Raw genomic sequence first — 111,744 nt, forward strand, 5'->3', positions numbered from 1 at the left:
GCTGGTTGGCCCTATTGCTGGCGCGGCAGCTTCGTAGCGAGGGAATCGAGCGGGTAAAGGCAATAGTGCTGATCGCACCCGCTGTCGACATGACCGAAGCGCTGATGCTTGCGGCGCTTAATGAAGAGCAACGTCGAAAACTTGACCGGGACGGGTATGTCGATCGTTTGAGCACTTACTCAAGCGAGCCGGACCGCCTGACGAAAACGCTCATTGAGGACGGGCGCAACCATTTAATGTTCGGTGCGGTGATCGAGACCGGTTGTCCGGTAACGATCCTGCAGGGCGGGATGGATCCAGACGTGCCGCAGGCGCATGCCCACAAGCTTGCCGAGCATATACTTCACGATCCGGTAACCCTGACGCTCATTCCCGATGGCGACCATCGCCTCAGCCGCGAACAAGATCTCGCCTGCCTTCGCGCAGCCGTGAGGCGAGCCGCGCGGCTCTGAACTAGACTGGCGCTGGCGCCGCGTTGCGCATCCGGATCATCGAAAAGGACAAAGTGGAGGACGCCGCAGCGTCGTGGAGCTGCCAAAGGTTTGGCAGGATGCGCAGCGATGCTCCAGCCTTTTCCAGTGCCCGTTCGAGATCATCGACCCTCTCGACGCCCTCTGGCGCGACGTTTTCATCGCAAGTCCAGTAACCCGCACAGGCATCCCTGAGCGAAAATTTCGATAAAGGCATTTGATAAAGGTAAAGCGTGGGCAGTCCCGCGGCAGAAGATAGTTCGCCAGATGAGTCTGAGCTATCGCCCAGACGACTGGTTGATTGCATTGCGGCGACGGTCTTGGCGAAATTCATCAATGTCCGGACGATCGCTGACATGGACGAGCATCACCGTACGGTGAGCCGATCGCGCTGTTGACCCTCAGCATCAAAATTGGCTGGATCCAGCCAACGCTCGAATGCCGCACGAATGGTTGGCCATTCGCCATCCAGCATCGAGAACCATGCGGTATCGCGGTTTTCGCCCTTCTGGATCATGTGCTGACGGAATATGCCTTCGAACGTGAAGCCGAAGCGCTCGGCAGCGCGTCGACTCGGTGCATTGAGAGCATTGCACTTCCATTCGAAGCGCCGATAGCCGAGATCATCGAACACATAGCGAGCGAACAGATACAGCGCCTCGGTTGCAACGCGCGTTCCAGCGATCGGCGGCGCCCAGTGCACACCGCCCATTTCGATCACCCCGTCCTTTGGCTCGATCCGCATCAGCGACTGGTGGCCCCCTGCCCGACCGGATTCCAGATCGACCACCGCGAAATAGAGCGGATCTTCGGTCGCGGCCGCGGTGTCGATCCATGCCGCCATGTCCTCGCGGCTGGCGGGCGGATAGCTGAAGAGGTAGCGAAACCGCTCACGCACCGCGTCGCCGCTGAAGACGGCATAGAGATCGTTAACATGTTGCGGGCCGATAGGCTCAAGCCGGGTGTAGCGCCCGTTGAGAATGACCTTTTCGGGCGGCCCCTTGGCCGGATGTGGGTTCATTGTAGGGTCTCTTCGCGTCGGATGGCCTCGAGCCCCTCGCGGTAAGTTGGAAACAACAGCTCGATGCCAAGGGCCGATTTGATGGCAGCGTTCGAGACACGCTTGTTATCGGCATAGAAGGACCGCGCCATCGGGCTCATATCCGCCTCTTCAAAGGCGACTTCCGGGGGTGGCGCGATATCGAGCAGCTGCGCCGCATGCGTAACGACATCCTGTGGCGGCGCGGGCTCGTCGTCGGCAAGATTTAACGTACCTGCGAGACGCCGTTCTGCGGCGAGCGCCGTCACCCGGGCGATATCCGCGACATGAATGCGATTGAAGACCTGTGCCGGCTTGATGATCCGCTTGGCAGTGCCGCGCCGAAGCTTGTCGAAACTCGATCGCTGGGGCCCGTAAATGCCCGCAAGGCGCAGCACCAGCAGCGGCACCCGGCGCTCGTCAGCCAGCGCGCGCCACTTGTCCTCTGCCTCGATCCGCCATTGCGATCGCTCGTTCACCGGATCGGGTACAACGCCTTCATCGACCCAGTCGCCACCGGCATCCCCATAGACGCCTACCGTTGAATAATAGCACATCCACTCGAGCTCTTCCGCCATCGCGAAATCGCCGCGATGACGCGTCAGCACCGGATCGCCGGAGGCCGTCGGCGCGATAGAACTAATGATCTGCCGCGACCGAGAAAGCGCGCCTGGCAGGCTTGGCCCTGGGGTCTGGCCATCGAACCAATGAGGCTCTATCTCCGCCTGCTCGAGGCGCCGAACGGCCTCCTCGCTCCGGGCGGTTGCAGCAAAATCAAGTTGCCCATCCGCCTGCCGGAGTTCCGTGTGGGTGGCCCAGGCGGAATAGCCCATACCGAGGAACAATACGCTCATGCCGGCTCCAGCGCCCATTCGCTTCTGACTTCAATGTCGGTCTCATCGCGCAGCATCCCCTCACGCAACCAAAGAGCCCGGTCGTGATCGAGCTGGCCCAGCGCCCAAACTGCGGCACCGCGTACCACCGCGTCCTCGTGCCCGAGCAAGGCCTCAGCCGAGGGTATCAGCGCCGCATCACCGCTATTGCCGATGGCGATCAGGACATTGCGCAAGAATCTCGCGTGTCCGATGCGTTTGATCGGCGATCCGGCAAAGTGCGCGCGGAAGGCGGCATCATCAAGCGCCGCGAGATCGCAGAGGCGCGGCGCTTCAAGATCGGCACGCGCCTGCAGCTTCGCCTCGCGGCTCTGGCTGGCGAACTTGTTCCACGGGCAAACCGCCAGGCAATCATCACAACCGTATATGCGGTTGCCCATCGGCTTGCGGAACTGGGGCGGGATCGCGCCTTTGTGCTCGATATTGAGATAGGACAGGCACTTGCGCGCATCGAGGCGAAACGGTGCCGGAAACGCGTCCGTCGGGCAGATATCAAGGCAGCGCCGGCAACTGCCACAGCTTTCCGCGTGCGGGTCGTCTGCCGGCAATTGCGCCGTGGTGACGATGGCGCCGAGAAACAGCCAGGATCCGAATGTGCGGCTGACGACGACGGAATGCTTGCCCTGCCAGCCGATGCCGGCGGCTTCCGCCAGCGGCTTTTCCATCAGGGGGGCGGTATCGACAAATACCTTGACGTCCGCGCCGCTGCCGCGCGCGAGCAGGCCCGCCAGTTCCTTGAGCCTGCCCTTGATGATGTCGTGATAGTCCCGGTTTCGGGCATAGACCGAAATAGTGCCGCAGGATGCCGCCTCGAGCGTCGCCATCGGATCGGTATCAGGGCCATAGTTCATGCCGAGCACGATGATCGAGCGGGCGTCAGGCCAGAGTGCTTGCGGATGACGGCGCCGGTCTGCGGTCGCCTCCATCCAGTCCATTTCCCCCATCCAGCCTTCTGCGATCGCGGCATCGAGTTTTTGCGGTAGATCCGGGCGCGCCGCAGCATCCGTTACACCGAACGCGTCAAAGCCCAGAGCTTTGGCTCGCGTACGCAGTTCGCCCATTAGGCGCGGTATGTTCGCAATGCCGGTCGTGATCAAAAATCGAGGTCCGCATAGCCCTTTTGCGGCGGCAGCGCGATGACCCGGTCATTGAGGAGCGTACGGAATGCCGGCCGCGACTTTATGCGCGAATACCAGTCACGCATGTCGGCGGCGGTGCCCCAATCAATATCGCCAAGATAATCGAGGGTCGAGATGTGCGCCGCAAGGGCAAAGTCGGCGAGTGACATGGTATCGCCACCGAGCCAACGGCGGGTTGCCGCCAGCCAGTTGAAGTAAAGGATATGCTCGTGAAGGTTCGCCTTGGCAGCCCGCAGCACACCTGTGTCCGGGGTCGACCCGCGCTGGTCGCGCTTGGCGATCTTTTCCTCGATGAAGTAGCGCGTCACCTCATCGTTGAACTTGACGGCAACCCACTCGAACAGTCGCCACATTTCTGCGCGCTCGGCTGCATCGGTGGGGAACAGGCCCGCAACCGCCTCAGGACTATAGGAATCCTCGATAGCGTGGATGCTCGCCAGAGGACCGATGGCGACGATGACATCACCTTCGATCAAGACCGGCACGGTCGCGGCAGGATTGACCTCGAGAAATTCCGCCTCGCGCAGCCAGGGCTTGATCTCCTCAAGGTCCACCGGCACGCCGTACTCGGCCAGCATCAGGCGGGCAATGCGAGATGCAGGATCAAGCGGATGGTGCAATAGGCTCGGCATTTGGATGACTGCCCCCGTTGGCGCAAGCGGCCCATATCTGGCATTCGCATCGGCCGGCCTGCAGCTGTGATGTCTGCATTGGCCCGGTGTGCAAATCAAGCTATGAGCGACGCTCAGCGCAGATGCGCCTGTTGACTTAGGGGATCGAATGAACGCCGATCAAGGTCTTTTTGTGCCGCTGATCCTCGGGATCATCGAGGGGCTCACGGAATTCCTGCCGGTGAGTTCCACCGGTCACCTGCTTCTCGCGGGGCATTTCTTCGGTCTGACCGAGCCGGCCACCTTCGTCGTCTTGATTCAGCTGGGCGCGATCCTCGCAGTGATCACGGTGTACTTCACGCGGCTCGGGCAACTGATCCGGGATGCTCTCAAAGGCCAGCGCTACGCCTGGCATTTCGCGGGCGCTGTGATCATTGCCTGCATTCCCGCGGTTCTGGCGGGCGTGCTGTTGCGCGATTTCATCCAGCAGGTGCTTTACGAAACCCCTGTCGTCATCTGCACCACGCTGCTTGTCGGCGGGATCGCATTGCTGATTGTCGACAGGTTGCCGCTCAAGCCGCGCTACACGGACATCTACACCTACCCCTGGCATCTGGCGCTGATCGTCGGGTTGTTTCAGATGCTGGCGCTGATCCCCGGCGTGTCGCGGTCCGGAGCGACTGTTGTCGGCGCGATGCTGTTCGGTACCGACAAGCGCTCGGCCGCCGAGTTCACCTTCTTCGTCGCACTACCGATCATGACCGGTGCCTTTGGCTATGACCTCTACAAGAGCCGAGACATGATCGATATGAGCCTGGGGCTCGACATAGCGATAGGGTTTGCTGCCTCTTTCGTGGTCGGCGCGCTCGTGGTTCGCTACCTGCTGAATTTCGTCAGCCGGCACGGCTTTACCCCGTTCGCCATATGGCGCATCGCCGTTGGCGGAGGGGGGCTGATCGCTTTGTGGCTGATGCGTTGAGGGTCTTGCCCCAACTCAGGCGTTCGTACCGCTCGATACATGCCGATCGAACTGGCCGTGCTTGCGGAACCGCCACATATAGGTCGGCAGGATGGCCTCCATCGCCGTGGGCGTAATGCCGAAAGCCTCGAACGTGCGACCCTCACGCATCGCTTCTTCGGAAACGATGTTGTCCGTGCCCAACAGTTCAACCTGATCGCTCGTCAGCAGCGGCGGGAACGGCAGGATAGAGAACGGCGCGGCCATCAACTTCGCCATGCCGTCAGACAGCGGGATCAACGGACGATTTCGGCCGGTCTGCGAAAGGATGAGCTTGAGCAGTTCGCGATGCGTCAGCACCTCCGGACCACCGAGCTCGTAGATCTTGCCGCCTTCGACCTTGCCTTCGGCTGCCAGCACGAAGGCTTCGGCGACATCGCCGACATATACCGGCTGAAAGCGGGTCTTGCCGCCGATCAGCGGCATCGCCGGAAAGAGCCGTGCGAGCGAGCCCATGAGATTGAAGAAGCCATCGCCATAGCCGAAGATCAGCGAAGGGCGCAGGACGATAACATTGGGAAACGCATCGAATATGGCCGTTTCCCCGCCCAGGCGAGATTCCGCCGTGGCGCTGGTCTTGGCGGTCCCCGCTCCAAGGATCGACATGTGGACGAGTTGCTGGACCCCGGCAGCACTGGCCGCCTCGGCAATATTCTTGGCGCCATCGACGTGGACGGCCCGGAAGGTCTGCTTGGCGCTCTCAAAGCCAATACCGACCAGGTTGATGACGATATCCGCACCTGCCACAGCATGTTCGACCGACTCGCGGTTGCGAATGTTTGCCTGCACCGGCATTACCTGGCCGACATTGCCGAGGGGGCGGACATGCCCGGCAAGATCCGGACGGCGCACGGCAACGCGAATGCGATGACCGCGACGGGCCAGTTCCTGAACGATCTGGGTGCCGACAAAGCCCGATCCGCCGAAAATAGTGACGAGTTTCTGGTCTAGGCGATCCATCGCATTGGCTCCGGCAAGTCTTGGCCCACAACTGGGCAGAATGGTCTTCTTCGCCTTCTAAACAAGCCTGCTGGGCCTGTCGAGTATCCGCGACGTCGAGCGCGACATGCGCTTGGGTGCGTTCATCGCGCGTTTGCTACAGCAGGGCCCGAGCAGCAAATCGCTGGCACGCTTTGCGAATGCGATTGACATCGGCCGCGGCGCACCCTAGTAACGCCTCCGCTCAGCCCAGGTGGCGGAATTGGTAGACGCGCACGGTTCAGGTCCGTGTACCGCAAGGTGTGGAAGTTCGAGTCTTCTCCTGGGCACCAAGGCCTCTTGCAGGAACAGGTCAAGCTGTCCCTGCAAGAGGCCTTTTTTGTTCTTCACCGAAGACTTGCGATGGAGCAGGCAACGGGTCTAGGCTCGCATCATTGTGAACGAGCATTTCCCTTTCGGCCATTTCCATGACATCGCGTGCAAAACGCTTTATCGAGCAACAGCTCGCTCTCGCCGGTATTACGATCGGCGGCCCGCACCCCCATGATCCACAGGTTCACGACGAACGGCTCTATAAGCGCGTGCTCGTACAAGGCACGTTAGGGCTCGGCGAGGCCTATATGGATGGCTGGTGGGATGTGGAGGCACTTGACGCGTTCTTTTACAAGCTCAGCACTTCCCGTATACAGGACCATTTTCCTAAGGATGTCGGGCTACTCTTGAGCGTTGCGCGGGGCAAGCTGCTGAACATGCAGCGTCTGCGTGCCAGGGAGGTGGGCGAGCGCCACTACGACATCGGCAACGACCTTTACGAGGCCATGCTCGATCCGCGCATGATCTATTCGTGCGGATACTGGCGTCGCGCCAATACGCTGGCCGAGGCGCAGGAGGCCAAACTTGACTTGATCTGTCGCAAGATTGGTCTCGAAAAGGGTATGCGCGTACTTGATATCGGGTCGGGCTGGGGCGGCTTCCTCAAGTTCGCGGCAGAGCACTACGGCATATCGGGACTTGGTGTCACGGTGTCGAAAGAACAGATGGAGTTGGCCAACAGGCGTAACACAGGGCTGCCGGTCAAGACCAAATTGCTGGACTACCAGGAACTCGATGGACAGTTCGACCGCATCGTTTCGATCGGGATGTTCGAGCATGTGGGGTACAAGAACTATCGCGCCTATTTCGACAAGGCACGCTCTCTGTTGGTGGAGGATGGGCTGATGCTGCTGCACACAATCGGCGGAAACCACACTGCCATCCACGGCGACCCGTGGAGCGAAAAATACATTTTCCCGAACGGCATGCTGCCATCTATCACGCAGATCGGCGGCGCGCTTGAAGGCCGTTTCGTGATGGAGGACTGGCACAATTTCGGCGCCGATTACGACCTGACGTTGATGGCATGGTGGCGCAATTTCGAGACCGTATGGCCAGCACTCGCCCCTAGATACGGTGACCGCTTCTATCGCATGTGGCGATATTATCTGCAGATTTTCGCTGCGCTGTTTCGGGCACGCAATGTGAGCCTGTGGCAACTTGTGCTGTCACCGAACGGCGTACCGGGCGGGTATCGCTCTATCCGCTAGGACGCGCGAACCGCGAGGCCGGGTACGCGTTTCGTGATGCTTGCGGCGGTTGCAGGACGGGGCCAGACGCGATTACGGCCATCGCGCTTGGCCGCATAGAGTGCCGCATCAGCCATGGCGATGAGGTCTGCCGGATCGCTGCGCTCGTTGAAAACAGTCGCGGCAACACCGAAGCTTGCCGTCACCACGCCATTGCCAAGAATTGCGGGATGAGGAATCGCTGCCGTTTCAATGGCGGCGCGCATGCGCTCTGCGATACGGAGCGCCTGGCGTCTTTCCGTATCGGCGAGCACAACCAAGAACTCTTCGCCGCCGAAGCGATAGGCCGTATCGCTGCCGCCGCGCAACTCCGAGGCGATGACGCCAGCAACACGTTTCAGACAGACATCGCCAGCCTGATGACCGAGAGTGTCGTTATAAGCCTTGAAGTGATCAATATCGACAATCAGCAGCGCCAACTGTTGCGCATCACCCCATTTGCACGAGGCGGCCTGCTCGGCGAACCGATCATCGAGCGCACGGCGATTGCCGAGGCCGGTCAGCGGATCCTGGCGGCTGATATGTTCGAGCTCCGAACTGCGCAAAGTCTCACGCAGGCGCATGAGATAGGTAAGGCGTGCCTCATGCTCGAGATTATAGGCGGCGACCACCGCGAACGTCGCAACCCCCGCGAATACCATCAGATACGAGATCTGTGCCCTGAACACGCCATCAGCGCCCGCCAAGGTGACCAGGTAGATCAGCTGCATGATCAGCACGCCGGCGAGCGCGTACCAGAAGCGAACCCGCTGGATCATCGTGATGTAGATGACAAAAAGTACCTGTCCATGGTGCGCGACGGCCGACAGTGGATCCGTGCTGCTCGCCGCAATCACCGGCAGTGCGGCAGCGGCAAGGGCGCTAAGCAGCACCTGCGAGCCTTCACGCACGAACGGCGGCGGCTTGCGGGCAATTATGACCAGAAAGGCCAACGCGACTGGGCCGACCAGGCCGAGCCGCATCAGCAATGCGATTGCGAAGGCATCCGGCATCAGGAGCAGGTCTGAAAGCAAGAAGCCGCTATAGATCACCATGCCGGCAATCATCCAAACAAGCAGGCTGCGGGAGCGTGCGGGGCCGGTATCGCGCTCGAACCGGGCTTCCAGTTCTGCCGGGAACCGCAACAGACGAAAGCCGGAGCGCAGCGTCGCCTCCACCAAACCCGCAAGACTGTCTGTCACGTGAACGGTGTTCAACACAGTTTTCCCAAAGCCCTCGAGGGGGATGAGCATGCTGCGGGAATGTTAATTTTCGGTTCGGAAAAGGCGGTAGACTTCCGGCTTTGCAATATTGGCGGCTTCGCGCTAATATTATGCGATGAAACAACTTTATACGACGCTTGGCCCCTACACCGCCGATCAGCTCGGCATGATCCTCCCCCATGAGCATGTGTTCGTTGACCTGCGGACGCCCGACCAGCCGGGCTATGGACAGGCCGAAGAGGCGGATGTGGTGGCGCTGATGGCGCCGGAAATCGAAACGATCAAGTCGCTCGGGGTGACGGCATTGGTCGAATGCTCCACGGGAGGCGTCGGGCGCCGTGCGGATTTTGATCTGGCGGTCAGCAAGGCGACAAAATTTCCCATCGTCGTGCCGACCGGAAATTACCGCGAACCGTGGATACCCGACTGGGTACGCAATGCCAGTGTGGACACGTTATCGGCCTGGATGCTGGGCGAATTGAACCAGCAGATCGAGGATACCGGCTTTCAGGCCGGCTGGATAAAGCTGAGCGCTGGCGACGATGGCATTACGCCACTCGAGGCCCGCATACTCGAGGCCGCAGTTATCGCCTCCAAGCAGACCGGCGCCATCATCGGCAGCCACACGATCAAGGGCCGGGTGGTGATGGACCAACTCGACATCATCGAAAAGTTTGGGGGAGAGGCCAACCGCTTCATTTCCATTCATACTCAGGCCGAACCCGATTTCGAGATGCACAAGGCCGTAGCAGCCCGCGGTGCCTGGATCGAATACGACAATATCGGCGCCGTGCCTGAAGACGAAACGGTGTCGCTGATCCTCAGGGCGCTCGGGGAAGGGCTCGAAAAGCAGCTTCTGCTGAGCCACGATCGTGGATGGTACGATCCGGCGCAGGCAGGGGGCGGCGAGCCCAAACCCTATACGGTTCTGTCTAAGCAGATCCTGCCAAAATTGCGCGAGAATGGGGTGAGTGAAGAGACAATCATCCAGTTGACCCATCGCAACCCGTTCGAGGCTTATGCGCGCTAAATAGGCGCGTAGCCTCGACCGTCACTCTTCATGACGGTGCCCTGATCGAGCCCCAGACCAGGCTGGTACGGATGCGATAAACGAGACGACCATTGATCGCATGCGGCATCAATAGCTCAGCAAGTTCCGCATCGAAATCAGCACGTCGCGGGCCCAGTCTCGCTGCCGTGAACGTGTCGCGTGAATGCTGGCACCGGATGAAATCCGCAACACTCTGCTCGAAGGGCTGGGAGGTGAACTGCTCCTCGCCCTTGATCTCGAGCCAGGGGCGGTAGCTCTGCCAGTAGGCAGACTTGACGGCAGGATCAAACCGCTCCCCGGTCACCTCGAACACCCACTTCGTCAGGAAACTCAGCCATTGCTGCTGCCATGGCGGCTCATGCGCATCGTCGCCGCCGATGACCGCTACAACATGCTGCCGAGACGCATGGCTTGCGAGATGGGGAAACAGAACCTCGTGCTGCATCCAGTGGATACTTGCAGCGGCAACAATCAGGCCGAACCTGCGCTGACCGAGTTGCGCGTGTTCCGCTGCATCCTCGATCCACTCGATATTGTCGGCACCGCCACCGGGCAGGGTCCGGGCTAAGGCCAGCATATCGTGGGATGGATCGACCGCCGTGACCCGACCGAAATGAGCTGCCATGGGCCGAGCAATTTTCCCCGGCCCGCAGCCGATATCAAGAAGACCCGCGTGAGCGGGTGCTATCTCAACGAGCCGTGTGAAAAGCGCATCAGGATAGGGCGGACGATAAACATAGTTCGCCACGACATCCGCATCTTCGAACGAAGCGCCCGAGCGTTTCGCCGTCATGCGGCGATAGCAGTGCAAACCTGCCGCCTGCTGTGCCGCGAAAATGGCTCACCGGAAAAGCCGCCGAAACGGTTTGCAAGCTCGAGACCGCCAAGACGCAGCAAGAGTGGCAGTTCCTGCGGGTAAATCTGGCGCAGTGTCAGCGGCGTATGCCGGAACACGCCATTTGCCGGCGTCGACCAGTACCAATCGATAGCGCTGATCTGCGTAGTCGGGTCATAGTCGATTGTCTCTTCGACCGTGACGGCGCCAAGCCTTGGATGCTCGAAACACGCCAGCCTATGGCGATCGCCGGGCGCGCGGCTCAGCATTGTTGCGCATGGCACAAAGACGTCGAAGGCGAATACGCCGCCGGGGGCGAGGTGCCGCCGAATGGCGGAAAAGGCATCGGCAAACTCCTCGTGCGTATGCAGGTGCAGGAGCGAGTTGGCCGCGAGCACGATCACGTCGAACTTCTCGTCAAGCTGAAAGCTGCGCATATCGAGCGTGACGAGCTTTGCTGACACGCCGCGTGTTGCCAGAAGATCACGAGCCCGCGCCAACATCGTTTCGGACAGATCCACCCCGGTAACCGAGGCACCGCTCGTTGCGAGCGGTACGGTGATGCGCCCGGATCCGCAAGCCAGTTCGAGCACGCGACGGGACGGCCCCCCGGCAGCATTCACATAAAACGCCTCCATGTCAGCATCGGGTGGTGCCACGAGATCATAGAGTTCGGCGTCGTCATAAAGTCCTGCGCTCATCAGCCCATCGCCATGTTCAACCGATAGCTCAGCGCTTCGGCAATATGCGGACGCAGTACACGCTCCGAATCGGCGAGATCTGCGAGGGTGCGCGCAACCTTGAGCACGCGGTGATAGGCGCGGGCCGACAGGTTGAAGCGCTCGGCTGCCTGCAACAGCAGGGTCTGGCTCTCGGCATCGGGTGAGACCACTTGTTCGATCAGCGACGCGCTGGCGGCGGCGTTGGTCGCGGTGCCGGGATACCCCACAGCCTCGAAGCGTTGGCGCTGACGCCTGCGAGCGCTGGCGACGCGCTCGGCAATGCTTGCCGAAGCTTCGCCTGTTGCCGGCGCGATCATGTCCGCAGCGCCGACGGCGGGCACATCGATCCGGATGTCGACGCGATCGAGGAACGGGCCCGAGACGCGCGCCTGGTAGTCGTCAGCGCATGCAGCACCACGCTTGCAGATGTGGCCGGGCGTGCCCGCCATGCCGCATTTGCACGGATTCATCGCGGCAATCAGCTGCACGCGGGAGGGGTAGCTGACGCGGGCATTGGCCCGGGCGATGACGGTTTGCCCTGACTCAAGCGGCTGACGCAGACTGTCGAGCACCTGGGGGCTGAACTCCGGCAATTCATCGAGGAAAAGCACGCCGTTATGGGCAAGCGAGACCTCGCCAGGCCGCACCTTGATGCCGCCACCCACCAGAGCTGCCATTGAGGCGGAGTGGTGTGGGGCTCGGAACGGGCGGCGTTCGGAGAGAGCGCCGCCAGAGAGCTCGCCGGCGATCGACTGGATGATCGAGACATCGAGGAGTTCGCGCGGGTCGAGCGGCGGCAGAATCGAAGGCAGGCGCGCCGCGAGCATCGATTTTCCAGCTCCCGGGGGGCCGACCATGAGCATGTTGTGTCCACCGGCCGCCGCGACCTCAAGCGCGCGCCGCGCCACCTGCTGACCGCGCACATCGGCCATGTCGGGCAGGGCGGTCGTCTCGGGACCCAGCCGGCGGGGCTGCGGGCGTGGCGCTATCTGGTGACCGGCGAGGTGATTTACCAGCGCCAGAAGGCTCTCGACGGCAACGATATCGAGATCGCCACCGGCCCACGCCGCCTCAGCACCTGATGCCGCCGGACAGATCAGCCCCTTGTCGCAACCATTGGCGGCGATCGCTGCCGGCAGTATGCCATTGACGGCTGCCAGATGTCCGTCGAGCCCGAGTTCGCCAAGAGCAATGAAATCGTCGAGCGCATCGCGCGGGATGGCCCCCATCGCTGCCATCAGGCCCAGAGCAATTGGCAGATCATAATGGCTGCCCTCCTTGGGGAGATCGGCGGGCGCCAGGTTGATGGTAATCCGCTTGGGTGGAAGGCCCAGGCCCGAGGCCGTCAACGCTGCGCGAACACGTTCGCCGGATTCCTTGACCGCCTTGTCCGGCAGGCCGACGAGGAAGAACTTCGGGGCCCCGGGCGCAATCTGCACCTGCACATCCACCGGCACGGCCTCGATGCCTTGAAAGGCAACCGTGTGCACGCGTGTGATCATGACGATGCCCCAAAAAATCCCCCAGTAGCAAATCGTTAACAGCCGCTTCGGACGCTGACAAGAACGTTTATAGAACAGCCGCCCGTGCACCGAGCGCAGGCTTTTGGCCGGTTGCACTAGCGCCTCGGTTCGCACGCCACTAGAAGAGACACAGAACGGCCGGCACCGGCCACCATCAACACGCGGGAGCGAGACAAGTGATTATCGAACCCAAAATCCGCGGTTTCATCTGCACCACAGCACATCCGGTTGGCTGCGCCACAAATGTTCAGCGCCAGATCGATCATGTGCAGGTCAAGGGTCCGCTCGACTCTTCGCGCAAGCGCGTGCTGGTCATCGGATGCTCCACCGGCTACGGGCTGGCGTCGCGCATCGTGACAACGTTCGGCGCCGGAGCGGACAGTGTTGGCGTGTCGTTCGAAAAAGAGCCTACCGAGAGCAAGACGGCCTCCCCGGGGTGGTACAACAACCGGGCGTTCGAAAAACGCGCCAAGGCCGCGGGCAGGACCGCGGTAACAGTTGAAGGCGATGCCTTCTCCGATACCATCAAGGCCGATACCATCGCCCAGATCCGCGAGCATCTGGGGCAGGTAGATCTCGTGGTCTACAGCCTCGCCTCGCCGGTCCGTACGGATCCGGAAACCGGCACCGTTTATCGTTCTGCAATCAAGCCGATGCACTCCGTGGTGCATTCGAAGACGCTGAACACCTCGACCGGAGAAGTCAGCGAGGTGGAAGTGCAACCCGCGACCGACGAAGAAGCAGAAGCAACGGTCAAGGTAATGGGCGGCGAGGACTGGGAGCGCTGGATCGCAGCGCTATCGAAAGCCGGAGTCCTGGCGGATGATTTCACAACGCTGAACTACACCTATCTCGGGAGCGAGCTGACCTGGCCGATCTATCACAAGGGAACGCTCGGGCATGCGAAGGCGGATCTTGACCGCGCAGCTGCCGCTATCCGCGAGGCTCACGGGCCGGAGAGCGCCTTCGTTGTCGCCCTCAAGGCGGTGGTGACGCAGGCGAGCTCGGCCATTCCGGTTGTACCGCTCTATGGCACCCTATTGCTCCGAGTGATGGACGAGATGGGTCTTGAGGAAGGGTGCATCGAGCATATCGACAGGCTATTCCGGGTGAAGCTGCAAAAACCGGTGGCGCTTGACGACGATCACCGCGTGCGGGTCGACGATTGGGAGCTCTCGGATACAGTCCAAAAGGAAATGACCACGCGCTGGGACAAGCTGTCGACCGATACCCTGCCAAATCTCGGTGACCTCGAGAGGCACCGCGAAGAGTTTCTCAAGCTATTCGGTTTCGGCATTGGCGGCGTCGACTATTCGGCGGACGTCGATCCACGCACAATCGGCTAACCCGCGGGATAGGGCCGATGCTTGGTCTGGCGCATGGGGAAAATCTCATTGTGGATTACGACTCCTCGTGGCCAGCCGAGTTCGACGCGGAGCGAGCTCGACTCCACAAGGCTCTCGGTGAGCTCGCCCGTGGAATTGAGCATTACGGCTCAACCTCCGTACCTGACATGCCCGCGAAGCCTATTATCGACATTCTCATCGGCGTCGAACCGTTAGGCGCATGGCAGGTTTGCCGTCGTCCGCTCGAAACGCTTGGCTATGACTATGCCGAGACCGCCGGGGTGCCAGGCCATTTCATCTTCGGCAGGGGACACGACAAGACCCAGCGCACGCATTTGGTTCATATCGTCGCGTATCTCGGGGACTCCTGGGTCAGCAATCTGGCATTTCGAGACGCATTGCGACGTGATGCAGACCTAAGGACGCGCTATCTTTCCGCAAAGCGGACGGCGGCCCGTTCAGCTCCGCACGGGCGGGCCGAATACAACGCGCTCAAAAACCGGTTCATCGCCGATATCAAGGCATCGCTCGCCGGGCAGCAAGGTGCACGTCAGTAGCGCTACACCTTTGCTTAACCATCGCGATGAAGAGGGGCGGCACCCAACTCCTCAACCAAAGCTTTCCTTAACCGCGACATGTTGAATCGAACTGACCAGTATCATGCGTAATATTCGAGTCAGTTCATGTCCTTCGGCTTCACTTCGCCCGGCCTCAAACGACTGTTGCAGGGGCTCTGGCTCCTGCTGATGACCGCGTGGCTGGCCGCTTGTGCCACGAGTGGCGGGCTTTACAGCCCGATTGCGGGCGACACGCGCCCGCATTCCGGGGTTGACCGTGCCCGTACCATGCCGATCCAGGGGATCGATGTGGCGCGCTATCAGGGAAATATTGACTTCAATCGAGTCCGGGCCAGCGGCAAGCACTTCGTTTTCATGAAGGCTACCGAAGGCAAAGATTATATCGACCCGGCGTTCTACACCAACTGGCAAAAGGCACGCGCAGCCGGGATCGCGCGCGGTGCCTATCACTTCATGACCTGGTGCTCGCTCGCCTCGGAGCAGGCGGCTTGGTTCACGCGGATGGTGCCGGCCGATCGCGATACCTTGCCGCCGGTGCTGGACCTCGAGTGGAACAACCACTCAAGCTGCGTCAACAAGCACGACAAAGCGGACGTGATCGAAAAGATCCAGGTGATGCTGGCGGCGATGGAAGCCCATACCGGCAAGATGCCGATCATCTATACCGACATGAATTTCTATAACGACATTCTGGCAGATCAGCGGTTTCCGCACGCCCTTTGGTTGCGCTCGACCGCAGCCGAGCCGCATGAACGCTATCACGGCGGCCATGACTGGACCTTCTGGCAGTTCACGCAGACGGGCGTCGTCGACGGTATCCGTGGTGAGGTCGACCGCAACGTTTTCTATGGCGATCAGAACGCCTGGGTGAACTTCCTGCTGACCGGGTGTGACCCGCGCATGGTCCATGTTCTCGGCCCGACCGGACGCTGCCGGATCGAAAAGTAGGGCAGGGCTGTTCCGCGCTATTCTGCGGCCATTACGGCGTGTGGCATGAACTCGGAGTGGGCGACGCTGTTCGGTGCAGAGATGGCCATAAGGGCAAAGATCAGCAGGACGATGGCTGTTGCTATACGCATTTCACGAACTCCCACTTAGTGGATGGGTGCGGTTCTAGCGCATCGCCGCGCTGCCGCAACGACATCGTAAAGAAATGCTTAACCCTCGGATTTAATTAAACTTATCTAGCCGAGAAGGCCACTTGCCTTGACGCCGTCGAAGACGAACTGCACGGCAAGTGCCGAGAGCAGAATGCCGACCACGCGCGACACCACCGACAACCCGGTAAGGCCCAGCATTCGCTGAATCGGGATTGCCAGCAGCAAGGCGATCCAGCTCAGCGTGAGGACAGAAACGATCGCCGCAATGACCGCCCAGAATGCGAGGTCGTTATCGGCTCCGGTGGTCAGCAGTATGACGGCGCTGATGGCGCCGGGGCCCGCCAGCAACGGCATTGCCAGCGGGAAGACAGAGATATCATCGCGCTGACGCGATTCGATCTCTTCCTCGCTGGTCGTGCCGGTGCCGCCGGAATGCCTGGCAAAGACCATATCGATGGCGATTAGCAGCAGCAGCACGCCACCGGCCGTGCGCAGAGCCGGTATTGTGATGCCGAACACCTCGAGAATGGCATTCCCGAGAAACGCGAAGAACAGCAGGATGATGGCAGCGATGATGACGCCGCGCGTCGCGAAGACCCGGCGCTCGCCCGGTGTATTGTTGCGGGTCAAAGCCGCAAAGATAAAGGCGATATCCGCGACGCCGATTGTTGCAAAGAACGTCGCGAAGGCCACGAGATAGGTTTCGGTCGGCATCGGCATCGCTTCCGTTCAGTTGGGCGGCGCCGTCAATTGATAGACTGCGCCTTGAATGACTTAGCGGCGTCGCTTTTCGATCGCATCCCAGATGGCCACGGCGATATCGGGACCACCAAAGCGCTTGATCTCGCGAATCCCCGTCGGTGAGGTGACGTTGATCTCGGTGAGGTAGTCGCCGATGACGTCGATGCCGACAAAGATCAGATCCCGCTGCTTGAGAGCCGGGCCGATTATCCGGCAGATCTCGCGCTCGCGCTCGGTCAGCTCGCTCAGTTCAGGGCGCCCCCCGACATGCATGTTGGAGCGCGCCTCGCCCTCGGCAGGAATACGATTGAGCGCGGCCACGGGCTCGCCATCGACGAGGATGATGCGCTTGTCGCCCTTTCTCACGTCCGGCAGATATTTCTGCACCATGAACGGCTCGCGAAAGCTCAGCTCGAACAACTCGATCAGCGAGGCGAGGTTGTGATCGCCCTCCTGCAGGAAAAAGACGCCCGCGCCGCCATTGCCGTAAAGCGGCTTGACGATGATGTTGCCGTGCTCCTTGCGGAAGGCGCGGATAGCCTCTCGGTCGCGCGTCACGAGCGTCGGGGGCATCAGCTCGGGATAATCGGTGACGAGGATCTTCTCGGGCGAATTGCGCACCGCACCCGGCGCATTGACGACGAGCGTCTTCGGATGCAGCCGCTCGAGGATATGGGTCAGTGTGATGTAGTTCATGTCGAAGGGCGGGTCCTGGCGCATCAGCACCACGTCCTGCTGCGACAGATCAGACCGCTCGAAGCTGCCCAGTTTGAAGTGACTGCCCTTGGGCTCGTCGAACACCTCCACCGGCGCGATATTGGCGGTGACGGTGTCGCCACGAAGCGCGAGCGAGCCAGGAACGTAATAGGTCAGCTGATGGCCACGCGCCTGCGCTTCGAGCATCATCGCGAAGGTGGAATCCCCTTTCGGCTCGATCGCTTCGATAGGGTCCATCTGTACGGCGACTTTGAGGCTCATCATCACTCCTCTGTTTCAGGTCAGTCGGCATCGAATGCGTTGACGACATGGCGCGGGATAGCGAATGGCGCAACAAAAATCACGTCGAACCTTTGATCGCCGGCGTAGAGCGTTGGGTGGCGCGCAAGATAATGCTGCGCAGCGGCGCAGATCCGGCGGGTGTTGACCGCGTCCCACGCCTCGGCAAGGCTCTGTGAACGAGCCCTTGTCTTTACTTCGACGAACACGGTCACCCCGAAGCGACGCGCGACAATATCGATTTCGCCGACCGGTGTTTTTACCCGTCGAGCGAGAACCCGGTAAAGCTTTAGCTGCAGAAACAGCGCGGCCCAGAATTCGCCGCGATGACCGGCCCGAAAGGCCCGCCGCCGCTTGGCGAGTTCGGCGTCAGGCTTTTTGTTTGAGAAGGAGGGCCGCATTGTAGACCTCCTTGCGCTTGAGCCCGTAGCGTGCCGTAATTTCATCGACCGCTGAGCGCAGTGGCTGGTCCGCGAGCGCGTCTTCAAGATCGGCCTGCCAATCCGCTTCATCCGGAAGGGCAGGGGCGTCGGCGCCCGCAACGAGAATCACCGCTTCGCCCTTTACCGGCCCCTCCGCGAACTTTTCCACCAGATCGACAAGCGTTCCCCGCGCGACCCGCTCAAAGCGCTTGGTCAGTTCGAGCGCCACCGCTGCCTGCCGGGTCTCGCCGAACGTTTCGGCCATTGTTGCGAGCGTGGCCGGCAGCCGACGGGGGCTTTCGTAAAATACAAGAGTTTCACGTGAATCTCTGAATGCGGCAAGGGCATTGGCGCGCGCGCCTGCCTTCGATGGTGGAAAGCCGTGAAAGCTGAAACTGTCCGTCGGCAGCCCGGCAACCGCAAGGGCGGACAGCAGCGCTGACGGCCCGGGGATTGCTAAGACCGGTAGCTCGGCTTCCGCCAGCGCCCGCACCAGAGGAAAGCCCGGATCGGAGAGCAAAGGCGTGCCGGCATCGGAAATCAGGGCGATGGCCGCCCCGTCGGCAATTCGCCGCACGATTTCTTCGGAGCGCTGGCGCTCATTATGCTCGTGCAGGGCCTGGCGCGGTCCCTTGATACCGAAATGATCGAAGAGCTTTGCGGAGGTGCGCGTATCCTCGCACAAGATCAGATCGGCGGCCGCCAGCGTTTCCAGCGCCCTGATGGTGATGTCCCTGAGATTGCCGATGGGCGTTGCCACGACATAAAGCCCAGGCGCCAGAGGCGGTGCCTCAAAGCCGGTGCCCGAAATAAAGTATCGCAGATCGCTTGCCGAGGTCTGTTGTGTCACGCTGTCCTATCGGGGGTAATTTTGGTCACCAGCCCGAGACGAGCTTAACCGATCTCGAACACGTTGCCATGCCATCTACCGAAAAAGGAAGAACGGCAACTAAGCCGCCAGGTCTGCGACCACCGCGTCGAGCACCGGCCAGCCCTTTTCAGTCACCCGGATATTGCCGTTGCCCAGGGTTTCGACGAAGCCGTAACCTTTGAGGGCCTCGATCTGTCTCTGTTCGATCCGCCGGCCAGCGATCGAGGCGAAGCGGGCAGGGGAAATGCCTTCCTTGAGCCTCAGGCCCATGACCAGAAACTCGTCACCCTGCTCTTCCCACGTCAGGACATCATCGGTTACCAGGCCGTGGCCAGCGGCGTTCACCCTGGTTTGCCAATCGAACGGCATGCGCTCGGCCGCCGTGGCGTGGCGCTGGTTGTTGATCACCAGGCGGCCATGGGCGCCGGGACCAATGCCCGCATATTCGCCGTAGCGCCAATACAGCATGTTGTGCCGGCTTTCCTGGCCGGGACGCGCGTGGTTGGAAATCTCGTACGCGGGCAATCCTGCCTCCGCGGTGAGGTCCTGGGTCAGTTCATAAAAGTCGGCGCCGAGATCCTCGTCGGGCATCTTCAGCTTGCCGGCGTGGAAAAGGTCGTAATAGCGCGTACCGGCCTCAATGGTGAGCTGGTAGAGCGAGATGTGCCCCTCGGCCATCCACAGCCCCTCCTTGAGCTCGTCCTCCCAGTCTTCGAGCGTCTGGTGCGGGCGCGCGTAGATGAGATCGAAGCTCGAGCGGGAAAAGATCGATTGCGCAATGCGCACCGCGGTCACGGCTTCCTCAACGGTGTGGCGTCGGCCAAGGGCGGCAAGCGGTTCAGGACGTAGAGATTGAACGCCCAGCGAGACGCGGTTGATACCAGCGCTGCGATAGCCCTTGAAGCGGTTGGTCTCGACACTGGTCGGGTTGGCTTCGAGGGTAATCTCGGCCGAATCAGCGATGGTCCAGTGCTCGGCGATACAATCGATAATCGCTGCCACTGAGCGCGGATCCATCAGCGAGGGCGTGCCGCCGCCAAAAAAGATCGACTGCACGATCCGACCCGGGACACGCGCCGCCGTCGCCGCGATCTCACGCCTGTAGCTTTCGACGAAACCAGCTTCATCGAACGCGCCGCGATGGACGTGCGAATTGAAGTCGCAATACGGGCATTTGGCCGCACAGAACGGCCAATGGACGTAGACGCCGAAGAGCGCGTTGTCGCTCAAGCCCGCCCCCCGAATACGGTGGTGACAAAATTGGAGAAGGCACGGGCACGGTGGCTGAGGCCGGTCTCGCCGGGCCGCCATGAATGCTTCATCTCGGACGGCATCTGACCAAACGTGATGTCGTAGCCATCGGGCATGAACACGGGGTCGAAGCCGAAGCCGACATCGCCGCGTGGCGGCCAGACGAGGAATCCATCGACGCGACCCTCGAATAGCCAATCGCGGCCATCCGGATGCGCAAGGCACAGGGTTGCCACAAAATAGCCGCGCCGCTGAGACGGGGAGGTGGCGTCTGCAGCTTGCAAAGCATCCTCGACACGGCGCATTGCCATGGTGAAGTCGCGCGCTGGCCCGGCCCAGTTTGCAGTGTAAACGCCAGGCTTGCCGCCGAGCGCTTCCACGCACAGCCCCGAATCATCGCTTAGCGCCAGCATGCCACTTTCACTGGCCGCGGCATGCGCCTTGATCCGCGCATTCTCGACGAAGGTGGTGCCGGTTTCCTCCGGCTCTTCGAGCTCCAGTTCACCGGCCGAAACCAGCTCGAGCCCGAATGGGTAGAAGAGCTCGGCGAACTCGGCGAGCTTGCCCTTGTTGTGCGACGCCAGCACAAGCCGGTCGCCTTCACCCAGCCTTGGCGGGGGGCCAGAGCCTGTCACTTGCTCGCTCACGACGACACCACGGCTTTCTGCTTTTCGGTCAGTTCGGCGATGCCCTTTTCTGCGAGCTGCATGAGGGTCTCGAGTTCCTTGCGGCTGAACGGGTTCTGTTCGGCGGTGCCCTGAATCTCAACGAACCTTCCATCGCCGGTCATGACGAAATTGGCGTCGGTGTGGGCCTCGACGTCTTCGAGATAGTCGAGATCGAGCACTGGCGTGCCGCGATAAATGCCGCACGAAACAGCGGCGACGGAATCGCGCAGCACCTGGCCCTTGGTCAGCTTGCGCTCGTTCATCCACGCCACCGCATCGGCGAGTGCCACATACGCACCGGTGATCGAGGCGGTACGGGTGCCGCCATCTGCCTCGAGCACGTCGCAATCGACAGTGATCTGGTTTTCCCCAAGTGCGCCCATGTCGACGACCGCGCGCAGCGAACGTCCGATAAGGCGCTGTATTTCCTGTGTGCGCCCAGACTGCTTGCCGGACGTTGCTTCGCGTCTGGTCCTTGTGCCGGTGGCGCGCGGCAGCATGCCGTATTCCGCCGTCACCCAACCGAGCCCCTGGCCGCGGCGCCAGGGCGGCAGGCTGGTTTCGACACTGGCCGTCACAAGAACGCGCGTGTTACCGAACGAGACCATGCACGAGCCTTCGGCCTTCATAGAAACATTGCGTTCGATTGTGACGCTGCGCATTTCGTCTGGCTGGCGACCGGAAGGGCGCATGAATACCTCTTGAAACTGAAGTCGGGCGGCCGAATCCAAATTCGGCTATCACGTTTACCGGGTCTTAACCCTGACTGGCCCGGCTCACAAGCACCGGTGACTTGGCGCGCCCCCGGTTTGCCCCTAAATGAGACAAGAGGGTTAAAGTCGACATTTTTATTGATTCACGCGATTAGCTGATGGAACGCATGCACGAGGACTTCCTGTCGATCCTCAACAGCCGCAGCCAGGACATCTTCAAGAAGATCGTCGAGCGCTATCTCGATACCGGTATGCCGGTGGGATCGCGCGATGTCTCGAAGATGCTGGAAATGGGGCTTTCACCCGCATCCGTGCGCAACGTGATGTCGGATCTCGAAGATCTCGGCCTGATCGCTGCCCCCCACACTTCGGCCGGGCGGGCGCCGACTCAACAGGGCCTGCGGTTCTTTGTCGATGCAATGCTCGAGCTCGGGCCGGTCGACGAGCGCGAGCAAAGCCAGATCTCGCGCCATATCAACGAACACGCGACGAACGGGCAGGTCGAAGGGGTGCTGGCGGAGGCGAGCCAGTTGCTCAGTGGCCTCAGCCAGGGCGCGGGCGTCGTTATCGCCGCCAAGGCCGACATGGTGTTGCGCCATCTCGAGTTTGTGCGCCTCGACAACACGCAGGCTATGGCCATTCTCGTCGGCCAGGACGGGCAGGTCGAAAACCGGCTGCTCAACCTGCCGCCAGGCCTCACGGCCAGCGCATTGCAGCAGGCCAGCAATTATCTAAGCCATTACGTCGTCGGCCGTACGCTTGCGGAAGCGCGCAGGGCTCTGGCAGACCGCCGCGCCGAGCAGCGCGCCGAACTCGATGAGCTGGCGCAGAAGCTGGTAGATGCCGGAATTGCCACTCTGTCCGAGCCCTCCGCCAGCGGCGCGCCGACGGTCATCGTACGGGGCCGCGCGAACCTGCTGAACGAGGCAATGGCGTCGGACGATCTCACGCGCGTCCGCCAGTTGTTCGATGAGCTCGAGAGCAAGGATGGGCTGCTGGATCTGCTGGGCGACGCTGATGCCGCACAGGGCGTGCGCATTTTCATCGGCTCGGAGAACAAGCTGTTCTCGCTGTCGGGGTCCTCGGTGATCCTGTCGCCCTATAAAGATTCCAACGAGAAGGTGGTTGGGGTGCTCGGCGTTATCGGCCCGACGCGCATTAACTATGCCCGGATCGTGCCTGTTGTCGACTACACTGCGCACGTGATCTCGGCGATGATGGCGCGCAAGGCTTGAATTGTCCGCAGGGTTGGACGATATGCGGGGCCAATCAAGACATCCTTCGGACGAGAGCATGAGCGACGAAAAACCGACGCCCGAACAAGAGCCCGAAATCAACGAGACCGTGGAGACGGGAGCCGAGACCGGCCCGAGCGACGCCGAGATCATCGAGCAGCTTCAGGCAGAAAATGCCGAACTGCGTGATCGTGCGTTGCGTATCGCGGCTGAAATGGAAAATCTGCGCAAGCGCACGGAACGCGAAATTGCGGACACCCGCAGCTATGCGATCTCCGGATTTGCCCGCGACATGCTGAGCGCGACCGATTCGCTCAATCGTGCGCTGATGGTGGTTTCCGCCGAGGCGCGCGAGACTGCGGATGGCAATACCCGGTCGCTGATCGACGGCATCGAGATGACCGAGCGCGAAATGCAGCGCCTGCTTGCAAAGCACGGGATTACTGCGATCGAGGCCGAGGGCCAGAAGTTCGACCCGCACAAGCATCAGGCTATGTTTGAAGTGCCAGGCAGCGGCAAGCCGGACGGCACGGTCGTGCAGGTGATGCAGACGGGCTACGTCATCGGTGACCGGGTCCTTCGACCAGCCATGGTGGGCGTCGCCAAGGGCGGCGGCGAAGCCGGCTCCCCTGATGCAAGTGCGCCCGAAGGCGGCATCGACAAGGAAGCCTGATGACAAAAAGCCCGGCCAAAGCCGGGCTTTTCTTTAGCCGAGGATCTGGCTTGAACCGATCCGCGTTACGCCGGCCGCATCCATGTCGGCGATTGCCTGGGCCAGCGATCCGTTGGTGTTGATGCCGCGACTGGCATCCTCGATATGAATGGTATTGAACCCTTCGGCACGAGCATCGCGGGCGGTCCAGCCGACGCAGAAATCCGTGGCCAAGCCGACGACATAGACACTTTCGAGGCCGCGCTCGCGCAGATATCCGGCAAGACCGGTGCGGGTCCGGCGGTCTGCTTCCTGAAACCCTGAATAGCTGTCGACGCGCCGATTATAGCCTTTTCGGACGATGGTCTGCGCGTGCGGGATATCGAGGTCCTGGCAAAGTTCGGCACCTCTAGTGCCCCATACGCAGTGATCGGGCCACAGCACCTGCGTGCCATACTCCAGGTCGATGGTGTCGAAGGCTGCCTTGCCGGAATGTTGACTCGCGAACGAGACATGGTCTGCCGGGTGCCAGTCCTGGGTCAGGACGACATTGGAGAACTGCGCGGCGAGGCGGTTGATCAGAGGGACGATTTCGTCGCCGCCGTCTACGCCAAGGGCGCCACCGGGTAAGAAATCATACTGCATGTCGACAACGACGAGTACGTCGCTCGCAGATAGGGCAATGGTCATTGCGGCCTCATGGTGATGGCTGGTTTGACGGCGGGTCAACGCGGCGCAGGGTCAGGTTGATGCGTCCGCCCTCGGGAAACAATTCGGGGTGGCGCTCGACAAGAAGGCGCGACGAGCCTGCAAGAACACGGTCGATGCCGTGATAGGCGAGGCGCTGATCACCCGCCAGCATCATCACGTCGCCAGAGCGTAGGGGAAAGCTCGTCGTACGATCCTTGCGGCTTTGCCCGCCGATACGAAAACGTGCCGTATCGCCCAGCGAGACCGACAGTACCGGCGCGCTGAAATCCGCTTCGTCCTTGTCCTGGTGCAGGCCCATCTTTGTGCCTTCGGAATAGTAGTTGATAAGGCAGGCCTGCGGTGGCTCCGGATAGCCACTCAATTCCACCCAGAGGTCGTGCAGTATTTTCGGCATTGGTGGCCAGGGTTCACCAGTTTCCGGGTGCGTCGGCTGGTAGCGATAGCCGCCTTGCTGGTCCGATACCCAGCCAAGAGGCCCACAATTGCTCATGCGCACCGAGAACGGCTTGCCGGTACGCGGCATGCGCGGCAGATAAAGCGGTGCTACGACGAGATTCTCGGCAATCGCATCCAACAGCTCATATTGTTGCTGTTCATCGAGATTGCACCGAAACGGGCTCTCAGGCAGGTCCGGGCTATCCGGCATCAGGCATCCTTTCAGCCAAGTCTGTCTCTCGCCGGCCAGTATGCGCATGCCGCCCAAGAGGTCGAGGGCTGTTCACAAATGAACAGGCATCATAAGCCCGAAGCCGCCGGAATCTCTGGCCCCATGGCGGGAAATCGCCCTGTGTCGAGCGGTTTCGGCTGCATTTTGTGCGTCACACGCGCTTGCAGGGGTCCGGACCCCCTCCTATATAGCCGGCAAGGCCCTGACGGGCCAGATTCAAATCCCCCGGGAGCCCGGCCGTAGGGCCAGGAAATCGCCTGCTTGCAGGGGTTCCACAGAGGGCTTGCTGAAACAAGAGGTAGATGAATGGCTAAAGTAATCGGTATCGATCTTGGCACCACCAATAGCTGTATTTCGGTGATGGACGGGCAGACCGCCCGGGTCATCGAAAACGCCGAGGGTGCGCGCACCACCCCGTCCATGGTGGCTTTCTCGCAGGACGGCGAGCGCCTCGTCGGCCAGCCGGCGAAGCGCCAGGCAGTGACCAATCCGGAAGGCACGCTGTTTGCGGTCAAGCGCCTTATCGGTCGCCGCTACTCCGACCCGACAGTCGAGAAGGACAAGGGCCTCGTACCCTTCAAGATCGTCGCCGGCGATAATGGCGATGCATGGGTCGAGGCCGATGGCGAGAAGTATTCGCCCAGCCAGATCTCTGCGATGGTCCTTCAGAAGATGAAGGAAACCGCCGAGAGCTATCTTGGCGAAAAGGTCGAGCAGGCGGTCATCACCGTTCCGGCTTACTTCAACGACTCCCAGCGTCAGGCCACCAAGGATGCCGGCAAGATTGCCGGACTTGAAGTGCTGCGCATCATCAACGAGCCGACTGCTGCCGCGCTCGCCTATGGCCTCGACAAGAAGGAAGGCGGCACGATCGCCGTTTACGACTTGGGCGGTGGTACCTTCGACGTCTCTATCCTCGAGATCGGCGATGGCGTGTTCGAGGTGAAGTCGACCAATGGCGACACCTTCCTTGGCGGTGAAGACTTCGACATGCGTCTCGTCGATTATCTCGCCGACGAGTTCAAGAAGGAGCAGGGCATCGACCTGCGCAAGGACAAGCTGGCCCTGCAGCGCCTCAAGGAAGCTGCGGAAAAGGCGAAGATCGAGCTGAGCTCGGCAACCCAGACGGAAGTCAACCTGCCGTTCATCACCGCAGACTCTTCGGGTCCGAAGCACCTTGCATTGAAGCTCAGCCGTTCGAAGCTTGAAAGCCTCGTCGAAGACCTGATCCAGCGCACCATCGAGCCTTGCAAGAAGGCGATGAAGGATGCCGGTATTGCCGCGAGCCAGATTGACGAAGTCGTGCTGGTCGGCGGTATGACCCGCATGCCGAAGGTCCAGGAAGCGGTGAAGAACCTGTTCGGCAAGGAGCCGCACAAGGGCGTGAACCCGGATGAGGTCGTGGCCATGGGTGCTGCGATTCAGGGTGGGGTGCTGCAGGGCGACGTCAAGGACGTGCTGCTGCTCGATGTGACCCCGCTCTCGCTCGGCATCGAAACCCTAGGTGGCGTGTTCACCCGCCTGATCGACCGCAACACCACGATCCCGACGAAGAAGGGTCAGACGTTCTCCACGGCTGAGGATAATCAGTCTGCGGTGACCATACGGGTCTTCCAGGGTGAGCGCGAAATGGCAGCGGACAATAAGCTGCTCGGCAATTTCGACCTTGCAGGCATTCCGCCCGCACCGCGCGGCGTGCCGCAGATCGAAGTGACGTTCGACATCGACGCCAACGGCATCGTGAACGTTTCGGCCAAGGACAAGGGCACCGGCAAGGAGCAGCAGATCCGCATCCAGGCCTCGGGTGGTCTGTCTGACGACGATATCGAGCGCATGGTCAAGGAAGCCGAGTCGAACGCCGAGGTTGACAAGAAGCGTCGCGAGACTGTCGAAGCCCGCAATCAGGCGGAAAGCCTGCTGCACTCGACCGAAAAGAGCATGTCCGAGCACGGTGACAAGCTTGCGGCTGAGGACAAGGCGACGATCGAGGGCGCCATTGCCGAACTCAAGACCGCTCTTGAAGGCGACGATGGCGAAGTCATCAAGGAAAAGACCAACGCGCTTGCAGAAGCCTCAATGAAGCTTGGTGAGGCCATGTACAAGGCCAGCCAGGAAGAAGCCGAGGCCAAGGCCGAAGGATCCGACAGCGACGGTGACGACGATGTGGTCGATGCCGAGTTCGAGGAAGTCAAGGACGACGAGCGTAAGTCCGGTTAATTCCGGCCACGGTTTCACGTGAATCCGCCCGGGGCTTCGGCCCCGGGCTTTTTTGTGCGCACCGCCCGATCGGCGAGCAGCAATAACCCGAATTGGGCCGCATTCTCGTCCACGTTCGACCGTGTTGCTTGGTCAGGTTGCCGGCTTGGCAATTGTTCAAGAGAGCCTTGTTATGAATCACCATGTCCCGTTGCTTCCAGCAGCCTCCCGGCTGGCGGCGCCAGCGCCTGCGCTCGACAGCCCGATGGCGAAGCTCGATGCGGACATGCGATTCGTCCTTGAAACACATGCGCGGATGCGTTCCGTCCCCTTGGAACTGACGTCGCCCCGGCTGGCACGACGGCAGCCCGATCTTGAAGCGGCGATGGGGCGGATACTGGAGCGCAGCACTGCGCGCCCCTCGCGCGATACCGTCAGCTGTGAGCGGATCAGCGTTCCAGGCGCGGGCGGCGACCTGCGGGCGTTGTTCGTCCGGCCGAACAACACGGCTTCCGGTCCATTGCCGATCATTGTCTGGCTTCATGACGGGCTGTTCGTTTCGAGCGATGCGACGCCCTCCGAGACAGTGCCACGCATGCTCGCCCAGCGCTGCGGAGCAATCGTTGTCGCCCCTGGCTATCGCCAGGCGCCGGAGCATCCATTTCCGGCAGCGCACGAAGATGCGCTGGCCGTCTGGAAATGGCTGATGCATGCGGCAGCGCCGCTTGGTGGCGATAAGCATCTTGTTGCCCTCGCCGGGGAAGGAAGCGGCGCGAACCTCGCCCTCAACGTTGCGCTCGATGGTGCCAAAGCGACCGGTGTGTCGCCGAAGCACTTGATGATGGTGTCGCCTGTTGCACAGGCCGTGCACGAGCCGGATGCGCCAACAGGATCCTGGCGCGAAGCCCGCCCGCTCGGTACCGCCACGGTGCGCTGGGCCCTACGGCAGCTTCTGCAGGACGTCAAAGATAGCGAAGATCCGCGGATAAACCTTGTCGGGCGCAAGGATTACAAGACTCTGCCCGAGACGACACTGCTCCTCGCCGAGATTGATCCGCTTCTCGGGGAAGGCAAGGCGCTGGCTGCCGCCATTGCGCGCTCCGGTGCCTCGATCGAGACGAGCATCTATGACGGCGTCTCGCATGGATTCTTCGCACTTGCGGCTGTCGTCAACAAGGCAATGTTCGCACAGGCTCAGGCGACAAGTCGCCTAAACCGGTCGTTCCGCGAGAGGCGTCAGAGCCTGCCCCTCAAGGCCTGAAGCCTGCCTCTCCCTTGAAACGCCGGTGAGCGGTTGCTAAGAGCAGCGCACCGACGGGTGCCGCTCTGCGCACCCACCCCTTGCAGTCTCAGGTGGTCGTTGCCATCTAGGCGACAGACACAGGCGCGCCAGACGGCGCGCTTCGACTTTTGCATGGTGGGTCGGGCCGCCCCGGTTGTATCACAAGGAGAACGACTTCTTGGCGAAACGAGATTATTACGAGGTACTCGGCTGCGAGAAGGGTACGGATGCTGCCGCCCTCAAGAGCGCCTATCGTAAACTCGCAATGAAATACCACCCGGATCGCAACCCCGGGGATTCCGAGGCGGAAACACGGTTCAAGGAAGTCAGCGAAGCTTACGATACGCTCAAGGACCCGCAAAAGCGCGCGGCCTATGACCGGTTCGGGCACGCAGCCTTTGAAAATGGCGGCGGTGGTGGCCGCGCCGGTCCAGGCGGGTTCGGGCCGGAATTCTCGTCGTCGATGTCAGATATCTTCGAGGACATTTTCGGCGACTTCATGGGTGGCGGCGGACGTGGACGCCAGTCGAGCTCGCGCTTGCGTGGATCGGACCTGCGCTACAATCTCGAGATTACGCTCGAAGAGAGCTTTTCCGGCCAGACCGTCGAGATCGATGTCCCGACGCTTGTCGGCTGCGACACATGCGATGGCACCGGCGCGAAACCCGGTACCGGCACGCATACCTGCCGCCAGTGTAATGGCCACGGCAAGGTGCGGGCGGCCCAGGGGTTCTTCACCATCGAACGGACATGTCCGGTCTGTCAGGGCCGCGGCGAGATGATGGACGAGCCCTGTACCGATTGTGGCGGTCAGGGACGGCGCCAACAGAGCCGCAAGCTTTCTGTCGACATTCCGAAGGGGATCGAAGACGGCACCCGCATCCGTCTTGCCAATGAAGGCGAGGCCGGTGTTCGCGGCGGACCGCCCGGTGATCTTTACATCTTCATCTCGATCAAGCCGCACGATCTGTTCCAGCGAGACGGCGCCGATCTTTACGCCAGAGTGCCAATCGCGATGACCACGGCAGCGCTCGGCGGCGAATTCGAGGTGCCGACGCTTGAGGGATCTCGAGCCAAGGTGAAGGTCGCGGCCGGCACCCAGCCGGGTCAACGCGTGCGGCTCAAGGGCAAGGGCATGCCGGTGCTTCGGTCGCGTGATATGGGCGATCTTTACGTGCAGCTCGATATCGAGACACCGCAGAACCTCAACAAGCGCCAGCGTGAACTGCTCGAGGAATTTGAGCGTAGCACGACCGAGGACACCAATCCGCATTCGGACGGTTTCTTCGACAAGCTCAAGCGCATGTTCGACGCCTGACTGCGCTTGATTTCCCGAACGGGCGCCGCGACCGGCGTCCGTTCCCGCAGCAGAAAAAGGCACGCCCTTGACCAAAAAGACCGCCCTGACCCTGTCCGGCTCGCTTCGGAAAGGCTCCTATAACTGCATCCTTCAGGACCATGTCGGCGCGCAGCTTGAACAGGCGGGCGTTGCGGTCAACGCCATCAGCCTCGCCGACTATGACCTGCCGCTGTTTCATCCCGACGATGAGGCCGAAAGCACACCGCGCAACGCCGGTGCCCTTGCCGAGCAACTGCGAAGCCATGACATCGTCTTCATCACAACACCGGAATATAACGGCAGCATGTCGCCGGTGCTGGTCAACACGATCACCTGGCTGAGCCGGCAAAAGCCAAGTCCTTTTCGGCATGCGGTTTTCGGAATAGGCGGGGTCAGCACTGGCAAGTATGGCGCCATAATGGCCTTGGGTCACCTGAGGGATTCGCTTACGAAGCTGGGAACTCTTGTTGTGCCCACCCTGTTGGGTGTGGGACCCGCGAGTGCTGCATTTGATGTAAGCGGCGTGCCTAGCGAACCTGCGATACAGCGCAAGATCGAGCAGATCGTGGTGGAAATGACTCAATTCAGTCGAGGATAGGTGTTGATGACAGGCCGCGCGATCTATCTCACGCATCCAGAGGTGGTGATCGATCCGGACATGCCGGTGACGCTGTGGCCTTTGTCGGAAACAGGACGCCAGCGCGCTGCCCATCTCGCCGCGCGGCTGATCGACGTCCCCAACCCGGTTATATTTTCCAGCAGTGAGCGCAAGGCGCTCGATCTCGCAGAGATCGTCTCGGAGGCCCTGGGCGCGCCAATTATCGCCGACCATGCCTTCGGCGAAAACGACCGCACCAGCACCGGGTTTTTGCCGCCCGTCTTGTTCGAGGCGACGGCCGATCGCTTCTTTGCCAATCCCACAGAGAGCGTTGAAGGCTGGGAGCGAGCGGTTGATGCTCAGGCCCGTATCGTTGCTGTCGTCCGGGCGGCTGTCGCCGATCTTTTGGAAAACCAGACCGCAATATTCTGCGGGCATGGCGGCGTCGGCACGCTCCTCAAGTGCCATGTGGCGCGGCGCGTTCTATCGCGCCAGGAGGACCAGGCGGTTCTCGGGCATCCGCGCGGCGGAAACGCCTTCGCGTTCGATCATGCGCTCGACACTCTTCTCAGCGATTGGCAGAGTTTCGAGTCGTTCGCGGCTGGTCGATCACTGAACGAACCCACGGCCTCGCTTGAGCCTGCACGATAGGTCAGCGGCCATCCCCAGGTTTCGGGACCCACGCCGCCAGCCCGAACACATCAAGGGCATCGCCTAGTGCGGCGTTGAGACCTTCGAGCCGAGCAGCCGGCAACTGCGCTTCGCGCAAGCGCGCCGGGCCGGCCAGTGGCGCCTTGTCCAGCAACTCCCTGCCAGCATCCGTCATCGACACAACCCTTGCCCGCCGATCCTGCGGATCGGTGCGCACGATGCAGAGCTTTTTGCGGCGCAGATCATCAACGGCCTGGCCGAGCGTTGCCGGGTGCATCACCAGCGCCTTGCGCAATGCCGCCAATGGCAGCGAGGGGCGCTCGGTGAGTATTGCGAGAATTGCGATCTGTAGCGGGGAGACGTTGTGGTCACGGCGCAGAACGCGGGCATATTCAGCATGGGCGCGTTCCAATCGAAGCCATGCAACGGTGACGGAGAGTGCCTGAGCTTGCATGGGTATTATGGCGTCATATCGAGAATCATCGCGTCTCAGTAGTGCTGTTCGCCGCTGTTGTCGACGCCCCTTGCTTGCGCCGCCCGACAGCGTGTGAGACATCACGCGCAATGACTGCTGCAAGGAGACGCAACAATGGCCGGAACCCTGATTGTCGGGCTTGATCTCGACACGCGTCGAGAGGCGGAAGCGATTGTGGAGCGTCTTGGAGAGGGGGTCGATCACTATAAGATCGGCTACCAGCTCTTTTATGGTGGTGACGGGCTGGCTCTCGGCAAAGCCTTGATCGCTGCGGGCAAGAAGGTCTTTTTCGATCTCAAGCTGCTCGACATCGACAATACCGTTGAAAAGGGTGTCGCCGCCATCGCCGAGACCGGCGCCGCGATGCTGACCGTGCATGCCTACCCGAAGACCATGGCCGCGGCGCGGCGCGGGGCTGCAGGCTCAGCGCTCTCTGTCCTCGGTGTGACAGTCCTCACCTCGACGGATGACGGTGATCTTGCCGATGCCGGCTATGCGCGGGACGCCGCTGGTCTCGTGGCGCAGCGTGCCGGCCAGGCACGCGATGCCGGGATCGGCGGCATCGTTGCTTCAGCTCGGGAAGCCGAGATGGTGCGCGAGATTGTTGGTCAGGAGATGTTCGTCGTCACCCCTGGTATCCGGCCGGCCGGATCGGATGCGGGGGATCAAAAGCGGGTCGTCACGCCAAGCGCAGCGGTCAGCGCCGGCGCCAGTCATCTTGTCGTAGCGCGTCCCATCATCAAGGCGGAAGACCCGCATGCTGCTGCACGCTCGATCCTCGCGGACATGGCTGGCGGCGTTCGCCTGGCGTGAGATCAGTAAGTGTTGCGCAGCGTTTGCGAAAAGACCAGCTGGTTCCCGTCCGGATCACGATAGATCGCTGTCTTGGCGAAATCGCCACTGCGCTTGGCCACCGGCTTGATGTCCTTGCCGGCGAGATCATCAACAAGCTCGTTGATGTCCGAGACGATCAGGGTCACCAGCGATGAGCCGGCACGGTCTGCGTCCGTAAACACCTGTACCCAGCCGCCGGTCGAAAACTTCCACTCGGCCACCTCCGACATCGGACGGGCATCGGGCTGACGTCCGAACAAGCGCTCGTAGAATGCCATGGCGACCGTAATGTTCTCCACGGCCAGTCCGGCGAGCGCATTGGTGATGGTCATGATGGTCCTTTCGGTTGTCGAGCGAAGTCTGGCTCAATGTGGCCAATGTGGTGCGGTTCCAGTATTCGTGATCGATCCCAACAGAATGTCGATCTTTGGGCGATAAGATCAAGACCGCGCCGCGCCGTGTTGGCGGCTGCTTTTTGCGCTGCTATGACCACGGGCAACAGGAGAGACCGATGAGCCAGTTGAAAGTGGTCGTGGCGGGTGCAGCCGGACGCATGGGTGCAGCGAATATTCGAGCGATCACGGAGCATCCCGATACGGTTCTGCATGCCGCGCTCGATCGGGATGGCTCCGAAGCAATCGGTCAAGATGCCGGAACCCTCGCCGGGCTGCCAGCCTGCGGCATCAGCATCACCAGCGACGCCGAAAAAGCATTGGCCGAAGCTGATGCGGTCATAGACTTCACGACTCCCGGCGCAAGCGTCATGCTTTCCAAGCTTACGTCAGGCAGGAAACTGGTGCACGTCATCGGCACCACCGGCTGCTCCATCGACGATGATGCGGAAATCGCCGCAGCGGCGGAAGCAGGTGCGCGCATTGTCAAATCAGGGAATTTCTCGCTGGGCGTCAATATGCTTGCCGCTCTCGTCAGGCAGGCTGCGGCTGCTCTCGAAGACTATGATATCGAGGTGCTCGAGATGCACCATTCGCGCAAGGTCGACGCGCCGTCGGGCACAGCGCTCTTGCTCGGGAAAGCTGCCGCCGCGGGACGCGACGTCGACCTCGAAGAACGTTCGGTGCGTGTGCGCGATGGACATGTCGGCCCGCGCGAGGCAGGAAGCATCGGCTTTGCGACGTTGCGCGGCGGCACTGTGGTCGGCGAGCACAGCGTCATTCTCGCCGGGCCGCACGAGCGGATCGAACTCACGCATCGAGCAGAAGACCGCGGCATCTTCGCCAACGGGGCCGTCAAGGCCGCGTTATGGGCTGCCGGCAAGGACAATGGCCTCTATTCCATGGCGGATGTGCTGGGGCTTTGAGCATCGAACGATTTCTTCGCCCCATCGGGCGGCAAGACATGGAGAACGAAATGAGCGGTACCCTGATCCTGGTGCGTCACGGCCAGAGCGAATGGAACCTCAAGAACCTGTTTACCGGCTGGCGTAATCCGGATCTGACGGATCTTGGCAAGGACGAGGCCCGTAAGGCCGGCCAGCTTCTCAAGGGCCGCAATATTGTGCCCGACGCTTACTTCACCTCGGCCCTGAAGCGCGCCCAGCACACGCTGGATCTGATGCTCGAGGAGATGGGCATCGATAATCTCACCATCGTTCGAAATACCGCCCTCAATGAGCGGGACTATGGCGATCTGGCTGGTCTCAACAAGGATGACGCCCGCGAGCGCTGGGGCGACGAACAGGTGCATATCTGGCGCCGCTCGTACGACGTACCACCGCCGGGCGGCGAAAGCCTCAAGGATACGGGCGCGCGCACGCTGCCCTATTACGAGGCCGAGATCCTGCCGTTGGTGAAAGCCGGCAAGACTGTTCTTGTTGCCGCGCACGGCAATTCGCTACGGGCGATGGTGAAAGAGATCGAAGGCTTGTCAGACGATGCGATCGTCAAGCGTGAGATCGCGACAGGCGAGCCGATCATCTACACAATCGGTTTGGATGGCAGCACGGAAGAACGCATCGCGTCCTGATCTGCGGTGATTCACGTGGAACATTGCGAATCAGTGCTTGACAGGCACCATCAGCGTTTCACGTGAATCCTTAGCCCGGGTGGGCGGCTGAGATAATGCCGGCTTCCCATCCCAGTATGGCGCGCTTGCGCGGCACACCCCAATGGTATCCGGTCAGCGCGCCGCTGCCGCCAACCACGCGGTGGCATGGCACGACGAATGAGATGGGGTTGCGCCCGACGGCTGCCCCGACCGCCCTCGAGGCGCTTGGCTTGCCGATCTGCTTCGCCACATCGCCATACGTCGTGGCCTTGCCCAGTGGAATCTTCAGCAGCGTCTCCCAGACCTTCACCTCGAAATCCGTACCGATCAGCACCACGCGCACCGGGCGGTCCGCCGCCCAGCGCTCGGGCTCGAAAATCTGTGACACGTGCAGGGCGATTTGCTCGTCGTTGCGGGTGAAGCGTGCATTCGGCCAACGCTGCGCCAGATCGGAAAACGCCTGGTCGATAGTCGTATCGCCGTCGGCGAAGCCGAGGCCGGAAATGCCATAGCTGGTGGCGGTGACCACCGCTGTGCCGAACGGGCAGGGCGCCGTACCCCAGATCATTTCGAGACCAGCCCCACGATTGCGGAATGCACCCGGGGGCATCGCCTCATAGGTCACGAACAGATCATGCAAACGCGACGGTGACGACAACCCCACCTCGTATGTCGTGTCGAGAACGCTCTGGCGGTCGGCCAAGAGGGACTTGGCATGGTCAAGCGCCACGGCTTGAGCGAAGGATTTCGGCGACAGGCCACACCAGCGTCGAAACAGATCGGTCATGGCGCGCGGCGACATGCCAAGCGCTCGCGAGAAGCCATCGAGATCGAGCTCGTCAGGTCCGGTCTCGCTCAGGTAGCGGATGGCCTGACGAACGACTTCGTAATCATCGGTGCGGGTCGGCGTATCAAGCATAAGCAACTCGGAACGGATGGCCGCGCAAACGGGCTTTTTATCTCGTCCGACGCTACTGCAGCAGCCGATCTGCTGCGACCCGAAATTGACGTCGTCTTTTCGCCTCAGGCACGAGCCTTGCGCAGCGCTGACCCGAAAGCCTTGGAGAAGCTTGTCTTATCTTCCTGGCTGAGGAAAGCGCCGATTTCCGCCTCCCGATCAGGGGCGCGCAAGCGCAGCGCGGTTGTCTTTTCGTTGATATCGCGATCGAGAACCAGCTTGACCGTCAGGGGGTCGAACTGCTGGCGGCTTTCGCGGCCCTTGGCGTCAAACGAGACGATTTCGAGTTGTTCCGACCACAGGGTCACGCGCTCCTTGCGCTTGCCGCGATCAAAAGAAAACCAGAGCGCAACAGCCATCGCGACAATATCGAGCCCCATGAAGCCGACAATGGGCCAGGCGCCGAGAGAGAAGAAGACAAGCCCCGGCAGCGCCGAGAGCAAAGCGAACAAGACGACGACAATCCGCAGCCCGCGCGCGTTCATCGAGCGGTGCGGTGTCAGTTCGGCGGCGAATAGCGGTGCTGTGGTGACTTGCATTGGCCAACGACTCTCTGGATCACTATAGGCCAATTTCTGAAGGCGAGAGAATGGCCACATCCAAAAAAACCCGCCAGCTTACCAAAGCCGAGATAGAATCGATTTTCGCGCGGTTCTCCGAAATCGATCCCGAGCCCAAAGGCGAACTCGAATACCTCAACGCCTTCACGCTTCTCGTGGCCGTTGTCTTGTCAGCTCAGGCGACGGATGCCGGGGTCAACAAGGCAACTGCCAAATTGTTCCGAGTTGCCCCAAACCCCGAAGCCATGGTGGCCCTTGGGCAAGACGGTATAGAGGAGCATATCAAGACGATCGGTCTCTACCGCAACAAGGCCAAGAACGTTTTCGCGCTCAGCCAGAAGCTGATTGCCGAGCATGGTGGAGAGGTGCCCGAGGGCAGGGCCGATCTCGAGGCGCTGCCGGGCGTCGGGCGGAAAACCGCCAATGTCGTGCTCAACACCTGGTTTCGCCAACCGACAATCGCGGTCGACACACATCTGTTCAGAGTCGGGAACCGCACGGGACTCGCTCCGGGCGAAACGCCGCTCGCAGTGGAGCAGGCGCTGATCAAGCGCGTGCCGAAGTCTTACCTGCTGAATGCCCATCACTGGTTGATCCTGCATGGGCGCTATGTCTGCAAGGCGCGCAAGCCCGAGTGCTGGCGTTGCGTGATCGCCGAATGGTGCCGGTTCGAGCCGAAGACACCTGCGCCGAAAGCCTAGTTCATGCGTTCACTGCTGCTCGTGTGACGTTCCAGGCAATTCGGGTAGCCACGGAAGCTTGGAACGCGCCCAGTATTGCCGTTTTGGCGGCAACTCGGCGCGCTGACGCAACGCGCCGACTCTCAATCCAAAGGTACGATTTTGCCCCTCGGGCGTCGTGGTATAAAGTGGGGCGCCGCAATCGCGGCAGAACACCTGCGCTCGCTTGGTGCCGCTTTGGGACGTCTTGATGTAGATTTTCGGACTGCCGCTGAGAAGGCGAAAGTCAGCCTCGGGGACCGGCGCGGTCATACGAAAAGCCGTTCCTGACAACGACTGACAGTCGGTGCAGTGGCAGATGCGCACGCGATCCGGATCGATCTCGGCCTCGAATTTGATCGAGCCGCAGTGGCAGGCGCCATCGACTTTCATTTTTCACCCTCTCAAAGTCGGCCTTTTACAGCTACATCCCCACGCCGCGCGCCATCGCCGCTGCGGCCAGCGGGATAAGGAACAGCACGAACAGTTCAATATGGAGGAAGCGCCGCGCCTTTTTGATGTCGGCGTCCGGTACGAGATAGTTCGCATCGGATCCCGATGCTCGGCGCCAGCGGATGATCGACAGGGTCGGCTGGATCGACAACAGTCCGAGAATGACGATCAGGAGCATCTTCGTCCAGAACACGTGGTTCGAGAGGTAGTAGGCGGAGCCGGTGCTTCCGAGAAAGACGCGGGCAATCCCTGCAAGAATAACCAAGATCGCCGAAATCCCGTACGCCGCGTCGAGCCTCGCCAGCCGCGTCAGCTGTTGCCCGTTCAGTCCCGGGCGTATGAGAACAAACTCAGCGAACAGCAAGCCGACAATGGCGAACACCGCGAGATGATGAAGATATGCCAACCCGATATCGAGCATGTTCGGTCGCTCCGAAACGGCGCTGGACTGTGCGCCCGCGCCAATGTTAACACTGCTCGCATATCAGCACTGGAAAGTAATCGGTGTCAACATACGGGCAAAAGCAGGGTGGAGCGTATCATCATGGCGACCTTCGGCGCGCCCTTGTCGAAGCGTCCCTTGCCAGCTTGCGCGATAACGGCCCCGAACTGAGTCTGCGTCGGGTTGCTCGGCTTGCCGGTGTTTCTGCTGCCGCCCCTTATCGGCATTTTCGAACCATCGATGATCTTTACGGGGCCGTGGCTGCAGAGGGCTTTCTGATGCTGGCCACACGGCTGACAGCAGAGGGTGATGATCTTGCAGCTCTCGGGCGCGCCTATGTTCGGTTCGCCCTGCGCAATGCGGCGCTGTTTCGGGTGATGTTCGGCACGCGCACGGCGCGCTCCTGTGATCCTGCGCTGCGAAAGGCCGCAGGCTCGGCCTATGATCGGCTTGCCGAGGCCGCTCGACGCACCTGCGGCGCGGGGGCTATCGACGCGGATGCTCCCCTGAGCGCCTGGGCGCAGGTGCATGGTTTGGCCATGCTGCTGCTTGATGGGCAGTTGGATACCTCGGAAGACGATATCGACGCGCTGGTGCGCCGTATCACAGAGCGGTTTGTCGCAGGCCTTCGCGCCACCGCCTGATTGCCGGATTCGCTCCACGGCGTTGCGTGCGCCGCTTGCTTGCGCTAAGGCCGCGTGGTTGCGCTGAAATCAAAGGAAATCGTTCATGGCTGGAACCCGCTTCGATGTGCTGACCATCGGCAACGCGATTGTCGATGTGATCGCCCCTGCGGATGAAGGGTTCCTGCAACGTGAAGGCATGTCCGAAGGCATCATGCACCTCGTCGATGTCGAGCGCTCGGCCGAACTCTATGAGCGTCTGCCTGAAACCAAGCAACGCATTTCCGGTGGAAGCGCGGCAAATACAGCCGCTGGCGTAGCGGCCCTTGGGGGCCGTGCTGCATTTGTCGGCAAGGTGGCAGAGGACGAACTCGGCGATGTCTTTGCGCAAGATCTCGATCGCACCGGCGTTCACTACAACACCAGCCGGCTGATCCATGGCGCTGCCACCGCACGCTCGCTGATCCTGCTGAGCCCTGATGGCGAGCGCACCATGAACACCTATCTCGGTGCCTGCCACCAGCTGACCGAAGCCGATATCAAGGAAGAGGATATCGCGGCCTCAACCATCACCTACATGGAAGGCTTTCTTTGGGATCCGGTCGAAGCAAAAAAGGCGTTCGTTCTTGCGGCACACTACGCGCACAAGCATGAGAAGGCCGCAGCGTTCACCCTGTCCGACCCGTTCTGCGTCGATCGCTTCCGCAACGAGTTCCTCGACCTGATCAAGTCGAAAACCATCGACTATGTCTTTGCCAATCTCAGTGAAATCAAGTCGCTGTATCAGACCGAGGAGCTCGGCGAGGCGGTACGTGCCATCGCACAGGACGTCGAGCTCGCCGCCATCACAATGGGCTCGGAAGGGGCGATGGCGGTACACAATGGTGAAGTCACCTCAGTACCGGCCTTCCCCGTCGAAAAGGTGGTCGATTCAACCGGCGCCGGGGATCTGTTCGCATCTGGTTTCCTGCTCGGGGTCGCGCGCGGCCAGACGCTCGAGGAAGCGCTCAAGACCGGTTGCCTCGCGGCTTCCGAGATCATCAGCCATGTCGGGGCGCGCCCGCAGCTCGATCTGGTGGAACTGACCCGCCAGCATGGCCTGGCCGGCTGATCTTCAGACTCGCCTGAGTTCTACCTGCTCGATCAGATGGTCGGGGCCCTTCTTGAGGATCAGATCGGCCCGGCCACGGGTGGGCAACACGTTGTCGCGCAGGTTCTTGAGGTTGATTGTCCGCCATACCGTATGACCGAGATTGCCCGCCTCTTCCTCGCTCATTTTCGAGAAGCGATGGAAGAACGAGCTTGGATCCTTAAAGGCGGTTTCACGCAGGCGGAAGAACCTCTCCATGAACCAGGCTTCGAGATCCGATTCCTCGGCATCGATATAAATCGAGAAATCGATGAAGTCTGATGCGAACAGCAGCGGGCGGCCGGTTCTCGGCAGCTCCCCTGGTTGGAGGATATTCAGCCCCTCGACGATCAGGATATCCGGCCTGTCGACCACCATGGTCTCATCGGGCAACACATCATAGATCAGGTGCGAATAGACCGGCAGCGAGACGGCCGGTTTTCCCGATTTGATATCTGCGAGAAAGCCGATGAACCGCGAGCGGTCATAGCTCTCGGGAAAACCCTTGCGCTCCATCAGCCCGCGCTGTTCCAGCACTGCGTTGGGGAACAGGAACCCGTCGGTGGTAACGAGATCAACCTTCGGAGAGTTCGGCCAGCGCTGGAGCAGCGCCTGCAGAATGCGCGCGGTAGTTGACTTGCCGACGGCGACCGAACCGGCAACGCCGATGACGAACGGCACCTTTTCAGCCGAACGATCGAGAAACCGCGTCGAGACGGAATGCAGGGTCTGGATCGCCTCGACATAGTAGGACAGCAAGCGGGTGAGCGGCAGGTAGACCTTTTCCGCTTCTTCCAGCGAAATCGGATCGCTCAGCGTCCGCAGCCGCACAATATCATCGCGCGTCAGCGTCATCGGCTCGTCGGCGCGCAATTCCGACCATTCGGCCTTGGTGAAGAGGTGGTAGGGCTTCAGCCCGCGCTTGCGCCGGTCAGTCTCTATGCTCACTGGGCGGTCCTCGAGGCCTTCTCGGCCAGTCCCGATTGCGCGGTGCGCGCTTCAAGCTCAGCCATCACTGCCTCGAGCGGCACATCGGCGGCACGGAGCAGGACCAGCAGGTGGTAGAGAACGTCGGATGCTTCCTTCGTCAGCTCGGCCTTGTTGCCGGTAACCGCGGCAATCACCGATTCCGTCGCCTCCTCCCCGAGCTTTTGCGCGCATTTCTCGATCCCGCGTTCGAGGAGCTTTGCCGTATAGCTGACATCGGCCGAGGCAGAGGCGCGCTCGGCAATGCGGGCGTCGAGATCTTCGAGGGTGAACGGCATGCCGGTCTCCTTTGCTGTGCCGATCAGGCAGCGTTTTCGTCCAGCCGCACAGGAATGCCGCGTTCGGCCATGTACGCCTTGGCCTCAGGGATGGTGAAGGTCCCGAAGTGAAAGATCGAGGCCGCGAGGACGGCACTGGCGTGTCCATCTCTTATGCCTTCCACCAGGTGTTCGAGCGTTCCGACACCGCCTGAGGCGATCACCGGCACATTGACGCTGTCGGCAATGGCACGGGTCAATTCGAGATCGAACCCTGACTTGGTGCCGTCACGATCCATCGAGGTCACGAGAAGCTCGCCGGCGCCACGCTCGACCATCTTGACGGCAAATTCCAGCGCGTCGATCCCGGTCTCCTTGCGGCCGCCATGGGTGAAGATTTCCCAGGCCGAACGGTTGTCACCGCCGACAACTTGTGTTGCGCGGCGGCGCGCGTCGACAGAAACGACGATACATTGATCGCCAAACTTGTCGGCAGCCCTCGAGATGAAATCCGGGTCACGCACGGCGGCAGAGTTGATCGAGACCTTATCGGCCCCTGCAAGCAGCAGCTTGCGCACGTCCTCGATCGTGCGGATGCCGCCGCCGACCGTGACAGGCATGAAGCAATGCTCTGCAGTGCGCGCAACAACTTCGATGATCGTGTCGCGCTCTTCGTGGCTTGCGGTGATATCGAGGAAGGTCAGCTCGTCTGCGCCGGCGGCGTTATAGGCCATCGCCGCTTCCACCGGGTCGCCGGCATCGACGAGATCGATGAAGTTGACGCCCTTGACGACGCGGCCGTCCTTGACGTCGAGACAGGGGATGATGCGGCTTTTGAGAGTCATTTGCGTGATCCGGAATACAGCTCGAGCGGCGCCGATGCGCCAGAAATCAGTGGTCGTGCTTCTTGTTATGCCAGCTGTGTCGGTGGACAAACATGATCACGATCCAGGCGACAAGTGCCACGGCACCCAGCGGCAGCGTCACCAGCGCGAGCCAGCCCATGGCGAACAAGGCGCCAAGAAGTCCGCCCACATTGATGCCGAAATACTCGCACGGGTAAATGCCCGCTTCGTCCAGACGACAGTCGTGTCCAGCCGCGCCAGCCAGCCACTCGGCCACGAACACCCCGATGAGCGGCAGCGTCGCGAAGATAATGATCAGCACGAGAACCAGCGCATGGATGGCCCAGGGAAACCGGCGCCGTACCATTTCGAAGGTCATGCTGCCGCCTTCAGGCGAGCCAATGCTTCACGTGAATCAATGCGTCCGTCGTAAAGCGCCCGACCAGAGATCGCGCCTTCGAGTACCTGGGTTTCGGGGGCACACATGCGCTCGATGTCCTCCATCGAAGCGAGGCCGCCCGAGGCGATAACGGGGATCGAAACCGCCCGTGCTAGATCAAGCGTTGCGTCCCAGTTGATGCCTGCAAGAATGCCGTCGCGGTCAATATCGGTGTGGATGATCGCGGCTACACCGGCGCCTTCGAAGCGTTGCGCAAGATCCGTGGCAGAAAGCGTCGAGGTCTCCGCCCATCCCTCGACAGCGACCATACCGTTACGCGCATCGATACCGACAGCGATCTGCCCGGGCCAGCGGCGCGCCGCCTCGGTGACGAGATCGGGGTCGCGCACGGCGATCGTGCCGAGGATCACACGAGCCAAGCCTTTCTCAAGCCATGCCTCGATCTGCGCCAGGGTCCGTATGCCGCCACCGAGCTGCACCGGGAAGTTCACAGTCTTAAGTATGGCTTCGACCGCTTCGCCGTTGCGGCTCTCGCCGGCGAACGCGCCGTTGAGGTCGACCACGTGCAAGTACTCGAAGCCCTGGTCCTCAAAGGTTTTGGCCTGGGCGGCAGGGTCGAGGTTGAACACCGTCGCCTGCTCCATATCGCCGAGCTTCAGGCGTACGCACTGGCCATCCTTGAGGTCGATCGCGGGAAACAGAATCATGGCGACCACTTCATAAAGTTTTCGATCAGCTTGAGCCCGAGCGTCTGGCTCTTTTCAGGATGGAACTGGGTCCCGAACATGTTGTCGCGACCAACGCATGCGGTCACTGGACCGCCATAGTCGGCGGTTGCAATGCGCGTATCCGTGCTGTCGGTGCGCAAGTGGTAGGAGTGCACGAAATAGGCATGCAGTCCGTTCTCTCCGCCCGTGATGCCTTCAAGCACTTTATGCTCATGGTGAATGGTCAGCGTGTTCCATCCCATATGAGGGATCTTGAGCGCCGCATCGTTCGGCTGCAGTTTTTCCACCGCGCCTGAAATCCAGGCGAGCCCCGGCGTGATCGCCTTTTCACGGCCCTCGGTCGCCATCAGCTGCATACCTACGCAGACGCCAAGGAAGGGCTTGGCATGTGCAAGGACGTGCTCTCCAAGCGCCTCGCGCATGCCGGGCAGGGCATCGAGGCCCGCCTTGCAGTCCGCGAACGCGCCAACGCCGGGCAATACGATGCGATCGGCCGTGCGCACCAGGTCCGGATCGGACGTAATGTGTATCTGGGGCGGATCATCGAACCCCGCAGCCACGCGCTCAAACGCCTTGGCGGCCGAGTGCAGGTTGCCCGCGCCATAATCGATAATCGCGACTATGCTCATGCATCACGTCCGAGCTTGAGCCATACGAGCTGGGCGGTGTCCGGCGCTGAGGCCGTCAGTTCAGCCTTGTACCGCCAGCCTGCCCGTCGCAGGCCCGCTCTTCTGATGGATGGCGCGGCAAAGCCCAACCACAACACACCCAGCCAATACAACCAGAACGTGGCATCGGCGCCGATATATTCGCCGGCTGTCCGCAAGGCGATGAAGGCTACGACGAACCCGACAAGTTCGAGCCACAATCCGTTGCGCACGAAGAACGCTGGCGGCAACAGGAAAGCCAGCCAGTCAAATTGCTCGGCCACGGCCAAGGGCGCAGAATCGCGCTTGCCGAACTCGGGCTCGAACACTGCATAGAGCGTCACGGATCAACTCCCGATCAGTCGTCGAAGGACCGCTGCATGGCAGTCGGCCAGGTTCTGCTGACTTAGTGTAAAACTCGGCGCTGTGAAACCCTGGAGGCGTCGCCTAAAGCGTTCCCTTTGTAGATGGGATGCGGTCAGCGGAACGCGGATCGATCTCGATCGCATCGCGCAGCGCACGTGCCAGCGCCTTGAAGCAGCTCTCGGCAATGTGGTGATTGTTGTCGCCATAAACCGTTTCGAGGTGCAGCGTGAGGCCGGCATTCATCGCGAAGGCCTGAAAGAACTCGTTGAACAGTTCGGTATCGATCTCGCCGATCTTCGGCGCGCTGTAGCTCACCCGGTGCACGAGGAAGGCGCGGCCTGAAACGTCGAGCGCACAGCGCGTCAACGTGCCATCCATCGGCAGGTCGCAACTGGCATAACGGCAAATGCCGCGCTTGTCGCCCAGCGCCTCGCGGATCGCCTGACCAAGCGCGATACCGACATCCTCGACAGTGTGATGGCTGTCGATATGCAGGTCTCCGGTGCAGCGCACATCCATATCGATCAGGCTGTGGCGCGAGAGCTGGTCGAGCATGTGGTCGAAGAAGCCGACCCCGGTCTTGATGTCGTGCGCGCCGGTGCCGTCGAGATTGATCGAGACTTTGATCTCGGTCTCGTTGGTCTTGCGGTCGATCTGGGCCTTGCGCATGGGGGTCGCTCTCCGTTTGGGCGCTCCCTAGCATCTCGCCAGCAAGCAATAAAGATCGCGTGAAGGCCACGGCTCGCGCCAGTGCCTACCCTCTACATTGCAATCAGCGCCTGCCGGCCTAAATAGGATTGCGACAGTTCAGGAGTTTTCTATGTCGCAAGACAACGCATTTCCCGGATGGCACGGCACGACCATCGTTTCCGTTCGCAAGGGAAACAAGGTGGTGGTCGCCGGCGATGGCCAGGTCTCGATGGGTCAGACAGTGATGAAGCACGGCGCCCGCAAGGTGCGCAGGCTTGCTGGAGGCAAGGTCATCGGCGGTTTTGCCGGAGCCACCGCTGACGCCTTTACCCTGTTCGAGCGGCTCGAGGCCAAGCTCGAACAATATCCCGAACAGCTGATGCGCGCGGCGGTCGAACTCGCCAAGGATTGGCGGACCGATCGGTATTTGAGGCGACTTGAGGCCATGATGATTGTCGCCGACAAGAACGAGACTTTGGTGCTAACGGGCACCGGGGACGTTTTGACGCCGGACCATGACGTCACGGCAATCGGTTCGGGTGGCAATTACGCACTCAGCGCTGCGCTCGCGCTGTCGCTCAATACCGAGCTCGATGCCGAGCACATTGCGCGCGAAGCGATGAAGATCGCCGAGCAGGTGTGTGTCTATACCAACGGCAATGTCACCCTTGAAGCGATCGAGCTGAACGAGTGACCTATTCCATACGGCGTCTGACGTCGGCCGATTTCGATGCCTACAAGGCAATCCGGCTTGAAGCACTCGAAAATCACCCGGAGGCCTTCGTGACCTCGGCGGAGGATTTTCTGGCTAACGGCGACATGGCCGTGGTCTCGGCGTTAAAGCAGCTGGTGATCTTCGGCGCTGTCCTCGATGACGGAAGTCTGGCCGGGATCATGGCTTTTGCCGGCAATTCCGGCAGCAAGGATCGGCACAAGGGCTATCTGGTCCAGGTCTATGTAAGACCGCCGATGCGAGGCACGGGATGCGCGCGGCAGCTTCTCGATCACGTCCTCGACTACGCTGCCGGGCGGGTTCAGCAGCTTCACCTCGGCGTCTGGACGGAGAATGCGCCGGCGCTGACCCTCTACAAGCGGGCGGGCTTTGAGATCTACGGCACCGAGCCCCGCTATCTTTTCGTGAACGGTCGCTATGTCGACGAACACCTGATGGTGCGCTTCCTGGACCGGGACGGGTCCGACAGCAAGGCACCGGAGAAAGAAGATATACAATGAGCGAAACCAATTTTTCCCCGCGCGAGATCGTCTCCGAACTCGACCGCAATATTGTCGGGCAGGGCGATGCCAAGCGCGCCGTTGCGGTAGCGTTGCGCAATCGCTGGCGCCGTCAGCAGCTTCCCGATGACCTGCGGCGCGAAATCACGCCCAAGAATATCCTGATGATCGGACCGACCGGCGTCGGTAAGACTGAAATCTCGCGGCGGCTGGCACGGCTGGCGCAGGCACCGTTCGTCAAGGTGGAGGCGACGAAGTTCACCGAGGTCGGCTATGTCGGGCGTGACGTCGAGCAGATCATTCGCGATCTGGTGGAAGCCGGCATCTCGGTGCTGCGCGAGCGGCGCCGCAAGGAGGTCGAGGCACAAGCGCACCACAACGCCGAAGAGCGCGTCATTGATGCGCTTGTCGGCAGTTCGGCCACGCCCTCGACCCGCGACAGCTTCCGCCGGAAGCTGCGCAGTGGCGAGCTGGACGACAAGGAAGTCGAGATCGAGGTCTCGCCGCAATCGAGCGGCATGCCGATGTTCGATATGCCCGGAATGCAAGGCGGCAATGTTGGCATGATCAACTTGTCCGACATGTTCCAGAAGGCCATGGGCGGACGCGGCGTAAAGCGCAAGATGAAGGTCAAGGACACGCACGACCTGTTGGTCGCAGAAGAGGCCGACAAGCTTCTCGACCAGGAGCAGTTGAAAACCGAAGCCGTCGACCTCGTTGAAAATCACGGCATCGTCTTCATCGATGAGATCGACAAGGTTGCGGCCCGTGAAGGCGGCGGCGGAGCGGTCGGCGGTCCCTCACGCGAAGGCGTGCAGCGCGATCTGCTGCCGCTGATCGAGGGGACGACGGTTTCCACGAAGTACGGCCCGGTGAAAACCGACCATATCCTGTTCATCGCCTCCGGCGCGTTTCATGTCTCAAAGCCTTCGGACCTGTTGCCGGAACTGCAGGGCCGGTTGCCGATCCGCGTTGAACTCAAGGCGCTGACCCGCGAGGACTTCATCCGCATCCTCAACGACACCGATGCGAGCCTCATCAAGCAATATGTCGCACTGATGCAGACCGAAGGCGTCACACTCGACTTTACCGATGATGCCATCGAGGCGATTGCCGACGCCGCTGTGCGTGTGAACTCGAGCGTCGAGAATATCGGGGCGCGCCGGCTGCAGACCGTGATGGAGCGGCTCGTCGAGGATATTTCCTACGACGCCCCGGACAAATCGGGCCAGACCATCACCATCGACAAGGGCTTCGTCGATTCAACCGTCGGCACGCTCGCCGGCGATGCCGATCTGTCGAAGTTCGTGCTCTAGGCACATGCTCTCAGTGCTCCCGCGCCGCCTTGCGATTATGGGCGGCGCGGCGAATCGCGTCTTCGCGCAGTGCTTTGAGGTCCTCCGCGGAAAGATCCGCGATATTGTGCGCCAGCCAGTTGGTCAGCGCGGTCGCCTCGAGCGGCATGCCGGCGGTATTGATCGTGGCCTTGGGATCGGAGTTCTCGGCCAGCCGCTGCAGCTCCTCGGCCTCATCCCAGATGACATTGAAGTAAGCGATGATGCGATGCAGCATGAAGCCGGTGGGCTTGCCCCGCCGTCCATGTTCTAGAGCGGACAGATAAGCGCTCGATACATTCAGCGCCGCCGCCATTTCCTTGAGAGAAACACCGCGCTCGCGCCTTAGAGCCCGCATGCGCGCCCCGAGTGGTGTCATCAGCGCAACCTCAGCCGTACATAAAACGCGCCATCGCCGCCATGACTGCGCGCCGCCTGGCTGTAGCCTGAAACCAGCGGCGCCAGCGCCGGTTCCGCAAGCCAGATCGGCAGCATGGCGCGCAGCACGCCGCGCTCGGTCATAGCGGTACCGTCATCGCGCTCGACGCCCTTGCCGGTAATAACCAGAACCGTCCGGTCACCGCGCGCCGCACGGGCTGGCAAAAAGCGATGCAAGGCCGCCCGCGCTTCGTCCTGGCGCATGCCGTGAAGATCGATGCGAGCACCGATTTCCATCCGCCCGCGCGCCAGCTTTCGCCGAAGTTTCGGATCGATGCCGGGTTCGGCGCGGCGGCGCTGCTGCGGCGGCGCCTGATAGGGCGCAAGAAAGGGTTGGGTATTGCGGCCAGACTTTGAAGAGTTGTCGGCAAACCTGGCGTGCGCCGATTGGTTGGCGCTGCGGTCGGGCAGGGGAAGCGGTGCCTCGGGCGCCTGCTTGCGCCGCTTTGGCTTCAGCGGATCGACCGTCTCGGTGACGGACTGCCAGAGGTGGTAGTCCGGCACCAGTGATTTGACGTCCCGCTTCGCCATGCCGCGTAGTCCTTGCGGCCGCTAGTCGACCTGGCTGGTGCCGATGACCTTCCAGTTCGGGTCACGCGATTTCGGATTGCGCGCAAAGGTCCACTCATCGGCGATCGCCTGGACATGTTCTGCGTGACCCTCGATCAGGTTATTGTCCTTGTCGTAGGTGGCCGAAACCACCTCGGCATTGAACAGCACCGTAACCGCCACCTGCCGCCGATCGGCTTCGGCATCGACAATCGCGATCTTCGGCAGCCCGACAAAGGTGAAGTCAACACGCTGCCCAGCAGCTTCACGCTCGGCCATCGCGCGCTGGAAATCCTCAAAGACGTCTTTCTCGAGCAGGGATTTCAGCGTTGCCTTGTCGCCCTCGGCAAAAGCGGTGACGATCATCTCGTAAGCGCCCTTCGCGCCTTCAAGGAACGAGCGCGGCATAAAGCTTGGGTCCGTCTCCGCCACGGCGCGCAGATCGGCGGCAAGCTTTTCGTTGTCCTTGGCCTGCTGCTCGATCTCGGCTTCGAGCTTGCGCTGGCGGCGTTCATCGTCGAGATCGGGTGCACCGGTTCCCGCGCGACGCAGCGGCACCACGGTGTCATCGGCTGTCGCCTTGTCGTTTGCTGCGTCACGCTGACGATGCCGCTCGGCCGGTGGCCGCTCATTGCCTGTGCGGGTTCCGAGAACCGAGCGCAGCCGGAACAGGATTACTACCGCCACACCGATAACGATTAGGGTAGGCAGGTCGAGAAATTCATCCATCAGGAACCAACTAACAGTTTGCGTTTCGCCCAGCGCTCGTCATGCGCTTTTTCGCACCTATATATAGGAATGCCTCACCTTGAAACCAGTTCACGATCGGGCGAAGACGCTCAATGGTGAACATTTAAGGTGCACGCGAACAAGAGGATGTTGCCTGTGGCACGTTTATTTATTGCCGCCCTCCTGTTGATGCCGCTGATCGAGATCGCGGTAATGATCAAGGTCGGCCAGATTATAGGACTGTTGCCAACGCTGGCGCTGCTGGTTGGCGCCGGACTTCTCGGTATGGTCCTGATCCGCCAGCAAGGGTTGTCGATGGTCATGCAGATGCGCCGCAATGTCGCGGCCGGTGAACTGCCGGCGCGTGCCGTTGCCGACGCGATGATGATTGGCTTCGCCGCCGTGCTCTTGCTGCTTCCGGGTTTCCTTACCGATATCGGCGCGCTGCTGCTGTTGTTGCCGCCGGTGCGTGATTTCATCTACCGCAGCCTCGCACGCAACATGGTTGTCGTCACCACCACCGGTCCGCGCGGCGGCCCCTATGGCCGCGGGGGCGATGGTCGACGCGTGCCCGGGCCAGACACGATCGAACTCGATGAGGACGATTACCGGCGAGAATAGGCGGCAAACTTGTGAGCCACACCGTAACATGCTAGCCACAGCGCCACTTTCAACGCCCTATGAGGACCAGACATTCCATGGCTGACGAGAACCAGGCCGCAAACGCGGCGGGCGGCGGCGCCGGTACTGCCGGTAACACCCCAGCGCTGAACCTGATCGGTCAGTATATTCGCGATTTGTCCTTCGAGAACCCGGGCGCGCCGGGCTCGATCATGCTTGGTGGCGCCAACCCGGCCTTCAACGTGTCGATTTCAGTCGGCGTCAAGAAGCAGTCAGATGACACCTACGCCGTTGAGCTGAACCTCAACGCCAAGGCGCACCGCGAAGAAACGCTGCTGTTCAATATCGAACTGGTCTATGGCGGTGTCTTCCGGATCAAGAACGTGCCGGAAAACCAGCTCAGCCCGCTGCTGATGGTCGAATGCCCACGCCTGATCTTCCCGTTCGCGCGCCAGGTCCTCGCCAATGTTACGCAGAATGGCGGTTTCCCGCCGCTGATGATGGAGCCGGTGGATTTCTTTGCGATCTATCGCCAGAACCTTGCCAAGCTCGCCGAGCAGAGAAAGGGCGAGGCTTCGACTGACGCCGCCAACGCGACCCCCGGCGACGCAAAGCCGAACTGATAACTTGAAAATTGCGAGCCGATGATCAGCGCGCCAGCGCCATCGGCTCGTCTTCAACGGCGATATAGGTTCGCCACACAGCGTCTTCGCCCATATCGGCCAGCATCGCTTCGTGAGCGCGCAACTCCGCATCACTGAGACGCGGCGGCAGCGGAACCGGCCTTTGTCGCGCAGCTACGCGATGAGCCACCGCACCTTCGCCGCTCGTGCGGGTTTCCGCCACCAGCGCCAGTCCAACCTGACGGCCGCCAATCAACTCAAGATAGACATCGGCGAGGATCTCGCTGTCGAGCAGGGCGCCGTGAAGCGTGCGCCGGCTGTTGTCGATGCCAAAATAGCGGCATAGCGCATCAAGGCTGGCGCGAGCGCCGGGATTGACCTGACGGGCCAGAGCCACGGTGTCGATGACTTCATTGCCAAGCTTTCGAAACCCGGCGGTCTCGAGTTCGGCATTGAGAAAACCAAGGTCGAACTCGGCATTGTGGATGATCAGCGTGCCGTCATCGACAAAATCGAGAAACTCCTGCGCAACTGCCGAAAACAGCGGTTTATCTGCAAGAAATTCCTCCGACAGCCCATGGACCCGAAACGCTTCCTCGGGCATGTCGCGCTGTGGATTGATGTAGACGTGAAAGGTGCGGCCGGACGGGATATGATTGATCAACTCGACGCAGCCGATCTCCACCAGCCGGTCTCCGCCAGCCGGCGACAGGCCGGTGGTTTCGGTGTCGAGTACGATCTCACGCTTCATTGCTGGGCCCCGCGTGCCTGGATTCCGGCGACAAGCGCGCGGACCCTGGCTTTGGTCTCTTCGATGGTGTCCGACGTGTCGAACACATAGGTGGCACGCTTTCTCTTTTCCTCCTGTGGAAGCTGACGGGCAAGGATGCTCTCAAGCTTTTCCACGCTCATTCCCGGCCGTGCCAGCGCCCGCTGGCGCTGCACGTCTTCCGGGCAAATAGTCACGCCTACCGCGTCGAATCCATAATCATGCCCGGTCTCGAACAGCAGCGGCACCTCGACCACCGCGACCAGCGCTCCATCGGCTTCCGCCTCATCCATGAACGCGGCGATGCGATGCCGCACCATCGGGTGAACACGCGACTCAAGCGCCATCAGCTTTTCCGGTTCGCGGGCGATCGCCGCGCTCAGCAGGGAGCGATCGACACGGCCATCTGGTGCTACACCCGGAAACAGCGCGGTAACCTCAGGGACGGCCGGCCCCTCGTAAAGCTCATGCACCGCCTCGTCCGCAGAAAAAATCTTCGCCCCGTACTCTGTAAAGGCTCTCAGCACGGTGGATTTTCCGGTCGCGATCGAACCTGTCAGACCGATCCGCCACATCGTCAGTGCTCCAGCGTCTGTTCGACGCGGCGACGCAGAGTATCGCTGACCTCAGGTTCGACACCGAACCAGGCCGTAAAGCCAGGCACCGCCTGATGCAGCAGCATGCCGAGGCCATCAACCGTGCGGAGGCCTTGCTGCTCCGCCTCAATCAGCAATGGCGTGCGGCGCGGCACATAAACGAGATCTGTCACCGTTGCGGTTTTCGGCAGCACCGACAGATCGAGAGTGTCGAATGCCGTGCCATGCATGCCGACCGAAGTTGTGTTGACCACAAGCCCGGCAGCACCGGCAATTTCGGTGAAATATTCGAGGCCGCCGGGGTGGAAGGGGCCGTCGATCGCCTCTGCCAGACGGCGTGCGGTTGCCTTGGTTCGGTTTAGGACGTGAACGCGCGAAATGCCGCGCGCCTTGAGGGCCACCAGAATGGCGCGCGCAGCGCCGCCTGCACCAAGCACTATCGCTGTGTCGAGACCCTCGGACCAGCCTTGCGCGTTGGCATCGAGATTACCGAGAAACCCGAGATAATCCGTGTTCGTGCCGTGGACGCGCCCATCAGGCTGGCGCACCAGCGTATTGGCGGCGCCGATCGTTTCGGCCAGCGGGTCAAGCGTGTCGCATAGCGCAAAGACCGCTTCCTTATGGGGAATGGTGACGTTGCCGCCGGCGAACTCGCCGGTCTTCAGCCGCTCGAAAAATAGCGGCAGATCGTCCGGCGAAACGTCGAACGGCTCGTAGCTGCCATCAATGCCATATTGTGTGATCCATGTTCCGTGGATCAACGGCGAGCGCGAATGCGCGATCGGATGGCCTATGACGAAGGCTTTACGGGTCATGCAGCGAGCCTTAGCTAGTGTGCCGCAGGTCTAGCACTTCTGGCGCGAATTCGCGAAGTGCTTCCAGTAACGCCAGAAGCGGTAGGCCGAGGATGGTGAAATAGTCGCCGCTGACGCGTTCGAACAGGCGAATTGACGGACCCTCCAGCCGATAGCTGCCGACCGACCCCAGCACACGCTCGCCTTCGAGTTCGAGAACGAGATCACGTTCCGAATCCGAAAACTTGCGCATTGTCAGTTCCGCAGTCTCGATCGATGACCAGACGATGTTGTCGCCCCGCGCGAGCACCACAGCGGCATGAAGGCGATGTGTCTTGCCCCGCAACCGGTCGAGTTGGCCGCGTGCGGCATCGAGGGAATCCGGTTTGTTCATCCGGTCCGGCCCGAGCGACAACGTTTGGTCTGCTCCGATAACCCAAGCCGAAGGATTTTCAGCAGCAACGGCACGCGCCTTGGCACCGGCCAGCAGCGTTGCAACGTCTCGCGCATCAGCGCCGTTCTGTTCCACCTGCGCTTCCAGATCGCGCTCGTTGATGCTCGAAGCGTGCGTTTCGAACACCAGTCCGGCGCTCTCAAGCAGGTGGCGTCGCGTTTCAGATTTTGAAGCGAGGATCAGCATTTGGTCAGGTTTTCCACACAGTCATTCTAGGCTCAAGGCCATCTCTGTGAGAATGACTCATGACTTTGGGCCGGGCGAGGATTCATCCCCGGTCGCTAAGAATCCATTAACACTCTGGCTTCGGCACCGGTGGCGAAATCGCTTGCGGTAATTGCGTGGAAAACCATCTGGCAACCGACAATCACGTTCGGTGCCTTTCCCACAGGGTTGTGCTGCTATCAAAAATCAGGCTTGACCGCGTTAACCTTGCGTTAACCTTTGGTCGCCCCGCTGATATGGCTGCTTCCCACAGCAGGTGTTAAGGAGCAATTAACGCGCTCGCTGCGCGCATTCGCCACTGAGACCCATGATTGTGGGCAGTCCTGAATTGCTGCAAAACACCGCCATGATGATAATGAATAAGAAAAGAAAGACTCTTCTTTCGATTGGAAGGGGGGCATGAGCGAGGCCACATTGCGAAAGCCATTGCTCGAGACGGTCAGGGGCAAGCGCCAGGAGCGTCCACCGATCTGGATCATGCGACAGGCGGGGCGCTATCTGCCGGAATATCGCGCAACGAGAGCGAAAACCTCCGGCTTTCTCGATCTCTGCTACACGCCCGAACTGGCCGCGGAAGTGACGCTGCAGCCTCTGCGCCGGTTCGATCTCGATGCGGCGATCCTGTTTTCGGATATTCTGGTCATCCCCGACGCTCTGGGGCAAACGGTACGGTTTGTCGCTGGCGAAGGGCCACAGCTTGACCCGATAGATCCTGATAGCGTCGACCGCCTGCAGCCGGAAGGTGCGCTCGATCACCTGGCGCCTGTGCTGGAGACGCTGAAGCGGGTGAAGCTGGCTCTGGACCCTGAAAAGACCCTTATCGGCTTCTGTGGCGCTCCCTGGACAGTAGCGACCTACATGATCGGCGGGAAAGGGTCGACCGATCAGGCAGCGGCGCGGCTGTTTGCCTACCGCCATCCCGAAGCCTTCGCGCGGCTGATGGATGTGCTCGTCGAGACCAGCATCCGCTACTTGTCGGCGCAGATCGAGGCCGGCGCCGATGTCGTTCAGCTCTTTGAGAGCTGGGCCTTGAACCTCGATGAGGTGGCGTTTGAGCGCCAGGTGCTCGAACCCAATCGCCGTATCGTCCAAGGTGTGCGCCAGCGCCATCCGGACGCGGCTATCATCGGGTTTCCAAGAGGCGCGGCCGGGCTCGTTGGACGATATGCCCGCGAGGTCGGCGTGAATGCAGTGGGCCTTGATTACGCAATGCCCGTTGATTTTGCCGATCGCGAACTGCCGCCAACCTTGACTGTTCAGGGGAATCTCGATCCCTTGCGCGTCGTTGTCGGTGGCGAGCAGATGCTGACCCGCGCGCGGACCATCATCGAAGCGTTTTCTGAACGCCCGCATGTCTTCAATCTCGGCCACGGGATCGTGCCGGAAACCCCGATCGAGCACGTCGAGCAGCTCGTGAACCTCGTAAAGAACGGCTAGGAATTCGCTATGGCCTGGGTGAAGGCATTTCACGTCATCTCGATCATCGCCTGGATGGCTGCAATGCTCTACCTGCCTCGGCTATTCGTCTATCACGTCGACGCAGAACCCGGCTCGAAGCAGTCCGAGACCTTCAAGGTGATGGAACGTCGGCTTTATCGGGCGATCATGACGCCGGCAATGATTGCCAGCTGGCTGTTCGGGCTGTGGCTGATCATTGGCTATCAGGTTATCGACTGGTCGCAGGGCTGGGTGTGGCTGAAGGCTGCCTTGGTCATCGCATTGAGCGGCTATCACGGTCTGATGGCACGGCACGTCAAGGATTTCGCTGCTGACCGCAACACACGGCCGGGGCGCTATTTCCGGTTCATGAACGAGGTTCCGACCTTGATGATGATCGGCATCGTCATCGCCGTCATTGTCCGCCCGTTCTGAGTGTCCGCTAACGACGCATTGCACGATGTGCCTTGAAACGCAGGCAGTATCACGCTATGTGATGACGAAGCACCCTTAAAAGAGCTCGATCGAACGTAGCCGATCGCCACGCGGTGCACCCTCCAAGACCTTTCCCCCTTCTTCTGATTTCCCTAAAGGGTCATCCTCCACATGCAGAATCTGAAGCTCAGCGAGCTCAAGGCCAAGGCTCCGGCGGACCTGTTGTCCTTCGCCGAGGAGCATGAGGTCGAAAATGCCTCAACCATGCGCAAACAGGAATTGATGTTTGCGATCCTGAAGGAGCTCGCGGCAAAGGATGTGGACATCACCGGCGAAGGGGTGGTGGAAGTTCTGCCTGACGGCTTCGGTTTTTTGCGGTCACCGGACGCAAACTACCTGCCGGGCCCTGACGACATCTATGTCAGCCCGAGCCAGATCCGCCGATTCGGGCTTCGCACTGGCGATACCGTTGAGGGGCAAATTCGGTCCCCGAAGGATGGTGAGCGGTATTTCGCGCTTCTCAAGGTCAACACGATCAATTTTGAAGACCCCGACAGCGTCCGGCATAAAATCAACTTCGACAATCTGACGCCGCTCTATCCCGAGGAGCGGCTGCGGATGGAAATCCCCGATCCGACGATCAAAGATCGGTCTGCGCGTATCCTCGATCTGGTCGCCCCGCTCGGCAAGGGGCAGCGCGCGCTGATTGTTGCGCCACCGCGTACCGGTAAAACAGTATTGTTGCAGAATATCGCACAATCGATCGCAAACAATCATCCTGAGTGCTACCTCATCGTGTTGCTGATCGATGAGCGCCCGGAAGAAGTCACCGACATGCAGCGTTCCGTGAAAGGCGAAGTGATTTCTTCGACCTTTGACGAACCCGCCAGCCGCCACGTCCAGGTCACGGAAATGGTGATCGAGAAGGCGAAGCGTCTTGTCGAGCATAAGCGTGACGTGGTGATTCTGCTTGATTCGATCACAAGGCTTGGTCGTGCCTACAATACCGTCGTTCCGAGCTCCGGTAAGGTGCTCACCGGCGGTGTCGATGCGAACGCCTTGCAGCGTCCGAAGCGTTTCTTCGGTGCGGCTCGTAACATCGAGGATGGCGGCTCCCTGACCATCATCTCGACGGCCTTGATCGATACCGGCAGCCGCATGGACGAAGTGATCTTCGAAGAATTCAAAGGCACCGGTAACTCTGAAATCGTGCTGGACCGCAAGGTTGCGGACAAGCGCGTATTTCCGGCGCTCGATGTCACGAAATCCGGCACCCGCAAGGAAGAGCTCCTCGTCGAGCCCGATATTCTCAAGAAGATGTACGTCCTGCGCCGCATTCTCAGCCCGATGGGGACCATCGATGCGATGGAATTCCTGATGGACAAGGTCCGCCAGACCAAGACGAATTCCGACTTTTTCGATTCAATGAATACCTAGGACCTTTGCATGCGCGGGGGCGACACCATTGTCGCACTGTCTTCCGGCGGCCTTCCCTCGGGGGTCGCAGTTATCCGGATATCAGGGCCTGCCGTCAGACAAATCCTTGGAGACTTCGCAGGCGGGGTTCCAGCGCCACGTGCACTGTCCCTCGCCGCGATAGGCGCTGATACAATCCTCGATCGTGGTCTCGTTGCTTATTTTCCGGGACCCAACAGCTTTACCGGCGAAGACGTCGCCGAGTTGCAGGTGCATGGGTCGCCAGCTGGCGTTAAGGCGATCATACGGCATTTGGCAGGCTTGCCGGGTATCCGTCTGGCGGAACCGGGGGAATTCACTCGGCGCGCGTTTGAAAACGGCAAGCTTGATCTCACGGAAGCCGAGGGCCTTGGAGACCTGCTTGCCTCGGAGACCGAGAGCCAACGGCGTCAGGCGCTGGCGCGCCTCGAAGGTGGTCCACGCTCACGTGTGGCGTCGTGGCGAAGGTCTCTTCTGTGGCTCCGCGCAGAGCTGGAAGCCCAGCTCGATTTCTCGGATGAGGGCGATGTTGCCGAGGATCTCCCAGCCACCTTCATCGACACACTAAACGCATTGCGCCAGGATTTGACGTCTGCGCTCGCGCAGATCGAGGGCGGTCGCATTGTGCGTGAGGGGTTTCGCATCGCGCTTGCGGGGGCACCGAACGTGGGCAAGTCGAGCCTCCTGAATGCGCTTTCCATGTCCGAGGTTGCTATTGTCACCGCCGAGGCGGGCACAACCCGTGATGTCCGCGAGGTCTCACTCGATCTTGGTGGTCATCTTGTGACCTTGCTCGATCTCGCAGGGCTGCGCCAAACCGATAGCCTTGCTGAAGAGGAGGGCGTGCGCCGTGCACGAGTTGCCATGGAAAGCGCAGACCTCGTTCTATGGATGACAGCGCCCGATGTCGTGGCAGACGAGCCTCCGCCCATAGCAGGGCGCGATGTATGGACTGTTGCAAACAAGAGCGATATCGGCCCCCGACAGTCAGGCATCTCGATCTCAACAAAAACCGGCGAAGGGCTCGAGACACTCAGAGCCCGTCTTCACAGCCATGTTGCCGAACAGATCGGGGCCAGTGCGCACGCAACATTCAGCCATGAGCGGGACCGCGTTTCCCTAGAGGCCGCGCTATCTGCGATCGACGAGGCAAAAACTATGCTGCACAGCGCCGAGGTGGCTGCGGATTTGCTGCGCGCCGCGACCTCTGCCCTTGAGCGCCTTGTCGGTCGTATTGACGCCGAGGCTGTTCTCGATGAGCTGTTCGTGAATTTTTGCATCGGGAAGTGATTCACGTGAAACACACGCTATGGTGACCTCGCGAACCCCGGCATTGATTGCGCCTACGGTTTCGCTTAAACCGCTGCTTTCCGCCCTTGCTGAATATTGGACGCATCATGAGCGAATTTGCCGTCATTGTTGTCGGAGGTGGCCATGCGGGTTGTGAAGCCGCGGCGGCTTCGGCGCGACGCGGCGTTCCCACTGCACTGATCACGCACAAATTCTCGACCATCGGTGAGATGAGCTGCAACCCTGCAATTGGTGGCCTTGGGAAGGGGCATTTGGTCCGCGAAATTGATGCCTTGGACGGACTGATGGCACGCGTGGCCGACGCAGCCGGCATCCAGTTCCGAGTGCTTAATCGACGGAAAGGCCCTGCGGTGCGCGGACCGCGTGCCCAAGCAGACCGCGCGCTTTATAGAGCCGCCATGCAGCAGGCCATAACCGACCAACCAAATCTCACCGTCGTTGAAGGTGAGGTCGACGATCTCGAAGTTGCCGATGGTGGCGTGACCGGCGTCCGCCTACTCGATGGACGATATTACGAGACCAAAAGCGTTGTTCTGACTACGGGTACGTTCCTCCGCGGTCTCATTCATCGGGGCGAAGAAACTGTTCCAGCGGGGCGCGCCGGAGAAAAGCCTGCGCTTGGCCTTTCTAAGCGCCTTGAGGCGCTTGGCTTGAAGCTCGGACGGTTGAAGACCGGCACACCACCGCGCCTATTGGCCGATAGCATCGACTTCAATGCGCTCGACGTCCAGCACGGGGATGATCCGCCAGAGCCGTTCTCATCCCTGACCGAGGAAATCACGGCAAGACAGGTCCCGTGCCATGTCAGTCGGACGACTGAGCAAACCCACGCCGTCATATCGGCAAACTTGCACCGCTCAGCGATGTATTCCGGCCGTATCGAAAGCAAGGGGCCTCGCTATTGTCCCTCGATCGAGGACAAAATTGTTCGGTTTGCGGATCGAGACAGCCACCAGATTTTCCTGGAGCCGGAAGGGCTGGACGATCCGACAATCTATCCGAATGGACTGTCGACCTCCTTGCCTGAAGATGTGCAACTGGCTTTCCTCCAGACCATGCCTGGCCTTGAGAAGGTTGAGATACTGCGGCCTGGGTATGCGATTGAGTATGACTATGTGGACCCCCGCGAGCTTAAGCCCTCGCTTGAACTTCGCTCGTTGCGTGGTCTTTTTCTCGCCGGCCAGATTAATGGCACAACCGGCTATGAGGAAGCTGCCGGGCAGGGACTGCTTGCCGGCGCCAATGCAGCGGCTCTGGCGCTGGCGACCGAGGCGCTGATTCTCTCGCGTACCGAAAGCTATATTGGCGTCATGATCGATGACCTAGTGACGCGCGGGGTGAGCGAGCCCTATCGAATGTTCACCTCACGGGCCGAGTTCCGTTTGCACCTTCGTGCCGATAACGCCGACCAGAGATTGACGGAAAAGGGCATCCAGCACGGTCTGGTTGCCGAGCCACGCGTTAGTGCCTATCGCGAAAAATCAGCCCGGCTTGCAGACGGCAAGGCCATGTTGACAAGGCTCTCCACAACCCCCGCCAATGCGGCGAAGGCCGGCGTTTCAATTAACGCGGATGGCAAGACGCGATCTGCTTTCGACCTTCTGTCCTACCCACACGTCAATCATTCTCAGGTCGTCGCTATCTGGCCGGAGATAGCTGGCCTTTCTCCAGAGATACTGGGCCAGCTGTCTGTGGACGCACAATACGCGGTCTATCTCGAGCGCCAGCGCGCCGACATTGCCGCAATGCGGCGCGATGAAACCCGCCACATACCATCTGACCTCGATTATGCGGCGATCACCGGGCTCTCGAATGAACTGCGTACGAGGCTCGCGGATATTCGCCCGTTGACGATAGCGCAGGCGCAGGCAGTTGAAGGCATGACGCCGGCCGCCATCACCCTGTTACTCGCCGTTATCAAACGCCAGGATCTGCGAGCGACGGGATGAATCCGGACAATTCGGCGCTGGCCAACTACGAGGCGCTTTTCACGCGACCAGCAGATGCGGTTTTTAACGACTTAGAATCTTATGCCCAACTGCTACGGAAATGGCAGCGCGTTCAGAATCTTGTTTCACGTGAAACGCTGGATCAACTATGGGTCCGGCACTTTGCGGACAGCCTGCAACTTCTTTCTCACTTGAGGCCCAGCGACAGTTGGCTCATCGATATCGGCAGTGGCGGCGGTTTCCCTGCGTTACCCTTGGCTATCGCCACCAATGGCGGCCCCATAAGATTCACATTGGTAGAGCCTAACCAGCGGAAGGCCAGCTTTCTCCGGACAGTGGTTCGCGAACTCAAGCTGAACGTGGAGGTGAGAGCTGTCCGATGCGACGCGCTTGATTCACGTGAAACACAGAGGGCCGATCTGTTCACCGCCCGCGCATTGGCCTCCCTCGACACGCTTTGCGAAATGCTGTTTCCGCTCATGGGCGAATCAAGCCGGGCATTGTTGCTGAAAGGTCGGGAACATGTTGACGAACGCCAACAAGCTGCTGCGCACTGGCAGTTTAACGTGGTATTAACGCCAAGCGATACCGACTCAAATGCCGTCATCATGGAACTCAGCGGACTTCAATCGCCGCAGGTCCCGTGAAGCGCAAACGAAGGAGGCCCGGTTGGCTCCTCGAATTCTGACCATTGCCAATCAAAAAGGTGGTGTGGGCAAGACCACCACTGCGATCAATCTCGCAACGGCGCTCGCCGCTATCGGCGAAAGAGTACTGATCATCGACCTCGATCCTCAGGGCAACGCGTCAACCGGCCTGGGCATTGGGCGGGAACAGCGCGAAATCTCGGCCTATGACCTCCTTATCGGTGAAGCCACTGTGGTTCAGGCAGCCGTACAGACGACGGTCCCGAATGTTTCGATAGTACCGTCGACGATGGACCTATTGGGCGTCGAACTGACCATCGCGCAGCATGGTGACCGTGCGTATCGACTGAGAAATTCCTTCAAGCGCATCAGCGAACTGTCGATACACGATGCGCCCGTCACCTATATCCTGATCGACTGCCCGCCATCACTCAATCTGCTCACAGTCAATGCGCTCGTTGCGGCCGATGCCGTGTTGGTACCGCTGCAGTGCGAGTTTTTCGCGCTCGAAGGGCTTAGCCAGCTTATGCAGACCATCGAGCAGATACGGTCCAGCCTCAATCCGCGCCTTTCGATCCAAGGCGTGGTCATGACCATGTACGACAAACGCAACAATCTCTCCGAGCAGGTTCTGGAAGACGTCCGTCAGGAAATGGGTGAACTGGTTTATGACACGGTTATCCCACGCAATGTGAGGCTTTCAGAGGCGCCAAGCTATGGCAAGCCTGCGCTGCTCTACGATTTGAAGTGCGCCGGTAGCCAGGCGTATCTTCGTCTGGCGACAGAAGTCATCAGGCGCGAACGGCACCTCCACGCGGCGTAAGGTGTAAGGACAGACAATGACAGACAGATCTTCTCGTCTCGGGCGTGGGCTTGCAGCTCTCATTGGCGACATGGGCACAATCGAGGGCCCGCGGGTCGCTGAAAGTGGCGGAGGCGTCAGGCGACTGCCGATTGATTTTGTCACCGCCAACCGCGCTAACCCGCGCCGATCGTTCGATGAAGACCAACTTGCGGAACTGACGAGCTCAATACGCGAGAAGGGCATCATGTCGCCGCTCCTCGTGCGACCGACTTCCGATCCGGATACCTTCGAGATTATCGCTGGTGAACGTCGTTGGCGGGCCGCGCAGAAGGCGGGGCTGCATGAGGTGCCGGTGATCATCCGTGAAGTAGATGATCGCGAAGCACTTGAGCTTGCGATTATCGAGAACGTGCAGCGCGCCGATCTTAATCCGCTTGAAGAGGCACTCGGCTACGGACAGTTGATCGAGCAATTTTCTTACACGCAGCAAGACCTTGCTCAGGTCATCGGCAAAAGCCGTTCGCATGTTGCCAATACCATGCGCCTGCTGAGGCTGCCCGAGCATGTTCAGGACATGGTATCACAAGGGCAGCTTACTGCCGGCCATGCCAGAACATTGATCACTGCTGATGACCCTGAATCGCTCGCGCAGCGGATTGTCGACCAAGGCCTTTCGGTTCGCGAAGCGGAGGCACTTAGTCAACAACGGACGTCGACAAGCGCATCGCCGCGTCGGGCGCCTGCTGAGAAAGACGCCGATACGCGTGCCCTAGAACGGCAGCTCGCTGATATCCTCGGCCTGACGGTCAAGGTCACGCACGGCAGCGCAGGCGGTAAACTTGAAATCCGTTATAAGACTCTTGAGCAACTGGATAGTCTGTGTGCTCGTCTGAGCGGCCAGTCGCACTGAGTTTCACGTGAAACGGTGCTTCGTTAGTTTGTCGCGGCTGTCATGCACAGCGACAATAGCGTACGTCGCACAAGGGTTTCTGCCAGCAGTGGCTTCCGCCGGCTGTCCTCTGTGGCTTTCAGGAGCCTGTTGCAGGCACTAGAGAGACTTGGTTCGTCCCAAAGACGGATCTGCTGTTCAAGCGAAGATGTGCGTGAGAAGTGTGGCCGCGGGCGCGCTGACTGCAGTATTTCGCGCGCAGGGCGGCCGGTTTCGTACGCTGCGCGCCACCGCCGAAGCGTAGAAAAATGACTCATAGCCTGAATCAAAAGGCGCTGTGGATCTGTCGCAGCAGACAGGGCGCGGTTTATCCCGCGCTCCACCTGCTCCGAGTGGCCGGTCCCCGTAGCGTCGAGGAGAGCGTCTATTGCCAGCATGGCGTTGTCGCCACTCAGAAGCAGGACATCTGCTTCCGTGAGCGACCGGCTTTCACCTGCATAGAGGACAAGTTTTTCGAGTTCACGCCGTGTTACCTCGCGGTCATTGCCGAGTGAATCCCGAAGTGTCGGAATGACCTCCGGCTCGAAGGCAATGCCCTCAGCGGTCAGTGTTTCTCGTATAAGGGTTGCGAGCGTTTCGGCGGTATCCGGAAAACATGGCAACGCTCGACCCTGACGCGCGCCTTCAACAAGAGCGCGCAGCGCATCACGCGGCGGCAGGTTTCCGGCTTCGACAACAACAACCGCGCCAGACGGGTCCTGGCATAGCTCCGAGAGGGCCGTGGTGATCGATTTCGTCGCGCTACGAATGCGAACGACACGGTGCCCGCCAAATAGTGACGGCGTGCGCGCCTCGACGAGTATTCGCCCAGGGTCGGCGTCGATGTCAGAAGGATCGAGCGTTATCGGTCCATCGCCATCCGAGCCATCTTCAGAAAATCGGCGGACCAGCTTTTGCGCATATTCGCGCACCAAACCCGCATCAGATCCGTAAACCAGAAATACGCCTTCCTGAAGATCAGGACGTTGGACGTATTTCGAAACTTCATGCGCCTTGAGGGCTGTCATAGACCTGTGGCGCTGCCCGCCAGCAAGGCCAACCGCAGGGCCTCAGCCAGTTCACGCGCTGCCCGTTCTTCGGCATCAATTCGCCCCTCTTGAGACGCCAATGCCTGATCGTTACCGGTAAAGTCAGCAGAGGCGACCCGCGTGATCTGCTTCGCAATCGTGCCATCCCCCGTCTCGATGGTCATTGTTCCTTCGAGTGTCACACGGTAGGGGACATTCGGGTTCACGGAATCAGACAGTGTTGCTCCGGCGATCTCAGAGGTAATCGTGACCCGCGCCAATGGCGCGCCCTCTGCGTCGGTTCCCATGCGCAGCGCCAGTTGTTGATAGACAATCTGCTCCAGCCGGGTGTTTGGCTCAGCAAACTGGAGGTTTAGGACGTCCGTGCGCTCCGCAGCGCCGTAGATCGGCGACATGGTGCACGCAGCAAGGCCCGGTCCCAGCAGTGCGAGGAAAACGAGTGACGCAGCAAAATTCTTTCCGCCGCGTCTCGAAAAGCCCAACCAGCTGCTAAATGACCACATTGACGATCCGATCCGGTACCACGATGACCTTGCGAGGTGCTTTGCCATCGAGCATACGGACCACCGGATCAAGGGACAAGACAAGCTGTTCAATCTCGCTCGATGGCGTGCCCTTGGCGACCTCGATTTCCCCACGACGTTTGCCGTTGACCTGCACAGGCAACGTTACACTGTCATCGACCAGCAGGGCCGGGTCCGCTTGCGGCCAGGCCGCATCGGCAACCAGCCCCTCGCCACCGATCGCCTCCCAGCATGTTTCCGCGAGGTGTGGCATCATCGGGCCGAGGAGCTGAACAAGCCAGCCAATACCCTGTTCCAGCGCTGACCGGCGGGCAGCGGGGGCTGCACTGACCAATCCGACATAGCGCACGAAGACATTGCTCGCTTCATAGATCTGCGCCACTGCACGATTGAACCGGAGCCCCTCGATATCGTCGGCGATCCCCGCCACAGCGCGGTGAATGGCTTTGCGCGCGGCTAGAGCTTCCTCATCATCGTCAACGGCCGAGACCGAGCGGGTTTGTTCCAGAATGGCAATTGACTCGCTTACCAAACGCCATATGCGCTGCTGAAAACGACTGGCACCTTCCACCCCTGCAGCCGTCCATTGAACGTCGCGCTCGGGGGGCGAGTCTGACAGCATGAACCAACGCGCAGTGTCGGCGCCATAGGTCGCAACAATCTCGTCAGGGTCGACCACATTGCGCTTCGATTTGCTCATCTTCTCGATCGAGCCGATGGTCACCGGCGCGTCGGTCTCAAGGTGGCGTGCTGAGCGCTCCTCGCCAGTGGTCTCAACCACCACATCAGCCGGAGACACCCAGGCGCCCTTGGAATCCCGATAGGTTTCGTGGGTCACCATCCCTTGGGTGAACATGCCTTTGAATGGTTCATCGAGGTTGAGATGTCCGGTGGCTTTCATCGCCCGCGTAAAGAAGCGTGAGTACAGCAGGTGAAGGATCGCGTGCTCGATACCACCGATATACTGGTCCACCGGAAGCCAGGCATTGGCTTGCTCCGGCACCGTCGGAGTTTCTGCGTGTGGCGAGGTGAACCGCGCGAAATACCACGATGAATCAACGAACGTGTCCATCGTATCAGTTTCACGGCGCGCCGCCGCACCGCATTTCGGGCAGGTGACGTTCTTCCAAGTGGGGTGATGGTCGAGCGCGTTGCCCGGCTTGTCGAAAGTGGCGTCCTCAGGCAGGCGCACCGGCAGATCGCTTTTTGGAACAGGGACAGTACCGCAGGCATCACAATGGATAATCGGGATCGGCGCACCCCAAAAGCGCTGACGCGAAATGCCCCAATCGCGCAGGCGATACTGCGTTTCGGCGCGGCCCCATCCTTCTTTTTCGAACAGCGCCAGCGTATCGGCCATGGCCTCGGCACAGGTCATCTCGGCATCCGCGGGGCCAAACCACTGCACATACCGAACTTTTTGCGTCTTTGGAGGCACGAAGGCGACATCGTCTACAGGCGTGTCGCTGTCGATTGGCTTGAACACGTCGATCACCGGCAAGTCGTACTTGCGCGCGAAATCCAGATCGCGCTGGTCGTGCGCCGGACAGCCGATGATGGCGCCGGTGCCGTAATCCATCAGCACAAAATTGGCGATGTATAGAGGCAGCTCCCAACTCGGGTCGGCCGGGTGTACCGCCTTGATGCCGGTGTCGAACCCGAGCTTTTCTCCGGTATCGAGTGCCTCCTGCGAGGTGCCGGCCTGGTGGCACTTGGCAATGAAAGCCGCGACTTCCGCGCTGTTTTCTGCCAAGGCTCTCGCCAGCGGGTGATCGGCCGCAACAGCAGCAAAGCTCGGACCGCGCATCGTGTCGGGACGGGTGGTGTACACCGGCAGATCGGCGAACCCCTCCGGAGCGCCTTTCAATGCAAATGAGAATGAGAGACCCTCGGATTTTCCGATCCAGTTGCGCTGCATCACGCGCACCTTCTCAGGCCACTCATTGAGGCCGTCGAGCCCGTTGAGCAGATCCTCGGCGAAATCGGAGATCTTGAAGAACCACTGTGTCAGTTCGCGCTGCTCGACGATCGCGCCGGAGCGCCAGCCACGCCCGTCGATCACCTGTTCATTGGCGAGCACCGTCATGTCGACGGGGTCCCAATTAACCTTTGACTGCTTGCGCGTCACAAGGCCTGCCTCGAGCATATCGAGGAACAGCGCCTGCTGGTGTTGGTAGTATTCCGGTTCGCAGGTCGCGAATTCCCGGCTCCAGTCGAGCGAGAGGCCCATCGACTTGAGCTGGACCTTCATTGCCTCGATATTCTGCCGCGTCCATACTCCGGGATTGAGCCCTCGCTCAATCGCCGCATTTTCTGCGGGAAGTCCAAAGGCGTCCCAGCCCATCGGGTGCAGCACGTTCTTGCCGCGGGCGCGGTGATAGCGGGCCACCACATCGCCCATCGCATAATTGCGCACGTGCCCCATATGAATGCGCCCCGATGGGTAGGGGAACATCTCGAGGACGTAATAGCGCTCACGCGGATCGTCTTCGCTGACTTCAAAGGTCTTCTGGTCGGACCAGACCTTTTGCCAGCGTGGTTCCATTTCGCGCGGATTATAGCGTTCGCCGCTCACTGATCGGTCCTCGACTGTCGGCTGAGGTGGCAGCGCCGAAAGCTGCCATTCCTTGCGCGTGTGGGAGAATTTGGGTACCGGACCATCTACAGAAATCCAGCTAGCGGTCAACAGTCACGGGGTGAATGCATGCCAAACACCAATGCCGCCGAACGCCTCGAGATCATCAGAAACAGGATCGAACGCGCGCGCAAGCGCTTCGGGCCGCCCGCTGACACTGTGACCCTCGTGGCGGTGTCGAAGACATTTTCAGCCGAAGAGATCGAACCGTTTCTTGAAGAGGGCCAAAAGGTGTTTGGCGAGAACCGTGTGCAGGAAGCCAAGTCAAAATGGCCCGGATTACGGGAACGCTATGGCGGCATAGAATTGCATCTCATCGGCCCGTTGCAATCAAACAAAGCGCGCGAGGCGGTGGAGTTGTTCGATGTCATCCAGTCGGTAGATCGCGACAAGATCGCCAAAGCGCTGCGCAGCGAAATGGACCGCGCGGGGGTCGAACGCCGGTGCTTCGTACAGGTTAATATCGGCGGGGAAGACCAGAAGGCAGGCGTGCCGGTCAACGAGGCCATTTCCTTCGTCGAGCGCTGTCGGACTGAATACAAGCTCGAAGTCGTTGGGCTGATGTGCATTCCCCCTGAAGATCAGCCAGCGGGGCCGTATTTCGCACATCTTGCGGAACTGGCCCGCGAGGCAGGGCTCGCGCAGCTCTCGATGGGGATGAGCGGCGATTATGAGACGGCTATCGGCATGGGGGCCACCCATGTCCGTATTGGTTCGGCGCTTTTTGGAACACGGCCAAAGCCATAGCGAAAATCGCTCGTGCAACTTTCACGAACCCGTCACCGTTTCTGCAGATAACCGAGACGCCGGGTGTACCTTACTTCTGTACCGCTGCGCTGCGCGCGTCATCACAGCTTTCGGTTCGGAGCAAACCATGAACAAAAGACGCATTCTGCTGGTCGATGACGACGGTGAACTGCGCCAGAATCTGGTCGAGCAGCTTGAGGCTCACCGCGAGTTCGATATTGAGGAAGCAGAAACCGCGAATGGAGCGCTTGAGGCGGTCCGAGCGTCGAATTTCGATCTGATGATCCTTGATGTCGGCCTGCCGGACATGGATGGGCGAGAAACAGTCAAGATCCTGCGCAGCGAGGGTTTTCGCAGCCCGATCTTGATGTTGACCGGCCATGACAGCGATGCAGATCAGATCCTGGGTCTGGAATCGGGCGCAAACGATTATCTCAGTAAGCCTTTTCGGTTTCCTGTTCTCTTGGCTCGCCTACGCGCCGCGTTGCGTCAACATGACCAGAGCGAAGATGTCGTGTTCACGATTGGACCGTACAGCTTTCAGCCAGCGGCCAAGACACTTGAATCCACAGATGGTGCAAAGGTTCGGCTGACCGATAAGGAGACGTCGATCCTCAAATTCCTTTATCGGCAGGGCCCGAAAACGATAACCCGCGACGTGCTGTTGAAGGAAGTATGGGGCTATAATAATCGCGTTACGACGCATACGCTTGAAACGCATATTTATCGGCTGCGTCAGAAAATTGAGCGCGATCCGTCTCACGCGCGTCTGCTGGTGACTGAGGAAGGCGGCTATCGCCTTGTTCCCTGAGTTCGACAGCGCTCTGTGACTTGTCCCAAGCCAATCAGGCCATTACTGGCTGAACGCGTTGAGTGAAGTTAACTTTTTGCCCTATATGATAGGCGCAAGGGCCGGTTCGGGCGAAGGTTCGCTTGAGGCAGCGCAAATGGGGCATGATGCGACTCGAGGAAGCGGCCGCGCTACTCTCGCGAGCCGAGTTTTTTGATATCTGCGACGCAGAGCAGCGCCGCTTGCTGGCATTCTCCAGCGAGCGGCGGCAATTTGCTGCTGACGAAGTCGTGTTCAAGTCAGACAGCATTCCCGGCGGGGCCTATCTGCTGATCTCCGGTACGCTCAAGGCGCAGCCGGATGGCGGTGCAGCCGGCAAGCCCTATACGATCTCCGAAGCCGGCAGCATCCTTGCGCCCATGGCGTTATTTCTTGCGCGGCCTCGCCACATTACTGTGACCGCGGTCATAGAGACAGACACCTTGTTCGTCCCTCGTGATGCTTTTCGAAAGCTTCTGACGCAGTCACCAGACCTGGCAGAACGTGCCGCAGAGGTGCTGCGCGCCAATATTGGCAGCTTCGTTGAAGCCCTGGAACCAGCACGGCGCCGCATGCACGAACAGCGCTGAGCCTGTTCAGGGTATGTCGAAATGGACCACTACCGGTACGTGGTCCGACGGCTTGGCCGACCACCCCCGTACCTCCTTGAGCACCTGTGCACGCGTTGATTGTGCAGCGACATCGGCGGTGGACCACATATGGTCCAGCCGCCGGCCGCGGTTGGAGGCAGCCCAGTCGCGATTACGATAGCTCCACCAGGAATAGAGTCGCTCCGGATGTGGAATGTGCTTGCGCACGAGGTCCGTCCAGCCGTGCCCACCGTCAAGAAGAGCATTGAGCGCCTCAATCTCGACCGGGGTATGGCTGACCACCTTGAGCAATTGCATGTGGCTCCACACATCGCTTTCGTGCGGCGCAATGTTGAAATCACCGGCAATGATCTGCCCGCGTGCAAATAGCGGGTCGGTGAACCAGGTCTTGAGCTCCTCGAGGAAATCCAGCTTGTGCTTGAACTTGGGATTGATGAGGGGATCCGGCTCATCGCCGCCTGCCGGAATATAAAAATTATGTAGGGTCAGCGGGCCCTGGCCATGGTCGAGTTGCGCAGAGATGTGGCGCGAATCGGCGATTTCGCAAAATACCCGGCTCGAGATATCGGTCAAAGGGAAGCGCGAGATGATTGCCACGCCATGATAGCCCTTTTGGCCATGAACCGCCTGATGCGGATATCCGGCTTCAATGAATGCCTGGCGTGGAAACTGGTCATTGGTGCACTTGATTTCCTGAAGCATCAGCACGTCCGGAGCGTACTGGGACAGAAAATCGCGCACCAGGTCCAGCCTCAGCCGAACCGAGTTGATATTCCAGGTAGCGATGGATACGGGCATGAAAAAGGACGCGTTGGTGAAAACGCGCCCCTTATTACCGAGGCAGGGCCCTGGGTAAACCCAGAGCAAGGCTTGATCAGCGCTGTGCCGGATCGATAGCCGTGTAAGTGGCGTCGATATAAAAGAACGAGCGCGGAATATCGACGTTCTTTTCGACGTCATAGAGCGAGAAGGTCAGTTCCGAACCGTTAGGCTCAACAAGACTCCACTGCTTGAGATCGAGACTGTCGGTGCCGAAAGTCAGCGATACCTGTACGGTGCCGGCAACGGTTTCGTCGGCAATCGTGATGGTCATGTATCCATCAGAGGTCGTGACATCGAGGATATTCGCCTGGAACAGGTCGATCCGGTCGCCGAGGAACTGGCGCAGCGGAATTGAGTCCTGAGGGTAGGCGTAATACGTTTTGTCGGCCCGATTGAGGACGTAAAACCCACGGCCAACCGAGACGATCTCCTCGCGGCTCGGCGGATTGTACCGGAAACGCACTTTGTCCGGCCGCTCCAGAAAGAACGTGCCTTCGGTGCGTCCCCCGCCCGAATCAATTTGCAGGAAGCGTCCGGCCATGCTGCGGATCTGGGTATTGTGTTCGCCTATGGCGCGGATCAGTTGCTCCTCTTCAGGAGTAAGCGCGCGATCAAGTGCGATAGCCGGCATGGCGGCGACGGCCAACAATCCCGAAAAAGCCAGGACCAAAGCATCACGGCGGTTCATTAGCAGACCTTGCAGTTTTGGTGTTCCATTCTCAGCCTAACTGCAAAACAATTGCGGCAACAGCGCGGAGGTTGCATTCACTGCACATTCATCGCTGCGTGAACGCTAGGAGCACACGATGAACGAGGCCGATTGGTGGCGCGGCGGGGTGATTTACGAGATCTATCCACGCTCGTTCGCTGACAGCGATGGTGACGGGATCGGCGATCTCAAAGGGATCACGCAGCGTCTGCAGCACGTTGCAGACCTCGGGGTCGATGCCATCTGGATCACACCCTTTTTCAAATCGCCAATGGCGGATTTCGGCTATGACGTGGCCGATTATCGTGCGGTTGATCCGCTTTTCGGTTCTCTCAAGGATTTCGATGATCTGGTCGACAAGGCGCACCGGCTTGGCCTGAAAGTTCTGATCGACCATGTGATCAGCCACACCTCGGACCAGCATGAGTGGTTCGTTGAAAGCCGCTCGTCCCGCGAAAATGACAAAGCCGACTGGTATGTATGGGCCGATCGCAAGGCGGATGGCACCGCGCCCAATAACTGGCTATCCGTATTCGGCGGGCCTGCGTGGCAATGGGACACGCGACGTCGCCAGTATTACCTTCACAACTTCCTCGTCAGCCAACCCGATCTCAATATCCATCACCCGCAGGTGCAGGACGCAATTCTCAATGAGATGCGGTTCTGGCTGCAGCGCGGGGTAGATGGGTTTCGTCTCGATGCATTGAACTTTTCGATGCATGACAGGCAGTTGCGCGACAATCCGCCGGCCGAGCACCCCGAGCTTTCCGAACATGCGCTCTCCAATCCATACGCCTACCAGGTGCATCTTTACGACAAGAGCCAGCCCGAGCTGTTGCCAATGCTGTCGCGCATCCGCTCGCTGCTTGATGAATTCGGTGCGACCGCAAGTCTTGCGGAAGTCGGCGACGACAGGCAGCGCTCGCTGGAGCTGATGGCGCAGTATTCGGGCCCTGAGGGCGGCATTCACATGTGTTACGGGTTTGATTTCCTCTCGGATGTCTTCACGCCCCGTCATGTCGCGGAAACCCTCGAGCGGTACCACAGCCAGTCGGCACAGAGTTGGCCGTGCTGGGCTTTCTCGAACCATGACTGCATGCGGCACGCCAGCCGCTTCACGAAACCGGGCACGCAGCCTTCGCAAATCGCACGTCTGGCGGCGGCGGTGCTGCTCAGCCTGCGCGGCTCTGTTTGTCTCTACCAGGGTGAGGAGCTTGGCCTGAGCGAGGCTGACATCGCGTTCGAGGATCTGCAGGATCCGGCGGGCAAGACGTTCTGGCCAGACTACAAAGGACGCGATGGCTGCCGCACCCCGATGCCGTGGCAGGCGGGCGCGGTGCATGCGGGCTTCTCATCCGGCACGCCATGGCTGCCGATGCCGAAGGCGCACGAGGGCTTCGCTGTGTCAGAACAGACAGGCGACCCCAGCTCGACGCTTGAGTTTTACCGGCAGGTCCTGTCCGTGCGTCGTCGACATACCGCGTTGCGATCAGGCGAATTGGTCTGCAGGCAGGTCGATGATCAGGTGCTGGTGCTGGAGCGGAAAAGCCAGGACGAGACGGTGCTTGTAGCGTTCAATTTCTCGGCTAATCCGGTCAGTCCGGATCTGGGCAAAGGGCGGGTGATCCTCACCTCCAGCGAAAAACGGCTCGATCAGATCGAGCCGTTCGGGTTTCGCTGGGTTGTCGTCGAAGGCGATCAGTAGCCGTCGGCGTTGTCGCCCACCAGGATTTCGCGCTTGCCGGCGTGGTTTGCCGGTGAGATCACGCCTTCCTGCTCCATCCGCTCGATCAGCGTTGCGGCCTTGTTGTAGCCAACCGCCAATCGCCGCTGGATATAGGAGGTCGAGGCTTTCTTGTCGTTAAGAACGATATTCACCGCCTTGTCATACAACTCGTCACCGGAGCTGGCGGGCCCGTCGCTGAGGCTGCCGCCGGCGTCTTCCGGCTCTTCCGTTACGGATTCGAGGTAGTCCGGCACGCCCTGCGACTTGAGGTGCGTAACGATCGATTCCACCTCGCCGTCCGCCACGAACGGGCCGTGGAGACGTTTGATGCGGCCGCCACCTGCCATATAGAGCATGTCGCCATTGCCCAAGAGCTGCTCGGCGCCCTGCTCGCCGAGAATGGTACGCGAGTCGATCTTCGAGGTGACCATGAAGGAAATGCGGGTCGGGAAGTTCGCCTTGATGGTGCCGGTGATGACGTCGACCGACGGACGCTGGGTTGCGGTAATCATGTGAATGCCGGCGGCGCGGGCCATCTGCGCCAGGCGCTGGATGGCGCCTTCGATTTCCTTGCCGGCGACCATCATCAGGTCGGCCATTTCATCGACGATGACAACGATATAGGGCAACGGTTCGAGATCGAATTCCTCGGACTCAAAGATCGCCTCGCCGGTTTCACGGTCGAAGCCGGTCTGGACGGTGCGCGAGAGCACTTCGCCCTTTTCCTTGGCCTCGTTGACGCGCTGGTTGAAGCCATCGATGTTGCGAACACCGATCTTCGACATCTTGCGGTAGCGGTCTTCCATCTCCCGGACCGCCCATTTTAGCGCCACCACCGCCTTCGATGGGTCGGTGACGACAGGCGTCAACAGGTGCGGAATGCCGTCATAGATCGACAATTCGAGCATTTTCGGGTCGATCATGATCAGGCGGCACTGTTCAGGTGTCATCTGATAGAGCAGCGACAGGATCATGGTGTTGATGCCGACCGACTTGCCCGAGCCGGTGGTGCCGGCGATCAGCAAGTGCGGCATGCGTGCCAGGTCGGCGATCACCGGTTCTCCACCGATGGTCTTGCCGAGGCAGATCGGCAGCTTGCCCTTCATCTTCTCGAAGTCGGACGAGCCGAGCATTTCGCGCAGATAAACGGTCTCGCGCTGCTTGTTCGGCAACTCGATACCGATGGCGTTGCGACCTGGAACGACGGCAACGCGCGCTGAGTGCGCCGACATCGAGCGGGCAATGTCGTCAGCCAGCGAAATCACGCGGCTCGACTTGATGCCAGGTGCCGGCTCGAGTTCGAACAGGGTGACGACCGGGCCGGGGCGGACATTGATGATGTCGCCCTTGACGCCGAAATCCTCGAGTACGCCTTCGAGCTTGCGCGCCATCTCCTCGAGCCGTTCAGGACGGTGTTCGTCGGAAACGCCGGAGTGACGGGGCGCGGCCAAGAGATCAAGTTCGGGCAGTTCAAAGCCGCTGTTATTGTCGCTGAAAGCGAGCGAGCCCTGGGCCTCGCGAACCTGACGGGCACCGGGAGCCGGGCGGGGCGCTGGTGCCGCAACGCGGGCCGAGAGGAACCGAGAGTCGCCGCGGCGCGGGCCGGTTGGCGCAGACGCGGAAGCCGCAGCCTGGGGCGCCATTGGCGGTTCGGCATGATCGATGAAGTCCTCGTCATCCTGGTCGGGCGGGTACAGGTCTTCCGGCTCGATATCGCGATAGGTTTCCTGTTCGCGATAAGCTTGCTCGCGGGCGCCAGTCATCGGCTCTGCATCGTCGTCGACTTCGTCCCAGGGCGCGGGCTCTGGAGCGGCGGCCGGCGCAGCGGCAACACGACGTGGCGCCGCGGCAAGCTGGTCCGGTTGTTGATGCGCGAAGCCAGGTTCGAGACTGGGTTCCATTTCATGGTCGGCTGGCGCCTTGCGATCGCTGGAGCGATAGCGGTCGCGGGCCCGCCGGAACGCAGTGCGCACCGAATAGCCCATATGCACGGCGGCGCCGATGGCGATGTCGAGAATCGGATTGGTTTCCGGTTCGTCGCTCTCTTCGAGCGCCTGTGCTCCGGCTTCGCGATGCTTGTCGAGCGCGCCCGGAGCGGTCGGAACCGTCTGACCCAGCGCGAGTGCCTTCCAAAAGAGCGCCAATGCGGGCGCCGCAACGATGATCGCAAACAAGGTGGAGGTGATACTTTGATAGTCCGGCCCGGCAATCATCGCCAGCAATGTCGAGAACCCGGAGCCGACGAGCCCGCCAAGCCCGGTGGGCAGCGGCCAGGTCTGCGGCATTGGCACGAACGCCAGGACGCCCGCGGCGAGCAGCGTCGCCAGGATCCACGACCCAAGGCGCAGGACCATATGCGGGACCTGATAGCGCCGAATCATCGCCCAGCCCCACAGCGCCGGCGGCAGCAACATCACGAGACTGGCGAGCCCAAGGACCTGGAAGAAAAGATCGGCGATGACTGCGCCCGGAAAGCCAAGCCAGTTCGCCGGGTTCTTGTCCGTGGCGTAGGACAGGCTTGGATCATCGACCGACCAGGAGGCCAACGCGACAAGGCTGATGGCGACGAAGCCCAGCAGGATCGTGCCGACGAGCCGCAGCGGGATGCGGATCGATATGATCGGTGGCGCTGGTTGCGCTGCCGATCCCTTCGCCTCTTTCGTGGTTTTTCGGGCACGTGGATGCGCCGAACGAACTTCATCGATGGTCGGGGCAGGAGGATGTGCTGGCATCTGGGTACGCAATAACTGTTGCCGGGTAGGCTGATGAGCCCATGGTGAAGCGATCCTAGCCAGATGTGGTTAATCGCCGCCTAATCGCCCGGAAACGAGAAAGAGCCCGCCCGAGTGGGCGAGCCCTTTCAGCGTGTCACCTAATCGCCCCAGCTAGTTGTAGGCCCGCTCGCCATGGGTTGCGAGGTCGAGCCCGTCAGTCTCCTCGCTCTCGCCGACCCGCAGTCCCGAGAAGATCAACTTGACGATGAACAGCGCTACCAACGTCACCACTGCCGACCAGACGATTGCAATCGCAACTGCCGAAATCTGGATGACCGCCTGTCCCCACATCGCATAACCCTCGAGCGGGTAGCCGCCAAAGGCCGGGTTCGCGACAAAGGCTGTGCCTATGGCGCCGACAATACCGCCTATGCCATGAATGCCGAACACATCGAGGCTGTCGTCATAACGCAGCATCGGCTTGAGCGTGACCACCGCCCACAGGCAGATGAGGCCGGCAATGGCCCCGAGCACGATGGCGCCCACTGTGCCGGAAAACCCGGCAGCTGGCGTGATGGCGACAAGCCCGGCCACTGCGCCGGAGACCGCACCAAGCGCGGAGGCGTGGCCGCGAGAGAGTTTTTCGCCGATCATCCATGCGAGCGCGGCAGCAGCGGGCGCCGTGATGGTGTTGAGGAAAGCCTGCGCCGTCAGCCCGTTCGCCTCGAGATTCGAGCCCGCATTGAAGCCGAACCAGCCAACCCAAAGAAGGCAGGCCCCGATAAAGGTGAAGGTCAGGTTGTGCGGGGCCAAAGGCTCCTTCAGATAGCCGCGACGCGGGCCGAGGACGATTGCTGCGATCAGGGCCGCGACACCGGAGTTGATGTGAACAACCGTGCCGCCGGCGAAATCATAGGCGCCGAGATTGAACAGCAGACCGGGGCCGGACCACACCATGTGCGCGATCGGTAGATACGAGAAGGTGAACCAGATGGCGAGGAAGGTCATCAGCGCGCCGAATATAATCCGTTCGGCCACGGCACCGACAATCAGCGTGCCGGTGATCGCCGCGAATGTCAGCTGGAAGCAGACAAACACCAGTTCCGGTAACTCGAAGCCTGCCGAGAAGGTGGCAGCTCTACTGTCAGGGGTGACGCCCGACAGGAAAAGCTTCGAGAAATCCCCGATGAACGAGGATAGCCCACCCTCTGAGGGCCCTGCGAACGCAAGGGAATATCCATAGGCGACCCAAAGCAGAGACAGCATGGCGAAGCCGGCGAAAACCTGAGTGAGGATCGAAAGAATATTCTTGGAGCGGACAAGTCCACCATAAAACAGGGCAAGGCCGGGAATGGTCATCAGAACAACAAGGAGCGTGCTGACCAGCATCCAGGCTGTGTCCCCCTTGTCGATCACAGGAGCGGCCTGCTCGACAATCTGAGCAGCCCCCTGGGCTATGTCCGGTGTGGCCTGTGCGGCTTCCTGGGCGAAAGCGGCCACGGGAGCGGCCAATATCAGGAAGGGGGTGAGGCCGGCATAAAGTCTGCGCGCTAACATGTTCTTGTGGTCTCCAGGGCGACGGTGCACCGGCACTGTGGCGGCAGGAGAGCGCACGAGACCTTTCGGCGCCAGTTTGGGCCGAGGGTCGCGGTTGACGGTGCCTCCTCCACGCCGTTCGGGCGCCGGTTCTCGGGGGCAACCATTTCAAGCCGCGTGCCACTCCCATGCTTTCTGGAAGTGATTGCAGTTTCAAAAGCTTAGTTGATGAGCAGTTGCGTATGGCTCATTCGTCGCCACGTTGCTGCCCACGTAATAGGCATTGTGCGCAGCCCGTGAGCAGCATATGCGCATGAAATGCGCTGAGTTGGGCTTGCAAGAGAACCGCGCTCGAGCGGCGGCTTCGGGAGCGGTCCAGCTTGCAAGGGGTGTGCAGCCCATGCGGTTTGCGAGTGGGAAGCCTCTGTGGCGGGCCAAGAGGGCACAGGCTGCACGCCGCTTGCAAGAGCGGCGGCCCGGCATACGCCGGACCGCCCGTCGCGGGAGGATCAGTTGAATTCGGGGTAGGCTTCGACGCCCACTTCCGAGCGGTCGAGACCGAGTGCTTCTTCTTCTTCGCTGACCCGCATGCCGATGGTCACCTTGATGATGAACCAGACGATGGCGGAGACCACGAGGGTGAAGATGCCGTAGGAGATGACGCCGATGAACTGGGTCACATAGTTGGTGCCCGAGTTCGACAGCGGCACGATCAGCGTGCCCCAGATGCCGCAGACCAGGTGGACCGGGATGGCGCCCACGACGTCGTCGATCTTGAAGCGATCGAGCAGCGGCACTGTGAACACGACGATCAGGCCACCAATGCCGCCAACCAGAAGCGCGATCGGCATGGATGGTGCCAGTGGCTCGGCAGTGATCGAGACGAGACCGGCAAGGGCGCCGTTGATCACCATGGTGACGTCGATCTTCTTGTAGATCAGCTGGGTGGCGATCACCGCAACGACGGCACCTGCAGCAGCTGCCATGTTGGTGTTGGCGAAGATGCGCGATACGTCGCCAGCATCGGCAATAGTGCCCATGGCCAGCTGGGATGCGCCGTTAAAGCCGAACCAGCCGAGCCAGAGGATGAACATGCCAAGCGTTGCCAGCGGGATGGACGAGCCGGGCATCGCCATGACCGTGCCATCGGCACCGTACTTGCCGTGACGTGCACCAAGGATCAGAGCACCGGCGAGCGCTGCCCAGCCACCGACCGAGTGAACGAGCGTCGAACCGGCGAAGTCGGAAAAGCCCATTTCAGCCAGCCAGCCGCCGCCCCACTGCCAGGAACCGGCAATCGGGTAGATGAAACCGGTCAGGATGACGGTGAATGCCAGGAACGGCCAGAACTTGATGCGCTCGGCAAGCGTGCCTGAAACGATCGACGCAGTGGTCGCACAGAACACCATCTGGAAGAACCAGTCGGATGCCACCGAATAGCCGGCTTCACCGGTATCGGCGCCAGGAGCGGGGAAGTTGTAGGGGCCGAACGAGCCGATAAAGCCGCCGTCGACGCCGGAATACATCAGCGAATAGCCGGTGAACCAGAACATGATGCCGGCGACAGAGTAGAGCGCAATGTTCTTGAGGCACTGCATGGAGACGTTCTTGGTGCGGACGAGGCCAGCTTCGAGCATGGCGAAGCCCGCAGCCATCCACATCACCAGAAAGCCGCCGATCAGGAACAGCAAGGTATTGAAGATCAGGGCCCATTCCGGCGTGGCAACAACTTCCTCCGTCGCCTCCACAACCGGTTCAGCATCCTGGCCGAAGGCCGGAAGCGCCAGAGCCAGCGACGCCAGGGCCGCGGTGCCGAGAAGTTTCAGGGTTTGCGGTTTCATTTATGTTTTCTCCCTAACGTATCGCTTACAGCGCTGCCGCGCCGGACTCGCCGGTGCGGATGCGGGTCACGGCGAGAAGATCGAGGATGAAGATCTTGCCGTCGCCGATGCGGCCGGTCTGGGCGCTTTCGCGGATCGATGCGGCAACTGCATCGGCCTGGGCGCTGTCGACTGCGATCTCGACCTTGAGCTTTGGCAGGAAATGCACCGCGTACTCCGTGCCGCGGTAGATTTCCGAGTGCCCCTTCTGGCGACCGTATCCTTTGACTTCGGTGACGGTCATTCCGTGGACGTCGAGAGAATTCAGCGCTTGGCGAACTTCTTCGAGCCTCGACGGTTTAATGATGGCAACCACAAGTTTCATGGATGCTCCTTTCCTGGATGTCGCGAGCCTTGCGATGCCGAAAGAGACTCAAGCGCCGTGCCAAACTGCTGCCGCAATCTGCAACCCTATGAAAAATAAGAGCTTTGAGCTTTGCGCTGGTATGGCCGCAGAACTGCATTGCATCAATTCTGATCATTTGCCGAGCAATTCATCAGATAACATGCGTCAATGCACAAAAATTGGGCAGCGTGCACGGGGCGCTTGATGTTGACCGGAGGCGGCCGTTGGCGCAGGGGATTGGTATCGCAATGACCGACAAACGCGGCGGGAGTAAACGAATGGCTGATACCAAAGTGGATGTGGCAATCCTCGGGGGTGGTCCGGCTGGGCTCACCATGGCCCTGGCGCTATCCCGATACGGTCGTGGTCTTCGGGTTGCGATCGTTGAGCGGCGCGATATGACCATTCCGAAGGATAGCCGAGCTACAGCGATCGCGGCGGGGGTGCGGCGGGTTTTCGACGCGCTCGATATCTGGCAGCCAATGGCCGAACGGGCGCAGCCGATCACCGCGATGCGCATCACGGATTCCGCCGGCGAAGACATCGCCCGGCCGCTGTTTCTGAGTTTCTCCGGAGACGTTGCGCCCGGTGAGGCTTTCGCGCACATGGTGCCAAACGCGGCAATGGCGGAGGCACTTCTGGCGGCGGTTGATCCGTCCATTACTTTACTGGCGCCGGCGCAGGTGCACAGCTTTGATGGCAAAGGCGGTCGCGCCCGGCTGGGGCTCGCAGATGGCAGTTCGCTCGAAGCCAGTCTCGTCATCGCCGCAGATGGCGCGCAATCCTCACTCCGGGATATGGCCGGCATCGGCGTTTTTCGTCATGACTATGGACAATCAGGAATCGTCACCACCATCGCCCACGCACTGGACCATGAGGGCGTTGCTTATGAGCATTTCCGTCCGTCTGGGCCGTTTGCCAGCCTGCCATTGCCGGGCAAGCGATCTTCGCTGGTCTGGACGGAACGCTCGGAGAACGTCGGGGAGATTCTCGGCGCTTCTGCCGAACAGCAGGCCGAACGTATTGAAGCCGTGATGGGATCGACCCTTGGCGCCGTTCGCGTCGAGGAGACGGTGATGAGTTTTCCGCTTCGGCTGCAATTGGCGCACAGTTTCATCGGGCCGCGCCTGGCGCTGATTGGCGATGCCGCGCATGTCGTCCACCCGATTGCCGGGCAGGGCCTCAATCTGGGACTTAAGGATGTGGCAGCCCTTGCCGAAGTGATCATCGATGCGGCGCGCCTGGGGCTCGACATCGGAACCGAACAGGTGCTTGAGCGCTACCAGCGCTGGCGCCGGTTCGATACAGCCACTATGGCGATGGTCACCGATGGCATGAACCGGTTGTTCTCCAATGATGTGGGGGCAATCCGGGCTTTAAGGGATCTTGGTCTCGGTCTTGTCGATCGAACGGAGCCGATCAAGGACGCCATGATCCGCGCGGCCGCCAGCGTGAGCCCGAACGGTCCGAAGCTGCTCAACGGGGCGGGGCTCTAACGCTGTATCGATGCGCTGGGCCCGTTGCCGACTGGACATATTGGAAGGAAGTGGTGCCGCTTGCGTGACTCGAACACGCGACCCCATCATTACGAATGATGTGCTCTACCAACTGAGCTAAAGCGGCATGCCGGGCGGACCGGCGGGGCTCTTTTACTGGGCCTGTTCGCGTGGTGCAAGGGGCAATGCGGTACCGGATTGCGGTTCTGCGATGGCCGGTGCGTCGTCGGGTTGGCTCGACATCGGGCGCGTGTCGCTCACCGGCACCGAGACAGCGGTCACCGGCACCTTCCATTCGAAGGCATCCAGCCGGCCTGTGATCGGAGAGACCGGCTCCCACTCGTCACTGGTGATACCGTCCGCGGTCCAGCATGGATCGCGCGGCGCGCGCACGGCACGCGCCAGCCATTCGCGGGCCTTGCCGTGATCGCCCGTTTCGCCTTCCTCGAGCTCAGCCATCAGGCTCGCAATGCCCTGGGTCGGCTCGCCGATATAGGGGCCGAGAGCTTCGCGCGCCAACGGCCAGTCTGCGGCATCGATCGCCGCGCGCGCCAGGACCATTGCCGATGAACGGTCGCGCGGCGGCGTCGTAATCAATTCGCGCGTGCGTTTCAGCCGTTCCGTAGGCGCGGCGCCGGGCTGCGCCCCGGCATAAAGCAAGGCCACCTGCGGATGCTCGGTTGCCCGCCAGACACGGCGCAACAGGCTGAGCGCACGCCGCACCTCACCGCGGTGCGAGTGGATACGTGCCGCAATCAGCGCGGCTGGGACGAAATCTGGAATCAGTTTCAATGCGGTAAGGGCATGATCAAGCGCTGCCAGCGGGTCGCTGATCTCGGTCTCGCGGGCGCGGGCGGTTTCGATCACTGCCTGCTTGCGCTGCTTGGCGGCGCGCTCCGATCGGCCCGACGCCGGCTGGTCGTTGACCATTGCAACGGCCTGGGCCCATGCCCCGCGCTTGACCAGATCGCCGAAGACGGCGTCGCTGGCCCAGGGACTGGCCGGCTCTAGGGCGATGGCCTTGCGCGCAAAGGTCAGCGCCGCTTCCGTACGATGCTGCGCGCGGGCCTGCTCATAAAGCCCGAGAAGCGCCGCCATGGCCGTCCGATCGTCGGAAATCAGCGCCCGGTAATGTTCGCGTGCCGCTGACATTTCGCCCAGCGCCAAATCCGCCCGCGCTTCGAGCAAACGCGGCGCCGGGTTGTTGGGCAGGCGCTGACGCGCGTCCCGGGCGAGGTGCCGCGCGCGACCGGCATCACCGGCCTGCAAGGCGATAAAGGCCTGAGAAAGCGCGTCGATGCCGTGAATGCGCCGACGTTCACGTGAGCGGCGGGCCAACGCGCCGGGGGCCCGCATCAACCACCGGACCAGGCTCCAAAGCACAATGATCAGGACGACGAACAGCGCAAGAAGAAATAAGGCTGTTCCAATCTGCGGCTCAACCCGCCACCCGGCGACATCGAGGGTGACCGTGCCGGGCACCGCCGCCAACCAGGCGATCAGTACCGTTACGACAAGACTGGCGATAATCCATAATGCAAGACGAATCACGAGCCTACCTCCTCGGCGACATCGAGGGCGGAGCGTCGTGCAGCGATCAGGATTTCATCGGCTGCCGCCTGACGGGCGACCATGTCCGTCACATCACCGGCAGCCGCAAGCATCGGCTCTGGCAGGGTGGCGAGAAGGTCTCGCGCTTCAATGAAATCCTGGCGCGCCAATGCCGCCTCAACCTGGCTCAAGACCGCCTGTGGCGTTTCGCCGGCGACTTCACCGCTCGGGCGGATCGCGAGGACGGACTGCAACCACGCGCCAGTGCGCGCGGTCCAGTCGGCGTTTTCGTCGACAGGTTGCCTTGCCAGCATGTCCGGCATTGCCGAGCGGAACGCCGAGGCGACCTGATCGGGCCGGGCAAGCCCGGTATCCGCCGCATCGGACAGGGCATCCGGTATGGCAAGCTCGGGCAATGTTGTGCCCAGAGCGTCGAGTTCCTCAGTAAAGGCGCGACCACTATTGAAGGCGGTCTCGAGGCTCGAGAGCACCAGCGGCAAGCGGATTGCGCTGACGAGTGTGTCCGGCCCCGCGTCGTCTGCTGCCGCAGACAACTCGCCGATCTCGGTTTGCTGGGCGCCGAGCGTCTGTTCCAGTTCGGCGAGCTGGCTCGACAGCTGATCGATTGCGCCCTGGGCTTCGGAGAGTGCTGCAGTATCACCAGACGCCGCGCCGCCGGCGCCCGCCTCCAGTTCTTCCAGCCTCTGCTGCACCTCTTCAAGCGATGCAGAAAGGCCGCTAACATCGGCGGAACCGTTTGTCGGTTCCGGCAGGGCCGCGACGACCTGTTCCACATCAGACAGACGCTGCTCAACGTCTGGTGCCTCCTCGATACGGGTTTCAAGTGCCGATAGCGATTGCTGGATCTCTTGCTGGCTGTCCGACAAGGTTGTGAGCTGCTGCTCGAGAGGGTCAGTGCTGTTATCGGCAGGGACTGGCCACATACCGGCCCAGGCAATGGCATAGGCTGCAGCTAATCCGAGGACACCGCCGCCGATCACGCCGATCAACGTCGCGGCAAACACGCCGTCCGAGCCGCCACCGGAGCCAGTGTCGAGAGGTCGATCCGCCACTGATGACGCTTTCGCATCTGCTTCAGACGCCTTTGGTGCGCTGCCAGGTTCTCGCGAGGCAGATACGCCGGCGGCGTCAGACGTCTTGGTGTCTGAGGGTTTTGCGTCAGGTGCCTCGGCACCTGCGCTCTTGGCCGCGTCGCTGGTCGGCACGCCCGCGCGGTTTGTGGCTGTGCCGGTTTTTGCCGGCTTGTTAACATCTGCCGGCTTTTTGCCCGCGCTGCTCGCAGTCTCGGTCGGGGTGGTTTCGCTCGTCTTGTTCTTGTCTGCCTGCGCGTCAGTCACAGGCGGCTTAGCCGGCCCGGTGGACTTGTTGCTCATCAAATCATCCCCTGTTCGCGTCCATCATGCCCGGTTTTGCTCGCGGGCAAAAGCCAGTGCCAGCGCCATCATCGCATCCTCGTCGGGTCGATCGGCAAGGCTGATCCGGGTAAAGTGCGCATTAAGCAGCGGCTCGGCCACCTTTTCCGAGAGGCACAGGACCTCGATCGCGGCGCGGTGGCGCGGCTCAAGCCGGTCGCCGAGGCATCCGATGAAGGTGGCGGCGGTACGCTGCGAATAAAACAGGATCGCAGCGACACTGCCCGATTCGAACTGATCCAGTATCTGCGTCGGCAGCTGCTGCGTCGGCTGCATGTCGTAAATGGCGATGGTGTCGACGCTGACGCCGTGTTCGGCGACTGATCGCGCCAGATCACCTGAGCGATGCACGCCCGCCGGGTGCAGAATCCGGCCCCCCGGCGCGTTGTGAACGATCGTCTCGGCCAGCTCGGCAAGTGCTCCGCCGGCATTGTGGATATTGATGAACCCCAATGAAGCCGCTTCTTCGGCGCTGGCATTTCCCACGGCATAGAGCGGCAGATGCGTGAATTCTGAGAGATCGGCAATCTCGGCAAGGCTGCGCAAACCATTGGCGCTGGTCAACGCCAGGCCGGCATATGCCTTGGGATCGGGAATTGCTGCGTCGTTTAGTGTCACGCAGTTCAGCATCGGACAGATCAAGGCGTCAATGCCGAGCGCATCGAGATGAGAAGCGGTGGCGCGCGCATCGGGCTCGGGGCGTGTCACCAGCATCACTGTCATTGGTCGCTCCAGCGCGCGATGAACTCCGGTCCCGCCGCAGCGAGCAGACGATGCGCGACATCCGCGCCGATCGCCTCGGCCTCGTCGCTCGTGCCCTCTCCACTTTCAGCGAAGTGCTCCGAACCATCGAGGCTGAGAATTTCAGCCTTGATCGTCAGATGTCCGTCATCGAGTTGCGCAAGCGCCGCGACCGGTGTGCGACAGGAGCCGTCAAGCACATCCAGCAATGCGCGCTCGGACATAACAGCATGGCTTGTCGGCGCGTGGTTGATGGCACTGGCCAGTTCAAGGCTCTTCTCGTCATTGCTGCGCACCGCCAGCGCGATGGCACCTTGCGCGGGAGCGGGCAGAAAGCTCTCGGGCTCCAGCGGCAGCGTGATGCGGTGTCCCTGGCCAAGCCGGTTGAGGCCTGCCATCGCCAAAAGCGTGGCGTCAGCAACACCGTCGGCAAGCTTTTGCAGTCGCGTTTGCACATTGCCGCGGAATGGCACGATGCGCAGATCAGGGCGCATGCGCTTCACCTGCGCCGCCCGGCGGATCGATGATGTGCCGAACTTGCCGCCCTCGGGCAAATAGTCGATGCCGCGCGCCACCAGCGAAATGAAGGCATCGCGCACATCCTCGCGCTCAAGGAAAGCCGCGATCTTCATTTCATCGGGCAGTTTTGTTGCCATGTCCTTGGCCGAGTGTACGCCGATATCTATACGGTTGTCGAAAAGCGCCTGATCAATTTCCTTGGTGAACAAGCCTTTACCACCGACTTCGCTAAGCGGGCGATCGACCAGCCGGTCGGCGGTCGACAGGAATGGGACAATGGCGATCTGTTCGGGGTCGATCCCGTGTGCCTGCGCCAGTCGATCCCGAGTCTCCTCAGCCTGTGCCATTGCGAGAGGCGATCCGCGGGTACCGAGGCGAAGCAGGGGCTCTGTCGATTGCAAGGCGATAAGTCCTAGTGTACGCGAAGAAGTCTCCAAGGGAGTAGTATAGATCGCCGTGACCGGGCAAGCGCTTGCCAGTGTGCTGGGTATCGAGACTAGCTGCGACGAAACCGCGGCGTCCATCGTCGTGCGGTTTCCAACCGGCGAGGGCGAAATCCGTTCCAATGTGGTGCGCTCGCAATTTGCCGAACACGCGGCGTTTGGCGGGGTCGTGCCTGAACTCGCGGCGCGCGCGCATATCTCCTGGCTCGATGCGATAATCGCCGAGGCCTGCGCCGATGCCGACATGGCGCTCGAGGATATCGACGCCATAGCCGCAACCGCGGGACCTGGGCTGATCGGCGGGCTGCTCGTGGGATTGACCACCGCCAAGGGGCTTGCGGCGGCTCTCGGTAAGCCGCTGATCGGCGTCAATCACCTCGAAGCGCATGCGCTGACCGCCCGGCTGACCGACAAGATCGCGTTTCCATACCTGCTGCTTCTGGTGTCCGGCGGTCACAGCCAATTCGTCTTGGTGCGCGGCGTCGGCGATTACGAACGGTGGGGTTCGACGATCGACGACGCGCTGGGAGAGGCTTTCGACAAGACGGCGAAGCTGCTTGATCTCGGACATCCCGGCGGGCCGGCCGTCGAACGCAGTGCTGCTTCGGGGGATCCTCGTCGCTTCGCGTTTCCGCGACCATTGCTCAATCAGGACCGGCTGGATTTTTCGTTTTCCGGGCTGAAGACGGCGGTGCGCCTGAAGGCCGAGGAATTGGCGCCGCTTTCCGATCAGGACGTCGCCGATATCGCCGCGAGCTTTCAGGCCAGCGTCATCGACATCATTGCCCGCCGGACACGCGCGGCGCTTGTCAGGTTTTCTCGCGAGCTGCCCAATGCGGTCCCGCAACTGGTTGTTGCCGGGGGGGTGGCTGCCAATAAGGCCATTGCTGCGACTCTGCGCGATGTGACGGATCGTGCCGGTGCCCGGCTCGTTGTGCCACCGCCGGCGCTGTGCACGGATAATGGCGCGATGGTGGCATGGGCCGGCGCTGAACGACTGGCTCTTGGCCAAAGCGATGGGTTCGACCTGTCGGCGCGCGCGCGCTGGCCGCTTGATGATTCCAGCATGCAGGTGAACACTGATGCCGCTTGAAACAGTCGCCGTCATCGGCGCCGGCGCGTGGGGCACTGCGCTGGCACAGGCTGCCGTCGGGGCCGGGCGGGACACGACGCTCTATGCCCGTCGTTCGGCCGTTGTCGAGGAAATCAATACGCTGCACACCAACGAGGCGCACTTGCCCGGGCGCAGGCTCGATTCGGCCCTGAAGGCCGCGGAGACCTTTGCACCGGCGGATATTGTCATTCTAGCAGTGCCGGCGCAGATGACCCGCACGGCGCTCGAGGCAATCGCTCCGGATGCGCTCGCAGGCGTTCCCGTAATCCTGACGGCCAAGGGCCTCGAAAAGGGTACGCTTTTGCGCCAGAGCAGCGTGCTCTTGGATATGGCGCCTGATGCCATCCCCTACGTTTTGTCCGGCCCCAGTTTTGCCGAGGACGTCGCGGCAGGCAGGCCGACTGCAGTGACCTTGGCGGGCGATGGTGCCAGCGAAACTTCAGCCTTGGCGGCGGCGCTTGCCAGCACCGCGTTGCGTCCCTACGCCGCTGATGATCGTATCGGTGTCGAGATCGCTGGCGCTCTCAAGAATGTCTATGCGCTTGCCTGCGGCGCCGTTGAAGGGGCAGGCCTCGGCGCCTCGGCGCGGGCGGGTCTGATCGCCAGGGGCTATGCCGAGCTGGCGCGGATCGTTGCCGCGCTTGGCGGCTCTGCCACAACCCTTACCGGACTTGCCGGGCTTGGCGATCTGACGCTGTCCTGCACAAGCATCCAATCGCGCAACTACCGTTTTGGCGTTCGGCTGGGCCAGGGTGAAAGTTCCGAAGCGATCCTCGCTTCGGGCGCTTCCCTGGCGGAAGGCGTTGCGACGGCGCCGGTTGCAGCAGCGCTTGCCGACGAGGCTGCGGTCGATGCGCCGCTGATTGGTGCCGTCAACGATCTGTTGACGGCAAAAGCCGATATTTCGACCATCGTTACCGGGCTGATGACCCGCCCGCTGAAGAGAGAGGACTGACATGTTCTATGCGCTGATCGCCGACGACACCGATGACCCGCAAAAGCGCATGGATGCGCGCTCGGATCATCTCAAGCACCTCGACGTGCTCGGCGATCGGCTTGTTCTGGCAGGGCCATTCATCACCGAGAACGGGGCGATGACCGGCAGCTTCATGGTGATCGAAGCAGACAGCCAGGCAGAGGCGGAGGCGATTTATGCCGAGGATCCTTATGTCAAAAGCGGAGTGTTCGCGAATTACACGGTGCGTCCGTTCAAGCTGACCATCAACAAGTCTGCGGGCCGATAACATGGCGTACTGGCTGCTGAAGTCGGAGCCCGAGACCTTTTCCTGGCAGGACCTGGTGGACAAGGGCGCCCCCGAGGAGTGGAACGGGGTGCGCAACTACCAGGCGCGCAACAACATGCGGGCGATGCAGGTGGGCGACGAAGCGTTCTTTTATCACTCGGTGAAGGATAAATGCGTTGTCGGCATTTGTCGCGTCGCCGCAGCCATCCATCCGGATTCAACCGCGGATCTCAAGAACGGCAAGGTGGTCTGGGAGTGCGTCGATGTCGAAGCGGTGAAGCCGTTTCAGACGGCCGTCAGCCTCGATGAGATCAAGGTGACCGAGGGCCTTCAGGAGATGGTGCTGGTGAACAATTCGCGCCTGTCAGTCCAGCCGGTGAGCGATGCCGAATGGGCAATCATCTGCAAGATGGGCGGACTCTAGGGCCAATACGCTCGGCCCCAGAAGCGAATTCAGCCCTCTGACACGATAGGCGGTACGTGCTGCTTCGGCTCGCTCTGCGGAGCGTAGCGATTAAGGATCGGCACTTGCAGCATTGAGAACACGATGGTCAGCGGCATGATGCCCCAAACCTTGAACGCGACCCAGGTATCGGTCGAGAAATTGCGCCAGACCACTTCGTTGAGGGCGGCGAGGGCAAAGAAAAACAGACCCCAGCGCAAGGTGAGCAAGAACCAGCCTTTGGGCTGCAGTTTGTAGACATCGCCGAAAACGTATTTCAGCAGAGATTGGCCGAACAATAGGCCGCCAAGCAGCACACCGCCAAACATCACATTGGTGATCGTCGGCTTCATCTTGATGAAGGTATCGTCCTGCAGCCACAGCGTCAGGCCGCCAAATACCAGAACCACCACGCCGGTGATCAGCGGCATGATCGCGACCTTCTTGAGCACCAGCCAGCTGATCGCGAGCGACAGCACCATGGCACCCATGAACCAGGCCGTTGCGACGTAGATATCCGCACGCCCGTTCATGATGAAGAAAACGACCAACGGGCCAAGCTCGAGAACCAACTTGATCAGTTGCGGCTTCAGTTCTGCCCAATCGATTTCCGATTGTGGGCTATCGGCGTTTTCAGTCTTGTCGGCCATGGAACTCGTTCACTCGGTGACGCTGTTCAAAGTATGGGCGGGGCGACCCCTGGGTGCAAGGCCGCGCCATTGTGAAATCCGGTTCGCTGCTAGGCCCCGACCATGATGAAATTGCGGCTCGTGCCAATCACGCCTGCGTGTCTCCGGCAATAGCCCGGGCGAAATCGCTGGCGCTGAATGGCTCGAGGTCATCAACCCCCTCGCCGACACCGATGAAATGCACCGGCAGGCCGAACCGGTTGGCAATGGCAACAAGAATGCCGCCGCGCGCCGTACCGTCGAGCTTTGTCATCACCAGGCCGGTGACGCCAGCACGCTTGCCGAAAATCTCGACCTGGCTGAGAGCATTCTGCCCCGTCGTCGCGTCGAGCGTCAGCAATACGGCATGCGGGGCATCGGGAGACAGCTTCTTGATGACCCGGATTATCTTTTCGAGTTCGCCCATCAGCTCGTCGCGGTTTTGCAGGCGTCCGGCGGTGTCAATGATCAGCACGTCCCGCTTTTCCGCTGTCGCGCGTTCAACCGCCTCATAAGCGAGCCCTGATGCGTCCGATCCGGCAGGTTTGCTGATGACAGGGGTGCCGGTGCGTTCGCCCCAGACCTGCAGCTGCTCGATTGCGGCGGCACGGAAGGTGTCGCCTGCGGCCATCATCACTGAACGGCCTTCAGCCGTCAGCTTTTGCGTCAACTTGCCGATTGTCGTTGTCTTGCCGGTACCGTTGACGCCTACCATCAGGATGATGAACGGTTTTTGGCCGGTGTCGATCTGCAGTGGCTGCGCCACCGGCTTCAGTACTTTTTCGACTTCCTGCGCCAGGACACCGCGAACATCTTCGGCCGAAACGTCACGCTCGTACCGATCGCGGCGCAGCGACTCGGTGATGGCGGTCGCGGTATCGATACCGAGATCTGCCTGAATCAGCACATCCTCGAGGTCCTCCAGCGTCTCGTCGTCGAGCTTGCGGCGCGTGAAGATTCCGGCAATCGACCCGCCAAGCTGGTCGGAGGAACGCTTGAGGCCTGATGCCAGTCTTGAAAACCAGCTTCCTCGGGGTTTCGTCTCCTCGACCGGCTGTTCGACGGCGGGTGCAGGGGCGGACGGCGCCGGCTGAGGACCGGGGGTGTCCTCGAGATCATCGACGTAGTCCGGATCGGTCTCCGGCGGGCCGGGCGGAAAATCGTCGTCAGGCGTTTCGCTGTCGGACGGTGGCTCGCGATCGTCCTCTGGCGGCAACTCGTGCTCGCTTGGCTCGTCGACGCTCGCAACCTGCGAGGGCTCGATGATCGGGTCCTCGGTCAATGGCTCGGGAGGCTCGGGCGAGATCGGGTGGTTGGGCGCGATCGGCCCCAGATCTGGCTTCACCGGTTGTGGCGGCGGCGTTTCCACCTGGCCACCGAATAGCCGTTTGAAGAAACCGGGCTTTTTCTCGCTCATCGTGCTGCCTTCCTTGGCGAGCGCCGTTCAGGCGGCACTCAGCAGTCGTTCACCGGCAAGCCCGGCATCGCTACGTCCGATCACCCTGACCGGGACGATCTCGCCTGGCTCCGTATCCGGAACGTCGATCGGTATGAAATGCTCCGTCCGCCCAAGCCCAGCCCGTTCGATCAGAACCTGCTCGATTTGGCCGATCCGACTGTCGCGCAGCCTGTTGAATTGGCGGGCCCCGGCTTCGCGCAAATTCGCCGCGCGCTCGCGTGCAACAGCTTTCGGCACCTGAGGCATGCGTGCGGCGGGCGTGCCGGGACGCGGCGAGAACGGGAAGACATGCAGATGACTGAGGTTGGCCTCCTCGACAATCGCCAGCGTATTCGCGAACATTTCGTCGCTTTCGGTCGGGAAGCCGGCAATGATATCGGCGCCCAGCGCCATGTCCGGCCTGAGGCGTCTGAGTTGCGCAACCACCTCGAGCGCATCGCCGCGCGAGTGCCGCCGCTTCATCCGCTTGAGGATGAGGTCGTCGCCCGACTGCAAGGACAGATGCAGATGCGGCATCAAGCGCCTCTCACTTGCTATGACCTCATACAAATCCGGATCAGCCTCGATTGAATCGATGGATGAGATGCGCAGCCGCGGCAGGTCAGGCACATGCCGGAGGATTGACTGGGTCAGCTTGCCGAGTGTCGGCGCACCAGGCAGGTCGGGCCCGTAGGATGTGATATCGACACCCGTTAGCACGATTTCGCGATAGCCGTTGCCGACGAGTGTCTTGATCTGCTCGACAACCGCGCCCATCGGCACGGAGCGTGACGGGCCCCGTCCGAACGGGATAATGCAGAAGGTGCAGCGGTGATCGCACCCGTTCTGTACCTGAACGAATGCTCTGGCGCGGCCGTCCATGCCTTCGATCAGATGTCCGGCAGTTTCGCGAACGCTCATGATGTCGTTCACCTGCACCTTGTCATTCAGGCGCACGCCAAATGCTATGGGTTCATAGCTTTTCGATGTCAGCTTGTCCGCATTGCCGATAACGAGGTCGACCTCATCCATGTCGCCGAAGCTGCGCGCTTCGGTCTGCGCGGCGCAGCCGGTCACAACGATACGGGCGGAGGGATTGTCCCGGCGCGCCTTGCGGATCGCCTGCTTGGCCTGGCGCACCGCCTCGGCCGTCACGGCGCAGGTATTGATAATGATCGCATCGTCCAGCCCCGCCTTTTCGGCTTCGGACTTGATGACTTCACTCTCATAGGCGTTAAGGCGGCAGCCGAATGTGACGGTCGAAACGCTCATGCGGCCCCTTCTTCGGTCAATTCCGCGTCGAGCGTGCCCTCATGCTCGAGCTCCCACGGTCCGGTCATGAGTATGTGGTCATCGCTTTCACGCCAGCTGATTTGTAGTTCGCCGCCTGGCAGAACGATGGTTGCGGCGCGCGCGGCAAGGCCCTTTCGGGCCGCCGTCACCGCGACAGCGCAGGCCGCGGTTCCGCAGGCAAGAGTGAGACCCGCGCCCCGTTCCCAGACGCGCACCTTGATGCGGTCGGGAGCCAGCACCTGCGCAACAGAAATGTTGGCGCGCTCGGGGAAGATCGGATGATTCTCGAGCAATGGTCCGAACCTGTCGAGCGCATACTCGTCTGGATCGTTGTGGACCCAGAACACGGCGTGCGGGTTGCCAACATTCACGACAGACGGCGTATGCAGCGCCGGCTTGTCGATCGGGCCGACCTGCAACTCTATGCCGGTCGTATCGGCAAACGGCTCCTCAAGCGGGATCTGATCCCACTCAAAGCGCGGTTTTCCCATATCGACGGTGATCATTTCCTGATCGGCGTTGGTGACAGCAAGAAGCCCGGAGACGGTTTCGAGCAGAAGTTCCGACTTTCCTGTCTCACGGCCAAGGTAGTAGGCGACGCACCGGGTACCATTGCCGCACGCGCCGGCCTTCGATCCGTCGGCATTATAGATGGTGACCAACGCGTCGGTGCCAGGCGTGCGGGGCGCTGCAATCACCATGGCCTGATCGAAGGCGGTGCGCGGCTGCGCTGCAAGGTGTCGCGCAGTCTCGCTCGATATCCGGCCTTGGTCGCGGATATCGACGACTAGAATGGCGTTGCCGAGACCATTCATTTTCAGAAACGGCGTACCGCTCACTGTCAACCTCTAGCACTGTTCGAGAATAGAGGGCCTTAAGGCTCATCGGCGTATATGGCGCATATCAGTGGATTTTGCCACCCCCGCGGGCTTGAGGTGCTCCGAGCAGATACACTTTGAAGACAGTTTGACCGAGCTGCAAAACGTCAGTGATTTCAAGCTTCAGGCGATCTTAACCAGCTTTCGAGTCCGTCAGTCGAGCAACCAGTTCTTGCAGTATGATGATTGCACATAGGACGTTCCCACCCCGGCTGCAGGAGTTCCGGCGCCATGAACATGAACCTGATGTCCGATCAGATCATCACCGACTGGAAGCCGCATTACGACAAGCTGTTCGGTAATTTTTCGCTGGCGCTCAGCCACAGGCTTGCAGAGTCGCCGCTTTTTACCGACGAGGCGCTGGCTTCGCTGATCGAGCGCGCACCGCGTGACGCCTATCACGTCAACTACTCGCAGCGCACCCCAGGCAATCCGCCGAAGCGGCGCGAGGGGGAGATCCGTGGCCTATCCGGCAAACAGGTGCTGGAGACGGTGCGAAACGGCAATATCTGGATCAACATCGTCAAGCCGATCGAGATCGAGCCGGCCTACGGCACGATGCTCGATGCGCTTTACGACGAGTTCGAGGGCAGGGTTCCGGGATTTCATTCCTACAAGCGTAATCTGACGCTGCTGATCTCGTCTCCGAACGTATCGGTGAAATATCATTCCGACGTACCGGGCCAGAGCCTGTGGCAGGTGCGTGGTACCAAAACGCTTTATGTCTATCCAAACCGGCAGCCGTTCATCTCGCAGCCGGCCTTGGAAAAACTCATTCTCGGCCAGCTGCGCGAAACCGATATGCCGTACGAGCCCTGGTTCGATGATTATGCGGAAGTGCATACGCTCGATGCCGGCAAGATGATCCACTGGCCGCTCAACGGACCGCACCGCGTGGTCAATGGCGACATGCTCAACGTCTCGTTTACGACCGAGCACTGGACCAATGAGCTGCGCAGGCACTACGCAGTCAACTATGCCAATGGTGTGCTGCGCTCGAAGCTCGGCATGCAAAAACTCAGCCAGCAAACGACCGGGCTCTCCTACCTTTCGAAGCTCGGCCTCGCGGGCGCGGTGAAATTCTCGCCGCTCAATCCGCAGAAGAAGAAGGTCTACACCGTCGATTTCCGCGTCGATCCTTCAAATCCCGAAGGTATCGCCGATATCGAGAGCTACACGTTCGCGAAATGACCAGTCTGGCGCTCGGCAACGATATAGCACCTGTGAATGCGCCACGCGTTCACACGGCCGCACGGCCTCGTGCCAGGGTGCTCACCTCTCGGTTTGCAGTCGAAGAGATTGCCGAGCAATGGCTTGATCTGGAATCGCGGTGCGACGGGGCGGTATTCTTCCAGAGCCTTGCATGGACCCGGGCCATCTATGATTTTGAGGCCGCGCGGCACAATCGAGGCTTTACGCCGGTCATCGCGACGCTATGGCTTGGAAACAGCCTGCTTGCGATTCTGCCGCTCGAGCGGATCAAGACACCGACGCGCCGGGTGCTGAGCCCCATCGGCCAGGCTTATGCGCAATATGCCGATATGCTGCTTGCCCATGGTCAGGATCCGCAAAAGGCGTTGTCTTGTCTTTTGTCTGCGGCCGCAGGCGAGGCACCGGCCGAGGGTGTGAGCTTTCTTAAAGTTCGGGCCGGAAGCGCGCTGGAGCGCGGACTTCCCGCATCGTCTGTGCGTACCGGCAGCGAAATGGGGGCGCCTTACGTCACGCTTTCGGGCCACGCCGATTTCGACAGCTACCACAAGACCATCAAGTCAAAGACCCGCAAGAACATGCGCAATGCGCGCAACCGGCTCGAACGCGACGGACCGCTCGAGCATCAGGTGTCCTCCGGCGGACCGTCCATTCGCGGCGTGATCGAGCGTACGGTCAGTGGCCGGGCAGCCCGGCTGCGCAGCCAGGGCCTGACCTCGCGGGCTTTTGCCGATGGCTCCTTTGCGAAATTCTGCGATGGGATCGTTTCGCAGCCGGATATCGAACTGCTTGCGGGTTCGCTTCGCCATTTAGGCGAACCGATCGCCGAGCAATGGGGGTTCGTCCATAACCGGCGCTATTACGCATTCGTTGCCAGCCGTGATTTCGCGCACAGCGAAGAGAGCCCCGGAAAGCTGCATCTCGAGGAAATGCTGCGTGCCTGCAAGGCACGCGACCTTGTCGGGGCCGACCTCATGGTGCCGGTCATGCCGTACAAGCTCACCTGGGCAACAGAGACGGTGCCGGTTCACGATTATGCCGTGCCGCTGAACTGGCGCGGCCGCATTGCGATCACCGTATGGGACCGCGCACTGCGTCCGTGGTTGAAATCCAGGGTGCTGGCAATGCCAAAGGGCCTTCGGGGAATTCTCCTCGGCTCTCGAGGCGCGTCTTGACGGCGTAAGGCTCACAAGACTATAAGCGCGCGTTCTCTGCCCGATCTGTGCAGTCGAGCCACTTGCCTTCCCGAGAGGAAGGCGGTCAACACCCGTCAGCGCGTTGCGCCCACGGGTGCCATTCGGCTTTGCACTATCGAGGATGATGACCATATCCGCCTCGGGGCGGAGCTCACGCAAGAGCCACGCCGTGAGCGAAAGGAAGGCATATGTTCGACAATCTCAGCGATCGCCTGGGTAAAATCTTCGAAGGCCTTCGTGGGCGCGGCGCGCTCAACGAGAAGGATGTCGCAGCAGCGCTGCGCGAAGTCCGACGAGCGCTGATCGAGGCTGACGTCTCGCTCGAGGTGGTGCGCGGGTTCGTCGAACAGGTGCGCGAACGCGCGGTTGGGCACGAGGTCACCCGCTCGGTCACGCCCGGCCAGCAAGTGGTCAAGATCGTTCACGACGAGCTGGTTGCGGTGCTCGGCGAAGAGGCCGTGCCGATCTCGCTCAATGCGGCGGCGCCGGTCGGTATTCTCATGGTCGGCCTGCAGGGCTCGGGCAAGACCACCACCACTGCCAAGATCGCCAAGCGCCTCAAGGAAAAGCAGAACAAGAAGGTCCTGCTGGCCTCGCTCGATACCCGTCGCCCCGCGGCGATGGAGCAGTTGAAGGTTCTCGGCGAGCAGGTCGGTGTTTCGACGCTGCAGATCGTCACGACCGAAACGCCAGTGCAGATTGCCCGCCGCGCGCAGCGCGAAGGCAAGCTGGGCGGCTATGACGTCGTCATCTTCGATACTGCCGGCCGCACGCATATCGACGAAGAGCTGATGGCCGAGACCGCCGAGATCAAGGCGGAGGTGAACCCGCACGAAGTGCTGCTGGTCGCCGATAGCCTCACCGGCCAGGACGCCGTCAATCTGGCGCGCTCGTTCGATCAGCGCGTTGATGTCACCGGTATCGTTCTCACCCGCGTCGACGGCGATGGCCGTGGCGGCGCGGCGTTGTCGATGCGTGCTGCCACCGGCAAGCCGATCAAGCTGATCGGTGTCGGCGAAAAGATGGACGCGCTCGAGGATTTCCATCCGGGGCGTGTCGCTGACCGCATTCTGGGCATGGGTGACATCGTCTCGCTGGTCGAGAAAGCCCGCGAGAACGTCAGCGCCGAAGATGCGCAGAAGATGGCGAAGAAGCTCAAGAAGGGCGCCTTCGACCTCGAGGATCTGCGTACCCAGCTTCTGCAGATGAAGAAGATGGGCGGTATGGGCGGCCTGATGAACCTGATGCCCGGCATGGGCCAGATGAAAAAGGCGATGGCCGGTGCCAATATCGACGAAAAGGTGTTCGACCGGCAGGTGGCCATCATCAATTCGATGACCAAGAAGGAACGGGCAAACCCGGACCTTCTCAACGCGTCGCGGCGCAAGCGTATTGCTGCGGGGTCAGGCCTTCAGGTGTCGGACGTCAACAAGCTGATGAAGCAGCACCGCCAGATGGCGGACATGATGAAGAAGGTTTCGAAGGGCGGCATGGGCAGCCTTGCCGGCATGTTCGGCGGCAAGATGGGTGGCGCCATGGGCGGCATGCCCGACATGTCGAAGATGGATCCCAAGCAGCTCGAGGCGATGGCGCGGCAGGCCGGGATCGATCCGGCCCAGCTCCAGCAGATGGCTGGCGGCGCCGAACCGCAACCTGCGAAACTCGATGAAACACTGCCCGACGATGTCGGCAAGCTGCTCGGGTCCGGCAAGTCCGGCGGCAGCCTGCCCGGCCTTGGCGGTTCCAGTTCGCGCTTTCCGGGCCTGCCCGGTCTTGGGCGCAAGAAATAACCTCAACTCCTCAAATCTCGACTTACCAAAGGAAACCAGATGTCTTTGAAGCTGCGTCTTGCCCGTGCCGGCAACAAAAAGCGCCCGTACTATCATATTGTCGTTGCTGACGCCCGCTCGCCGCGCGACGGCCGTTTCATCGAGCGCATCGGCGCCTACAATCCGCTGCTCAACAAGGACGACGAGACCCGCGTCACCCTCGACACCGAGCGTGCCAAGCATTGGCTGAGCGTCGGTGCACAGCCGACCGACCGCGTTGCTCGTTTCTTTGATGCCGCCGGTTTGATGAAGCGCGATACCCGCAATAACCCGAACAAGGGCAAGCCGGGCCAGAAGGCAACCGAGCGCGCCGAAGAACGCGCTTCGCGCGCAGCCGAGATCGAAGCCGCGCAGAACGCTCCGGCAGAAGAAGCATCGGCCGAATAAGGCTACGCTTTTCTGCTCGTTAGCTTTGGCCCCGGTACATGCGTATCGGGGCCTTTGTGTCAGGGCATCGAGGTGTTTCAGATGAGCACGGATCGGATTCTTCTTGGCAGGATCGGCGCAGCGCACGGCATAAAGGGCGAGGTGCGGATCACGCCTTTCACGCAGTATGCCGAGGATATCGCCTCATACGGCCCGCTCACGACTGACAGGGCTGGGCTGACGATCGAAATCGCCGAGGTGCGGGCGCAAAAAACCGTGCTCGTTGCCAGGCTCAAGGGTATCGCCGATCGCAACCAGGCGGAACGGCTCAACGGGGTCTCACTTTTTATCGACAGGGCAGCACTTCCGGCGCCCGAGGACGAGGATGAGTACTATCATGCCGATCTCATCGGGCTCGAAGCCCGGCGTGAGGACGGCAGCGTGATCGGCGAGGTGCTGAGCCTTCCCAATTATGGCGCCGGCGATCTCATCGAGATCCGCGACATCCAGTCGAGTGACACCTATCTCTACCCCTTTACCAAAGCGGTCGTTCCGGAAATCAATCTCAAAGGCGGGTACCTTACCATCATCGTGCCGCTTGATGCGCCGGTTGGCGAGGAGGAGCCGGATTGAGCTTTTCCGCGGATGTCATAACGCTGTTTCCGGATCTGTTCCCCGGACCGCTCGGCGCCTCGGTGCTGGGAAGGGGGATGCAGGATGGGCGCTGGCATTTGTCGACGACGCAATTGCGCGATTTTGCAGAGGACAAGCATAGAAGCGTTGACGATACGCCTTCCGGCGGTGGTGCGGGCATGGTGCTACGCCCCGACATTCTCGCCAAGGCGATCGATCATGTGTCGCCGCAAGGCGATACGCGGCCGCGCCTCGTGATGTCGCCGCGCGGAGTGCCGCTGGATCAGGCGCGTGTGCGCCGACTGGCAGCCGGACCGGGCGTTGTGATTGTTTGCGGACGTTTCGAAGGAATTGACCAGCGGGTTATCGATGCGCGTGGGCTCGAGGAAGTCTCCATCGGCGACTACGTTCTTGCCGGTGGTGAAGTTGCCGCGATGGTACTGCTCGAAGCAGTGGTCCGGCTGTTGCCCGGAGTGCTCGGGACGGCAGAAAGCCATGCCGAGGAAAGTTTTGAGGATGGGCTCCTCGAATATCCTCAGTATACACGCCCGCAAGCCTTCGAAGGCCACGCCATCCCGGCGGTTCTGACCTCGGGTGATCACGCCCGTATCGCCAGGTGGCGCCGTGCCGAAGCCGAGGCATTGACCCGCAAGCGTCGTCCGGACCTGATAGGGCCATCACAAGATTGAAACTGGCGTTGAACCCCTGGAATCAGGGTGTTTGTGCTGGACTCTTGGCCTCATCTCGACTATAGGCGCCGCTTGACGTTTTCCGTCCAACAAAGACCGGGCCCAAACGGGCTCCCTCGAAAAGATCAGAACGGATAGATCGAGATGAACATCATTCAGCAGATCGAGCGCGAGCAGCTCGACCAGCTGGCCGAAAAGGCCAATATTCCCGAATTTTCCCACGGCGATACCGTCAAGGTGTGGGTGAAGATCCGCGAAGGCGACAAAGAGCGTCTGCAGGCCTACGAGGGTGTGGTTATCGCACGCTCGGGTGGCGGCCTGATGCAGAGCTTCACCGTGCGCAAGATCTCCTACGGTGAAGGCGTCGAGCGTGTGTTCCCGCTTTACTCGCCGAACATCGACCGCATCGAGGTGATGAAGCGCGGTAAGGTTCGCCGCGCAAAGCTCTATTACCTGCGCGATCGTCGCGGCAAGTCCGCTCGTATCTTTGAATCGACGAACGCTCGCACCAAGAGGATCGAGGCCGATGAACGCGCTGCGGCTCAGGCTGCACGTGAAGCGCGCGAGGCCGAAAAGGTCGCAGCCGCCGAGGCTCTTGCAGCCGAAAAGGCCGCAGAGGAAGCCGCTGCAGCAAAGGCTGCCGAAGAGGCAGCTGCCGCAGAGCAGAGCGAAGAGACCAAGAGCGAGTAAGCTCTCAGTCTTTCGATATCCTTCAAAAACCCGGTCCTTGTGGCCGGGTTTTTTGTTTGTCCGACACTGTGGGGCAGGGTCTAAAACAGTTTCATGATATATCTTGAAACCGGTCATGCCGGTGCCGATCTGTCATTGGTAAGGCTTAGCTGGCCAGGATGGAGCAGGATCATGGGACGGTATTTTCGAAATGGTGAGCCGGATTGGCGCGAAATTGAACGGCTCGCGCGACGGGGGTTCGGTCGAGTCGCCGAGATGGCCGGGGACCGCAATTTCAGCGGTTGGGGCGACAATCTGAGAATGGGTCGCATGCTCGCCTCCGGCGACGTGCGGCTGGTTGCGCTCTATCTGATCGAACAGCAGCCGCGGCATGGCTATGAGCTGATCAAGGCGATCGAAGAGCGCTCGAACGGCGTTTATGCGCCGAGCCCGGGCCTCGTCTATCCGGCGCTGACCTATCTTGAAGAGGCGGGATACGTCACCTCTCAGGCAGATGGAAACAAGAAGCGCTACACCATCACCGATAGTGGCCGGCAGCACCTCGACGAGAACCGCGATGCCGTTCGGTCGACGCTCGATTTCCTCTCGCGTGCGGGTGAGCAGGTAAATCGATTCCGCGATTACGCCCGCCGCGATTGGGCATCAGAGCGCGCTGAAAAAGAACAGTCGCAGGCGCAATGGGACTACGAGCCGGCCCGGCCACATAAGAACCCCGAAGAAGACAAAACCCCTGAGCCGGACGCAGACGATCGCGACCTTGAGGATGTGCTGCCAGAGGTGAACGCGGCGCGCCGCGAATTGAAGGCGGCGATCAAGAAGGCCCGCAAGGGGAACGGGGTCACACAGCGGCGACTGGCCGGAATCATGCGCCAGGCCGCAGCAGAAATCCGGCTACTTGAGAGCGACGACGACGTCGATATCTGATCGGCTCCCCGGGATGGTAGGCTTGGCGGCGCGCTACAATGTGACTTCCGCAGACGCCCGCTAACATGTTAGCTTTAGAGCATGCAGCAAGCCCTCGTATCTTCCTCCACCGCCACGACCCAGGCTGATCCTTCACCGCGCGCCGACAAGCAGGCGCGCGGTGAGGCCGTTGTGTCGCGCCTCAAGCACATCATCCGACCGGACAGGATGATGACTGATCCGCTGATGACCTATGCTTGGTCGGGCGATGCAAGTTCCTACCGGCTGATTCCAGCAGCCGTGGTTTTCGTCGATACCGAGGACGAAGTGCGGGCAGTGATGAACGCAGCGCGCGCGGAAGGCCTCTCCATCACCTTCCGTGCCGCCGGCACCTCGTTGTCCGGGCAGGCGGTGACAGAAGGTGTTCTGGCCGTGCTTGGTGATGGCTGGCGCAAGATGAAGATCCACGATGGCGCAGAGCAGATCACGCTCGGGCCGGCGATCATCGTTGCGCAGGCCAATGCAGCGCTCAAGAAGCACAACAAGAAGATCGGCCCGGACCCGGCGAGCCAGGCGACCTGCAAGATCGGTGGCGTGGTCAACAATAACTCTTCCGGCATGTGTTGCGGTGTGGCGCAGAACACCTACCATACCATGGCGCGGCTTCGGATCGTGCTTACCGACGGGACGATGCTGGATTCCGGTGACCCAGCATCATGCGAGGCGTTCCGGCAGAGCCATGCGCAGTTGCTCGATGCTTTGCATGATCTTCATCATGAGGTGATGGCCGACGAGGAGTTGGTGGCGCTGATCCGGCGCAAATACCGGATTAAGAACACCGTGGGCTACTCGTTGAATGCGCTGGTCGATTTCCACGACCCGCTCGATATCCTGATCCACTTGATGGTCGGCTCGGAAGGAACGCTCGGCTTCGTATCCGAAGTCACCTACAACACCGTGCCTGAGCATCCGTTCAAGTCGACAGCACTGGTGCCATTTCCGGACCCGCAATCTGCCGGTCGGGCGATCATCAAGCTCGCGAACAACGGGGTCCAGGTCACCACCGGCGTGACGGCGGCCGAGTATATCGAGCGCCGGGCGCTGGCGACGGTCGAGCATTTGCCGCCAATGGCGCCGCTGCTGCCGTATCTCAACGAGAATTCGCCGGCTGTGCTGATCGATGTGACGGCGCCGACCGAGGGCGAGCTTCACGCGGAAGTCGAAAAGGCCGAGGCTATATTGGCCAGCGAGAACGCGACCCATATCGCGTTTTCGACCGATGAGGCGCGTAGCCAGGCCTTGTGGGATATCCGAAAGGGCTTTTTTGCGTCGGGCGGCGCCATGCGCCCCAAGGGCACCTCGATGCTGACCGAGGACGTCGCGGCTCCGATCGAGCGACTTGCGGATTTCGTCATCGACATGCGCAAGTTGCTCGACGATCACGGCTATGACGATGCGATCATTTTCGGGCACGCGCTGGCGGGAAACCTGCACTTCCAGATGTCGGACGATTTCTCGAAGGCGGAATCTGCCCAGAAGTTCGATGCTTTTTCAAAGGATCTGTCGAAGCTCGTGTCGGTGCAGTACGCCGGAAGCCTCAAGGCGGAGCACGGGACGGGCCGCGCGATTGCGCCGTTTGTCGAGGCGGAGTGGGGCGAAAAGGCCTATCAGCTGATGCACCGGATCAAGGCGTTGTTTGATCCCGAACTGCTGCTCAACCCCGGTGTTTTGCTCAATGCCGATGAGCATGTGCACATCAAGAACCTCAAGGTGATGCCGCTTGCCGACGAGGTTGTGGACCTTTGTATCGAGTGCGGATTCTGCGAGCCGGCGTGCCCCAGCCACCACATGACGTTAACACCACGTCAACGCATTGCCGTGACCCGCGAGCGCGCGCGGCTGCGCCAGACGGGTGAAGATCCGGAGCTTCTGGCCAAGCTCGATGCCGATTTTGTCTACCCGGGCATGGACACATGCGCCGCGTGCAATCTGTGTTCGCTGCGCTGCCCGGTGGGGATCGAGACCGGCACGATGATCACCGGAGAGCGCGCGCGCCGGCGTGGTGGTATGGCGGAGCGCGTGGCGCACTTCGCTGCAGGCCAGACGCGGACCATCGAAGGCGCGATGCGCCTCGGCGTCGGACTTGCCGACAAAGCGAAATCCGTCCTGTCATCCGGTGCCATCGAAAGCATGACTGACGCGGCCCGGCGAGCCACGGGTCGACGAACGCCCCGGATCTATGAGGCTCTAAAACCCGGCCCCGGTGCGCCGAAGCAGCCTGCAGCAAAAGCCAATGCGCCACGCGGCGATGTCGTCTATTTCCCGGCCTGCCCGAGCCGGATGTTCGGCGCCACCGGGACGGCCTATGAGCTGCTGTCCGGTCCCGAGGCAATGCTGGCACTGCTTGAGCGGGCCGGCTATTCCGTCAGATTGCCCGCCAAGATCGAGGGTCAGTGCTGCGGCCAGCCATTTCTGTCGAAGGGATTCCCTGAGGAATCGAAGCGTGTCGGCGGGCGGCTCAAGGACGAACTTGCGACCGTTGCAGTGGGCGGTGCACCGGTGCTGACAGATGCCTCGACCTGCGCCAAGCATCTCGGCGAGCATCATGGGGACCTCAAGGTGGCCGACTCCGCCGAGTTCCTGATGGCGGAGGTGCTTCCGCACCTTTCGATCACCCGCAAGCTGCCGGTTATTGCGGTTCACCATAATTGCTCGGCGCAGCGGCTCAAGGAGCAAGGCGCCGTCGAAGGGATCGCGCGTGCCTGCGCCGAGGAGATCGCGGTGCTGAACTCGGTAACGTGCTGCGGCTATGCTGGCGACAAGGGCCTGTTCACGCCAGAACTCAACGCGCATGCAACGCGCTTTGCGCGTCAGGATATCCCCGAGGGATGTGATCTTGGCGTGTCGACCGTCTCGACCTGTGCGTCAGGGCTGTCGGAGCAGACGGGCGTGCCATTCGTGGGATTGGCGAGCCTTCTGGAATACGCCACGCGACCGTGACCGGTTCGCACGATATGCTGCTTGAACGCAGTTGCGGCTGCCGTTAGGCAGGCGCATGAGCGAGACAACCACAATTACTGCCCTGGGCCGTCGCGGCGATGGTATTGCCGAACGCGACGGGCAGCGCGTGTTCGTGCCGCTGGCTTTGCCTGGAGAAGTGGTGCAGATCGAGCGGGACGGGGATCGCGGCACGCTTGTCGGTGTCGAGACCCCGAGCGCTGATCGGGTCGAGGCATTCTGTCCGCATTTCGGTGTGTGCGGTGGCTGCCAGTTGCAGCATCTTGACCGTCCTTTCTATGAAAGCTTCAAGACTGGTCTCGTCGTCGCTGCGCTCGAAAAGGCTGGTCTAGACGTCAAATCCGACCGGTTCGTTGACGCAAGCGGGCGTGGCCGCCGGCGGGCGACGCTGCATGCGCGCAAGGAAGGCGCCGGGTATATGCGCCTGCGCAGTCACCAGGTGGCCGATATCGCGCATTGCCCGATCCTTGTGCCCGAACTGGCCTCCCGCGCGCCGGCCATCGCGCGGGCCGTCGAGGCGGTGATCGGGGAGGCGGATGTCGCGTTCACCGCCAGCGATAGCGGGATCGATGTTGCGGTGCGAACGCAACGCCGACAGGCGCGCGCCGAACGGCTGATGCCGCTCCTGGGCGAATTCGGCTTGGCACGACTGGCGATGAATGGAGAGACGTTGCTGCAGGCACAGCCGCCAACGCTGGCCATCGGGCGCGCCAGCGTGAACCTTCCCGTCAATGCGTTTCTTCAGGCGACGGCAGCGGCTGAACAGACACTTGGTGAGTACGCTCTTGCCGGGATCGGCAAGGCAAAGCGGGTCGCGGATCTCTTTTGCGGAGTCGGCACGTTTGCATTTCGCCTCGCCGAACAGGCGCAGGTCACAGCGTTCGACAGCGACCGAGGAGCGATTACGGCACTTCAGCAGGCGGCGCGGCACGCATCAGGGCTGAAGACAGTGACAGGCTTCCGGCGCGACCTGTTCCGCGATCCGCTGACCCGGTTCGAATTCGATGGTTTCGATGCGGTGGTGCTCGACCCGCCGCGCGCCGGGGCGATGGCGCAAGTTGAGGAACTATGCGCCTCAAAGATCGGCCAAGTGGTGATGATTGCCTGCGATGCCGGCACCTTTGCGCGGGATGCTGAACGGCTCGTTCAGGCCGGGTTCACGCTCCGCGACCTACAGATTGTCGATCAATTCGCCTGGTCTACGCACGTTGAAATCGCTGCGACTTTTACCCGGTAAACTCTGCGCAACCGTAGCGCGGGGCGGGCGTTAGATGACCAAGGGCTTGTACTTAATCCCAATGCGCGCTCGCTCAAGCGAGCGTCGCTGACTTGCGTGGAGTATCGCAACAATGTTCATGAAAACTCTTTCTGCTGCTGCGACCGTCATGACCTTTCTCGCTGTTCCGGCTTTTGCCCAGGACGCAACACCGGCAGGAACATGGCAGGACCAGTGGGGCACGACCTTCACGTTCTCGATGTGCGGTGACGGCACCCAGCTTTGTGGCGTCCTCAATGACATCCAGGGCGATTCGCGTACCGAAGAAAATCTTGCCTATGTCGACCAGCAGGTCGTTCAAGGCGAGCAGACCGGCCCGAACACCTGGGAAGGCGACATCGCGTTGAATGGCGGCAATGCCAGTGCGACGGTCGAACTGGTCGGGCCAGACACGCTCACGATTACCGGCTGTCAGGCAGGCATCCTGTGCTCGAGCATCGATTACACCCGTATGTAATCGACCACGACACTTAAAAAGAAAGAGCCCCGGTTTTTCCGGGGCTCTTTTTGTTTCAGCAGACTGTTTCGAACCGCTGCTTGATGGTTTCCAGCACCTCGTCGCCGGGGCGTTGCCACCAATTGTCCTTCGAAAAGATCTCGACTTCCTGCGGGCCGTGATAGCCGGCTTCTTCGAGCATGGCGCGGATCGACTTAAGGTCTATGACGCCGTCACCCATCATGCCGCGATCGAGCAACATGTCCGTTGTCGGAACCAGCCAGTCGCAGATGTGATGCGCAAAGATGCGGTTCATGCGGCCAGCACGGGCGATGGCACCGGCAAGGTTCGGGTCCCACCACACGTGGTAGACGTCGACCGCGACGCCGACGGTCTCGCCGAGCACCTCGCACATGTCGAGCGCCTGGTCGATGGTGTTCACGCAGGCGCGGTCGGCGGCATACATTGGATGCAGCGGCTCGATGGCGAGCTTGACCCCGGATGAACGGGCATGCGGCAGCATCGCCGCAATACCGTCGAGCACCATCTGGCGCGCCCCGGCAATGTCCTTGGAGGAACCGGGCAGCCCACCAACGACCAGCACCAGGCAATCGGCGTTCAAGGCCGCAGCCTCATCGATTGCACGGTGGTTGTCGTCAAGTGCCTTCTGGCGACCCTCGGCGGTGTCTGCCGGAAACATGCCGCCGCGGCAAACGCCGGTGACCCGCAGCGAGTGCTCGCGAACGAGCCGTGCCGCTTCATCAAGGCCGATCGCCTCGATCTGGTCGCGCCATGGCGAGATCGCGGTGATCCCGGCTTTCACACACCCTTCGACAGCCTCGGCGAAGCCCCATTGCTGGCGGGTCGTTGCGAGGTTGAGCGAGATGATGTTCTCAGTCCCGCTCATGCCGACACTCCGTGCACGCGCAGAACGTCCTGCATGCGCTTGGCCGCAAGTTCCGGATCGGCGATGACGCGGGCCTTGTCGGCAAGCCGGAACAGCTCAGCCAGGTGCTGCAGCGAGCGCGTTGACTGCTGTCCACCGATCATCGTGAAATGATCCTGCAGGCCGTTGAGGTAGGCGAGGAAGACGACGCCGGTTTTGTAGAACCGGGTCGGGGCGGCGAAAATATGCCGGCTCAACGGCACTGTTGGCTCGAGCAGATCGAAAAACTCGTTGGTGTTGCCACGCCCCAGAGCCGCGAGGCCCGCAGAAGCCGCCGGCGCGATGGCATCGAAAATGCCGAGAAGCGCGTGCGAATACCCCTCGTCATCGCCAGCGATCAGTTCGGCATAGTTGAAATCGTCGCCGGTATACATCTTGACGCTTTCCGGCAGGCGCCGGCGCATCTTGATTTCCTTTTCGGCGGACAGCAGCGAGATCTTGATGCCATCGACCTTGTCGGCATTGGCGGCGATGACATCGAGGCAGACATCCATCGCCTCGTCATGGTCGGCCTTGCCCCAATAGCCTTCGAGCGCCGGGTCGAACATTTCGCCGAGCCAGTGCATGACCACCGGTTGCTTAACCTGAGAGAGGATGTGCCCGTATACCCGGGCGTAGTCATCAGGTGTCTTGGCAGCAGCGGCGAGCGCACGGCTGGCCATCAGGATCACCCGGCCGCCTTCGCCTTCAACGAACCCGACCTGCTCTTCATAGGCCTTGATGATGTCGTCAATGGTGACATCGGGGCCCGGTGCGAGATGATCGGTGCCGGCTCCATAAGCGATCAGTGCATCGTCGCGGCCTCGGGCTTCGGCCTGGGCGCGGCGGATCAGTTCCTGCGCATCGGTCCAGGTCAGCCCCATGCCGCGCTGCGCGGTATCCATGGCTTCGGCGACGCCGAGCCCGAGATCCCAGAGGCGATGGCGGAATTTCAGTGTCTGATCCCAATCGATCGCGGGCGTCAGCCAAGGGTCGTTGCTGGCCAGCGGATCGGCGACAACATGCGCCGCAGCATAGGCGATGCGCGGGAAATCGGTGGCCTTGTAACGCTCGAGCGCAATTGGCGTGCCGGTCATCTCGTAGGGGGTGATGGAGCGGTCTTCGTTGGGCAGATGAATGGTGGGCATGGCAGTCCTCCCTGATCAAGCAAGCCCCCGCGGACGGTAAACCGACCACGAGGGCGCATGGAGTGCGAACGGGCCGGACAGCCCGTTGAAATTGGTTATCAGATGTCGAGCTTCGGAACGTCGAGCCAGCGGCGCTCTTCCCAGCTCTTGAGACCAAGTTCGGCAAGCTGCACGCCTTTGGCGCCGGCGTCGAGGCCGTAGTCCCACGGCGCATCTTCGGCGACGTGCTTGAGGAACATTTCCCACTGCACCTTGAAGCCGTTGTCGGCCGGCCAGTTGTCCGGAACTTCTTCCCAATCGTCAAAGAAGTTCATGGTCTGCGGCTGGTCGGGGTTCCACACCGGCTTCGGTGTGTTGACGCGGTGCTGGGTGTAGCACTTGTGAAGGCCCGCAACGGCGGAGCCGTGCGTCCCATCGACATGGAAGGTCACGAGATCATCGCGGCGGACACGAGTGGTCCAGCTCGAGTTGATCTGTGCAATCACGCCGTCTTCAAGTTCAAACGTCGCATAGGCCGCATCGTCGGTATCGGCGGTGAAGCGATTGCCTTTTTCGTCGACGCGCTCCGGGATGTGCGTGGCGCCGAGGCAGGACAGGGCCTTCACTTCACCGAACAGATTGTCGAGGACGTAGCGCCAGTGGCACAGCATATCGAGAATGATGCCGCCGCCATCGCCCTTGCGATAGTTCCACGATGGGCGCTGTGCCGGTTGCCAGTCGCCTTCGAAGACCCAGTAGCCGAACTCGCCGCGGACCGAGAGCATCTTGCCGAAAAAGCCGCTGTCGCGCAGCATTTTGAGCTTCATCAGGCCCGGCAGGAACAGCTTGTCCTGAACGACGCCGTGCTTGACGCCGGACTGCTTGGCCTTTTTGGCGAGAGCGACGGCGACATCGAGATCGTCGGAGATCGGCTTCTCGCAGTAGATCGCCTTGCCCGCATCAATGGCCTTTTCGAGCAGCGACGCACGCATCAACGTCGTGCCGGCATCGAAGAAGACTTCATCGTCTGGATTGGCGAGCGCCTTGTCGAGATCGGTAGTGTAGCGCTCGACATTGTGCTTTTTCGCCAGCCGCTCGATCTTTTCGGCATCACGGCCGACAATGATCGGGTCGACCATTAGCCGGTCGCCATTGGAAAGCACGACGCCGCCCTGATCCCTGATCGCCAGGATGGAGCGCACGAGGTGCTGATTGTAACCCATACGGCCCGTCACGCCATGCATGATGATGCCGATCCGTCTTTCCGCCATTGCAGAGCCTCCCGAGTAATGCCGCTTCGCGGTGTAACTGATTAGTTACTTAGCTACACCCGGCGACGGACAAGCGTCAAGCACGGAGTGCGCAAAAACTATGCAAACTGGCGCTTTCAAAGGCCCAAGACCATTTTGAGACCGATCAGCCCGAGAAAGATCAGGATCAGCCGATCGAACGCCTTGCGGCTGAGTTTTCCGGCCAGCATCTGCCCGACGGGCATGAAAACCAGGATTGGTACCAACGCGAATACCCCCTGCAGCAGCCAGCTCGGCTGCATGACGCCGAGCAGCCAAAGCGATGGCAGTTGCGTCACCGAGTAGACAAGAAACATGGCCGACACGGCAAACACATGCGCATCGCGCTCCATCGACATCGAATGGATGAAGGTGACGCCGATCGGCGCGGAAATTCCGGTTGCGCCCTGCAGGATCCCTCCACCGGTGCCCGCGAGCGGGCCGAACCTGCGCGCCAGCTTTACGGAGAGCTGAAAATGCGGGTTGGTGAGCCGCAGGACGACATAAACCAGCAGGATGATGCCGAGGCTGAGTATCAGGATGCGCTCCGGCAGAGCGGTCAGAAGCCAGGTTCCAATGACGATGCCGACGACCCCGCCGACGAGGAACCATGGCAGGAACACCATGCGCTGATCCGACCGCTGAGCGCGAAAGCTCCAGACCTGCCAGGCATTGGTGAAGATCAGCGGGATTACCATCAGGCCGATGGCGTGCTGCAGACCGAACACGGCGGTGAGCACAGGCAGCGCCACCAGCGGCAGCCCCATGCCGGTTGCGCCCTTGACCACGGCGCCAGCCGCGAGGGCAAGCGCCATGACGATATAGCTGGTAATATCCACGCCCCGCCCCGCTTTCGTGAGATATGAGACTTTTACGTCCTCTCGCCGTAACGGCGCAAGACGCGGGCGTTGGCGAACCGTGCGGTTACTTATGATTGACAAACCGTTCGCCGCGCGACACTCTGTCACGGTTGGACCAGACATCGGAACGGTGCGGTCCACCTCAGGGAGGAAGCCATGAAAGCCTTTGTAAGACCGACACTCGTCGGCTGCGCAGCAATGCTGTGCGCCGCTGGCGCCGCCAATGCCCAGGAGTGGCAGCCGGATCGTCCAATCAACCTGATCGTGCCGTGGGGCGCGGGTGGATCGACCGACCAGGTGACGCGCGTGACCGCGCCGATCATTTCCGAGGCACTGGGTGTCGAGGTGGTGGTGGTGAACCAGCCGGGCGCTTCAGGCGCCATCGGCACGCAGGAAGTGCTGAATGCGCCTGCCGACGGGTACACCTGGACGGCCAACGCCATCGCCAACAACGCGACCTACGCGATTACCGGATTGCTGGAAGATACAGATATCGACGATTGGCACATCTATCTGTCCGTCGCTAACGTGCCGGTGGTGAGCGTGCCGGCGGACAGCGAGTTCGAGGATTTCGGACAGCTGCTCGACGCGTTCCAGGAGCGCGGCCAGGAGATCACCGTTGCGACGGCTGGCATCACCTCGTCGGGCGGTACGGCAATTGCCGCGCTCGGCGCCGAAGGTGACTTTGATTACAACATGATCACCTATGATGGTGGCGGGCCTGCAGCCATTGCGACCGCCTCGGGCGAGGCGATGGTGACGACGCAGCTCGCGGTTGAACAGACCGAACTGATCCGTGGCGGCCGTCTGCGCGCGCTTGCCGTTCTGTCGGACGAGCCGCTGACGATCGACGGTGTCGATCCGATCCCGCCGATCACCGAGTGGATCCCAGACATGCCGCTGGCACCGGACTATTTCGGCATCTTCATTCCGTCGGACGTGCCGGATGAGGTGAAGGCGACGATGGACCGGATCTGGGAAGAAGACGTGATGAATTCCGAAGAAATCCGCACCTATGCGGAGAACTTCGGTGCGGTCTTCGCGCCATCCTATGGCGAGGAAGCGCGTGAGCGCGCCATGCCGGTGGTGATCCTCGAGGCTTGCGGCGCCGTCGATCGCAACGAGGCCGTGACCGATCCGTCGACCATCGGCATCGACTGCGAGACGATGACCGAAACCGGTACCGCGGAATAACCACCTAACACAGGTCATCGCCGCCTGGCGGCGGTGACCGTTTTTGCAAGAGCAGCCGCAATGAGCGACGACAGCCTCAGCACCTCCCCATCCGAGGAGGCAGAAGCCGCAGCGGCTTCCCGCATGATCCGGGCCGATCTGGTGATGGCCGTCGTGCTCATCATTCTCGGGGCCGCTATCCTTTATGGCTCATGGACCATGCCGCGCCTCGAACTGCGGCGGGTGCATCCGCTGACGGTGCCGGGACTGGTGCCGGGCATGCTGAGCTTTGCGCTGATCATCTGCGGGGCGATCCTCGGTGGACGATCGGTGCGCCGGCCAGCCCCTGGAGGCTGGCATCTGCTGGGTGCGGCGCTGCTGAGCCAGCAAGCGATGCGCGCCGGAACAGTGATGGTGCTGGCGCTCATTTACAGCCTGATCCTTGTCGGGACGCTGCCGTTCTGGCTGGCGACGGGACTGTTCGTGTTCAGCTTCGTTGTCGTGTTCGAAGCCTGGCTTGGAGTGCCAAGAAAGCCATTGGTGCCAACACTGGCGTGGGCGTTCGGGCTGGCCGTTGTTACTGCTGCTGCGGTGACACTGGTGTTCGAACGCGCCTTTCTCGTGCGTCTTCCCTAGGAGCCGGTGATGTTCGACGGTCTGTTCATGCTCGGCGATGGCATCGCGCATTTCCTGACGCCGATATCGCTGTTCAATATCGCCTGGGCAACGCTCTTGGGAATCGTGATCGGCGCCCTGCCGGGGCTGACCGCGACGATGGGCGTGGCGCTTCTGGTGACGCTGACCTATCGCATGGAGCCCGACCAGGCGATCCTGTGCCTGATGTGTCTTTATGCCGGCGCCATCTATGGCGGCAGCCGCACCGCCATCCTTCTTGCCATTCCGGGAACACCTGCAAGCGCCGCGACGACGCTTGACGGGCATCCGCTGGCGATGCGCGGGCAGGCGGGTCTCGCCATGGGTCTTGCGACGTCGGCCTCAACCATGGGTACGATTGTCGGCATAGTCTGCCTTGCGCTCGTGGCGCCGCTGCTGAGCGAGGCGGCGCTGCAGTTCGGGTCTTACGAATTTTTCTGGCTGGCGCTGTTCGGCGTGTTGATCTCGGGCCAACTGACGGCACTCGATGATCCGCTGAAGGGCTACATTGCGGGCATTCTCGGCCTATTGGTCGCAATGGTCGGCATGGAGACGCTGCATGCACATGTGCGCTTCACATTCGGCATCACCGCGCTGTCGGGCGGGGTCGATCTGATCCCGGCGATGGTGGGCGCGTTCGGATTCGCCGAAATTCTTGCGGTAATGAAGCGGACAGTGGAGGCGCGGGTGGTGACGTCAGCCGATCGCGTGGTGCCGCGGATCGGGGAAGTCGCGCGATACTGGAAGACTTCGATTCGCTCGGGGCTGATCGGCACATTTGTCGGCATCATTCCGGGTGTCGGTGAGGATGTCGGCGCGTGGGCTTCCTATGCTGCGGCCAAGCGCGTCAGCAAGGAGGCCGACCAGTTCGGCAAGGGTAGCCAGGAAGGGCTGATTGCAGCTGAAACCGGCAATTCAGCGGTGGTGCCGGGGGCGATGATTCCAACGCTCACGCTGGCTCTGCCGGGCTCGGCGGCAGCGGCAGTGCTGATTGCCGCGATGTTCATCCACAATATCCGCCCCGGACCGCTGCTGATGGTGGAGAATCCCGAATTCCTCTACCAGATCGTTGCGATCCTGCTGTTCTCGACCCTTGCCATCCTGGTTTTCGGGTTGTCACTGACGCGCCCGCTTCTCAAGGTGCTGGCCGTGCCGCGTGAGCGTTTGATGGCGGTGGTGTACGTGCTATGCGTTGTCGGGTCTTTCGCCATCACGCAGCGCATGTTTGATGTCTATGTGATGATCGCCTTCGGCATTATCGGCTTCATCCTGCGGGAAATGAAGTATCCAATGGCGCCGCTGGTGCTCGGCATCATTCTTGGCGACCTGCTCGACCTCAACCTGCGGCGCGGGCTGCAACTGACCAACGGCGACCCGTCGCCGTTTTTCACCCGACCGATCAGCGCGGTGATCTGCATCGTGATCGTGTTCACCATTCTTATGTCTATTCCGGCGGTCAATAAACGTGTCAGATCCCTCTTCAGCCGTGGAAGCACCGCGTCGCCGCCCTGATACCGGGGCGCGACGCGGCCGCAATGCGGTCAAGACCAAGGCTGCTATTCTCGCGGCCGGGCGGGCGGAGTTCGCCGAACGCGGATTCGAGGGTGCGCGCGTCGATGCCATTGCCGACAGGGCGGGCGCAAACAAGCGGCTGCTTTACCATTACTTCGGTAACAAGGAGGATCTCTATGGAGCGGTCCTTCTCGACGCCTATCAGGAAATTCGGCGCGGCGAACGCGAGCTCAGCCTCGACCAGTATGAGCCTGTCGAGGCAATGGACCGGTTGGTGCGCTTCACCTTCCGGCACTTTCTGGCCAATCCCTGGTTTACCAAGCTGCTATCGACTGAGAACGTTGAAAACGCGCGGTTCTTAAAGACACTGCCCGATATCCCGGCCTTGCACTCGCCGCTCGTAGGACAAATCCGTACGCTGATCGAGAGGGGCGGTGCCGCGGGCGTATTCCGCCGCGATGTCGATCCGGTGCAGCTTTATATTTCGATTGCTGCGCTTGGGTATTTCTATGTCTCGAACATTGCGACGCTGTCGGTGATCTTCGACAAGGATCTGTCGAGCGTGAGCATGGTGCAGGAGCGCGAGGCACACGCGGTGCAGATGGTGCTCGACTATTTGCGCACCAATAGGGGCTGATGCCCGGCCTATTATTCCAGCAATAGCGAAATTTCTGCCCGCAGTTCGGCGAGGCCGAGGCCTTTTTGGCTGGAGGTCGGCAACAGCTCTGGATGTGCCGCCGGACGCTTGGCAATGGCCTTGCGGGTTGCAACCATTGCGGCCTCGAGATCGCGCGCCGAAGGCTTGTCGGCTTTGGTGAGGATCACCTGATAGCTGACGGCGCTTTGGTCGAGTTCGTTCATGACACTGAGATCATTGGCCTTGGGGCCATGGCGCGCATCGATCAACACGTAAACGCGCCGCAGGGTGGGGCGTCCCGTCAGATACTGATGGATCAGGCGCGTCCACGCCTTGACCTTGGGCTCAGGCGCTTTTGCAAAACCGTAGCCCGGCATATCAACGATCCGCAGTGGCGCCGACTG

The 111,744-nt window shown here is 61.1% G+C and carries 119 protein-coding genes and 2 tRNA genes (2 of these 121 running past the window's edge); 58 read left to right on the forward strand and 63 right to left on the reverse strand.

Annotated features, from left to right (window positions below; all coding sequences use genetic code 11):
* Positions 1-452, forward strand: the 3' portion of a protein-coding gene (locus tag IE127_RS09010) for an alpha/beta hydrolase (protein ID WP_189425350.1). The gene continues 343 nt to the left of window position 1, outside the view; 452 of the gene's 795 nt are visible here — the last part of the coding sequence; the start codon falls outside the window, past its left edge; its stop codon occupies positions 450-452.
* Between the two features lies 1 nt (position 453).
* Here the strand turns inward: IE127_RS09010 and IE127_RS09015 are convergent, their stop codons facing one another.
* From IE127_RS09015 to IE127_RS09035, 5 genes are read right to left on the reverse strand one after another with little or no spacing between them, the layout of a single operon-like run.
* Positions 454-828: a DUF6886 family protein gene (locus tag IE127_RS09015; RefSeq protein ID WP_189425351.1), complete on the reverse strand. Its 375-nt coding sequence runs from the start codon at positions 826-828 to the stop codon at positions 454-456.
* A 9-nt stretch (positions 829-837) separates the two neighbouring features.
* The gene (locus IE127_RS09020) at positions 838-1,491 is read right to left on the reverse strand and encodes a GNAT family N-acetyltransferase (RefSeq protein WP_189425352.1); all 654 of its coding nucleotides are present in this window, start codon (positions 1,489-1,491) and stop codon (positions 838-840) included.
* Positions 1,488-2,363, reverse strand: coding sequence for a Rossmann-fold NAD(P)-binding domain-containing protein (locus tag IE127_RS09025; RefSeq protein WP_189425353.1), 876 nt, complete (start codon positions 2,361-2,363; stop codon positions 1,488-1,490). Before IE127_RS09025 ends, IE127_RS09020 begins: the two co-directional genes overlap by 4 nt.
* Entirely contained in the window at positions 2,360-3,463 is a 1,104-nt protein-coding gene (gene queG / locus IE127_RS09030; RefSeq protein ID WP_189426078.1) for a tRNA epoxyqueuosine(34) reductase QueG, read from the reverse strand. Before queG ends, IE127_RS09025 begins: the two co-directional genes overlap by 4 nt.
* 32 nt (positions 3,464-3,495) lie before the next feature.
* Entirely contained in the window at positions 3,496-4,173 is a 678-nt protein-coding gene (locus IE127_RS09035) for a glutathione S-transferase family protein (RefSeq protein ID WP_189425354.1), read from the reverse strand.
* Positions 4,174-4,321: 148 nt separating this feature from the next.
* Here IE127_RS09035 and IE127_RS09040 point away from each other — a divergent pair, with 148 nt between their 5' ends.
* A complete protein-coding gene (locus IE127_RS09040; protein ID WP_189425355.1) occupies positions 4,322-5,131 on the forward strand; it encodes an undecaprenyl-diphosphate phosphatase in 810 nt (269 codons plus the stop codon).
* 15 nt (positions 5,132-5,146) lie between these two features.
* Here IE127_RS09040 and IE127_RS09045 read toward each other — a convergent pair whose 3' ends face one another.
* Positions 5,147-6,130, reverse strand: coding sequence for a complex I NDUFA9 subunit family protein (locus tag IE127_RS09045; RefSeq protein ID WP_189425356.1), 984 nt, complete (start codon positions 6,128-6,130; stop codon positions 5,147-5,149).
* 226 nt (positions 6,131-6,356) lie between these two features.
* On the opposite strand from IE127_RS09045, the gene IE127_RS09050 reads away from it, so the two are divergent.
* Positions 6,357-6,441 (forward strand) — tRNA-Leu (locus IE127_RS09050).
* A gap of 135 nt (positions 6,442-6,576) precedes the next feature.
* Positions 6,577-7,692, forward strand: a complete 1,116-nt coding sequence (gene cfa, locus IE127_RS09055; RefSeq protein ID WP_189425357.1) for a cyclopropane fatty acyl phospholipid synthase — start codon at positions 6,577-6,579, stop codon at positions 7,690-7,692.
* Here cfa and IE127_RS09060 read toward each other — a convergent pair.
* Positions 7,689-8,927 (reverse strand): GGDEF domain-containing protein, encoded by a 1,239-nt coding sequence (locus IE127_RS09060; protein WP_189425358.1) that lies wholly within the window; start codon positions 8,925-8,927, stop codon positions 7,689-7,691. The two genes, cfa and IE127_RS09060, sit on opposite strands and share 4 nt — an antisense overlap.
* Before the next feature lie 121 nt (positions 8,928-9,048).
* On the opposite strand from IE127_RS09060, the gene IE127_RS09065 reads away from it, so the two are divergent.
* Positions 9,049-9,963, forward strand: a complete 915-nt coding sequence (locus IE127_RS09065) for a phosphotriesterase family protein (protein ID WP_189425359.1) — start codon at positions 9,049-9,051, stop codon at positions 9,961-9,963.
* A 28-nt stretch (positions 9,964-9,991) separates the two neighbouring features.
* On the opposite strand, the gene IE127_RS09070 is transcribed toward IE127_RS09065, so the two are convergent.
* Genes IE127_RS09070 through IE127_RS09080 form a run of 3 tightly spaced genes read right to left on the reverse strand, consistent with a single transcriptional unit; the run spans position 9,992 to position 13,043 of the window.
* Complete coding sequence (locus IE127_RS09070) at positions 9,992-10,777, reverse strand: class I SAM-dependent methyltransferase (RefSeq protein WP_189425360.1); 786 nt, start codon at positions 10,775-10,777, stop codon at positions 9,992-9,994.
* Complete coding sequence (locus tag IE127_RS09075) at positions 10,774-11,520, reverse strand: class I SAM-dependent DNA methyltransferase (RefSeq protein WP_189425361.1); 747 nt, start codon at positions 11,518-11,520, stop codon at positions 10,774-10,776. The genes IE127_RS09070 and IE127_RS09075 overlap by 4 nt, the downstream gene beginning before the upstream one ends.
* Positions 11,520-13,043: a YifB family Mg chelatase-like AAA ATPase gene (locus IE127_RS09080; protein ID WP_189425362.1), complete on the reverse strand. Its 1,524-nt coding sequence runs from the start codon at positions 13,041-13,043 to the stop codon at positions 11,520-11,522. Before IE127_RS09080 ends, IE127_RS09075 begins: the two co-directional genes overlap by 1 nt.
* 197 nt (positions 13,044-13,240) lie before the next feature.
* Between IE127_RS09080 and fabV the strand changes: the two genes are divergently transcribed.
* The 3 genes from fabV to IE127_RS09095 all read left to right on the forward strand — a co-directional run bounded on the left by fabV (position 13,241) and on the right by IE127_RS09095 (position 15,936).
* On the forward strand, positions 13,241-14,410 hold the full coding sequence (gene fabV / locus IE127_RS09085; protein WP_189425363.1) for an enoyl-ACP reductase FabV: 1,170 nt from the start codon (positions 13,241-13,243) through the stop codon (positions 14,408-14,410).
* Between the two features lie 17 nt (positions 14,411-14,427).
* Positions 14,428-14,967 carry a GrpB family protein gene (locus IE127_RS09090; protein ID WP_189425364.1) on the forward strand — a complete coding sequence of 180 codons (540 nt, stop codon included), beginning with the start codon at positions 14,428-14,430 and terminating at the stop codon, positions 14,965-14,967.
* A 126-nt stretch (positions 14,968-15,093) separates the two neighbouring features.
* A complete protein-coding gene (locus IE127_RS09095; protein ID WP_189425365.1) occupies positions 15,094-15,936 on the forward strand; it encodes a GH25 family lysozyme in 843 nt (280 codons plus the stop codon).
* A 236-nt stretch (positions 15,937-16,172) separates the two neighbouring features.
* On the opposite strand, the gene IE127_RS09100 is transcribed toward IE127_RS09095, so the two are convergent.
* The 7 genes from IE127_RS09100 to rph form a co-directional block, all read right to left on the reverse strand.
* Positions 16,173-16,802, reverse strand: a complete 630-nt coding sequence (locus tag IE127_RS09100) for a MarC family protein (RefSeq protein ID WP_189425366.1) — start codon at positions 16,800-16,802, stop codon at positions 16,173-16,175.
* A gap of 60 nt (positions 16,803-16,862) precedes the next feature.
* Positions 16,863-17,807 carry a glutathione synthase gene (gene gshB / locus IE127_RS09105; protein WP_189425367.1) on the reverse strand — a complete coding sequence of 315 codons (945 nt, stop codon included), beginning with the start codon at positions 17,805-17,807 and terminating at the stop codon, positions 16,863-16,865.
* A gap of 20 nt (positions 17,808-17,827) precedes the next feature.
* A complete protein-coding gene (locus IE127_RS09110; protein WP_189425368.1) occupies positions 17,828-18,226 on the reverse strand; it encodes a YraN family protein in 399 nt (132 codons plus the stop codon).
* Positions 18,195-19,097, reverse strand: a complete 903-nt coding sequence (gene rsmI, locus IE127_RS09115; protein WP_244640071.1) for a 16S rRNA (cytidine(1402)-2'-O)-methyltransferase — start codon at positions 19,095-19,097, stop codon at positions 18,195-18,197. The genes IE127_RS09110 and rsmI overlap by 32 nt, the downstream gene beginning before the upstream one ends.
* 99 nt (positions 19,098-19,196) lie before the next feature.
* The gene (gene hemW, locus IE127_RS09120; RefSeq protein ID WP_244640073.1) at positions 19,197-20,348 is read right to left on the reverse strand and encodes a radical SAM family heme chaperone HemW; all 1,152 of its coding nucleotides are present in this window, start codon (positions 20,346-20,348) and stop codon (positions 19,197-19,199) included.
* The gene (locus IE127_RS09125) at positions 20,345-21,016 is read right to left on the reverse strand and encodes a non-canonical purine NTP pyrophosphatase (protein WP_244640076.1); all 672 of its coding nucleotides are present in this window, start codon (positions 21,014-21,016) and stop codon (positions 20,345-20,347) included. Before IE127_RS09125 ends, hemW begins: the two co-directional genes overlap by 4 nt.
* Entirely contained in the window at positions 21,013-21,729 is a 717-nt protein-coding gene (rph, locus tag IE127_RS09130; RefSeq protein ID WP_189425370.1) for a ribonuclease PH, read from the reverse strand. Before rph ends, IE127_RS09125 begins: the two co-directional genes overlap by 4 nt.
* Before the next feature lie 179 nt (positions 21,730-21,908).
* On the opposite strand from rph, the gene hrcA reads away from it, so the two are divergent.
* Both hrcA and grpE read left to right on the forward strand, forming a co-directional pair.
* The gene (gene hrcA, locus IE127_RS09135) at positions 21,909-22,985 is read left to right on the forward strand and encodes a heat-inducible transcriptional repressor HrcA (RefSeq protein ID WP_189425371.1); all 1,077 of its coding nucleotides are present in this window, start codon (positions 21,909-21,911) and stop codon (positions 22,983-22,985) included.
* 22 nt (positions 22,986-23,007) lie between these two features.
* Positions 23,008-23,658 carry a nucleotide exchange factor GrpE gene (gene grpE / locus IE127_RS09140; RefSeq protein WP_373297306.1) on the forward strand — a complete coding sequence of 217 codons (651 nt, stop codon included), beginning with the start codon at positions 23,008-23,010 and terminating at the stop codon, positions 23,656-23,658.
* A 33-nt stretch (positions 23,659-23,691) separates the two neighbouring features.
* Here grpE and pncA read toward each other — a convergent pair whose 3' ends face one another.
* Together pncA and IE127_RS09150 are read right to left on the reverse strand one after the other, a co-directional pair.
* Positions 23,692-24,327 (reverse strand): bifunctional nicotinamidase/pyrazinamidase, encoded by a 636-nt coding sequence (pncA, locus tag IE127_RS09145; protein ID WP_189425373.1) that lies wholly within the window; start codon positions 24,325-24,327, stop codon positions 23,692-23,694.
* A gap of 7 nt (positions 24,328-24,334) precedes the next feature.
* Positions 24,335-24,994 (reverse strand): alpha-ketoglutarate-dependent dioxygenase AlkB family protein, encoded by a 660-nt coding sequence (locus IE127_RS09150; protein WP_189425374.1) that lies wholly within the window; start codon positions 24,992-24,994, stop codon positions 24,335-24,337.
* A 327-nt stretch (positions 24,995-25,321) separates the two neighbouring features.
* On the opposite strand from IE127_RS09150, the gene dnaK reads away from it, so the two are divergent.
* From dnaK to IE127_RS09175, 5 genes are all read left to right on the forward strand, one after another.
* Positions 25,322-27,232 carry a molecular chaperone DnaK gene (dnaK, locus tag IE127_RS09155; protein WP_189425375.1) on the forward strand — a complete coding sequence of 637 codons (1,911 nt, stop codon included), beginning with the start codon at positions 25,322-25,324 and terminating at the stop codon, positions 27,230-27,232.
* Positions 27,233-27,404: 172 nt separating this feature from the next.
* Positions 27,405-28,472: an alpha/beta hydrolase gene (locus tag IE127_RS09160; protein ID WP_189425376.1), complete on the forward strand. Its 1,068-nt coding sequence runs from the start codon at positions 27,405-27,407 to the stop codon at positions 28,470-28,472.
* Positions 28,473-28,671: 199 nt separating this feature from the next.
* Positions 28,672-29,811: a molecular chaperone DnaJ gene (gene dnaJ, locus IE127_RS09165; protein WP_189425377.1), complete on the forward strand. Its 1,140-nt coding sequence runs from the start codon at positions 28,672-28,674 to the stop codon at positions 29,809-29,811.
* A 67-nt stretch (positions 29,812-29,878) separates the two neighbouring features.
* Positions 29,879-30,430: an NADPH-dependent FMN reductase gene (locus tag IE127_RS09170; protein WP_189425378.1), complete on the forward strand. Its 552-nt coding sequence runs from the start codon at positions 29,879-29,881 to the stop codon at positions 30,428-30,430.
* A 6-nt stretch (positions 30,431-30,436) separates the two neighbouring features.
* A complete protein-coding gene (locus IE127_RS09175; RefSeq protein WP_189425379.1) occupies positions 30,437-31,081 on the forward strand; it encodes a histidine phosphatase family protein in 645 nt (214 codons plus the stop codon).
* A 1-nt stretch (position 31,082) separates the two neighbouring features.
* Here the strand turns inward: IE127_RS09175 and IE127_RS09180 are convergent, their stop codons facing one another.
* Positions 31,083-31,535, reverse strand: coding sequence for a MarR family winged helix-turn-helix transcriptional regulator (locus IE127_RS09180; RefSeq protein ID WP_189425380.1), 453 nt, complete (start codon positions 31,533-31,535; stop codon positions 31,083-31,085).
* A gap of 135 nt (positions 31,536-31,670) precedes the next feature.
* On the opposite strand from IE127_RS09180, the gene pyrF reads away from it, so the two are divergent.
* A complete protein-coding gene (gene pyrF / locus IE127_RS09185; RefSeq protein WP_189425381.1) occupies positions 31,671-32,369 on the forward strand; it encodes an orotidine-5'-phosphate decarboxylase in 699 nt (232 codons plus the stop codon).
* 2 nt (positions 32,370-32,371) lie between these two features.
* On the opposite strand, the gene IE127_RS09190 is transcribed toward pyrF, so the two are convergent.
* Complete coding sequence (locus tag IE127_RS09190; protein WP_189425382.1) at positions 32,372-32,722, reverse strand: VOC family protein; 351 nt, start codon at positions 32,720-32,722, stop codon at positions 32,372-32,374.
* Positions 32,723-32,901: 179 nt separating this feature from the next.
* Here IE127_RS09190 and dapB point away from each other — a divergent pair, with 179 nt between their 5' ends.
* Complete coding sequence (dapB, locus tag IE127_RS09195) at positions 32,902-33,708, forward strand: 4-hydroxy-tetrahydrodipicolinate reductase (protein ID WP_189425383.1); 807 nt, start codon at positions 32,902-32,904, stop codon at positions 33,706-33,708.
* Positions 33,709-33,758: 50 nt separating this feature from the next.
* On the forward strand, positions 33,759-34,373 hold the full coding sequence (locus IE127_RS09200; protein WP_189425384.1) for a 2,3-bisphosphoglycerate-dependent phosphoglycerate mutase: 615 nt from the start codon (positions 33,759-33,761) through the stop codon (positions 34,371-34,373).
* A gap of 70 nt (positions 34,374-34,443) precedes the next feature.
* Here the strand turns inward: IE127_RS09200 and IE127_RS09205 are convergent, their stop codons facing one another.
* Positions 34,444-35,313 carry a methylated-DNA--[protein]-cysteine S-methyltransferase gene (locus IE127_RS09205; protein ID WP_189425385.1) on the reverse strand — a complete coding sequence of 290 codons (870 nt, stop codon included), beginning with the start codon at positions 35,311-35,313 and terminating at the stop codon, positions 34,444-34,446.
* 104 nt (positions 35,314-35,417) lie between these two features.
* Entirely contained in the window at positions 35,418-35,891 is a 474-nt protein-coding gene (locus IE127_RS09210) for a DUF2244 domain-containing protein (RefSeq protein WP_189425386.1), read from the reverse strand.
* A gap of 50 nt (positions 35,892-35,941) precedes the next feature.
* Between IE127_RS09210 and nth the strand changes: the two genes are divergently transcribed.
* Positions 35,942-36,613 carry an endonuclease III gene (gene nth, locus IE127_RS09215; protein WP_189425387.1) on the forward strand — a complete coding sequence of 224 codons (672 nt, stop codon included), beginning with the start codon at positions 35,942-35,944 and terminating at the stop codon, positions 36,611-36,613.
* A gap of 9 nt (positions 36,614-36,622) precedes the next feature.
* On the opposite strand, the gene IE127_RS09220 is transcribed toward nth, so the two are convergent.
* Positions 36,623-37,024: a GFA family protein gene (locus IE127_RS09220; protein WP_189425388.1), complete on the reverse strand. Its 402-nt coding sequence runs from the start codon at positions 37,022-37,024 to the stop codon at positions 36,623-36,625.
* A 31-nt stretch (positions 37,025-37,055) separates the two neighbouring features.
* Complete coding sequence (locus IE127_RS09225) at positions 37,056-37,505, reverse strand: DUF2214 family protein (protein ID WP_189425389.1); 450 nt, start codon at positions 37,503-37,505, stop codon at positions 37,056-37,058.
* Positions 37,506-37,588: 83 nt separating this feature from the next.
* Between IE127_RS09225 and IE127_RS09230 the strand changes: the two genes are divergently transcribed.
* Together IE127_RS09230 and IE127_RS09235 are read left to right on the forward strand one after the other, a co-directional pair.
* Entirely contained in the window at positions 37,589-38,170 is a 582-nt protein-coding gene (locus IE127_RS09230; RefSeq protein WP_189425390.1) for a TetR/AcrR family transcriptional regulator, read from the forward strand.
* Between the two features lie 85 nt (positions 38,171-38,255).
* The gene (locus tag IE127_RS09235) at positions 38,256-39,260 is read left to right on the forward strand and encodes an adenosine kinase (RefSeq protein WP_189425391.1); all 1,005 of its coding nucleotides are present in this window, start codon (positions 38,256-38,258) and stop codon (positions 39,258-39,260) included.
* A 3-nt stretch (positions 39,261-39,263) separates the two neighbouring features.
* Here the strand turns inward: IE127_RS09235 and coaA are convergent, their stop codons facing one another.
* The 8 genes from coaA to hisB form a co-directional block, all read right to left on the reverse strand.
* The gene (gene coaA, locus IE127_RS09240; RefSeq protein ID WP_189425392.1) at positions 39,264-40,226 is read right to left on the reverse strand and encodes a type I pantothenate kinase; all 963 of its coding nucleotides are present in this window, start codon (positions 40,224-40,226) and stop codon (positions 39,264-39,266) included.
* On the reverse strand, positions 40,223-40,543 hold the full coding sequence (locus tag IE127_RS09245) for a phosphoribosyl-ATP diphosphatase (RefSeq protein ID WP_189425393.1): 321 nt from the start codon (positions 40,541-40,543) through the stop codon (positions 40,223-40,225). Before IE127_RS09245 ends, coaA begins: the two co-directional genes overlap by 4 nt.
* A 23-nt stretch (positions 40,544-40,566) precedes the next feature.
* The gene (hisF, locus tag IE127_RS09250) at positions 40,567-41,367 is read right to left on the reverse strand and encodes an imidazole glycerol phosphate synthase subunit HisF (protein WP_189425394.1); all 801 of its coding nucleotides are present in this window, start codon (positions 41,365-41,367) and stop codon (positions 40,567-40,569) included.
* A 46-nt stretch (positions 41,368-41,413) separates the two neighbouring features.
* Complete coding sequence (locus IE127_RS09255; protein WP_189425395.1) at positions 41,414-41,746, reverse strand: hypothetical protein; 333 nt, start codon at positions 41,744-41,746, stop codon at positions 41,414-41,416.
* The gene (hisA, locus tag IE127_RS09260; protein ID WP_189425396.1) at positions 41,743-42,474 is read right to left on the reverse strand and encodes a 1-(5-phosphoribosyl)-5-[(5-phosphoribosylamino)methylideneamino]imidazole-4-carboxamide isomerase; all 732 of its coding nucleotides are present in this window, start codon (positions 42,472-42,474) and stop codon (positions 41,743-41,745) included. Before hisA ends, IE127_RS09255 begins: the two co-directional genes overlap by 4 nt.
* Positions 42,471-43,124 carry an imidazole glycerol phosphate synthase subunit HisH gene (gene hisH / locus IE127_RS09265; RefSeq protein WP_189425397.1) on the reverse strand — a complete coding sequence of 218 codons (654 nt, stop codon included), beginning with the start codon at positions 43,122-43,124 and terminating at the stop codon, positions 42,471-42,473. Before hisH ends, hisA begins: the two co-directional genes overlap by 4 nt.
* Entirely contained in the window at positions 43,121-43,486 is a 366-nt protein-coding gene (locus tag IE127_RS09270) for a DUF2628 domain-containing protein (protein WP_189425398.1), read from the reverse strand. The genes hisH and IE127_RS09270 overlap by 4 nt, the downstream gene beginning before the upstream one ends.
* A gap of 103 nt (positions 43,487-43,589) precedes the next feature.
* Positions 43,590-44,177: an imidazoleglycerol-phosphate dehydratase HisB gene (gene hisB / locus IE127_RS09275; protein WP_189425399.1), complete on the reverse strand. Its 588-nt coding sequence runs from the start codon at positions 44,175-44,177 to the stop codon at positions 43,590-43,592.
* A 151-nt stretch (positions 44,178-44,328) separates the two neighbouring features.
* On the opposite strand from hisB, the gene hslV reads away from it, so the two are divergent.
* Genes hslV through hslU form a run of 3 tightly spaced genes read left to right on the forward strand, consistent with a single transcriptional unit; the run spans position 44,329 to position 46,747 of the window.
* Entirely contained in the window at positions 44,329-44,892 is a 564-nt protein-coding gene (hslV, locus tag IE127_RS09280) for an ATP-dependent protease subunit HslV (RefSeq protein WP_189425400.1), read from the forward strand.
* A complete protein-coding gene (locus IE127_RS09285; RefSeq protein ID WP_189425401.1) occupies positions 44,889-45,431 on the forward strand; it encodes a GNAT family N-acetyltransferase in 543 nt (180 codons plus the stop codon). The genes hslV and IE127_RS09285 overlap by 4 nt, the downstream gene beginning before the upstream one ends.
* On the forward strand, positions 45,428-46,747 hold the full coding sequence (gene hslU, locus IE127_RS09290) for an ATP-dependent protease ATPase subunit HslU (RefSeq protein WP_189425402.1): 1,320 nt from the start codon (positions 45,428-45,430) through the stop codon (positions 46,745-46,747). Before IE127_RS09285 ends, hslU begins: the two co-directional genes overlap by 4 nt.
* Before the next feature lie 10 nt (positions 46,748-46,757).
* Here the strand turns inward: hslU and IE127_RS09295 are convergent, their stop codons facing one another.
* Genes IE127_RS09295 through IE127_RS09305 form a run of 3 tightly spaced genes read right to left on the reverse strand, consistent with a single transcriptional unit; the run spans position 46,758 to position 48,481 of the window.
* Positions 46,758-47,144 carry a helix-turn-helix domain-containing protein gene (locus tag IE127_RS09295; RefSeq protein ID WP_189425403.1) on the reverse strand — a complete coding sequence of 129 codons (387 nt, stop codon included), beginning with the start codon at positions 47,142-47,144 and terminating at the stop codon, positions 46,758-46,760.
* Positions 47,144-47,734 (reverse strand): Smr/MutS family protein, encoded by a 591-nt coding sequence (locus IE127_RS09300; RefSeq protein ID WP_189425404.1) that lies wholly within the window; start codon positions 47,732-47,734, stop codon positions 47,144-47,146. Before IE127_RS09300 ends, IE127_RS09295 begins: the two co-directional genes overlap by 1 nt.
* A 21-nt stretch (positions 47,735-47,755) precedes the next feature.
* Entirely contained in the window at positions 47,756-48,481 is a 726-nt protein-coding gene (locus IE127_RS09305; RefSeq protein WP_189425405.1) for a Tim44/TimA family putative adaptor protein, read from the reverse strand.
* Between the two features lie 156 nt (positions 48,482-48,637).
* Between IE127_RS09305 and IE127_RS09310 the strand changes: the two genes are divergently transcribed.
* Positions 48,638-49,102, forward strand: coding sequence for an FxsA family protein (locus IE127_RS09310; RefSeq protein ID WP_189425406.1), 465 nt, complete (start codon positions 48,638-48,640; stop codon positions 49,100-49,102).
* A gap of 77 nt (positions 49,103-49,179) precedes the next feature.
* Positions 49,180-49,725 (forward strand): protein-export chaperone SecB, encoded by a 546-nt coding sequence (gene secB / locus IE127_RS09315; protein ID WP_189425407.1) that lies wholly within the window; start codon positions 49,180-49,182, stop codon positions 49,723-49,725.
* 25 nt (positions 49,726-49,750) lie between these two features.
* Here secB and dnaQ read toward each other — a convergent pair whose 3' ends face one another.
* Genes dnaQ through IE127_RS09335 form a run of 4 tightly spaced genes read right to left on the reverse strand, consistent with a single transcriptional unit; the run spans position 49,751 to position 52,524 of the window.
* Positions 49,751-50,476, reverse strand: a complete 726-nt coding sequence (gene dnaQ, locus IE127_RS09320) for a DNA polymerase III subunit epsilon (protein ID WP_189425408.1) — start codon at positions 50,474-50,476, stop codon at positions 49,751-49,753.
* Positions 50,473-51,069 carry a dephospho-CoA kinase gene (gene coaE / locus IE127_RS09325; protein WP_189425409.1) on the reverse strand — a complete coding sequence of 199 codons (597 nt, stop codon included), beginning with the start codon at positions 51,067-51,069 and terminating at the stop codon, positions 50,473-50,475. The genes dnaQ and coaE overlap by 4 nt, the downstream gene beginning before the upstream one ends.
* Before the next feature lie 2 nt (positions 51,070-51,071).
* A complete protein-coding gene (locus IE127_RS09330; protein ID WP_189425410.1) occupies positions 51,072-51,905 on the reverse strand; it encodes a shikimate dehydrogenase in 834 nt (277 codons plus the stop codon).
* Between the two features lie 10 nt (positions 51,906-51,915).
* Positions 51,916-52,524 (reverse strand): Maf family protein, encoded by a 609-nt coding sequence (locus tag IE127_RS09335; protein ID WP_189425411.1) that lies wholly within the window; start codon positions 52,522-52,524, stop codon positions 51,916-51,918.
* A gap of 438 nt (positions 52,525-52,962) precedes the next feature.
* Here IE127_RS09335 and hemE point away from each other — a divergent pair, with 438 nt between their 5' ends.
* The 8 genes from hemE (at position 52,963) to IE127_RS09375 (ending at position 61,512) form a co-directional block, all read left to right on the forward strand.
* Entirely contained in the window at positions 52,963-54,000 is a 1,038-nt protein-coding gene (gene hemE / locus IE127_RS09340; RefSeq protein ID WP_189425412.1) for a uroporphyrinogen decarboxylase, read from the forward strand.
* Positions 54,001-54,009: 9 nt separating this feature from the next.
* The gene (gene hemJ / locus IE127_RS09345) at positions 54,010-54,435 is read left to right on the forward strand and encodes a protoporphyrinogen oxidase HemJ (RefSeq protein ID WP_189425413.1); all 426 of its coding nucleotides are present in this window, start codon (positions 54,010-54,012) and stop codon (positions 54,433-54,435) included.
* A gap of 171 nt (positions 54,436-54,606) precedes the next feature.
* A complete protein-coding gene (gene rho / locus IE127_RS09350) occupies positions 54,607-55,872 on the forward strand; it encodes a transcription termination factor Rho (RefSeq protein ID WP_189425414.1) in 1,266 nt (421 codons plus the stop codon).
* A 9-nt stretch (positions 55,873-55,881) separates the two neighbouring features.
* Complete coding sequence (mnmE, locus tag IE127_RS09355) at positions 55,882-57,180, forward strand: tRNA uridine-5-carboxymethylaminomethyl(34) synthesis GTPase MnmE (protein WP_189425415.1); 1,299 nt, start codon at positions 55,882-55,884, stop codon at positions 57,178-57,180.
* A 107-nt stretch (positions 57,181-57,287) separates the two neighbouring features.
* Positions 57,288-59,150 carry a tRNA uridine-5-carboxymethylaminomethyl(34) synthesis enzyme MnmG gene (gene mnmG, locus IE127_RS09360; protein WP_210310466.1) on the forward strand — a complete coding sequence of 621 codons (1,863 nt, stop codon included), beginning with the start codon at positions 57,288-57,290 and terminating at the stop codon, positions 59,148-59,150.
* Entirely contained in the window at positions 59,147-59,797 is a 651-nt protein-coding gene (rsmG, locus tag IE127_RS09365; protein WP_189425416.1) for a 16S rRNA (guanine(527)-N(7))-methyltransferase RsmG, read from the forward strand. Before mnmG ends, rsmG begins: the two co-directional genes overlap by 4 nt.
* A 22-nt stretch (positions 59,798-59,819) precedes the next feature.
* Complete coding sequence (locus IE127_RS09370; protein ID WP_244640079.1) at positions 59,820-60,620, forward strand: ParA family protein; 801 nt, start codon at positions 59,820-59,822, stop codon at positions 60,618-60,620.
* Between the two features lie 16 nt (positions 60,621-60,636).
* Entirely contained in the window at positions 60,637-61,512 is an 876-nt protein-coding gene (locus tag IE127_RS09375) for a ParB/RepB/Spo0J family partition protein (RefSeq protein WP_189425418.1), read from the forward strand.
* A gap of 23 nt (positions 61,513-61,535) precedes the next feature.
* Here the strand turns inward: IE127_RS09375 and holA are convergent, their stop codons facing one another.
* Genes holA through leuS form a run of 3 tightly spaced genes read right to left on the reverse strand, consistent with a single transcriptional unit; the run spans position 61,536 to position 65,678 of the window.
* Positions 61,536-62,558: a DNA polymerase III subunit delta gene (holA, locus tag IE127_RS09380; protein WP_189425419.1), complete on the reverse strand. Its 1,023-nt coding sequence runs from the start codon at positions 62,556-62,558 to the stop codon at positions 61,536-61,538.
* On the reverse strand, positions 62,555-63,082 hold the full coding sequence (gene lptE / locus IE127_RS09385; protein WP_189425420.1) for an LPS assembly lipoprotein LptE: 528 nt from the start codon (positions 63,080-63,082) through the stop codon (positions 62,555-62,557). Before lptE ends, holA begins: the two co-directional genes overlap by 4 nt.
* A complete protein-coding gene (gene leuS, locus IE127_RS09390; RefSeq protein WP_189425421.1) occupies positions 63,069-65,678 on the reverse strand; it encodes a leucine--tRNA ligase in 2,610 nt (869 codons plus the stop codon). The genes lptE and leuS overlap by 14 nt, the downstream gene beginning before the upstream one ends.
* Positions 65,679-65,807: 129 nt before the next feature.
* Here leuS and IE127_RS09395 point away from each other — a divergent pair, with 129 nt between their 5' ends.
* From IE127_RS09395 to IE127_RS09405, 3 genes are all read left to right on the forward strand, one after another.
* Complete coding sequence (locus IE127_RS09395) at positions 65,808-66,485, forward strand: YggS family pyridoxal phosphate-dependent enzyme (RefSeq protein WP_189425422.1); 678 nt, start codon at positions 65,808-65,810, stop codon at positions 66,483-66,485.
* 127 nt (positions 66,486-66,612) lie between these two features.
* Entirely contained in the window at positions 66,613-67,296 is a 684-nt protein-coding gene (locus IE127_RS09400) for a response regulator transcription factor (protein ID WP_189425423.1), read from the forward strand.
* A 143-nt stretch (positions 67,297-67,439) separates the two neighbouring features.
* Entirely contained in the window at positions 67,440-67,904 is a 465-nt protein-coding gene (locus IE127_RS09405; protein ID WP_194599195.1) for a Crp/Fnr family transcriptional regulator, read from the forward strand.
* 6 nt (positions 67,905-67,910) lie between these two features.
* Here IE127_RS09405 and IE127_RS09410 read toward each other — a convergent pair whose 3' ends face one another.
* Positions 67,911-68,723, reverse strand: a complete 813-nt coding sequence (locus IE127_RS09410; RefSeq protein WP_189425425.1) for an exodeoxyribonuclease III — start codon at positions 68,721-68,723, stop codon at positions 67,911-67,913.
* Positions 68,724-68,799: 76 nt separating this feature from the next.
* Positions 68,800-69,435: a LolA family protein gene (locus IE127_RS09415; RefSeq protein ID WP_189425426.1), complete on the reverse strand. Its 636-nt coding sequence runs from the start codon at positions 69,433-69,435 to the stop codon at positions 68,800-68,802.
* 118 nt (positions 69,436-69,553) lie between these two features.
* Here IE127_RS09415 and IE127_RS09420 point away from each other — a divergent pair, with 118 nt between their 5' ends.
* Positions 69,554-71,161, forward strand: coding sequence for an alpha-glucosidase family protein (locus IE127_RS09420; protein ID WP_189425427.1), 1,608 nt, complete (start codon positions 69,554-69,556; stop codon positions 71,159-71,161).
* Here IE127_RS09420 and IE127_RS09425 read toward each other — a convergent pair.
* The 4 genes from IE127_RS09425 to IE127_RS09440 form a co-directional block, all read right to left on the reverse strand.
* A complete protein-coding gene (locus tag IE127_RS09425; RefSeq protein ID WP_189425428.1) occupies positions 71,155-73,914 on the reverse strand; it encodes a DNA translocase FtsK in 2,760 nt (919 codons plus the stop codon). The genes IE127_RS09420 and IE127_RS09425 overlap by 7 nt on opposite strands.
* A gap of 153 nt (positions 73,915-74,067) precedes the next feature.
* Positions 74,068-75,453, reverse strand: a complete 1,386-nt coding sequence (locus IE127_RS09430) for an ammonium transporter (RefSeq protein ID WP_189425429.1) — start codon at positions 75,451-75,453, stop codon at positions 74,068-74,070.
* Between the two features lie 488 nt (positions 75,454-75,941).
* A complete protein-coding gene (gene amtB / locus IE127_RS09435) occupies positions 75,942-77,273 on the reverse strand; it encodes an ammonium transporter AmtB (RefSeq protein ID WP_189425430.1) in 1,332 nt (443 codons plus the stop codon).
* Positions 77,274-77,298: 25 nt separating this feature from the next.
* Positions 77,299-77,637 carry a P-II family nitrogen regulator gene (locus IE127_RS09440; RefSeq protein WP_189425431.1) on the reverse strand — a complete coding sequence of 113 codons (339 nt, stop codon included), beginning with the start codon at positions 77,635-77,637 and terminating at the stop codon, positions 77,299-77,301.
* A gap of 299 nt (positions 77,638-77,936) precedes the next feature.
* On the opposite strand from IE127_RS09440, the gene IE127_RS09445 reads away from it, so the two are divergent.
* Positions 77,937-79,154, forward strand: coding sequence for an FAD-dependent monooxygenase (locus tag IE127_RS09445; protein ID WP_244640081.1), 1,218 nt, complete (start codon positions 77,937-77,939; stop codon positions 79,152-79,154).
* Positions 79,155-79,205: 51 nt separating this feature from the next.
* On the opposite strand, the gene IE127_RS09450 is transcribed toward IE127_RS09445, so the two are convergent.
* From IE127_RS09450 to hemC, 5 genes are all read right to left on the reverse strand, one after another.
* Positions 79,206-79,281: transfer RNA gene (locus tag IE127_RS09450), tRNA-Thr, on the reverse strand.
* 26 nt (positions 79,282-79,307) lie between these two features.
* On the reverse strand, positions 79,308-80,705 hold the full coding sequence (locus IE127_RS09455) for a heme biosynthesis protein HemY (protein ID WP_189425433.1): 1,398 nt from the start codon (positions 80,703-80,705) through the stop codon (positions 79,308-79,310).
* On the reverse strand, positions 80,702-82,099 hold the full coding sequence (locus IE127_RS09460) for a COG4223 family protein (protein WP_189425434.1): 1,398 nt from the start codon (positions 82,097-82,099) through the stop codon (positions 80,702-80,704). Before IE127_RS09460 ends, IE127_RS09455 begins: the two co-directional genes overlap by 4 nt.
* Positions 82,100-82,123: 24 nt before the next feature.
* Positions 82,124-82,861, reverse strand: a complete 738-nt coding sequence (locus IE127_RS09465; protein WP_189425435.1) for a uroporphyrinogen-III synthase — start codon at positions 82,859-82,861, stop codon at positions 82,124-82,126.
* Complete coding sequence (hemC, locus tag IE127_RS09470) at positions 82,858-83,835, reverse strand: hydroxymethylbilane synthase (protein ID WP_308430298.1); 978 nt, start codon at positions 83,833-83,835, stop codon at positions 82,858-82,860. The genes IE127_RS09465 and hemC overlap by 4 nt, the downstream gene beginning before the upstream one ends.
* Positions 83,836-83,878: 43 nt before the next feature.
* On the opposite strand from hemC, the gene tsaD reads away from it, so the two are divergent.
* The 4 genes from tsaD to IE127_RS09490 are packed head-to-tail and all read left to right on the forward strand — an operon-like array spanning position 83,879 to position 86,623.
* Positions 83,879-84,934: a tRNA (adenosine(37)-N6)-threonylcarbamoyltransferase complex transferase subunit TsaD gene (tsaD, locus tag IE127_RS09475; RefSeq protein WP_189425437.1), complete on the forward strand. Its 1,056-nt coding sequence runs from the start codon at positions 83,879-83,881 to the stop codon at positions 84,932-84,934.
* Positions 84,924-85,910 (forward strand): NAD(P)H-dependent glycerol-3-phosphate dehydrogenase, encoded by a 987-nt coding sequence (locus tag IE127_RS09480; protein WP_189425438.1) that lies wholly within the window; start codon positions 84,924-84,926, stop codon positions 85,908-85,910. The genes tsaD and IE127_RS09480 overlap by 11 nt, the downstream gene beginning before the upstream one ends.
* A gap of 1 nt (position 85,911) precedes the next feature.
* Positions 85,912-86,199 carry a YciI family protein gene (locus tag IE127_RS09485; RefSeq protein ID WP_189425439.1) on the forward strand — a complete coding sequence of 96 codons (288 nt, stop codon included), beginning with the start codon at positions 85,912-85,914 and terminating at the stop codon, positions 86,197-86,199.
* A 1-nt stretch (position 86,200) separates the two neighbouring features.
* Entirely contained in the window at positions 86,201-86,623 is a 423-nt protein-coding gene (locus IE127_RS09490) for an EVE domain-containing protein (protein ID WP_189425440.1), read from the forward strand.
* Between the two features lie 29 nt (positions 86,624-86,652).
* Here the strand turns inward: IE127_RS09490 and IE127_RS09495 are convergent, their stop codons facing one another.
* The 4 genes from IE127_RS09495 to dapF all read right to left on the reverse strand — a co-directional run bounded on the left by IE127_RS09495 (position 86,653) and on the right by dapF (position 90,855).
* On the reverse strand, positions 86,653-87,291 hold the full coding sequence (locus IE127_RS09495) for a septation protein A (protein WP_189425441.1): 639 nt from the start codon (positions 87,289-87,291) through the stop codon (positions 86,653-86,655).
* Between the two features lie 127 nt (positions 87,292-87,418).
* Positions 87,419-88,726: a signal recognition particle-docking protein FtsY gene (ftsY, locus tag IE127_RS09500; RefSeq protein WP_189425442.1), complete on the reverse strand. Its 1,308-nt coding sequence runs from the start codon at positions 88,724-88,726 to the stop codon at positions 87,419-87,421.
* Positions 88,727-88,753: 27 nt separating this feature from the next.
* Positions 88,754-90,019, reverse strand: coding sequence for a tRNA (N(6)-L-threonylcarbamoyladenosine(37)-C(2))-methylthiotransferase MtaB (gene mtaB / locus IE127_RS09505; RefSeq protein ID WP_189425443.1), 1,266 nt, complete (start codon positions 90,017-90,019; stop codon positions 88,754-88,756).
* Positions 90,016-90,855: a diaminopimelate epimerase gene (gene dapF / locus IE127_RS09510; protein WP_189426082.1), complete on the reverse strand. Its 840-nt coding sequence runs from the start codon at positions 90,853-90,855 to the stop codon at positions 90,016-90,018. Before dapF ends, mtaB begins: the two co-directional genes overlap by 4 nt.
* 294 nt (positions 90,856-91,149) lie before the next feature.
* On the opposite strand from dapF, the gene IE127_RS09515 reads away from it, so the two are divergent.
* From IE127_RS09515 to IE127_RS09565, 11 genes are all read left to right on the forward strand, one after another.
* The gene (locus tag IE127_RS09515; protein WP_189425444.1) at positions 91,150-92,109 is read left to right on the forward strand and encodes a hypothetical protein; all 960 of its coding nucleotides are present in this window, start codon (positions 91,150-91,152) and stop codon (positions 92,107-92,109) included.
* A complete protein-coding gene (locus IE127_RS09520; RefSeq protein WP_189425445.1) occupies positions 92,106-93,302 on the forward strand; it encodes a GNAT family N-acetyltransferase in 1,197 nt (398 codons plus the stop codon). The genes IE127_RS09515 and IE127_RS09520 overlap by 4 nt, the downstream gene beginning before the upstream one ends.
* Before the next feature lie 209 nt (positions 93,303-93,511).
* Positions 93,512-95,113, forward strand: a complete 1,602-nt coding sequence (ffh, locus tag IE127_RS09525; protein ID WP_189425446.1) for a signal recognition particle protein — start codon at positions 93,512-93,514, stop codon at positions 95,111-95,113.
* Between the two features lie 39 nt (positions 95,114-95,152).
* Positions 95,153-95,539, forward strand: a complete 387-nt coding sequence (gene rpsP / locus IE127_RS09530) for a 30S ribosomal protein S16 (protein WP_189425447.1) — start codon at positions 95,153-95,155, stop codon at positions 95,537-95,539.
* Positions 95,540-95,620: 81 nt separating this feature from the next.
* Positions 95,621-96,151, forward strand: a complete 531-nt coding sequence (gene rimM / locus IE127_RS09535) for a ribosome maturation factor RimM (RefSeq protein ID WP_189425448.1) — start codon at positions 95,621-95,623, stop codon at positions 96,149-96,151.
* Positions 96,148-96,840 (forward strand): tRNA (guanosine(37)-N1)-methyltransferase TrmD, encoded by a 693-nt coding sequence (gene trmD, locus IE127_RS09540; protein ID WP_189425449.1) that lies wholly within the window; start codon positions 96,148-96,150, stop codon positions 96,838-96,840. The genes rimM and trmD overlap by 4 nt, the downstream gene beginning before the upstream one ends.
* Before the next feature lie 144 nt (positions 96,841-96,984).
* Positions 96,985-97,530: a 50S ribosomal protein L19 gene (gene rplS, locus IE127_RS09545; protein WP_189425450.1), complete on the forward strand. Its 546-nt coding sequence runs from the start codon at positions 96,985-96,987 to the stop codon at positions 97,528-97,530.
* A gap of 171 nt (positions 97,531-97,701) precedes the next feature.
* Positions 97,702-98,454 (forward strand): PadR family transcriptional regulator, encoded by a 753-nt coding sequence (locus IE127_RS09550; protein ID WP_189425451.1) that lies wholly within the window; start codon positions 97,702-97,704, stop codon positions 98,452-98,454.
* Positions 98,455-98,535: 81 nt separating this feature from the next.
* On the forward strand, positions 98,536-101,433 hold the full coding sequence (locus IE127_RS09555) for an FAD-binding and (Fe-S)-binding domain-containing protein (RefSeq protein WP_189425452.1): 2,898 nt from the start codon (positions 98,536-98,538) through the stop codon (positions 101,431-101,433).
* A 55-nt stretch (positions 101,434-101,488) separates the two neighbouring features.
* Complete coding sequence (locus IE127_RS09560) at positions 101,489-102,688, forward strand: class I SAM-dependent RNA methyltransferase (RefSeq protein WP_189425453.1); 1,200 nt, start codon at positions 101,489-101,491, stop codon at positions 102,686-102,688.
* A gap of 112 nt (positions 102,689-102,800) precedes the next feature.
* Positions 102,801-103,184: a DUF2147 domain-containing protein gene (locus tag IE127_RS09565; protein WP_189425454.1), complete on the forward strand. Its 384-nt coding sequence runs from the start codon at positions 102,801-102,803 to the stop codon at positions 103,182-103,184.
* Between the two features lie 55 nt (positions 103,185-103,239).
* Here the strand turns inward: IE127_RS09565 and IE127_RS09570 are convergent, their stop codons facing one another.
* From IE127_RS09570 to IE127_RS09585, 4 genes are all read right to left on the reverse strand, one after another.
* Entirely contained in the window at positions 103,240-104,070 is an 831-nt protein-coding gene (locus IE127_RS09570) for a sugar phosphate isomerase/epimerase family protein (protein ID WP_189425455.1), read from the reverse strand.
* Entirely contained in the window at positions 104,067-105,236 is a 1,170-nt protein-coding gene (locus tag IE127_RS09575; RefSeq protein ID WP_189425456.1) for a dihydrodipicolinate synthase family protein, read from the reverse strand. Before IE127_RS09575 ends, IE127_RS09570 begins: the two co-directional genes overlap by 4 nt.
* Positions 105,237-105,334: 98 nt before the next feature.
* A complete protein-coding gene (locus IE127_RS09580; protein ID WP_189425457.1) occupies positions 105,335-106,486 on the reverse strand; it encodes a Gfo/Idh/MocA family protein in 1,152 nt (383 codons plus the stop codon).
* Between the two features lie 116 nt (positions 106,487-106,602).
* The gene (locus IE127_RS09585; RefSeq protein ID WP_189425458.1) at positions 106,603-107,343 is read right to left on the reverse strand and encodes a sulfite exporter TauE/SafE family protein; all 741 of its coding nucleotides are present in this window, start codon (positions 107,341-107,343) and stop codon (positions 106,603-106,605) included.
* A gap of 177 nt (positions 107,344-107,520) precedes the next feature.
* On the opposite strand from IE127_RS09585, the gene IE127_RS09590 reads away from it, so the two are divergent.
* Genes IE127_RS09590 through IE127_RS09605 form a run of 4 tightly spaced genes read left to right on the forward strand, consistent with a single transcriptional unit; the run spans position 107,521 to position 111,340 of the window.
* Positions 107,521-108,558, forward strand: a complete 1,038-nt coding sequence (locus tag IE127_RS09590) for a tripartite tricarboxylate transporter substrate binding protein (protein ID WP_189425459.1) — start codon at positions 107,521-107,523, stop codon at positions 108,556-108,558.
* Positions 108,559-108,618: 60 nt separating this feature from the next.
* Positions 108,619-109,173 carry a tripartite tricarboxylate transporter TctB family protein gene (locus IE127_RS09595; protein WP_189425460.1) on the forward strand — a complete coding sequence of 185 codons (555 nt, stop codon included), beginning with the start codon at positions 108,619-108,621 and terminating at the stop codon, positions 109,171-109,173.
* A 9-nt stretch (positions 109,174-109,182) separates the two neighbouring features.
* Positions 109,183-110,703 (forward strand): tripartite tricarboxylate transporter permease, encoded by a 1,521-nt coding sequence (locus IE127_RS09600; RefSeq protein ID WP_189425461.1) that lies wholly within the window; start codon positions 109,183-109,185, stop codon positions 110,701-110,703.
* Positions 110,678-111,340, forward strand: coding sequence for a TetR/AcrR family transcriptional regulator (locus IE127_RS09605; RefSeq protein WP_210310467.1), 663 nt, complete (start codon positions 110,678-110,680; stop codon positions 111,338-111,340). The genes IE127_RS09600 and IE127_RS09605 overlap by 26 nt, the downstream gene beginning before the upstream one ends.
* Before the next feature lie 11 nt (positions 111,341-111,351).
* On the opposite strand, the gene yihA is transcribed toward IE127_RS09605, so the two are convergent.
* Positions 111,352-111,744: the 3' portion of a ribosome biogenesis GTP-binding protein YihA/YsxC gene (gene yihA, locus IE127_RS09610; RefSeq protein ID WP_189425463.1), read on the reverse strand. It continues 249 nt past the right edge of the window; the window shows 393 of its 642 coding nt (coding positions 250-642); the start codon falls outside the window, past its right edge; its stop codon occupies positions 111,352-111,354.

Source organism: Devosia pacifica (genome assembly GCF_014652635.1).
In the GTDB taxonomy this organism is placed as follows: Bacteria; Pseudomonadota; Alphaproteobacteria; order Rhizobiales; family Devosiaceae; genus Devosia; species Devosia pacifica.

Bases quoted from the DNA above. Each gene is read 5' to 3' on its own strand.
- IE127_RS09015 (WP_189425351.1), bottom strand. From the start codon at position 828: ATGTCAGCGATCGTCCGGACATTGATGAATTTCGCCAAGACCGTCGCC.
- IE127_RS09020 (WP_189425352.1), bottom strand. From the start codon at position 1,491: ATGAACCCACATCCGGCCAAGGGGCCGCCCGAAAAGGTCATTCTCAAC.
- IE127_RS09025 (WP_189425353.1), bottom strand. From the start codon at position 2,363: ATGAGCGTATTGTTCCTCGGTATGGGCTATTCCGCCTGGGCCACCCAC.
- queG (WP_189426078.1), bottom strand. From the start codon at position 3,463: ATGGGCGAACTGCGTACGCGAGCCAAAGCTCTGGGCTTTGACGCGTTC.
- IE127_RS09035 (WP_189425354.1), bottom strand. From the start codon at position 4,173: ATGCCGAGCCTATTGCACCATCCGCTTGATCCTGCATCTCGCATTGCC.
- IE127_RS09040 (WP_189425355.1), top strand. From the start codon at position 4,322: ATGAACGCCGATCAAGGTCTTTTTGTGCCGCTGATCCTCGGGATCATC.
- IE127_RS09045 (WP_189425356.1), bottom strand. From the start codon at position 6,130: ATGGATCGCCTAGACCAGAAACTCGTCACTATTTTCGGCGGATCGGGC.
- cfa (WP_189425357.1), top strand. From the start codon at position 6,577: ATGACATCGCGTGCAAAACGCTTTATCGAGCAACAGCTCGCTCTCGCC.
- IE127_RS09065 (WP_189425359.1), top strand. From the start codon at position 9,049: ATGAAACAACTTTATACGACGCTTGGCCCCTACACCGCCGATCAGCTC.
- IE127_RS09070 (WP_189425360.1), bottom strand. From the start codon at position 10,777: ATGACGGCGAAACGCTCGGGCGCTTCGTTCGAAGATGCGGATGTCGTG.
- IE127_RS09075 (WP_189425361.1), bottom strand. From the start codon at position 11,520: ATGAGCGCAGGACTTTATGACGACGCCGAACTCTATGATCTCGTGGCA.
- IE127_RS09080 (WP_189425362.1), bottom strand. From the start codon at position 13,043: ATGATCACACGCGTGCACACGGTTGCCTTTCAAGGCATCGAGGCCGTG.
- IE127_RS09090 (WP_189425364.1), top strand. From the start codon at position 14,428: ATGCTTGGTCTGGCGCATGGGGAAAATCTCATTGTGGATTACGACTCC.
- IE127_RS09095 (WP_189425365.1), top strand. From the start codon at position 15,094: ATGTCCTTCGGCTTCACTTCGCCCGGCCTCAAACGACTGTTGCAGGGG.
- IE127_RS09100 (WP_189425366.1), bottom strand. From the start codon at position 16,802: ATGCCGACCGAAACCTATCTCGTGGCCTTCGCGACGTTCTTTGCAACA.
- gshB (WP_189425367.1), bottom strand. From the start codon at position 17,807: ATGAGCCTCAAAGTCGCCGTACAGATGGACCCTATCGAAGCGATCGAG.
- IE127_RS09110 (WP_189425368.1), bottom strand. From the start codon at position 18,226: ATGCGGCCCTCCTTCTCAAACAAAAAGCCTGACGCCGAACTCGCCAAG.
- rph (WP_189425370.1), bottom strand. From the start codon at position 21,729: ATGCGCCCTTCCGGTCGCCAGCCAGACGAAATGCGCAGCGTCACAATC.
- hrcA (WP_189425371.1), top strand. From the start codon at position 21,909: ATGGAACGCATGCACGAGGACTTCCTGTCGATCCTCAACAGCCGCAGC.
- grpE (WP_373297306.1), top strand. From the start codon at position 23,008: ATGCGGGGCCAATCAAGACATCCTTCGGACGAGAGCATGAGCGACGAA.
- pncA (WP_189425373.1), bottom strand. From the start codon at position 24,327: ATGACCATTGCCCTATCTGCGAGCGACGTACTCGTCGTTGTCGACATG.
- IE127_RS09150 (WP_189425374.1), bottom strand. From the start codon at position 24,994: ATGCCGGATAGCCCGGACCTGCCTGAGAGCCCGTTTCGGTGCAATCTC.
- dnaK (WP_189425375.1), top strand. From the start codon at position 25,322: ATGGCTAAAGTAATCGGTATCGATCTTGGCACCACCAATAGCTGTATT.
- IE127_RS09160 (WP_189425376.1), top strand. From the start codon at position 27,405: ATGAATCACCATGTCCCGTTGCTTCCAGCAGCCTCCCGGCTGGCGGCG.
- IE127_RS09175 (WP_189425379.1), top strand. From the start codon at position 30,437: ATGACAGGCCGCGCGATCTATCTCACGCATCCAGAGGTGGTGATCGAT.
- IE127_RS09180 (WP_189425380.1), bottom strand. From the start codon at position 31,535: ATGCAAGCTCAGGCACTCTCCGTCACCGTTGCATGGCTTCGATTGGAA.
- pyrF (WP_189425381.1), top strand. From the start codon at position 31,671: ATGGCCGGAACCCTGATTGTCGGGCTTGATCTCGACACGCGTCGAGAG.
- IE127_RS09190 (WP_189425382.1), bottom strand. From the start codon at position 32,722: ATGACCATCACCAATGCGCTCGCCGGACTGGCCGTGGAGAACATTACG.
- dapB (WP_189425383.1), top strand. From the start codon at position 32,902: ATGAGCCAGTTGAAAGTGGTCGTGGCGGGTGCAGCCGGACGCATGGGT.
- IE127_RS09200 (WP_189425384.1), top strand. From the start codon at position 33,759: ATGAGCGGTACCCTGATCCTGGTGCGTCACGGCCAGAGCGAATGGAAC.
- IE127_RS09205 (WP_189425385.1), bottom strand. From the start codon at position 35,313: ATGCTTGATACGCCGACCCGCACCGATGATTACGAAGTCGTTCGTCAG.
- IE127_RS09210 (WP_189425386.1), bottom strand. From the start codon at position 35,891: ATGCAAGTCACCACAGCACCGCTATTCGCCGCCGAACTGACACCGCAC.
- nth (WP_189425387.1), top strand. From the start codon at position 35,942: ATGGCCACATCCAAAAAAACCCGCCAGCTTACCAAAGCCGAGATAGAA.
- IE127_RS09220 (WP_189425388.1), bottom strand. From the start codon at position 37,024: ATGAAAGTCGATGGCGCCTGCCACTGCGGCTCGATCAAATTCGAGGCC.
- IE127_RS09225 (WP_189425389.1), bottom strand. From the start codon at position 37,505: ATGCTCGATATCGGGTTGGCATATCTTCATCATCTCGCGGTGTTCGCC.
- IE127_RS09235 (WP_189425391.1), top strand. From the start codon at position 38,256: ATGGCTGGAACCCGCTTCGATGTGCTGACCATCGGCAACGCGATTGTC.
- IE127_RS09245 (WP_189425393.1), bottom strand. From the start codon at position 40,543: ATGCCGTTCACCCTCGAAGATCTCGACGCCCGCATTGCCGAGCGCGCC.
- hisF (WP_189425394.1), bottom strand. From the start codon at position 41,367: ATGACTCTCAAAAGCCGCATCATCCCCTGTCTCGACGTCAAGGACGGC.
- IE127_RS09255 (WP_189425395.1), bottom strand. From the start codon at position 41,746: ATGACCTTCGAAATGGTACGGCGCCGGTTTCCCTGGGCCATCCATGCG.
- hisA (WP_189425396.1), bottom strand. From the start codon at position 42,474: ATGATTCTGTTTCCCGCGATCGACCTCAAGGATGGCCAGTGCGTACGC.
- hisH (WP_189425397.1), bottom strand. From the start codon at position 43,124: ATGAGCATAGTCGCGATTATCGATTATGGCGCGGGCAACCTGCACTCG.
- hisB (WP_189425399.1), bottom strand. From the start codon at position 44,177: ATGCGCAAGGCCCAGATCGACCGCAAGACCAACGAGACCGAGATCAAA.
- hslV (WP_189425400.1), top strand. From the start codon at position 44,329: ATGTCGCAAGACAACGCATTTCCCGGATGGCACGGCACGACCATCGTT.
- hslU (WP_189425402.1), top strand. From the start codon at position 45,428: ATGAGCGAAACCAATTTTTCCCCGCGCGAGATCGTCTCCGAACTCGAC.
- IE127_RS09295 (WP_189425403.1), bottom strand. From the start codon at position 47,144: ATGACACCACTCGGGGCGCGCATGCGGGCTCTAAGGCGCGAGCGCGGT.
- IE127_RS09300 (WP_189425404.1), bottom strand. From the start codon at position 47,734: ATGGCGAAGCGGGACGTCAAATCACTGGTGCCGGACTACCACCTCTGG.
- IE127_RS09305 (WP_189425405.1), bottom strand. From the start codon at position 48,481: ATGGATGAATTTCTCGACCTGCCTACCCTAATCGTTATCGGTGTGGCG.
- secB (WP_189425407.1), top strand. From the start codon at position 49,180: ATGGCTGACGAGAACCAGGCCGCAAACGCGGCGGGCGGCGGCGCCGGT.
- dnaQ (WP_189425408.1), bottom strand. From the start codon at position 50,476: ATGAAGCGTGAGATCGTACTCGACACCGAAACCACCGGCCTGTCGCCG.
- coaE (WP_189425409.1), bottom strand. From the start codon at position 51,069: ATGTGGCGGATCGGTCTGACAGGTTCGATCGCGACCGGAAAATCCACC.
- IE127_RS09330 (WP_189425410.1), bottom strand. From the start codon at position 51,905: ATGACCCGTAAAGCCTTCGTCATAGGCCATCCGATCGCGCATTCGCGC.
- IE127_RS09335 (WP_189425411.1), bottom strand. From the start codon at position 52,524: ATGCTGATCCTCGCTTCAAAATCTGAAACGCGACGCCACCTGCTTGAG.
- hemE (WP_189425412.1), top strand. From the start codon at position 52,963: ATGAGCGAGGCCACATTGCGAAAGCCATTGCTCGAGACGGTCAGGGGC.
- hemJ (WP_189425413.1), top strand. From the start codon at position 54,010: ATGGCCTGGGTGAAGGCATTTCACGTCATCTCGATCATCGCCTGGATG.
- rho (WP_189425414.1), top strand. From the start codon at position 54,607: ATGCAGAATCTGAAGCTCAGCGAGCTCAAGGCCAAGGCTCCGGCGGAC.
- mnmE (WP_189425415.1), top strand. From the start codon at position 55,882: ATGCGCGGGGGCGACACCATTGTCGCACTGTCTTCCGGCGGCCTTCCC.
- mnmG (WP_210310466.1), top strand. From the start codon at position 57,288: ATGAGCGAATTTGCCGTCATTGTTGTCGGAGGTGGCCATGCGGGTTGT.
- rsmG (WP_189425416.1), top strand. From the start codon at position 59,147: ATGAATCCGGACAATTCGGCGCTGGCCAACTACGAGGCGCTTTTCACG.
- IE127_RS09375 (WP_189425418.1), top strand. From the start codon at position 60,637: ATGACAGACAGATCTTCTCGTCTCGGGCGTGGGCTTGCAGCTCTCATT.
- holA (WP_189425419.1), bottom strand. From the start codon at position 62,558: ATGACAGCCCTCAAGGCGCATGAAGTTTCGAAATACGTCCAACGTCCT.
- lptE (WP_189425420.1), bottom strand. From the start codon at position 63,082: ATGTGGTCATTTAGCAGCTGGTTGGGCTTTTCGAGACGCGGCGGAAAG.
- IE127_RS09395 (WP_189425422.1), top strand. From the start codon at position 65,808: ATGCCAAACACCAATGCCGCCGAACGCCTCGAGATCATCAGAAACAGG.
- IE127_RS09400 (WP_189425423.1), top strand. From the start codon at position 66,613: ATGAACAAAAGACGCATTCTGCTGGTCGATGACGACGGTGAACTGCGC.
- IE127_RS09405 (WP_194599195.1), top strand. From the start codon at position 67,440: ATGATGCGACTCGAGGAAGCGGCCGCGCTACTCTCGCGAGCCGAGTTT.
- IE127_RS09410 (WP_189425425.1), bottom strand. From the start codon at position 68,723: ATGCCCGTATCCATCGCTACCTGGAATATCAACTCGGTTCGGCTGAGG.
- IE127_RS09415 (WP_189425426.1), bottom strand. From the start codon at position 69,435: ATGAACCGCCGTGATGCTTTGGTCCTGGCTTTTTCGGGATTGTTGGCC.
- IE127_RS09420 (WP_189425427.1), top strand. From the start codon at position 69,554: ATGAACGAGGCCGATTGGTGGCGCGGCGGGGTGATTTACGAGATCTAT.
- IE127_RS09425 (WP_189425428.1), bottom strand. From the start codon at position 73,914: ATGCCAGCACATCCTCCTGCCCCGACCATCGATGAAGTTCGTTCGGCG.
- IE127_RS09430 (WP_189425429.1), bottom strand. From the start codon at position 75,453: ATGTTAGCGCGCAGACTTTATGCCGGCCTCACCCCCTTCCTGATATTG.
- amtB (WP_189425430.1), bottom strand. From the start codon at position 77,273: ATGAAACCGCAAACCCTGAAACTTCTCGGCACCGCGGCCCTGGCGTCG.
- IE127_RS09440 (WP_189425431.1), bottom strand. From the start codon at position 77,637: ATGAAACTTGTGGTTGCCATCATTAAACCGTCGAGGCTCGAAGAAGTT.
- IE127_RS09445 (WP_244640081.1), top strand. From the start codon at position 77,937: ATGGCTGATACCAAAGTGGATGTGGCAATCCTCGGGGGTGGTCCGGCT.
- IE127_RS09460 (WP_189425434.1), bottom strand. From the start codon at position 82,099: ATGAGCAACAAGTCCACCGGGCCGGCTAAGCCGCCTGTGACTGACGCG.
- IE127_RS09465 (WP_189425435.1), bottom strand. From the start codon at position 82,861: ATGACAGTGATGCTGGTGACACGCCCCGAGCCCGATGCGCGCGCCACC.
- IE127_RS09480 (WP_189425438.1), top strand. From the start codon at position 84,924: ATGCCGCTTGAAACAGTCGCCGTCATCGGCGCCGGCGCGTGGGGCACT.
- IE127_RS09485 (WP_189425439.1), top strand. From the start codon at position 85,912: ATGTTCTATGCGCTGATCGCCGACGACACCGATGACCCGCAAAAGCGC.
- IE127_RS09490 (WP_189425440.1), top strand. From the start codon at position 86,201: ATGGCGTACTGGCTGCTGAAGTCGGAGCCCGAGACCTTTTCCTGGCAG.
- IE127_RS09495 (WP_189425441.1), bottom strand. From the start codon at position 87,291: ATGGCCGACAAGACTGAAAACGCCGATAGCCCACAATCGGAAATCGAT.
- ftsY (WP_189425442.1), bottom strand. From the start codon at position 88,726: ATGAGCGAGAAAAAGCCCGGTTTCTTCAAACGGCTATTCGGTGGCCAG.
- mtaB (WP_189425443.1), bottom strand. From the start codon at position 90,019: ATGAGCGTTTCGACCGTCACATTCGGCTGCCGCCTTAACGCCTATGAG.
- dapF (WP_189426082.1), bottom strand. From the start codon at position 90,855: ATGAATGGTCTCGGCAACGCCATTCTAGTCGTCGATATCCGCGACCAA.
- IE127_RS09515 (WP_189425444.1), top strand. From the start codon at position 91,150: ATGAACATGAACCTGATGTCCGATCAGATCATCACCGACTGGAAGCCG.
- IE127_RS09520 (WP_189425445.1), top strand. From the start codon at position 92,106: ATGACCAGTCTGGCGCTCGGCAACGATATAGCACCTGTGAATGCGCCA.
- ffh (WP_189425446.1), top strand. From the start codon at position 93,512: ATGTTCGACAATCTCAGCGATCGCCTGGGTAAAATCTTCGAAGGCCTT.
- rpsP (WP_189425447.1), top strand. From the start codon at position 95,153: ATGTCTTTGAAGCTGCGTCTTGCCCGTGCCGGCAACAAAAAGCGCCCG.
- rimM (WP_189425448.1), top strand. From the start codon at position 95,621: ATGAGCACGGATCGGATTCTTCTTGGCAGGATCGGCGCAGCGCACGGC.
- rplS (WP_189425450.1), top strand. From the start codon at position 96,985: ATGAACATCATTCAGCAGATCGAGCGCGAGCAGCTCGACCAGCTGGCC.
- IE127_RS09550 (WP_189425451.1), top strand. From the start codon at position 97,702: ATGGGACGGTATTTTCGAAATGGTGAGCCGGATTGGCGCGAAATTGAA.
- IE127_RS09555 (WP_189425452.1), top strand. From the start codon at position 98,536: ATGCAGCAAGCCCTCGTATCTTCCTCCACCGCCACGACCCAGGCTGAT.
- IE127_RS09560 (WP_189425453.1), top strand. From the start codon at position 101,489: ATGAGCGAGACAACCACAATTACTGCCCTGGGCCGTCGCGGCGATGGT.
- IE127_RS09565 (WP_189425454.1), top strand. From the start codon at position 102,801: ATGTTCATGAAAACTCTTTCTGCTGCTGCGACCGTCATGACCTTTCTC.
- IE127_RS09570 (WP_189425455.1), bottom strand. From the start codon at position 104,070: ATGAGCGGGACTGAGAACATCATCTCGCTCAACCTCGCAACGACCCGC.
- IE127_RS09575 (WP_189425456.1), bottom strand. From the start codon at position 105,236: ATGCCCACCATTCATCTGCCCAACGAAGACCGCTCCATCACCCCCTAC.
- IE127_RS09580 (WP_189425457.1), bottom strand. From the start codon at position 106,486: ATGGCGGAAAGACGGATCGGCATCATCATGCATGGCGTGACGGGCCGT.
- IE127_RS09590 (WP_189425459.1), top strand. From the start codon at position 107,521: ATGAAAGCCTTTGTAAGACCGACACTCGTCGGCTGCGCAGCAATGCTG.
- IE127_RS09595 (WP_189425460.1), top strand. From the start codon at position 108,619: ATGAGCGACGACAGCCTCAGCACCTCCCCATCCGAGGAGGCAGAAGCC.
- IE127_RS09600 (WP_189425461.1), top strand. From the start codon at position 109,183: ATGTTCGACGGTCTGTTCATGCTCGGCGATGGCATCGCGCATTTCCTG.